Genomic DNA, 105,460 nt, shown 5'->3' on the forward strand with positions numbered 1-105,460 from the left:
TCCAGATCCTTGATGCGTTGCGTCTCGCTGCTGGTCACGCCAGGACGTACGCCGGTATCGACCTCTTCACGCTTGATCCATTCCAGCAACGTCTGCGGCACGCAGCCAATCTTCGGGGCAATCGATTCGACCGCCGCCCACAGCGACGGATACTCTCCGCGATGCTCTTGCACCATGCGCACAGCGCGCTCACGGATCTCAGGTGAGAACTTGTTTGACTTCTTCATGGCTCCATCTTCTCAAGAGTTGGAGCCTCCACCAATCCCGGGGCGATTCAAAATCTGTCACCAACAAGTCGCAAGACCCCTCTCGTACGAAGTTCATGAGCTCGTCGGCAGTTGATGCTTCGCCAACGACACTAGCTCCATCCAGGCGGCTGGCTTCCATATGGATGCTACTGCGGACTATAGGGTGATCATCGGCGATGAAGATTCGTAGTGACATAAGCGGCGCACTGCTAAGGGTTTCTGATTGCTCAAAGGATAGCCGTCCAAGCTACATGGAACGTCCTCTTACTAAGTAATTCGGATAGTTCTCATGGAGGGGGCTTGTTTGCGACTCTTATCCTAAGTCTGCGAGTTAATGACATCCGGAGTGCCTATGAGTCGCAGTCGTCCTAGGGGCAGTACTGAATCGAGCACCTCGTGTCCGGGGAGGCGTGGATGGGGCGCATTCCCCGCCCTGTTCAGCGGGCTCCTCATGTTTCTTCTGACATTCCTTCCTGGCTCATCCAGCCATGCGGCCAGTCAGGGGCAGGTGGCACTGACTGCAGAAGAATCGGCATGGATCGAGGCTCACCCTGCTATTCAGGTTGGTGTGTTTGCGGGGAACCACTTTCCGGTTGAGGCCTGGGTTGCTGGCTCACCTGAAGGCATTGGGGTCGATTACGCGAAACTGTTGGCCAGTCGCGTGGGTCTGCGGCTGCAGTTTCGTCCGTTCACCGATTGGAGTGGTGTGACATTCGAGGACTCCAGCGAGCCTATTCCGTTCGATCTCTTGGTAGGGCAGCCGTATGGCCGTAGCGGCCGACTTGACTACCTGAAGCCGTTCTTGGAATCAGGGTTTGTGATGGTCGCCCGAAAAGGCGACCTGAAGATTCTTGGAGAGGATAGTTTGGTAAATGCGCGTATTGCCGTTGAGAGGCTCGGCAAGTACTACACGCAGCAGATCAAAGATCGGTTTCCAGCCGCCACCTTTTTGTTCGCTGATGATGTGCACGAAGCCATGGACATGGTCGCTGATGGGCGGGCTGACGCATTTGTAGGCTCTCAAGGCCGCACGCGCTGGGCACTCGCGGAGCGTGAGCGCGATGATCTGGTCATTCTGTCCCGATTACCTGACCTCGGCTTGATACGGGTCTCTCTGGCAGTGCCGCGTGACCAATCGATGCTCGTCTCCATCCTACGAAAGGCAGAGGCATCCATCCGCAGTGACGAACTGGACAACCTTAAGGCGCGATGGGGCCTCAATGTCGACTTGTTAGCGCCGATTCCGCACGGTCAAGGCGTGACTGATGATGACCTGCACTGGCTTGCCGGCCTAGGGCCCATTCGGGTGGGCTACGAGGCTGATCGTTTTCCTTATAGCTTCACCAACAAGGACGGTGCGCCGAGCGGCCTTGCCGCCGACTATCTGTCCTTAGTCAAGAGCAATCTTGGCTTGCGACTGGAGTTCGTGCCTGCGAGGGACTTAAACGAACTGCAACGTCGCGTTGCCGCCAAAGAGATCGACATGGTGGCAGCGGCCATGCCGGCCGACTACGACCCATCAAGCATGACATTCACCCGTCCTTACGAGCATTTTCCGGTGGTGATCGTGGCGCGCATCAATGGCCCTGCCATTGCCGGACCGGAAGATCTTCGCGGAAGAAAAGCAGCGGTGCGCGAAGAGGCAGGGTTGATCGAGAGCCTCAAGATGCTCATGCCGAAGACCCAGCTGGTGCCGGTGGCGAGCAACGAGGCGGGGCTCTTGCTACTGGAGCGCGGCGAGGTATCGGCGTACATCGGAACCTTGCCCGCCATCGACGCACTGATTCGTGACCGTTACGCCGCGACGTTGCGCGTAGTGGCACCTGCGGGCCTGGATCAGGACTTCTCCTTTGGCGTCAGTCGGGATAAAGCCCGTCTTGCGCCGCTGATCGATGGGGTAATCGGAGGAGTGAAGGACAACCAGCGACAGGCCATGCGCAGTCGGTGGTTGCGCGCAAACTATAACTATGGCGTGCCGTGGGGCTGGGTTCTTCTAGGTCTCGTTATCAGTGCCTCTGTGGTAACGATCATAGGGTTCGCTTACAAACGGATGCGTGACGCTGAGGCGCGAGCCCGTGCCTCGGAGCAAAGGCTTATCGACACCAACGAAAATCTACCTGGTGTCGTGATGAGGCTATATATCGATGCGCATGGCTTGCGCACTTACGAGTACGTCAGCGGACCCACGCAGACCCTGTTTGGCATGTCTCGCGAAGACATACTTTCCGGCCGCGCCAATTCGCTGGATGCCATGCGCAAGGAGGATCGTGACGCAGTTCGCTCGCTGATCGATCAGTTCTATCAATCACAACACTCAGAGACTATCGAGTTCTCCGTTCACGTTAATGGGCGAACCCGTTGGATACGTGCGCTCGGTGGCGAACTGAAGCCGGCGGGGCGGGGCGGCTATTTCTGGAGCGTTTATTGCGCCGACGTAACCACGCTGAAGGAGCAAGAGCAGGCACTGCTGGAGGCCAAGGCAACCGCCGAGGCCGCCGTAGCTGCCAAAAGTGCCTTCCTCGCCATGATGAGTCACGAAATCCGTACGCCCATGGCCGGCGTGCTCGGGTTGGTGGAGTTGCTCTCGAAAACACCATTGTGTACCGAGCAGGCGCATATGGTTGGCATGGTGGAAGACTCCGGAGTGGCTCTGTTGCAGATCCTGGACGACATTCTGGATTTCTCGCGGATCGAGGCGGAGAAGCTGGAACTTGAGCCGGAGCCTTTCGATCTTCGCTTGTTGGCGGATAGTGCCGTGGGCACTTTTGCCGCGCGAGCTCAACAGAAGGCGCTTCAGCTGTATCTGGTGTTGGACTGGCGCCTTGCTTCCGAGTATCGGGGTGATGCCAATCGCATACGGCAGATCATCAACAATCTCTTGAGCAATGCCTTGAAATTCACTCTTTCGGGCCATGTAAAGCTTCGCGTCGACATGGCGGGCGAGGTCGCGGGTGGGCAACGGCTGCGATTCATCGTCACCGATACCGGGGTTGGCATTTCGCCCGATCAACTGGCTCGGTTGTTCCAGCCATTCACGCAGGCTGAGGCCTCTACGACACGCCGCTTTGGCGGCACGGGGCTCGGTCTTAGCATCTGTCGCCGCTTGGCTCACATGATGGGCGGCTCCGTTCAGCTGAAAAGTGAGGCGGGTGGTGGTACGCGCGCGATATTCGAGGTGGTGCTTCCCGTTCTGCGTGGCGCGTCAACCCTTCCCGATTTGGATGGAAAGCGAGCGCTTGTCTGCACGCGGGATAACTTCATCGAGAGGGAGCTGGCCAATGCGCTTTCGTCCATGGGGCTGGCCGTCATGGAAGTCGACGCTGTGGATATTCCGGAGTTCACGCTGGAGGACGTGGATCTCTTTATCGCGGATACGTCACTCATCCGGCAGGGTGTAAGCGTCATTGGCGTGCCGACTATTCACGTGTTTCCGGATACCGATCCCCGTGGGTTCTACGTGGATGACGACAGAATCATGCTGTGTGGAAGCCCGTTGCTGTGGCGATCAGTGACGGATGCTTGCCGCATGGCGCTGGGTCTTCTCGATGAGCGGAGGCCGGCGTTGGTTGCGAAGGCTACGGGGGCGTATGCAGTGCGCGTGCTTGTAGCGGAGGATCACCCGATCAATCGCGCAGTGATCGACCGGCAGCTCGATCTTCTTGGGTATGAGCATGTCGTCGTTGAGGATGGCCTGGGTGCATGGAACGCACTGATGGCTGATCATTTCGATGTGCTTATTAGCGATTGCCACATGCCTGTGCTGGACGGTTATGCCTTGACTTATCGCATCCGCGAGTCAGAAGTCGGCACTCAGCGACACCTGCCCATCATTGCGCTATCGGCCAGTGCCTTGCCGGAGCAGGTGGAGAAGTGCCGAAGCGCCGGCATGGATGATTTCCTGGCTAAGCCCGTACAGCTGGATGCTCTGCGGGCAAAGATTGAGGGCATCTCGGGCGTCGCGACGGTCGTCCGGACCTCACCGGGACAAGACAAGCTGTCGTATCTGGCAGGGATATTCGGCTCGGAAGCCCAGGTGAAGAAGCTGCTCGAAGGATTGCTGGCCGCAGGGCAGGCCGATGTCATCAAACTGGATTCAGCTATCGTCAACGGCGATACCGAACAGCAACAGGCTCTTATTCATCGTCTGGTCGGCTCCCTGCGATTGATCGATCCCGGGACCCTTGAGTCCAACGACCAGGAAACATCATCACAACGCCGTGACGCCATTGTTCGGCAGCTCGCCGAGATTCATGCGTTGGTTGAACAGTTGCACATGGGTACCTGAGTAGTCGTTCGGGACTTGCGGCTATTCCGCAAGCCCCCTTCGCGCATCGATGAAAGCTGGCTGCCGGCAACATCGAGTGCACGCTTGATTCACGGTCCATTGCGACAAATACGTATAGCGGCGTCGGCATCTACGGCATAAGGAGCAGGCATGAGGCTTCGAATGATGGCTGGGCTAGCGATATGGGTGGCAGGGCAAGCCTTGGCATTTCAGGCGGCGCCAGCGCCTACGCATCAGGCAGCGTCGCAGATACACAGTTCGGCAGACGCACAGCTACAGGCATCCGTTCGGCGCGCTATCGCGAATGATGCGTCGCTCTCGGATGCCGGACATCGCGTCGTTGTCATTGTCTCGGACAGCGCTGTGGTGCTACGTGGCCGAGTCCAGGATGATGCAGAGAAATCCAGGATCGATATGCTCGTGCGGAGCGTAAGCGGTGTGAAGGAGGTGACCGACGAGCTAGACGTGAAGCAATAGGCGCCATTGTCTGTTCATGAGGGACGATGAGTGCAGGGGCGTGCCTCAGTACATATTCGAGCTATCCCTCAGCAACATTCAACGGGCAGTACGTGGTCGTCGCGAAGTAGTTCATCTCCGCCGAACAGCGCCTCCGTGGCGGCGCGTGAAGGTGGTCGCTTCTCCCTTGAATTAAGCATCACGCACACAGACAAAGGTCCACCTGGGTGCTGTCGATGGCGGCAATCTCCGTAAGAGTGCAATGGCGCAGGCAGCCTGCTGCCGCGCTTTAATCCGCGTGTCGATTTGTCACAGCGCAGATCGGCGGCGTTGACGATTCAGTCATGCCATCATGTCGCAAGTTTTTGTGGGGCTTGGCATGGATCGCAGACGCGCTCGGCGAAAGTTTGTCGCTTGGCTCGCCTTGTTGGCGACATGCCTGCTGGTGGTCGCACCCAGCATTTCCCGCGTCGCGATGGCAGCTCCCATGGCGGCCATGTGTGGCGGGGATCAGCACGCAGCCCCCGACCCCGCCAGAGATCATCATCACGCCGATGTGCTTGATGCGTGTGCCTACTGTGCACTCGTGTCGCATGGCACCGTTTCCTCGGGTGAACTGGCTCTCTCTATTCCGGCCATTCCGCCGGCGGACGCTACCGCGCCATTCGCATTGCCGATCGGCACGGCGCGCCTCGTGCAACGCCAGCCCGCGCGCGGGCCTCCATCCTGGTTTCTGAGCGCTTTCGCTGGCTAACTGAGTCAGCGCATCTCGCGACATTTCAACGCTCTTTATCCCCGGACTCATCGTGCGGCCGGCGCGTTCGTGCGCGCGGCACCTCTGGCGCTCAAGCGTCGGATGGCGCGCGCCTGCCTGACGCCAGGCGATCGTCGGCCGCATCAAGGACATCGACACCATGCCCATTTACTTCCTTCACTCCACGGCGTCGCGCTGCGCGCTGGCTGTGGCTCTTGGCATCGCGCTTGGCCATGCAGCACACGCTGGCGACGCAGATCTCGCGACCACTCCCTCGACTACGCTCACACCCGTGGTGGTAACGGCCACCATGCAGGACAGCCCGCTCACTATCGTCGTGGATCCCAAGAAGCCACGGCAGCCGGTGCCAGCCAGCGACGGCGCCGACTTCCTCAAAAGCATCCCCGGTTTCTCAACCATTCGCAAAGGCGGGAGCAATGGCGATCCGCTACTGCGTGGCCTGAGCGGATCGCGGCTAAATATCCTGATCGATGGAGGCATGATCGCCGGTGGCTGCCCCTCGCGCATGGATCCGCCAACGGCCTACATCGCACCTCAACTCTTCGATCGCGTCACGATCATCAAGGGTCCGGAAACCGTGCTGTACGGGCCGGGAAATTCGGCGGGCGTTGTGCTGTTCGATCGCGACTTCAAGCGTTACACCCAATCGACGCTCGATGGTGATGCAAGCATCCTTTTCGGCTCGGCAGGCCGCAACGATCAGAACCTGGATCTGCGTGCCGGCAACGCTGCTGGCTACATCGGCGTCAGCGCCAACCACACGCATTCACAAGATTATAAAGACGGCGATGGAAACCGCGTCCACTCTCAGTACGACCGCTGGAACGCGGATGCCACTATCGGCTGGACGCCCACCGACGACGCCCGTATAGAGCTGACGGCGGGCAAGGGCAACGGCGATGCGGCCTATGCATTCAGCGGCATGGACGGCGCACAGTTCCTGCGCGAGAGCATGGCACTCAAATGGACGCAGGAGCACTTGACGACGCACTGGGACAAGCTGGAAGTGCAGGCCTACACCAACTACGCCGATCATGTGATGGACAACTACACGCTGCGTGAGCCAGACCCCAGCAGCATGATGCCTATGGCCATGGCATCGGATGCGGATCGCAGAACATCGGGTGGCCGTGCCGTGGGGACTTGGCGTTGGGGCGACGCACTGGAACTTCAGGGCGGTTTCGACGGTTCGGTCAGCGTGCACGACAACCGCATGGGCGGGCCGCCGGGTAGCAGGATGGGCTATTACAAGGACAAGCCCCGCGTGCTCGATGCACGCATGCAGGACATTGGCACGTTCGCTGAGGCGCGCTGGGCGTTCGCGCCGTCACAGCGCCTTGTCTCCGGTGTGCGCATGGACCGGGCTCAAGCGCGCGGATACACGTTGGATGCGGGCTTGGGAGGTGACGACAACATGGGTGGTATGGGGCATATGTCCGCCATGCCTGCACAGGTTGCGGCCAGTCGTGGCGATACGTTGCCGTCGGGGTTCGTGCGATACGAACATGATCTGGCAAGCCAATCAGCCACGTTCTATGCCGGTATTGGTCACGTGGAACGGTTTCCGGATTACTGGGAGCTGTTCGGCCAGCACGTGGAGGGGACACAGGAAAGCTTCCATTCGCTCAAGCCGGAGCGCACCACGCAGTTGGATGTTGGCATGCAGTACCGCGACGATCGCCTGAAGGCCTGGGTCTCGGCCTATGCCGGCGTCGTCAATGATTTCATCCTGATGCATTACCCAGTGAGTGCGATGGACGCGGGTTACGCCGGCAACGTGCAGGCACGTATTGCCGGCGGTGAGGCGGGTGCAAGCTACGCCATCGACAGTCATTGGAAGACAGACATCACGCTTGCCTACACATGGGGCGAGAATCGCACGGAGCACCGTCCGCTGCCGCAGATGCCGCCGCTTGATGCGCGCCTAGGCTTGAGCTACGAAGCATCGCATTGGTCGGTGGGTGCCTTGTGGCGACTGGCTGCCGCACAGCATCGTGTGGCAGAAGGCGAGGGCAACATCGTCGGCCAAGACCTTGGGCCCAGCGCAGGCTTTGGCGTCTTCTCGCTCAACGGCGCCTATCGCATCGATCGGCGTTACACGCTGAGCACCGGCATCGACAATGTGTTCAACAAGACCTACGCCGAGCACGTCAATGCGGCAACCGCGGGGCTAGCCGGTTACGTCAACACAACGCGCGTGAACGAGCCGGGTCGTACGTTGTGGGTCAAACTGGACGCCAAGCTCTGATCCCAAGGTCGTTGTGTCGTTGATTGAGCAGGCGGCAGAGAGCATTGAAGTAACTCGGGCGGTGAGGAGAGGGTCCGATATGGGACCCTCTCCATCCGCAGGCATGTCGTTCGCGAACGTCGTTTACTCAGGCGGAAGCATCGACAGATAGGCGGCCACATCACGGACTTCCGAGTCGGTGAGCCTGGAGGCCACCTCGGTCATCGAGCCCGACTTGGGCGTACCGTGCCGGGCGCGCTCCTGAAATTCGTGCAGCCGGTTAACGATATAGGTGGCGGGCTCACTGGCAATGCGCGGATAGCGTTCTCCCTGGCCGTGTCCGCCGGTGCCATGGCAACTGAAACAGGCGGGCGCGCCCTTGCTGCCTCCTTGAAGTGCGATCAAATTGCCGCCAGCGACGCTAGTCGCGGCAGGCAATTGCTGCGAATGGGCGGGAGGAGGGCGCTGTGCAGCGAAGTAGTTTGCGAGTGCCGAGATGTCGGTATCGGAGAGTGCGCTGGCTATCGGCTGCATAGTGTCGCTAGAGCGCGTTCCTATCTTGAAGGCAGTCAGAGTATGCGCCAGGTAATCGGCATCCATGCCTGCTAGGCGTGGGATGCCTGAAGCGTCGCCGGCTCCTTCGGCGGCATGGCAACCGGCGCAAACGCCCGCGATGACTGGTCTCGACGGTGGCGCTGGTGGAGCCGTCGACGAGGCTGCGTGCACTGACGGGTAGGCAAGCCACAGCAATAGCCAAAACCACCGTGCATGAATGCATGTTTGTTTGGTAGTGGCACGCGGCAAGGTCGGGCTTGGTCGCGTTGCGTATCCCGTGGCGGACATGGCTGGGTCTCCGGTCAACGGTGGGCTGCCATGCAGTCTCCCTGACCCAGCACGTGAAGTGAATTTGATTCTTCGTATCGCCGCTATCGATGATGGCTATGGCGACCGAAAGCCGCCTAATGGTGTTGCGATGCGTGTTGCTTTCGGTACTCGGCGGGCGTGACGCCTACGTGCTTATGGAAGGCTCGACGCAGTGTGTCAGCGTTGGCAAAACCGCATTTGGAGGCGACGAGCTTCGGCGTGTCGTGCCCGTTTTCCAGCAGCATTCGGGCGGCAGCAATGCGTGTGGTTTCCACCCAGGCGGCCGGTGTAATGCCTACTTCGGTATGAAACAGGCGTGCAAAGTGTCGAGGGCTCAGTCCAGCGCGTTTGGCCATGCTAGCAATGCTGTGGTCCAGGTCAGGCGTTGCCGCGACCCAGCGTTGCACCTCCTGTAACACAGAGCGCCCAATAGGGTGCGTTTCGCCCTTTCGGCTGAACTGCAGTTGCCCTCCCGGGCGCTTGAAGTACATCACCAACTGCCCGGCGACCCGCTTGGCGATATCGCGACCCAGGTCTTCTTCGACCAGGACCAGCGCCAGGTCTAGCCCGGCGGTGACGCCGGCCGCCGTACGCAGCTTTCCGTCGCGCACATAGAGTGCGTCTTCGTCAATCTGGAGCGAAGGGTGGGCGCTGCTCAGATCATCCACTGCAGACCAATGGGTGGTGATATGGCGCCCGTCCAGCAGGCCCGTAGCGGCGAGCGCGAACGCACCCGTGCAGATCGACCCATAGCGCCGGCTACGCACGGCGGTCGTACGGAGCCATTGCAGAATGTGTTGCGGGAGAGTGCTCCGAGCAGCATGCGGGGCGCCGGCGACCAACAGGGTGTCCACGCGCTCGCTCCATTCGCCCGCCATGCCATCGGCTAGCAGGCGCACGCCAGACGAGCTATGGATGGGGCCGCGTTGGCAGGCAATGACCTTCAGTGCATAGAACTGCTTGCCGGCCTCAATGTTCGCCTGCGCAAAGACGTCCAGGGGTCCGGAAACGTCCAGCAACTGCACGCCCGGCAGGGCGACGACGGCAATGGTTCTGGCCACGACAGTGAAATTCCCAGGTGTCCGCATGACGCGCGAAATGGCAGTATATGACGTATCGCATCGATTGATGACATTAATGGGGTTGCTGAAAATGGGTCTCCCTAGCCTGTGGAGATCCAGCATGTCCCTCAGCATCAACGGCGTTGCCATTCCCGACAGCCAGTTCGCCGGTGAAATCACGGATGTGGTGCGGGATACAGAATCACCGCTGCTTTTTCACCATTCCAGTCGCGTCTATTACTTCGCTGCGCTGGCCGGCAAGCAGCGGGGACTCAGGTTCGACCCGGAACTTCTTTACTGCGGCTGCATGTTCCATGACATGGGATTGACGCCGCGTCATAGCAGCTCCAATGAGCGTTTCGAAGTGGACGGCGCCAACGCCGCTCGCGACTTCCTGAGGCGGCACGGCATACACCAACACGACATCGACACGGTATGGGCGGCCATTGCGCTACACACCACACCGGGGATTCCACAGCATATGCATCCCTTGATCGCACTGGTGACCACCGGCGTGGAAATGGATGTGCTTGGCCTGACCTACGCCCAGTACAGCGATGCCGAGCGCGATGCTGTGGTGAGGGCGCATCCGCGCGGACATCAGTTCAAGGAAGACATCATTCAGGCCTTCTACGACGGAATCAAACATAAGCCTGATACGACATTTGGCAACGTCAAAGCCGACGTGCTTGCCGATAAGGATCCGCACTTCCATGCGGGCAACTTCTGCAGCGTTATCCGGGGATCGAGCTGGCCTGCGTGAGGCCCTCGATACCAGTGAGAGGTTTCGCCTCGGGGGATCAAGCGATGCCGGCCATGCACCGGCGAGCACTCCATCACTGAGAGGACGGTCACGAAAGACACATCACCATGGCGAAAGGCACTACTTGCGTCGCCGCTTGCCGCGATGGCGATCTTCAAGCGCCAGTTCGATAAATGCGCGGAGCGCCGCGCTTTGATAGGCATCCTTGCGATGCAATAGCGCAGCCGTGCGCTCGAGCAGGCTAGGTGAGAGCGAAATCGCAGAGAGCTCCGCATTCTGTTCGGCAATGGCCGCCGGCAGCAGGGTGGAGAGGGCGGTACGTCGCACAATCTCCACCACGGCGCTGATCGAGTTGGCCTCGATGGCGACATGGGGCCTAACGCCATGTTGCCTGCAATAGCGATCAATTTGTTCGCGCGTGGCGAACTCGCTCGAAAGCAGCACCAGCGATTCATCGTTCAGGGCGTGCAGTCCCATGGTGCGTTTACCCGCGCATGGATGGTTTTTACCCACGACGAGCGCCAACGTTTCCGTGAGCAGCGGCTGGGTGGCGATGTCGGAGGAGCGCACCGGATCGAACGCGATGCCCGCATCGAGCTGGTCGTCATTCAGAAGCTCCTCCATCTGCTCCTGGGGCATTTCGCGCACAGTCAGGGCAATGCCCGGATAGCGTCCGTGGAACGCCTCCATCAGCGGGCCGACCAGATAGGCGGTGAAAGTGGGGGTTACGCCGAGTCGCAGCGTGCCGCGGCTCAGGTCTTGCACATCGTGCAATGCGCGTTTGCCCGCATCGAGATCCAGTAGTGCCCGTCGCGCGTAACGCTGATAGACCTCGCCCGCGTCCGTCAATCGCGTCGTTCGCCCGCTGCGATCAAACAGGGGCGTGCCGAGGGTTTCCTCCAGCTGTCGGATCTGCTGCGACAGCGCAGGCTGCGAGACATGGAGCGCTGCAGCTGCACGGGTGAAGCCACCATGGTCGGCAACTGCCAGGAAGTAGTGAATGTGGCGCAGAAGCATGATGCCTTACCCATAAGGTGTGCCTATGCATTCTATAGGAAATGGATCTTTTACCTTATGAATGGCGAGGCGTACCGTGTGCTCCGTCGACCCGCAGGGTCCTGGAGTGACTGCCATGAAAGACATCATCGACGGTTTCCTGAGGTTTCAGCGCGAAGCGTTTCCCGCGCGCGCCGGGCTCTTTCGGGAGCTGGCGAATCATCAGGCACCGCGTGCCTTGTTCATATCGTGCTCCGACAGCCGGTTGGTGCCTGAGCTGGTAACTCAGCGCGAGCCCGGCGACCTGTTCGTGATTCGCAATGCGGGCAATATCGTCCCGTGCTACGGACCAGAGCCAGGCGGTGTATCGGCCTCGGTGGAGTACGCGGTTGCCGCACTGAAGGTGTCGGACATTGTGATCTGCGGCCACTCCGACTGCGGCGCGATGACGGCCATCGCATCCTGTGCCTGCCTCGATCACATGCCAGCCGTGCGCCACTGGCTGCGATACGCGGACTCGGCGCGCGTGGTCAACGAAGCGCGACATCACCCCAGCGCAGCCGAGCGTGTGCAGACCATGGTGCGCGAGAACGTGATCGCTCAATTGGCCAATCTCAAGACGCACCCCTCCGTGCGACTGGCGCTTGAAGAGGGTCGCCTGACCCTGCATGGCTGGGTGTACGACATCGAGTCGGGCGCCATCGATGCGCTCGACGGCATGACGGGTCGCTTCGTTTCGCTTGCGACGCATCCATACACCTCCGCTAAGCCCGCTGCGCACGCCAGCGCCGCCTGATTCCCTTGCCATCCACAGAGAGCAAAACCCCATGATTCAGTCGCAACATCACCCATTCGCCCGCCAGACGCTGGCGGAAACCATCGTCGCCGCCAAACTCAAGAAGGATTTGTCCTTCGAGCAACTCACCGAAGGCACAGGCCTAAGCCTCGCTTTTGTCACGGCGGCACTGCTCGGACAGCATGCCTTGCCGGCGGAAGCCGCACAGGTCGTCGCCGCCAAGTTGGGTCTCGACGGCGATGCTGTCGCGCTACTTCAGACCATCCCGCTGCGCGGCAGCATTCCCGATCGCGTGCCGACCGATCCCACCATCTACCGCTTCTACGAGATGCTGCAGGTCTACGGCACCACGTTGAAGGCACTCGTTCACGAGAAGTTCGGCGACGGCATCATCAGTGCGATCAACTTCAAACTGGACGTCCAGAAGATTGACGATCCGGAAGGAGGCTCCCGCGCCGTGATCACGCTCGACGGCAAGTACCTGCCGACCAAGCCATTCTGATTCACCACCGAATTGAGGTATTCCATGGATTTTGTAAAGCGCACCATCGACCTCGCCATGAAGAACGTGGAGGAGGGTGGACGTCCCTTTGCCACCGTGATCGTTCGCGATGGCGAAGTCATCGCCGAAAGCCCGAATCGGGTAGCCCAGACCGGCGACCCGACCGCACATGCGGAGATCCTCGCCGTTCGCGAAGCCTGCAAAAAGCTGGGGACCGAGCACCTGACCGATTGCGACTTCTACATCCTGGCCAGTCCGTGCCCGATGTGCCTGGGTGCGATGTATTACTGCAGTCCGCGACAGGTGACCTACATCACCACGCGCGAGGACTACGCGCCGTTCTATCGTGACGACCGCAAGTACTTCGAGCTGGATACGTTCTATGCCGAGTTCAGCAAGCCTGTTGGTGAGCGCCGCATGCCGATGATCCAGCAGAAGAGTACGGAGGCGATCAAGGTCTATCAGCGCTGGAAGGAACTCAACGCGAAGTAATGCCTCGCAGGTATCCGTGCGCGGCCTCAGGCGAGACGGCTGGGTCTACTCGAGCTTAGCCCGTTGACGGGTCGCCGCGCTCGGTCTGCCAGGCGTTGTAGTCGTCCGGTGTATCGATGTCCTGAAACGCCGCAGGCAGGTCGAAGCTTTGGACATCCGAAGCATGCCCGTCGAGCAAGACACGCGCGCCCTCTGATCCGCTCAAGGCCATGAGCTCGTCGACGTAAGTCAGAGGGAAGATGCATGGCGGCGCGAAGTCGCCTTTGTTGTGACACGCAAGGATGCGGTCGGGCCGGGCAACATGGGTCGCCAGCATGCGCTCCAGGTCGCCCACCTTGATCGCCGGCTGGTCGGCCAGCATCACCATCAGTGACTGCAACGGCGCCGCCTGCGACATCAATGTCGTGACGCCCGTAGCCAGTGAGCTGCCCATGCCCGTAGCCCAATCCGGATTGCTCACGGCACACACATCCAGATTGCTGAGACAGTCGGTGACGCGGTCGCTTTGCGCGCCCACCACCACAACGACCGGATGCAGGCCGGCCGCCAATACGTACCTCGTGATGCGTCGAACCATGGGTTCGCCATCAATGGCGATCAGTTGCTTGAGCGCGCCGTAGCGGCTGGAACTTCCGGCAGCGAGGATGACGGCGCCAGTATGGGCATGCGATGAAGTCATGGATGTATGGGCGCCTGCGAACGGATCAGGGAGCCGCCGCTACGGCCATTGCGCGTGGCGAGTATTTCCGCGGCGATGGCTAGGGCGATCTCCTGCGGTGTTTCAGAGCCGACATCGAGACCGGCGGGCGCGTGCAGACGATCGTCATCCGGAAAGGCGGCGCGTATCTGTTCGGCGCGCTGCCGGGAGCCAATGACGCCGATGTAACGCACGGGCGTTGCCATCAGTGGCGCCAGATAGGCCAGGTCGCGCTCCAGGCGATGTGTCATGACCACCACGGACGTCAGGCTGTCGAGCGTTACAGTAGCTGTCAGTGTGGCTGGCGTAGCGAACACACGGTGCACACCGTCTTCTGTCGGCTTCGCTGCTTCGCTGGTGCCCACCAGTGTGGTGTGCCAGCCGAGTTGATGGGATAGGCGGGCTAGCATGCCTGCACCGACGCCGTCGCCGACCACGACCAGAGCATGCGGGGGCTGCAGGCATTCGAGCAGCACATCGTGATGCTGGCCCGCGTCGTGCAGGCGGGTTGTCGTGGCGTTACCTGACAAAGTGGTGGTCTGCGCCAGGTGCGCAAGAATTTGCTGCTCCAGTGCCGAATGGGTGATGTTTGTCCAACGGTCGCCATGACTCTGGACCAGGCGCCAGGGGCGCCGCGCCACGGGGAGGCCGTCCGTAGCGAACAACGACGCCATGATGCCGGGGGTGCGCTGCGTCCTCAGCGCCTCAATGGCATGGAGGAAGCGCACGTCGTCAGGCTCACGCCACGGCTCGATCAATACCTCCAGCTCGCCACCACAACCGGTTTCGATCATGACGTCGTAGTTGCTCTCGCGACCGTACGCCACGATGGCCGGCTCGTCCGTTTCCATCGCCCGTTGCGCGCGCAACACAATATCCCGCTGCGGGCACCCACCCGACAGCTCGCAGACCATGCGGCCGTCGCGATGCACCAACATGCTGGCGCCAGCCCGACGAAAGGTGGAGCCGCGAGTACGCGTGATAGTGACGAGCGCGGCCTCGCCGCTATCACCACGCAGATCCAGCGCCTGGGCGGCACGGTAGAGCGGCTCGAATTCCTGGGCGACGTTCATGAACGCAGTCAGTAACGGGACGCGTCGATGTTCCATCAAGCCGGGCAGGGACGCCAGCGCAACCGGTGGCTTGCCAGATGAAAGCGTCTTCACTTGTCTTTTCGTCGGCGGAGAGGAAGATCATGCGCGTTCATGACGGTGCTGCGACGCGGCCTGGATCCATGGCGCTTCCGGTAGCCCGTTGCCACTACCTGCTTGCCTTGCCCGGGAGACCCTGATGATCGTTCTTTCCATCAACGGCCAGGACACCCAGGTCGACGTGCCCGACGATATGCCGTTGCTATGGGTATTGCGCGACGTGCTCGGCCTCAATGGCACCAAGTTTGGATGTGGCATGGCCCAGTGCGGCGCGTGCACCGTGCATCTGGATGGTGAGGCCGTGCGGTCGTGCGTATTACCCGTGACAGGCGCCGTAGGCAAGAAGATCACCACCATCGAAGGCCTGAACGCCACCGACCTCGGCAAGCGCGTGCAGCAGGCATGGCTGGGTATCGAAGTGGCGCAGTGCGGTTACTGCCAGACCGGCCAGATCATGTCCGCCGCAGCGCTGCTGACGCAGAAGCCGACGCCAACCGACGAAGACATCGATGCGGCCATGTCGGGCAACCTCTGCCGATGCGGGACCTACGTGCGTATCCGTGCGGCGATCAAGCAAGCCGCTACCGGTCAGATCACGCTGCCGCAGACCATCGCCTGAACCTCTGGCATCCCATTCACTGCCGACTGTCGAGACTTCGCCATGATGCTTCGCGTGGATCCCGCCCAGGAAGAGATCGAACTACAGAACCCCGCGCGTCGCGAATTACTCAAGCGCGGCGGGTTGGTGGTGGCCTTCATATGGCTGGGTGGTGCGAGCCGGGTGTGGGGTTTCGCGGAAGGCACGCGACTGAACGCGGATGATCCGCGCTTCGCACCCAACGCGTTCGTGCGCGTGGGGAGCGACGGCAGCATCCAGTTGGTGATGCCGTGCATCGAGATGGGGCAGGGCGCCTATACCGGGCAGGCCACCTTGCTTGCCGAGGAGCTGGACGTTGGGCTGGATCAGATCACCGTCGAGCACGCACCGGCGAATCGCAAGCTGTACGCCAACCCGTTGCTGGGTGATCAGGCCACCGGTGGGTCGACCACCATCCGCTTTTGCTGGACCAGCCTGCGCGATGCCGGCGCCGCCGCGCGCACCATGCTTGTGGCCGCTGCCGCTCAGCGCTGGAAGGTAGACGCATCGCAATGCACCGTGGCGCGCGGCGTGGTCACGCACTCAGCCAGTGGACGCACGCTGCGTTACGGCGAACTCGCGGACGCTGCAGCCAGCATCGCGCCGCCCACCAAGCCCGTGTTGAAAGACCCCAAGGATTTCCAGCTGATCGGCAAACCGATGCGTCGTGTAGACACACCGGGGAAGGTCGATGGCACCTTGCCGTTCGGCATCGACATCCGCGTTCCCGGCATGAAGGTGGCGACGGTGCAGGCCTGCCCGACGTTCGGCGGCACGCTGGCATCGGTGGACGACACGCGCGCTCGGGCGATTCCCGGTGTACTCAAGGTAGTGAAGCTGGATAACGCTGTCGCCGTCATCGGCGAACATTTCTGGGCGGCGAAGAAAGGATTGGATGCGCTGACTATCCAATGGAATGCGGGTGCCAATCACCAATTCACGACCGAGCAGTTATTCAAGGACCTGGCCGATACGTCCGAACACGGCACACCCATCCTGGGGCGCGAGGTCGGTAATGTCGACAAGGTCACGGGCAAGGTCGTTTCCGCCACCTACCAAATGCCCTTGTTGGCGCACGCGACCATGGAGCCGATCAACGCCACGGTGCACGTGCGTCCGGACGGTTGCGACATTTGGGTCGGTACGCAGGTGCCGGCGCGCTGCGTCGATGTTGCCATGCGGGTGACCGGCCTGCCGGCCGAGCGCATTCAGGTGCACAACCAGTACATGGGCGGTGGCTTCGGCAGGCGATTGTTTGAGGATTCCGTTGGGCAGGCGGTCGGCATCGCCCGACAAGTGGATTATCCAGTCAAGGTGATCTGGACGCGCGAGGAAGACATCGCGCAGGATCGCTATCGTCCCGCCTACTACGACCGTATCTCCGCCACGCTCGACGACCAAGGGCGACCCTTGGCATGGAAGGATCGCACCACCGGTGCATCGGTTCTGGCGACGTTCGCGCCACCGGCCATGGGCAAGAACGGCCTGGATTCCGATTTGGTGGAGTGCGCCGCCGAACTGCCCTACGAGGTGCCCAACCTCCGTGTCGACTGGGTGCGGCACGATATGCCCAACGGTGTGCCGATCGGCTGGTGGCGTGGTGTAGGGCCAACGCATAACGTGTTCGTCGTCGAAAGCTTCGTTGACGAACTGGCGCACACCGTCGGCAAAGATCCGGTGGACTATCGGCGCGCGATCCTGGGCGACAATCCCCGCGCCAAGGCGGTGCTTGAGTTGGCCGTAGAGAAGTCCGGCTGGGGCAAGGGCGACGTACCTGCGCGTCACGGCCGTGGCATTGCACTCGCTGCGCCCTTTGGCAGTTACCTCTGTGTAGTGACGGATGTCGAGGTATCACCGCAGGGTGAAGTCATGCTGCGCCGGGCCGTGGCAGTAGTCGATTGCGGTACGGTGGTAAACCCCAACACGGTCGAGGCACAGATCCAGGGCGGGCTGGTGTTCGGCTGGAGTGCGGCCATGTACAGCGGTATCACCTTGAAGAACGGCGCCGTAGAGCAGCGGAACTTCAACGACTACCGGGTGCTTCGACTCAACCAGACGCCGCCCATCGAGGTTCATCTGGTGCCGAGCAAGGAGTCACCAGGTGGTATCGGTGAAACCGGTACGGTGATGGCCATGCCTAGCCTGACGAATGCGATATTCGCAGCAACAGGCGTGCGCTTACGCACCTTGCCTATCGATCGTTCGGCGCTCGTGCAAGACAAGGACGCACTGAAGTCCGTGCTGTCGGAAACATCGTCGGCCTCGCCGACGGGGAGGCTCGCATGAAGATCGGACGAGTGATCGGGAGACTCGTCGGCGCGATCGTCCTGGTTGCGGCCGGATTCACCGTCTACGCACTGGTTTCCGTGACGCACGGCGGCAACGAGCAAGCGGCACAACCTGCTGGGGCCGGGGCGCCGGCTGATCTTCCGGCGCAGATGGCGCGCGGTGAGTACCTGGTGCGCGCCGCTGATTGCGAGGCCTGCCACACGGCGCCGGGCGGACAACCGTTTGCGGGTGGCGTGGCATTCAAGCTGCCATTCGGCACGATCTACTCATCGAACATCACTGCAGACCCGGAGACCGGCATCGGTAACTGGAGCGACGACGACTTCGTGCGTGCGCTGCATGCCGGCGTCGACAAGGAAGGCCGCCCGCTGTATCCCGCGTTCCCCTATACCTCGTACACCGCGCTCAGCCGCGATGACATCGTGGCGATCAAGACCTATCTCTTCAGTCTGCCGTCGGTACGTGCACCCGCGCGCCCCAATGATTTGTCTTTCCCCTTCAACCAACGCTGGACGCTGAGCGTGTGGAATGCGCTGTTCCTCAAGAAGGAGCGGTTCCAGCCGGAGCAAGGCAAATCAGAGGCATGGAATCGTGGGGCGTATCTCGCCACAGCCCTGGGACATTGCGGCGAATGCCATACACCTCGCAACGTTGCATTTGCGATGGACAGCGGCAAGGCCTTGGCCGGCTCCGAGTTGCAGGGTTGGAAGGCTTACAACATCACGTCCGACAAGGAGCATGGCATTGGCTCATGGAGCGACCAGGAGCTGGTCGACTACTTCTCGAAAGGCCATGCTGCAGGTCGAGGCACCGCCTCCGGGCCAATGGGCGAGGTGGTGGGTTACAGCCTCCAATACCTCACCCCATCCGATCTGTCCGCACTCGTCACTTACCTGCGTGACGTCAAACCCCAGCAGGGTGGTGCAGCGATGCCGGCCCCCACGACTGCCGTACCGGCATCAGCCGTCGCGACTACAAGCTTGGGTGAGCAGCTATTCGTGGGCGCTTGCGTGGGATGCCATACGCAAAGCGGTCAGGGGCGCGAGACCGACTATGCCATGTTGACCGGCCTGCGTTCCGTGCGCGATCCACACGCAACCAATCTCACTCAAATCATCATCAGCGGCTCGGTACTGCACGTGGGCGGTCAAGAGATCTTCATGCCGTCGTTTGGTCGCGCTTACTCGGATGCCGAGATTGCCGCGCTGTCCAACTACGTGGTCCAGCACTTTGGCGACCAGCAGGGACAACTCAGTGCCGCCGACATCGCCGCGCGACGTCAGCCGTGAGCGGCTGACGCCTGGTGCTGCCCGAGCGTGTGGCTGTGCACGTGGGCCGAAAAGGATGACGTCCCTGGCTCGGCATCACTCCTGAAAGCCAGGCCACAGGCGAGTGCGAAAGCAAACACCATGACGATCGCGAAACGAATGTCACCGACGTGCCGATGTCGTGCGCGATGCAGTGTGGCGTAGTTCGCGCCACTGGTGTGGCGGCCGGGAGAGCGCCAACATTCTTTGGTTTGCATGGATGCACCTCGCATGGAACATCGTAGGCAAGGCCATTCTGTATGGGCCATGGGTATCAGCTACGTCTGTTGTGTACGGTAGGCGACGAGTCGGCCCGAGTGAAGTCGATTGATTGAATGGCGGTGATAGATGGCGGCTATCACCTGCATCGAGCGGCATTTACAGCCAAGCCATTCATCGAATGGCTTGGCCATGATCACAACGAAAAGACATCCGGCGGCGTCACTCTTATGCTGTACCGTGGCTTGGGCGCCCTTTCCCTAGGATGGTGTTATGCCGATCTTTCATGCCCGGAGGGGCCAATGGTCTCGCTGGGCGTGCCCGCTCCTGCTCTTGGCGGTCGCGTTTCACGCGCGAGCGGAAGAGGCCGCCATCATCCAGGTCGACCCGCAAACGCAGGCCCGGGTGACGTTGTCGCCCAATCGCATCGTGATTCGCTTTCTGCTGAGTGGAAAGACGCAAACGCTGAATATCAAACCGACCGATGCGGACGGTGGCTACCGCCTGGCAACGGACGATTTCAATTTCGATGGCCATCAGGATGTCGCCATCGTCGATTCCTACGACGGCGTGACCGAGGGCTACCAGATCTTCCTTTTCGATCCGGCGGGGCAGCGCTTCGTGCCGCTGGAGATCAAGCAAAGCGGTAGCTGCACTGGCCTTTCGAGCGTCACCGTGGACTCCAAGAGCCGCACTCTGTTCAGCGCGTGCCGCGGGGCGGGCTGGAGCCTGGATGCTTATCGCTATGCAGCCGATGGCGGGATCTATCTCTATCAGTCGACCGAGGACGTCGGTATCGACAGCAACCCGGCGCTGGAGCGGCTGTTTGGTGTCAAGCAAGGAGACACGCCCATCGGTCGCTTGCTGACCTATGACGACCGTGGCCGCGTGATCGCACGCGCCCTGGCGCATCGCGACAGCCTGGCAATCGTGCATGGCAGTGCGCAGGTGATCGCGCCTCACCTACCGATGTATGACAAGCCGGGCCACGGCACATCGGGGCGCCATCTCGTGCGGGGAGATCATGTCGACGTGGAGGATGTCTCGGCAGATCTGCATTGGGCTCGGGTGACGTATCGCAACGCCACGAAGGGAAGCATCGAGGGCTGGGTCAATGTCAGCGGACTTTCGCCGCGATGAATTCCATCGAACGGCTGTGCCATGACTGATGTCGTTCAATGCGGAGGCGCGTCGATGTCACCGAGCGTCCATCCTAATCCCGTTCTAGCGATATACGGTGCAAGTGCGGATTCATCATCACGCAATGCGTTGCGTAGTTGAAGAAGGTGAGACAGAGCTGGCTGGCAATTCGCGCGTGCCTGCGGCAACGCCAGGGAAGCGAGCTGGATGGCGCGCTCGACGGAGTGATCGGCTGCCTGCCATCGCGCCATGTCCGGCGCGTCGTACAACTCAGCCAGTGCCCGTACGGCCTGTTGCACGGAACGGCGTACGATGACGGGGAGTGCTGCGTGCTGTACGTCCTGGCGAAGCTCGATCAGCGTGCGGCCGCAGTCGTGAACCGCCAGCCCCCAGGCCATCAGGCAGCGTGACTGTACGCTGCCATGGCGGGTGTGCTCAACGATCTGGTGAAAGAGATCGCGATTACCACTTTCGAACGCATAGAGCAGGCCGTGCGTGGGTGCTGTCGCAGCGAGTTGCACCTGCCGGCGCAACTGCTGCATCTGTCGCTGCCGAAGCCATTGAGAGCCGACAACGGCAGGGATAAGCATGAACGCTATGCCCGTAACCATCAGGCCGAACATGGAGGCCAGCGCTTCGTTGATGAAGCGATCCGGGTCGTACACCATAGGGTTCTTCAGTGCGAGGGTGAGCACGAAGCCCAGCGTGTAGCCCGTGCCCACGCCGGGCAGAGTCGCATTGCGGGTAGTCAGGTAGGGTCCAATCATCAACAGAGGCAGCGTTCCCAGCGCCAACATGGTGAAGCCGTCGCTACCGGGCAGTAGCCAGAACGAGGCGATGTACGAGGCCACGACGCCAAGCGCGAAGCCGCCTAGCGTGTTGGCCGTGACAGCCACCGGAGCGCTCGTGGTGGCCAGCAGCCCGCTGAATAGCGTTGCCAGCAACATGGCGGTGGTGGCCGAAGGCCAGTCTGTCGCCAGCCAGAACACGCTAAGGCCCAACATGGTGAGGAACGTGCGCGCCACGGCAATCAGCGGGGCAACCTTATCGTTGGGGCGCTTGAAAGTGACCTCCTCTATCTCGCCTTGCAGATGCCCCTGTGTCTCGCGCAGGGTCGCCTCCAGTGCTGCAAAGTCGCGAAGTTCACCGGCGAAGCGGGACAGCAATGCGGCGCCGCTATCGAATTGCAGCAAAAGATCCGGATCCTGGCGCAGGGTCGTGCGCAGTTGCGTCGCCCGCAATGGGAGCTGTGCTTCGCAAGCATCTAGACGGGCAGCAAGCGGTCTTAGTGCAGGTGAGGTCGTTGGTGTGAGGGCCTCGCTAACGGGCGCATAGAGCTGGGTGAGCGCTCGCGCCGTGCGACCGTGATGGTTGCGCTCCAGACGATTGACCAGATGATGCAGGGACTGAAAGCTGGTGGCAGCCGCCATGTAGCGCAGGTTCAATAGCCGCATGCGGCTGCTTCGCACGCGCGCCTGTGGATCCTCGAAGATCACGGAGGCGCGCAGATCCTCCAATTGCACCGCAGCGCGCACGCAACGCAGGTGGGCCTGTTCCAATTGTTCGCGAGGGATGCCGCCGAGCAGGCCTTCGCGCGCAAAGGCAATGAAGTCATCGAAGTGTTCGCGCTCGGTGCGCTGCAACACATCGCGCAAGCGCTCCGGCCAGACGATATCGCTCACCAGCGCGGCAATGACGATGCCCAGCATGACCTCGCTGACGCGAAGCATCGCTGTGTCGAAGACGCGATAGGGGTCGCTAACCGCCGGCAACGCCACCACGGCCGCGGTGTAACCAGCCAGCACAAAGCCGTAGGCCATGAAGTTGCGATGGAGAACGGCGCCGCCCGAGCACAGGCCCACCCATAGTGACAGGCTGAACACAAACAGCTCGCGCTGCTGTGGAAACGCAGCCATCAGCAGAAGCGCGAACACGCTGCCGGCCACCGTGCCGATGGCGCGATAGAAGCTCTTGGCGATCACCATGCCACGTTGCGGATGCATCACGATGGCGACGGTGATCATGGCTGTTGCCGGCTGCTGCAGTTGGAACAGCATCGACAGCCATGCGGTGAGGTAGAACGCCAACAGGCATTTGAATACGAAGATCCACGCCTGGCGCTCGCCTGCGAGGAACAAAGCCATGCGGGAACCTCGCCGCATCGCGGGGCGATCCATGGGCACCGAATTCATCCTGTCCCTGCTGCTCGTGACGTGTTGAATGGCGAAAGCAGGGGCGGCAGAGCGGCCGATGCCGCACGGTAACCGTGCGGCATCGGTGGTGCGACACCCGTGTTATGCAGAGCCGCCAACTCGATCGCGAGGCGACGGCCCGCATCACCCCTGGATCTGGTAGGCCTCGATCTGGCTGCGGGAGATGCCGATCAGTGCGAGCTTCTTCAGGTTGTCCACGCGCTTGGGAAGCGTCGACACCGGCGTCTTGGTGGGATCGAGCGGCGTGCGCGACGAAACCACCAGGCGCGCGCCGTCGCAGATCGTCAAGGTCATGGCGGTCTTCGTGCCGGTGTTGGCGGCCGTGTCCTGCATCGGCTTGCTGCAGTAGGCGTCATCCTGTGGCTTGGGGCCTTGGCCCAATTCCACGATCAGTCGCGGCGATGCCAGGTTGGCAGCGCCCACGGCCTCGCTGTTCGGAATAGCGTCGGCGATCTGCTGATTGGTGGCGTCCGGCAACGCGCCACGCACTTCAATCGGCAGGCTCGGCATGGCCTTCTTCCAGTGATCCACCGTGTCGTCCGAATTCGCCCATCGCGCATCGACGGTGGCATGGCAACCGGCCAGCATCAGCGTGGCAGCGGCGAAGGCGAGGGCGGTCAGTCGGGAATGGATGAGCATGGTGATAGGTCTCTGGAGTGGCAGCGCGGGGCGCGCGTCAAGGGCGCATCGCTTGACGCGATGCGGTGGCAAGTACGGTTCAGGAGGCGCAGATGCCCAAGCGGCTTGCATCGCCGCGTGGTACGTCAGGTGACTGTGGAGTGGCTCAGCGGGTGGCTTTACCCATGCGCAGAAACGTCAGGACGACGCGTCGGGCTGGGATCGCGGTGCAGGCTGGGTATATCGGATACGCGGAAGCGCTGGCGTCATACGTTCAACGGAGCGCCATGGCCGTGCGGTGAAAACGGAAGCAGTCATTGCCTGAAGGTGCGGAGATCAGCGAAGGCGCCAGTGTTATGGATTCGTTCGCGTCGATAAATCACCTGCAGCGCCCGGCACATGGTCCTGTCATTCCCCAATGCGCGTGGCCTGAGGGTAAGACATCCGCGCCGGGCGGTCAGGTATGCGGCGCAATGACCGAATCCCACGGCGCACCAGCTCCCCAGCGCTCCACGAGAAAATCGATGAATGCGCGAGTCCGAGGCGTTAGATGGCGTTTGCTCGGATAGACCAAGCGGATGGGATCCGGTGGCGGACGGTACGCGCGCAAGACTTCCACCAGTCTGCCGGCACGCAAGTCGTCGCCGATGACGTAATTGGCCAGATGGGCAAGCCCGAATCCCGCCAGGGCCGACTCGCGTACGGCTTCGGAGTTGTCGATGTTTATCCGGCCCGGACCCTCGTACAGAAAGGGACCGTTCTCCATTTGCAGGCGCCACGGTCGTGGCCGCTCGGCGTTGATGTAAACGATGGTGTCGTGGTCGACCAGCTCAGCGGGATTCATCGGCGCGCCACGCCTGGCCAGGTATTCCGGCGATGCGCAGACGATGAACTGCTGCCAGGCCACTGTGCGCGTCAATATCAGCGAGTCCTGCTTGGGAGTGCCGATGCGCAGGGCAATGTCGAAGCCTTCCTCGATCAAGTCCACGAAGCGGTCGGTGAACCACAGCTCCGCGCGAAGCTCCGGCCATTGCTTCAGGTAGTCGTGGATCACCGGCATGATGTGGCGCTGACCAAAGGACGGCGGCGTGATCAGCCTGAGCGTGCCGGTGGGGTGGCTGCGGCGCAGCGCCATCGTGGCGTCCACGTCCTCCAGTTCTTCCAGAATCTGTCGCCAGCGCTCGTAGACGATGCTGCCTTCGTCCGTCAGGCTCAGCTTGCGCGTGGTGCGATGAAGCAGTCGCACGCCAAGTTGGCTTTCCAGGCGCGCGATGCTCTTGCCCACGGCGGAGCGTGTGAGTCCGAGACCGGTAGCGGCGGCCGTGAAGCTGCCGGATCTTACGGCGGCTACGAAGGCGGCGATGTCGCCAAGTCGATAAGGTTCCATGTGCGAGAGTCGTGGTTGTCGATGTGCGGCAGGCTTCGTCTACGAAAAGCGGGTTTGCCAATGCGCAGGAGGCGCATGCGACCCGGATGTGAGCCATGCGTTGGCTCGTATCGTACTAGGAGCCGTGGCGGCGTTGCCGCCAGAGTGCTGAATCAGCCATCAGTATCGTGCGGGCAATCCGCTGTGGATGCCTGCCAGAACCCCGTACTCAGTTCGGCATGATCGCCTGGACTTTTCCATCGATAGCCTGCACCACGGACATCCCCTCGGCTATGTCCCCGTGGTCCTTGCCATGAGCGGGATGGCCTTGTACGGGTCTGAAGACCCATGCACCGGGGTGTTTCTCGCGCACGCCGCGCAGGCCAGTGGAGACCGCCGTTCCAGCGGGGTAGCTGATGTCGCCGAGACGGGTATCGCGCGCCAACACAGCGTACTCAACGGCCATAACGTTGCGTTGTCTGTCCAGCCGCAACGTCGGGTGACGCAGCGGTAGTCCTTCTAGCTCGAAGACGCCGTCATCGACTACATCGATGCGCCAGTAGTCATTGTCGCGCAGGCCATCGCCATAGGCTGTGGTGCTGCGAATCAGCCTCGATCCGTCGGGAATCGGCGATTGGGCCACCGCATTGCCTGCCGCCAGTTGGCACGAATACGGCGTCTTGATCCGTGCGTCATGGCGTAGCACGACTTCCAAAGGCTCGCTAGCGCCGCAGGTCCAGCCATCGACCATTTGCATGCTGGCGATGATGAGCTCCATAGCGGGAAGGTTGGTAGGGGATGGCGCATCTTGCGGCGCCTCATCGTCGCCCTCTGAGCGAACGCTCAAGGCGATTGCGGATATAGCGAAGACGCTGACAGCATGGGGGAAATGAGCCTCATCCAAAGAGGTCATGTCGGTCGCGTCACGGAGTGACAGCTGCGTGCCCACCGGCATGTTCACGCCAAGCAAGGTGGCGGGTGCCGTCAGCGTGGGATGCAATGCAGCCTGTTCCTTCCTGGATTCCCGGTCGACTCCCAGCCACACGACGGCCGCGCAGACGAAAAACAGGCTGGCTGCACACAGCACGGCGAGAATGCCGATGGAACGTCCTCGATGCCTGCCAAACGATCGCCGGGCCGCAGGAACCAAGCCGAGCGCGGCGCCCCAGAAAACAACAGCGATGGTCGCCAGAAACGAGAGGCCAAGGACAATGAAGAAGGCGCCAGAGAAAATCGGAACGGGGATCATGGAGGAGTGGGTTTCTCGCCGTGCTTGGTGATGAAGCTTGCCAGACACGGGATTCCGGTCGGCCTTGTGGGCCGCTGGCGATCCATGCCGCGTCTATCAAAAATGCGTGGACACGAGTGTCGTCGCGAATCCATGGCATATAGTGCCATGCCCATACTGCATGATTGGCGATGTCACAACCGGAAGCACCTGAATAGCCTCGTCGAGAAGTGACAGCGCGATGGGCCATGGATGTGTCTTCTCGTGGCCCATCGCATTCGCCGATATATCAGATGTTTTCGCGAACCAGCTCCAATACGTCATCGCCTCGACCATGCAGGATCGCACGCGTGGTGTACAACGCCATGCCCAGCACGGGCTTAAGTTCGACAAAGGGTGGTTTAACCAATTCCAGCGGGCTCACCCGGACATTGAGCAGGGCAGGCCCCGGCTGCGCTAGCCACTCCTGTACCGCCGCCTCGATCTCCGACGCCTTGCTCACCGTTTTGCCCCATAGGCCTATCGCTTCGGCTACTTTGCCGAAATCGGGATTCTTCAGGCGCGTAAAGGTGTCGAGCATGCCTTCGGACTTTTGCTCGATCTCTACGAATCCAAGTTTCCGGTTGTCAAAGACGGCAATCTTGATGGGTACGTCTTCCTGGATGATGGTGAGTAGCTCGCCGAGGAGCATGGACAGCCCACCGTCGCCGCATAAGGCAATCACCTGTCGATCGGGCGCTGCCTTCTTCAAGCCGATCGTATTGGGCAGCGCTGTGGCCATGGTTCCATGCAGAAAACTGCCGAAAATACGGCGCTTTCCGTTCGCCGTGGTATGCCTGACCGCCCAGACGATGGGTGTGCCGTCGTCACCGGAGAAGAGGGCATCGTCGTCCGCATAACGATCGATGACCGACGTGAGGTACGACCCGGGAATAGTGTCGTCATGGCCTGGCACCAGGTGGCTCTTCCAGGACGCCATGGCCTTGGCGAATCGCTCCACGTATTCCCGCTGGAACGATGCATCGTCGCGCTGTTCCAGGCGCGGCAAGAGCGCTCGCAAGGTCGGCTGAATGTCGCCCACGGCGCCGATGGTCACGTGATGGCGCCGCCCGAGATGCGTGGGATCGATGTCAATCTGCACGATCTTGGCATGGTCCGGATAGAACTGACGCCACGCGAAGTCCGCACCCAACAACAGCAAGGTGTCGCAATCGAGGATCGCCTTGTAGCCCGCCTCGCTGCCGAGCAGCCCGGTCATGCCCACGTTGTACGGATTGTCGTGCTCAAGAAAGCTCTTCGCCCGCGAAGTATGCGCAACGGGCGCCTTCAGCTTCGCCGCCACCTGCTTGATCTCGTCCAACGCATCTTCGCAGCCGCTGCCTGCGTAGATCGTGATTTTCTTGCCGCTGTTGAGGATGCCTGCGATCTCGCTGAGCTCCCCATCGTTCGGCGTCACCACGGGTTTGGCGTGGTGGACCCGATAGGGGAAATCCTCGTGAACTTCGCCGTGGGAGATATCCACGGGAACGATCAGTACGGCGACACCTTGCTTGTTGAGCGCGGCCTGGCACGCCATCACAGCCTTCTTTCGCGCCTGCTCTGGCGTAAGGATCATGTCGCAGAACACGCTGCAGTCTTTGAAGACCGCCTTGAAGTCGACCTCCTGGATGGATTCGAAACCTAGGTCGCTCATCATGATCTGACTGGCGATGAGGATGACCGGCGCCCGATTGCGATTGGCTTCGTACAGCCCGTTGATGAAATGCAGGCTGCCAGGCCCACAACTCCCCGCGCACGCCGTCAGGTTTTTGGTCAGTTGTGCCTCGGCGCCGGCGGCAAAGGCCCCAGCCTCTTCGTGACGAACGTGCACCCAGGCGATGGGGCTGCGCTCCAAATGTTCCGCGAACAGATTAAGGGTGTCACCCACGATGCCGTAACAACGCTTCACGCCGGCTTGTTCCAGGACTTCGATCAGTATCTCGGCAACTTTCTTGCTCATGTCGTTCTCCTCGAGTAGATACCAAGCAGGGTGCTCCACCCTCGACAAAGCGGGCTCGTCCATACCGCGCGTGATGGTGACTGGTGACCAACGCGTGTGCGCTTCCAGGCCTCCTGGCGCCACGGAGATGAAGCTAAGGCCCCAGGACTTCGGGTCATCTCACCCAAAGAGCGCGGCCTTTGTGGGCAAGGTGCATCCGGGCTTGCGGCGATTGGAAGTAAATCCACCACTGCCCCAAAAGACGACACTCTCCGCAGGTCGGTACTGCAACAAGTAGCCGGTAACGCTATCGAGAAGCCCGTGATGGTCTAGAGAACGCCGTTCCAAACGCTCAACTCAAACGACCCGCGGAGGCCTGCAGCTGATCACAATGCCGCTGAGTGGCCGCCTGGGCGCACAGCATGCCGCGGGCTCTGGGATGTGATCCATACTTTTTACACTTGCACCCTCGAGCTAGTAAGGCAAACTTGCCTCTTTCGTGGATCGAGTCCACGGACACAGTGCTATCTCTTCGCCGTGCCATTTCACGGTCACGGTGCGAGAAACGGGGAACCATGTACGCGATATTGCTGGTGGACGATCACGCGATGTTTCGTGAGGGAATACTGCTGACCATTACCAGGGCTCATCCAGCCCTGGAGATCCATGCGGCCTCGTCGGGCGCGTCTGCCTTGGCGACGCTGGAAGCGCATCCGGACATCGGACTGGTCGTGACGGACTTCTATTTGCCCGATATGCCAGGAAGTGCCCTTGTGCGCCTGTTGCGTACGATGCGCCGCGACATTCAGATCTTGGTGGTCTCCGCCTCGGAAGATCCCGCGGACGTGCATCGGGCGCTGCAAGCGGGTGCGGGCGGATTCATTCACAAGACCGCCGGCAGTCAGAGCTTGCTGGACGCGCTTTCGCGCGTGTCGGCTGGGCTGGGCTATCTGCCGGATACCTATTCGCCCACCGGTGAAGGCGCGGCGCCACGCGATGAGGCTGCATTACTGGTCAGGCTGACGCCACGACAAACGGAAGTACTGCGCCTGGTGTGCGAAGGCATGCGTAATGGCGAGATATCACAACGACTGGGCATGACGGAAAAAACCGTCAAGGCCCATATGTCGGTCATCCTCAGCGTGCTGGATGTACCCAACCGCACGCAGGCAAGCCTGTTGGCGCGTCGCGGGGGTTTGCTCGGCAAACCCAGCTAAATTGAAAGGAGCGGGGCGATTCCATGGGCGATGACAACGGGCGGCCCGGGCGGTCATACGACGCGGCGACCATGACCGTGGCGATCGATGCCGATCATGTTCGCGAGATTCAGCTCGCCTCGTTGCGGCGAAGCTTTCCGTTCGCTCTGTTCGGCTCGACGCTGGTCGCCTGCATGACGGCCAACGTGCTCTATCACTCTGTGCCAGTTGTCGAACTATGGGCTTGGCTTGGCATCTCGCTGTTTACCTCGGTCTGCCGGCTTGCGGCCTTGATCCGCTACTCCCGCACACTAGCGCAGCCCGGGGCAGGTGAGCGCTGGCTGCGGCGTATGACGATGGGCAACCTGGTGTCGGGAATGTTGTGGGGTGGCGGGTTCGCCTACTGGTCGTTCTCGGTACCCATCGAATACCAGCTGTTCTTTATCGTGATCCTGTTTGGGCTGGGCACGGGCGTCATCTATTCCAACTACATGATTCTTCCCGTGGCGTATGCCTTCCTGTTGCCGGCGTTCGCTCCTCCATTTATCGCGCTGGCATTCAAGCCATCAGCCCTGCATCTCGCACTGGTCACGGGCGGCATCGCCTATCTCGTGGCCGCCATTGCCTTCATCCATCGGATGCATCGAACGCACATGGATGCGCTGAGGCTGGGCTATGAAAACCTGGCGCTGCTGAAGCAAGTGCAGAAGGAGAAGGAAGCAGCCGAACGTAGCGATCTGGAAAAATCCCGATTTCTCGCGGCAGCCAGCCACGATCTTCGGCAGCCGGTGCATGCCATGAGTCTGTTCCTTGAGTTGCTGGTCAAGGAGAGCCTGTCCGACCATGGCCGCTACTTGGTAAACAACATCACTAGCGCGACCGCTGCTATGGGGCATCTGTTTGATGCGCTGTTGAACATCTCCCGCTTGGATGCAGGCGTGGTGCAACCAGCGTATCAGTCGTTTCCACTGGACTGCTTACTTGAGCAGCTATGTGCCGAATACTCTTTACAAGCGCAAAAGAAAGGGTTGGAACTTCGTGTGCGGCCAAGTTTTGCCGTAGTTCGCACGGACCCCATCCTGATCGAAGTCATCGTACGCAACCTCATCAGCAACGCGATCGAGCACACGATCCAGGGGCGGGTGCTCATTGGTTGCCGCAAGCGTGCTGGACAGGTGTGCATCGAAGTGTGGGACACGGGCCCGGGTATTCCTGAAGATCAACAAGAGCGTGTGTTTTGGGAGTTCCATCAGCTGGGTAACCCAGAACGCGACCGAAAGAAGGGGCTTGGCCTGGGCCTGGCCATCGTGAGGCGCACGGCTCGCCTGCTGGATCATGGACTGACACTGTTCTCCGTACCGGGACGGGGCACCATGTTCCGCTTGAGCGTAGGTCTTGATCAGAAGCACAAGGTGGATCAAGGCCACCTAGCCGCCAACATGACGAGCGAATCGCACGCAGCGCCCTATGGCAGAGGTGGAGCCCCAGCGGTTGAGCACCTCGTGCTCGTGATTGACGACGACGCGCAGAATCGCGAAGGCATGCGGTTGCTTCTGGAGAGCTGGGGGCATCGGGTCATCTGTGGGGCTAGTGGCGAGGAAGCACTGGCGAATGTCGTCCATCAGCGATCCAAGCCAGCACTGATCATCAGCGACTACCGCTTGCGTGACCATGAAACGGGCATTCACGTGATCGATTGCCTGCGTGAGGAATACAACGACGCAGATATCCCTGCGTTGCTTATCAGTGGAGACACGGATCCTGTCCGTCTGATTGAAAGCAGCGAGCGCGGCATTCCGTTACTGCATAAGCCGGTGCAAGTGGAGATCCTTCGCGCCTGGCTGAGTCGCATGCTCCATGGCGAGGCGTCGCCTGCTGCACAGTAATCGCGGCATGGAGATTTCGCCTGTCACGGCCTAGGTCTTTGGTCGCATGTCGCTCGTCGCACACGGCCTCGTGATGGCGCGCATTAGTCGACAGCATGTGTGCAAAAAGTGAGTGAAGAGATCCGCATCTGTGGATGCGAATGAGCGTGGCTGACCCATGAGACGGAATGACGGGTAGTCGTTGTGGTTCGGTGCAAGACTCAGTCTTCATCGAGCCGTTTGTCGTTGCGTAGAGCGTCGTGATTTCCATCACTTCGCTCGGCGTGTCGCAACGCATCGAGCAGGAATTCCGCCCAATACGATGGGAGACTCCGTATGGCTACCAAGAGCAGCCAAAAGTTCATTGCCCGTAATCGGGCTCCGCGTGTGCAGATCGAATACGACGTTGAAGTCTACGGCGCACAGAAGAAGGTGCAGATCCCATTCGTGATGGGCGTCATGTCCGATCTCTCCGGGGCGAACGCCGGCGAGCTTCCTTCCGTGGAAGAGCGCAAGGCACTAGAGATCGATGTGGATAACTTCGACAGCCGCCTGCAGTCGATGAAGCCGCGTGTGAGCTTCGCCGTACCCAATACGCTGACAGGTGAGGGCAACCTCAGCGTGGACGTCACGTTCGAGAGCATGGACGACTTCTCGCCCGCTGCGCTGGCGCGAAAGATCGCTCCGTTGGCCAAGTTGTTTGAAGCGCGCTCCCAGCTCGCCAATCTCGATACCTACATGGACGGCAAGGCTGGCGCCGAAAAGCTGATTGCACAGGCGTTGCAAGACCCCGCGTTGCTGCAGTCGCTGGCCTCTTCACCCAAACCGGAAGGGGAGTGATCACCCATGGCCACCGAGAGACTGGCTGACACCGGCGCTACCGCCGAAACCGTTGATGTCAATGAATTCGCCTCGCTTCTGAGCAAGGAATTCAAGCCCAAGAGCGACCGCGCCAAGGAAGAAGTCGAGTCAGCCGTACGCACGCTGGCCGAGCAGGTGCTGAGCAAGTCGGACATCGTTTCTGAAGACGTATCGCAGACGATCAAGGCCTACATTGCCGAAATCGATCGCAAGCTCACTGAGCAGATCAACCTGGTCATGCATCACGCCGACTTCCAGAAGCTGGAAGGCGCCTGGCGGGGACTGCACCATCTGGTGAACAACACCGAGACGGATCAGCAGCTGAAGATCCGCGTGATGAACATCTCGAAGAAGGACCTTGCCAAGACGCTCAAGCGTTACAAGGGCACGGCTTGGGACCAGAGTCCGATCTTCAAGAAGCTGTATGAGGAAGAGTACGGTCAGCTCGGCGGTGAGCCTTATGGCTGCCTGGTCGGCGACTACTACTTCGACCACAGCCCGCCGGACGTGGAACTGCTGGCAGGCATTGCCCAAGTGGCGGCTGCCTCGCATGCGCCATTTCTGGCCTCGGCCGGTTCCACGCTGATGGGCATGGATAACTGGAACGAGCTCGCCAATCCGCGCGATCTGGCGAAGATTTTCTCCACGCCTGATTACGCCGCGTGGCGTTCCCTGCGCGAGTCGGATGACGCCAAGTACATTGGTCTCACCATGCCGCGCACGTTGGCGCGACTGCCCTACGGCGCCGCGACCAACCCGGTGGAAGAGTTCGATTTCGAAGAAGACACCTCGGGCGCCGACTCAGCGAAGTACACCTGGCAGAATGCCGCCTACGCGATGGCGGTGAATATCAATCGCTCGTTCAAGGAGTACGGTTGGTGTTCACGCATCCGTGGCGTCGAGTCCGGTGGTGCAGTGGAAGGCCTTCCCACGCATACCTTTCCGTCAGACGACGGCGGCGTGGACATGAAGTGCCCTACCGAAGTCGCCATCACCGACCGTCGTTCCGCCGAGCTGGACAAGATGGGCCTGATGCCGCTCGTGCATCGTAAGAACTCCGACATGGCGGCCTTCATCAGCGCGCAGTCGCTGAACAAGCCGGATGAATACGACAACCCCGATGCGACCGCCAACGCGGCGCTCGCGGCGCGCTTGCCCTACATGTTTGCCTGCTGCCGTTTCGCGCATTACCTCAAGTGCATCGTGCGCGACAAGATCGGCTCCTTCAGCAGTCGCGAGCAGATCCAGAGCTGGCTGACCAACTGGATCCTCAATTACGTGGATGGCGACCCCGCCAACTCCAGCGAATCCTACAAAGCCTCGCATCCGCTGGCCGCCGCCGAAGTGGTGGTTGAGGAGGTGGAGGGTGCGCCGGGGTATTACAGCTCCAAGTTCTACCTGAAACCGCATTACCAGCTGGAAGGCCTGACCGTGTCTTTGCGACTTGTGTCGCGCTTGCCATCGCAAGCCAAGGCTTGAGCTTCGCACCGTCCTGACGCTTCGCCCGTGCTGGATGGGTGAAGCAACGACATCGTCCGAGTTACATCGAGATAGGAGTGGGTTTCATGGCATTTGACATGCATATCAAGTTTGAAGGGAAGGCCGTCACCATCGATGGCAGCTCCGCCCACAAGAAGCACAAGGGCGAAGTGCCCGTGCTGGCCTGGTCGTGGGGTGCCTCCAACTCGGCCGACCTGCACAACAGCAAGACCGGTGGCGGTGGCAAGGCGCACGTGCAGGACATCTCGGTCACCAAGTACGTCGACTCGAGTTCGCATGCACTGCTCCAGGCCTGTTGCACGGGTGCCAGGCTGGATAAGGCCACCCTGGCGGTGACCAACGCCACCGGCGAACAGACGGACTACGTCACCATCGAGCTGAGCGAGGGCGTGATGGTCACGTCGGTGTCCACCGGCGGCTCCGGTGGCGAAGATCGACTCACCGAGAACGTGACCCTGCATTTCGGCAAGTTCCTCTACAAGTTCCAGCCGCAGAAGCCCGATGGCAGCGCGGACGGCGCCGCCAAGCCCTTTACCTACAACATGCAGGAAGTGGCGGCGGGCTGATCGTCGGCGGAACACGGGGATACGGATATGACGCCAGAAACACTGCTGAAAGCCGGCGATGTCGAGGGTGCTCGGCAAGTGTTGATGGCGCATATTCGGAGCGAGCCGGGCGATGCGCGTGCGCGTATTTTCCTGTTCCAACTGCTGGCCGTGCTCGGTCAGTGGGAGCGGGCCGGCGACCAGTTGGTGGTGAGTTCCGAACTGGACCCTGCCAACACATTGCTCGCACAGGCCTATGGCACGGCAGCGAGGGCCGAGATGGATCGTGCCTCGGTGTTTGCCGGTCGCAGCAAGCCCACGGTGATTGGCGAGCCGGAGCCGTGGGTGGCCTTGCTGCAGCACGCGCTCAAGCTTCATGGGGAGGGTCGACATGCCGAGGCCGCTCAGTTGCGGGAACAGGCTTTCGAGGAAGCGCCTGCGGTTGGCGGGACGATCGACGGCCTCCCGTTCCAGTGGCTGGCCGATGCCGATTCCCGCTTGGGGCCTTGCCTGGAAATCATCGTCAACCGCGGCTATGCCTGGTTGCCGACCACGCGAATCAAGTCGCTGGTCTTCGATGCACCGTCCGATCTTCGCGACAAGGTATGGGCGCCTGTGCAGGTGACGCTCTCCAACGGTGGCCAGATGATGGGTTTCGTTCCTGCGCGTTATCCCGACACCGAACGTTCGGACGATGGCGAACTGCTCATGGCTCGCAAAACAACATGGCTGGATGTCGGCGCGGACAACTTCCTCGGTGTCGGACAACGCATGTTCATCACGGATGCGGGCGACCACCCGTTGCTGGATATCCGTCGTATTGAATTCGATACGTGAGGCAACCGCGCCGTGGCCGAACTCACCACCCAGGAAAGGCTGCAGCCTTCGCTGCTCGATCGCCTGACCGACGATGAGCCGGCCAAGTCGGAAGAGGGGCGCGACAAACGCGTGATTTCTTCGGCCCGCCTGCGTGAATGCGTGGCGCGGGATATGTCGTGGCTGCTTAACTGCGTCAATCTCGAGGCAAGCGTGGATCTCGAGCTCTATCCCGATGTCGCGCGCTCTGTACTCAATTTTGGCATCCCTGATCTCACAGGCGCTGCGCTTTCTGGCATCGACACGGAGAAGCTGCAACGACGAATCCGTGAAGCCATCCTGGCGTTCGAGCCACGCCTGACGGCCAGCAGTTTGCGCGTCACGGTACGCGCCAACTCGGCCCGAATGGATCGACGATCGCTGATGTTCGACATCGAATCGGAAATGTGGGCGCAGCCGATTCCCTTGAACCTTTACCTGAAGACCGAGATGGACCTGGAAACGGGCAAGCTCGCCGTCTCGGAAAGCCTGGGCTGACGCCATGGACCCGCGCTTACTCCGCTACTACAACCGCGAGCTGCAACACGTGCGCGAAATGGGCGGCGAGTTCGCGCGTGAGTACCCCAAGATCGCCGGGCGCCTGGGCCTGGAGGGTTTCGAGTGCGCCGATCCGTACGTAGAGCGCCTGCTGGAGGGTTTTGCCTTTCTCGCGGCTCGCGTGCAACTCAAGTTGGATGCGCAGTACCCCGTGTTTACCCAGCATCTGCTGGAGATGATCTATCCGCATTACCTGGCGCCTGTGCCCTCCATGGCGGTGGTGCAGTTGCATCCCGATCTGAAGGAAGGTGGCCTGGTGGCTGGGCACACAGTGCCGAGGCACACCGCGCTGCGCAGTCTCACTGCACGAGACGAGCGCACGGCCTGCGAGTACCGGACAGCGCATGACGTCACGCTGTGGCCACTCAGCATCGTGGACGCCAAGTACCTCGAAACCCCCGCAGCCATCGCCGCGGCCGGCATTGAGCTTCCCGCCGGCAAGAGTGTACGCGCCGGCTTGCGCCTGAAGTTGACGGTGCCAGCCGGTATGCAGGTGAGCATGCTGTCCGTGGATGCTTTGCCCGTTTTCATCGCCGGCAGCGACGAGCAGCCCAAACGCCTCTACGAGCAGCTGTTGGGCAATGCCGTGGCGTGCGTGGTCCGCGGGCAGGGTGCTGACGGCCCCTTCAGCCGCAAGTTGGACGCGGCGTGCATTCGTCCGCGCGGCTTCGACGACGAAGATGCGCTCATTCCTTATGACGGCCGCTCATTCAGCGGCTACCGGCTGCTGCAGGAATATTTTGCCTGTCCGGAACGCTTTCTGTTTGCCGAGTTCACCGGCTTGCGTCCGCTGCTGGCCCGCATGCAGGGTAGTGAGTTCGAGCTGGTCGTGCTGTTTGATCGCAGCGTCAGCAGCCTGCATAACGCCGTGGATGCCAACAACTTCCGCCTGTTCTGCACGCCGGCCATCAATCTGTTCCCTCGTCGCGCCGACCGCATCCACCTGCAGCAAGGAAAGGCCGAGTATCACATCCTGGCCGATCGCACGCGCCCTATGGATTTCGAAATCCACAGCGTGGATCAGGTGGAGGGCTTCGGCGACCTGCAAGAGCCGGAGCAGCGCTTTCAAGCGTTCTACGGTGGCGACGAACGCACCTGGCACCAGCGTCAGGCGGCGTTCTACACCATTCGTCGCGAACCGCGTTTGCTCTCGGCGCGCCAGAAGTTGCAGGGGCCGCGCTCCAGCTATGTCGGCAGCGAAATGTTCATCTCGCTGGTGGACGCCAATGATGCACCGTATTCAAGCCGGCTCCGGCAGCTTGGCATGCAACTGCTGTGCACCAACCGCGATTTGCCACTGCATATGCCGATTGGGAAGTCGCGGACCGATTTCACCATGGATAGCGGCGCACCCGTCGAGAGCGTGCGCTGCGTCGCCGGCCCCACCAAACCGCGGGCACCACGCGCCACGGGTGAAACGGCATGGCGTCTACTAAGCCACCTGCAGCTCAATTACGTGTCCTTGCTGGACGAAGGTGCGGGCAAGGGCGCGGCTGCACTGCGTGAGATGCTTCTGTTGTATTGCGATGAATTTGACTCCGCGGCGCTTCGCCAGATCGATGGCATCAAGTCCGTAGGCTCCCGGCCCATTGTCCGGCGCATACCGGTGCCGGGTCCTATTGCGTTTGGTCGCGGGCTGGAGATCACGCTGACCTGCGACGACGGTGCCTTCGAAGGTACCGGCGCCTATCTGCTTGGCGCCGTGATGCAGCGATTCTTTGCACGCTACGCCTCCGTCAATGCGTTCACCGAAACCGTACTGCGCACCCTGGAGCGCAACGAGGTAGCCCGATGGCCGGCGATGCTCGGCACACGCCAGATCCTGTAGCGCTGCACGCAGCCCTGCAGGCAACGCCGGAGGCGTTCGAGTATTTCGAGGCGCTGCGGCGGATCGAATGCGCGCACCCGGAAAAGCCGCGGCTCGGTCAATCGGCCAAGCCGTCGGATGACCCCGTGCGCCTGTGCCACACGCCTTCGCTGGCCTTCGCACCGCGCATGATCGATCGCTACGAGTTGCGCGACGCCGGCCAACCACCACAGCTACACGGCTTGTTCTTTGGCCTGTTTGGGCCGAACGCGCCACTGCCGCTGCATTTGACCGAATACGCGCTGGATCGCGAACGCAACGCCAAGGACTCCACCCTTGTGGCCTTTGCGAACATTTTTCATCACCGCATGATGGGGCTGTTCTACCGCGCCTGGGCCAACGCCCAACCCACCGTGCAGCACGACCGGCCGGCCGACGATGGCTTCCATTTGTATCTGGGCGCCCTGGTGGGGCAGGCGACGCCGCATCTGGATGCGCGTGATGCTTTGCCCGACAGTTACCGGCGTCATTTCGCCGGGCGCTTATGGCAGCAGGCGCGCAACTCGGAAGGCCTGCGTGGTTTGCTTGAGCGCTTCTTCCACGTGCCGGTGGCCGTAGTCGAATTCGTCGTTGAATGGATGCGGCTGCCGCAGGGTGCTCATCTGCGGTTGGGTGGCGGCATGAATGTGGCAAGCCTGGGCCAGACGGCCGTGCTCGGTGCGCAGGTGCGCGGAGGCCAACATCGCTTCCGCCTACGCTTGGGGCCTCTCGATCGTCTTCAGTTCCACCGCTTCCTGCCCGGTGGAGAAGCCTTGAAGCAACTCACGGCTGCCGTGCGCGCGTATGCAGGCGACGAGAAAGCCTGGGACGTACAACTGGTACTGCATGCGCATGACGCGCCTGTCGCGCAGTTAGGGCGACAAGGCCGCATGGGTATGACCACCTGGATGGGCAAGCCGCGTCATGGCGCCACGGTGGACGATGTGATTCTTCATCCGATGAGCTAGGGCGCTTGCGCCCGTGTATCCGATGTTTCCAGAGAGTGGGCAATGAGCATAAAGGCAGCAATCCCCCAGACACGTGCTTTCGGCCCAAGCCGCTCCACCACTTTGAAAGGAAGTCGCCGTCATGGCTGAAATCAGTCGCAGCGCTCTATTCGGCAAGCTCAACAAGCTGGCCTATCGCGGCATCGAAAGCGCCACCGTATTCTGCAAGCTACGGGGTAACCCGTACGTCGAACTGGTGCACTGGATTCACCAGATTCTGCAGCTACAGGATTCGGATCTGCACCGCATCGTCAAACAGTTCAACCTCAACCCGTCGAACCTGGCGCGCGACGTCACCGATGCACTGGATCGCCTGCCGCGCGGCTCCAGCACCATCTCCGACCTGTCGAGCAACGTGGAAGAGGCTGTCGAGCGCGGCTGGGTATTTGCCACGCTCATGTTCGGCGAAGCGCAGGTGCGTACTGGTTATCTCATGCTCGGCATCCTGCGCACCCGGCACCTGCGCAACGCGCTGGTGGCTATCTCGACCGAGTTCGACAAGATCAAGCCCGAGGCCTTGGGCGAAAAGTTTGCCGACGTCGTGGGCGGTTCGCCAGAGGATGGCCAGAACGCCAATGACGGATTCCGCCTCGGCGGCACCGCACCCGGCGAAACCAGTGGTGCGATGGGTCCTGCCCAGATGGGGAAACAGGAGGCGTTGCGCCAGTTCACCGTGGACCTCACAGAACAGGCACGTAGCGGCAAGATCGACCCCATCGTCGGCCGCGACGAGGAGATCCGTCAGGTCGTCGATATCCTCATGCGTCGCCGCCAGAACAACCCGATGCTGGTGGGTGAGGCTGGCGTAGGCAAGACGGCTGTGGTCGAAGGCTTCGCGTTGCGCATTGTGGCGGGCGACGTGCCGCCGCCGTTGAAGGACGTGGAGCTGCGCACGCTGGACGTTGGCCTGTTGCAGGCCGGTGCCAGCATGAAAGGCGAGTTCGAGAACCGCCTGCGTCAAGTGATCGAAGAGGTCCAATCCAGTCCCAAGCCTATCATCCTGTTCATTGACGAGGCGCATACCCTGGTCGGTGCCGGTGGTGCCGCAGGCACGGGCGATGCAGCCAACCTGCTCAAGCCCGCACTGGCCCGCGGCAACCTGCGCACCGTCGGCGCCACCACCTGGGCCGAGTACAAGAAACACATCGAGAAAGACCCCGCACTTACCCGTCGCTTCCAGACCGTACAAGTAGACGAGCCTAGTGAAGAGAAGGGCATCCTGATGATGCGCGGCGTCGCCAGCGTGATGGAGAAACATCATCGCGTGCAGATTCTGGACGAAGCGCTTGAAGCCGCCGTAAAGCTCTCGCATCGGTACATTCCCGCGCGCCAGCTACCTGACAAGGCCGTGAGCCTGCTCGACACCGCCTGCGCGCGCGTCGCCATCAGCCAGCACGCCGTGCCGCCCGAGGTGGACGACACGCGCAAGCGCATCCAGGCCTTGGATACCGAGCTGGGCATCATCGCCCGCGAGCGCACCGTGGGTATCGATGTGGCTGAGCGTGAAGCTGCGGCCTGTGAGAAACTCGCCTTTGCCAAGGCGCGACTGGAAACGCTGGAAGCCAACTGGCAGGCAGAGAAATCACTAGTCGAGCGCATCCTGGCGTTGCGCGCACGCCTGCGCGCTGACGCCTCGGTAGTCGAAGGCACCGGGAGTGCGTTGGAGAAGGCCGCCGATGCGGAGACGGATGTCGCGGTTCACGAACCCGTGCTCGACGAGGTGGCGCGCGCCAAGACACTGGGCGAACTCAAAGCATTGCAGACCGAACTGGCTGAACTGCAGGGCGATGCACCGCTGATCCTGCCCACCGTCGACTACACCGCCGTAGGCGCAGTGGTTGCCGACTGGACCGGTATTCCGGTCGGGCGCATGGTCAAGAGCGAGCTCGAAACTGTGATGAACCTGGCCAGCCTCATGGCCCAACGCGTGATCGGACAGAACCACGCGATGGAGATGATCGCCAAGCGTATCCAAACCTCACGCGCCGGTCTGGATAACCCAAACAAGCCCATCGGTGTGTTCATGCTTGCCGGTACATCCGGCGTCGGCAAAACCGAAACCGCGCTCGCGCTTGCCGAGGCTCTGTACGGCGGCGAGCAAAACCTGATCACCATCAACATGAGCGAGTTCCAGGAAGCGCACACCGTCTCCACGCTCAAGGGCGCACCTCCGGGCTATGTCGGTTATGGCGAGGGCGGTGTGCTTACCGAAGCCGTGCGCCGCAAGCCGTACTCGGTCGTGCTGTTGGACGAGGTGGAGAAGGCGCACCCGGACGTGCACGAGATCTTCTTCCAGGTGTTCGACAAGGGCGTGATGGAAGACGGCGAAGGTCGCCAGATCGACTTCAAGAACACCTTGATCCTACTCACCACGAATGCTGGCACCGACTTGATCGCCAGTCTGTGCAAGGACCCAGAGCTCATGCCGGATGCCGAGGGCATGGCCAAGGCTCTGCGCGAGCCGCTGCTCAAGATCTTTCCGCCAGCGCTACTTGGGCGCCTGGTGACTATTCCGTATTACCCGTTGAGCCCGGAGATGCTTGGCGAGATCGTCAAGCTGCAGCTCAATCGCATCAAGAAGCGTATCGAGGCGAGATATCGTATTCCGTTTGATTTCGGCGATAACGTGGTCAGGCTCGTCGTTAGTCGCTGCTCGGAAAGCGAGTCCGGCGGCCGCATGATCGACGCGATTCTTACGAACACCATGCTGCCCGATGTTTCACGAGAGTTCCTCAATCGAATGATTGAGGGCAGGCCTATTGAGCGCGTTACGGTAGAAGCAACAGATAAGGGGTTCTCCTACGAATTCGGCTCAATCACTCAATCTTGATCCGGATTCCGTTCGACGCGGACACTTGGTAGGAAAGGAACTGAAATGAATGAACTCGCGACTAGGTTTGCGGCCCGTCTAGCAGCCTCTCCTTCGCACACTAAGCGTTATCGTCACATATGGACTCAAGAACAGAATGGAGTGACCTACGGTGACGGAATTAGTACCTGGCCAGCGATATATGAGCTGACCACAAGTAACGCATCGTCCGCACTGACGGTGAAGGTTCTTATCGGTGCCAGAGACGGCGGAGGTGGTTTCACGGCTGAAGTATCGACACGCTGGGAAATGGCCATCAAGCGTGTCTGGAGCGACAAAGCCACGGTGTCGATTAAAGAAACCGTCAACGGTAACGTCGTGACTCACACACGCCGAGTGTTGTTCGAGATTGGATGGAATCACACGAACGCTGAGTACTCGGTCCTATGTAGACCCACGCCAGGTATGACCGGACTCATCGCATCGGTGGACGGCGAGCTAACGGCCTCGGCGAGAACCTCGCGGTTAGAGCTGATGGGCGTGCCGGCGATCAAGGCGGGGACCTACGATGTCGCATGGCCACAGTGGCGCAAGGAAGCGTTACTGCGCGATGTGGACCGAGACAATGTTTTTCATGGCACACCAAACATGCTCGAGTGGGGTGCCAAGGACAGCGAAGCTGTTCCGCACGAGTTCGGTCACACCATTGGTTTGCCGGACGAGTACGACACCACTCGATATAACGGGAATCCGGTTGACGCGACCATCTATGGCCAGCCTGGATTCAGCACAAAAAGCATCATGAACAACACGGTCTCGAACCGCGGGTCAACTCTCTACGCGCGGCACTTTGACCTGATCGCTAACGATTACCTGGATCTGATGAGGACACTGGTGAAGCCGGCTGGAACCTTTACGGGTGTTCCAGAGATCAAGATCCTGTGATGACCAGAATAGTGCGCGGAGAACAATGCATATCACCACCCGATTGATTGTTTTCGCCATGGATATCGATCTGACTCGATGAATGCAGCTTCGTTATTTAGCGCCATCGAGTGACGATATTTCAAAGAATTTGACTATATAAAGATCGGATAAGGATGTATGTCAGGACATTATCTATTGACCAATATCCCTCAAACGGAGCTCAACATGGCGACCTTCAAAGGGGCGGCGTGGTCGGCTCGGATGCACGCAAATGTCGGTTGGACCCAAACTTCCCGCCAAGCCCTAAGTTCTGTTCTTGCGAATGTCGCGATCCCCAATCGCAACCAACTACCGCCGCATTGCTACCTGACATTTGCGGGTCAGAACCCTGCGCCCATGGCGCTGAAGAACTATCTAAAGGTGGCGTCGTGGGTTGATAGTCTTCGGCGGCCGACCGGGGCGGGATTTGGTTTGACCGCGCTTAACGCCATAGCTGGTGGCTTGTTTGGGAATGGCCATTTTGCAGACTCTCTGATCGCTCAGATCGAGCACGGGGGCGTCTCTGTCGAAATCTACTATGTGAGCGGCTATGAGGTTTGACACTTCGAACACCGGTGGCAGGGTTCATTCATCTGCTGCGGTGAGCGGCTGAAAGATTGTGAAAACACCACCGTGCCCCAGGAAGTAGCGGCATCGTATCTGGCCCCTGTACGTTTCTGATGATCGATATGGATTACCCATGCGAATAGTCTTCTACCTTTGTGAGGCAAGTGGGCTCAACACCTTCGTGAGGGCGGTGGGGCGCAGATTGCCGACGAGCCGGTTCAATCAGCTCACGCCATTTCAGAAGATCCAGCATTGGTTCGGCTTTAGCCCCGAACGGGTCGCGACGAACCCGGGTGGGGCGATGGTCAATCGCGCAGTGGTGCGCGGTGCTCGAAGTGGGGAGCAGTGGTTCTTTGCGTTTATCCACGAGAACGTCTCATGGATGTCACCCTTTACCAATGCCTTCCTTCAGACCCAGGGCAGCCGGCTGACAACCGTCAATCATTGGCGGTCGTTTTTCTGGGGGAGGGACGCCATCTACCGTGGGCGTGAAACCTACCAGCGGAGGGTCCTCGGCGCGTGTCTTCGTGCGGGCGGATTTGGGACGCCGTTCGAGGCTGTCAAGACAATAGCTGTTGGTTTTGCGCTAGGAATGCTGAAACGTTGGTGGGATGAATTGCTTGCGGGCGGTGGGGGTGTTGATACGCCCGCGCCCGTGGATCCGCCGCCACCTGAGATGCCGCCACAAGGGCGTACGGTTACTGGTAGGGATCAGAAACACGCAGGGCGCGTTGGCTTCAGGCTGCCGCCAATGCACATCCCGCGGACAAGAACCCGACGAACGCTTCGAGACCTGGTGATCTTTGCGCTGATGTCGATGGGCATGAGCCGTCAGGGGGCCGAAGACCTCGTCGATGGTGAGGTGATCTATGGTGCCGACGCTGATGTCTATCGCCAGATATGTCGACTGATCTTTATCCAGTGTCTGGCATGCGAGGACATGACGGCCATCGATCATGAGGAGTTGCTCAACGCTGTGGTCTATTTCCCAGACGATGACATGCTGGTCAGTTGGTGTCCGTCGTGCGGAACGTATTGCGAGGCCAATGTCACCACGTTAATGGGTGATCGCGTGTTCAACCTCTAATAGCGCCTTGCGAAGGAGGCTCGCGTGCAACCTGCAGCCCGATTAACCGACCTGCATACCTGTCCTATGGTGACGGGCATCGTCCCCCACGTTGGCGGCCCTGTCTCCGCTCCCGGCGCGCCCACAGTGTTGATCGGCGGCCTTCCGGCGGCACGGCTGGGCGATATGGCTGTATGCGTGGGGCCACCTGATTCGATTGTGGTCGGCTCGCCAACCGTGCTGATCGGTGGTCAGCCCGCCGCACGCCTGGGAGATAGTACGGCGCATGGCGGGGTCATCGTGCTTGGATGTTTTACCGTGTTGATCGGTTGAGCGTAGGGCGCATGGATCATCCGTGACGCAGTCTTCACGGATACCGGCGGTGAGGGGGGATGTGCCGCGCGACAGAAGTGGGCATCCGGCGCAGTGTCGGGCAACGAGGGCGCAACGCCCTCGACTGGGCACCCCCAATTTCGGGGGTAACGACGATCTGTGCGTGACGCTAGTCTCGCCGGGATGCGGCCGCATCCCGCCGCACTCACTGCGTGAGACGAAGTGACGGGCAGTTCGACTCGCCTTTCGCTATCTATGTGGTTTGCCGGCCGCGCCATGGCGATAGGACGGCGCACCCTGGAAACCGAACGATGGCCCACGCGATCACTCTGTCCAGCGACCTCGGCGACAAGCTGCTGTTTGCCAGCATGCGTGCCGATGAGCAGCTGGGCCGTTTGTTCCGTTATGACATCGAGGTATTGAGCCAGGACGACAAGGTAGACCTGCGCGGGCTGTTGGGCACGTCGATGACGGTGAAGCTGGTCACGACGGATGGCTACACGCGGTACTTCAACGGCGTCGTTGTGGAGGCGGCCCAAACCGGGTTCCGCACGGTCGACAAGCTTAGTTACGCGATCTACCAGGTGGCCTTGGTGCCCAAGCCTTGGCTGCTGACGCGCAAGGTGGATTGCCGCATTTATGTCGACCAGAGCGTGCCGGACATCGTGCGCGCCGTGCTGGGAGAAATCGGCTACGGCGATCTCAAGCTGAGCCTGAGCGGCAATTACGACACGCGTGATTACTGCGTGCAATACCGCGAGGACTATTTCAACTTCATCAGCCGCCTGCTGGAGCAGGAGGGCATCTACTATTTCTTTACGCACTCCGCCAGCACACACACCATGGTGCTGGCCGATGCACTTGGTGCGCACGCGCGTACGCCGTCGTTCGAGAAGATCCCGTATGCGCCGCCTGTGCAGCAAGGCAAGCGCGATGCGGCGTCCATCGAGGCATGGCAACAGGTGCGCGGCGTGCACGCTACCAAGGTGCAGCTCACGGACTACGACCCGCTCAATCCGAAGACCTCGTTGCTGGCTACCGAGGAGATCGGGCATGCCGACGACTGTCACGAGATCTCGGGCCTGGACGTGTTCGACTACCCGGGTTCGCATGTTGTTTCGACCACGGGCGGGCATTACGCCCTGGTACGCGCCGAAGCGAACAATGTTCGCCGCTCGCGCTACGAGGGGCGTACCAACGCCTGCGGCATGATGATCGGGGCGTTGTTCGAGTTGAAGGATTTTCCGCGCAGCGCCTGGAACCAGGAGTATCTGGTGACGGCCACGCGCATCCAACTGGCGGAGAGTGGCTACGCCTCTGGCGACAACGGCGCCGAGCCTTTCACCTGCGAACTGGAAGCGATCGAAAGCAAGCTGCCGTTCCGCAGCCTGCCACAGGCCATCAAGCCCGCCATCGTGGGTCTGCAAACTGCCGTGGTTGCCGGCGATACCGCCGAAGACATTGCGGTGGACAAGCACGGCCGCGTCCAGGTCATCTTCCACTGGAACAAGCTGGATAAGCCTAACGGCCGGCAGTCCTGTCCGGTGCGCGTGGCTTCGCCGTGGGCGGGCAAAAGCTGGGGTGCGGTGAGCATTCCGCGTGTGGGGCAGGAGGTGGTGGTGAGCTTTCTGGAAGGCGATCCGGATCGGCCGCTGATCATCGGCAGCGTCTACAACGCCGACAACCCGCCGCCCTACAGCCTGCCGGACAATAAGACGCAGAGCGGCATCAAGAGCCGCAGCTTGCAGGGCGGCACCGAGGACTACAACGAGATCCGCTTCGAGGATAAGAAAGGCAGCGAGGAACTGTTTCTTCACGCACAAAAGGACATGCGCGAGGAGGTGGAAAATGACCACGTCGTCGAGATTTCGCACGATCAAACGGTCACGGTGAAGAATGACCAGACCGAAACCGTACAGCACGATCGCAAGCTCAGCGTGGGCAACGACGACAAACTGGACGTGACCCAGAACGCCACCACCAGCGTCGGTCAAACCTTCAAGCTCACCGCGGGCACCGAGATCCAACTGGTGACTGGCGCCTCGAGCATCGTGATGAAGAGCTCCGGCGAGATCGAGATCAAGGGCGTCAACATCAAGATCAGTGGTGACGTGAGTGTGAAGGTTGAAGGTCAGGTCGACGTGGGTGTGAAAGCCGGGGCCACCATGGACATCGGCGCGGGTGCGAGCCTCAAAGTGCATTCGGACGGCATGCTGGAGGTCAATGGCGCTGCTATGACCACGGTGAAGGGCGCCATGCTCACCTTGAATGGCGAGGGCATGGCCAAGCTGGGTGGTGGCATCACCATGATCGGTTGAGGAGATGCCCATGTCCGTCTTGTTGCAAGCCGCCCACCAGATGGAGTTATCGCCTGACGCCATCGCGCGACTGCGGTCGGAAATGACGCCGCAGTCTGCCGTGCGCGATCTGCTGGATGCCGGCTTGACCACGGATGCCCTGAAGTTGCTGGCGAGGCTGCTGCCTAAGCGCTATGCCGTGGCTTGGCTGTGCCAATGCGCACGCGAACAGCGCCTCGACGGTGAGGGAATGGCAGGCGCTTCACTGGCAGAAAAGTGGGTGCGCGATCCGAGTGAAAACAACCGGCGCGCTGCTTTCGATTTCGCCACGACGGGTGGGTACGGCTCGCTTGGCGCCTGGATTGCCGCTTCGGCGGGTTGGGCGGGTGGGAGCCTTGCACCGGTGGCGCAGGCCACGCCCGTGCCACCGGCGGACCATTTGACGGCACGCGCCGCGGTGGCCTCCATCAACCTGTTGGCCGCACTGGTGTCGGACGCATTTGAGGTGCGGCGCGTCGCTTTCATCGGGCATGCCATGGGCTTGCTCGACGTAGAGCGTGTGGGCGCATAGGCCTACGCCTGCCATTGACTGAAAGAAGGGAACTGAGTGTGTCTAAGACCTTGATCCTCGCTGTCGTTGGGCAGCAGGCTGCGCAATTCGGCAGCCGCGGCCAAAAGGCGTTCGAAGAGCAGGGCGGCAGCATCGGCCGCTCGGAGGACAGTGCCTGGGTGCTTAATGCATCCGGTGTGTCGCGCACGCACGCCATGATCCGTTTTCTCAATGGCCTGTATTTCGTGGAGGATCGCAGCACCAATGGCATGCTGCTCAACGGCGCAGCGCTGGCCAAAGGCGAGCCATCCGCACTGAATCATGGCGACCGTCTGCAGATCGACACCTTCGAAGTTGAGGTGGCATTGCAGGATGGTACTGCCGCCGAATCCGACCGGACTCATGTCGCGCCGACACCGGCGCTTGCGCCATCGCCAACGCCCGTGCGCGAGCCTTTCGATCTGGACATGCTCGACCTCGGAGTAAGTCCTGGTCGGCTCTCCGCCATGGACAGTCTGATCGACGGCCCGAGTCCCGCGATGCCTGGCGGTAGCCTGGATCCGCTGAGTTTCCTGGACGCGCCGCCCGCGCCTTCACCGCAAGCCAGCACCGCTCAGGCATCGCCGAGCTGGAACCATACGCCCGGTGTGGAGGATCACTTTCGTCCACCCGGCGCCGTCGGGCAACGGCCGGCGCTGCCAGAGAACTGGGACCTGACCATGGGTGACTTTGCATCGCCACCGGCGGTAGCGAGTCCGACGCCAACCCAGTCAGCGCCACCGCCCGCGGCCGCTGCACCGATGTCGACGGAACTCGAGCAGATCTTCCGCATCGTGGTGGATGGCGTGATGGATGTGCTGCGTGCCCGCGCGGAGATCAAGAACACGTTTCGTCTTCCGGTCACCATTATCCAGCGCTCGGAAAACAACCCGCTGAAGTTTGCGGCGACATCCGAGGAGGCTATGCAGAAAATCATGGCCCCGCCCAGCGCAGCCTTCCTGGCCGGCAGCGCCGCGTTCGACGATGCCTTCGACGACATTCGCTGCCACCAGATGGCCATGCTGGCCGGCATGCGCGCCGCGTTCGATTCCTTGCTGTTCCACTTTAATCCCGACCGCTTCGAGCGCGAGACCGACAGCGCTGCGCGTCGATCGGCATTCTCAGGCAAGGGCCGCTATTGGGACCGTTATCGGGAGAACTTCGACGAGTTGTCGAAAGATCCCGATGGATGTTTCCGCCGCCTGTTTGGTGATGAGTTTGCACGTGCCTATGAAGCCCAGCTAGCGCGACTCAAGTCAGCGCGGCGGGCGGCTATGGCGCCAACGCGACGCTGATCGGGCGACCATCAAGACAGGGGACGAAGAACGTGTCTGCCATCCTACTGATCGACGACCATGCCATGTTCCGGGAAGGCATCGCGCTAACTATCGCGCAGGAGTTCCGGAATACGCCCATCCATGCCGTATCCACCGGCAAGGAGGCGATGGCTGTACTGAGTGCGAACAAAGAGATCGACCTGGTGATGATGGACATCTATTTGTCCGACATCGCGGGGAACGTATTGCTTCGTTATCTGCGCCAGTTACGGCGAAGGCTGCGGATTCTGGTGGTGTCGGCATCGAGGGATCCGGTGGATGTCCATCGTGCGCTATCGGCCGGTGCGCACGGGTATATCCACAAGAGCTCGGATAGTCATGGGTTGTTGGATGCCATGGCCTGCGTGCTGTCCGGGCACGACTACGTGCCGGCGGCTTTCGCCCAGGCGGGCGCCCAGGCCATGCGCGCGGATGACGCCGTGCTGCTCGGCAGGCTTACGCCGCGACAAACCGAGGTGCTGCGTTTGGCGTGCGAAGGCCTGCGAAATGGCGAGATTTCAAGCAGGCTCGGCATGGCCGAGAAGACGGTAAAGGCCCATATGTCGGCGGTACTCGCCGTGCTCGATGTTCCCAATCGCACCCAGGCGACGATTGTGGCCAGGCGCGGCGGCCTGCTGCGCAACTTGATGTAGTGATCAAGCGGCGTGTGAAGCAAGAGAAGGTGTGGTTGACGTGTGAAATGGTTCTTCCGAATCGCTTTCAGTCGCGTGATTGAAAGACGGAAGCGTGTGTCCGCAAGAGTGTCGTTATCAGGGTTTGCGTAGGACTTTTTGCCGAATATCCGTATCGATCTAGGACTTTGGTCCGATGCGGAAAGGCCGCCACAATTCTATGCTCTCAGACGAACAAGAAGCGATGCGACTGACGCGCTGCTTGTTTTGAGGCTAGTCATCTCTCTGATCCGCCCACAGATGATTTCGCCTCGTACGCACTGCCTTGGGATAGGTGGTGCGGTTCCGTCTAGCGACAGGGGGCTAAACATGAGTGTGGAAAGAGCATGGCGCACGCCGTGTGTGACGGCGTTTGCGGATGAAATGGTGCACGCCTCAACGACCATGGCCAGTGACATGGCGCTGGTCGGTGCTGTGGTGTATCCGGATTTTGGAGTCGATCTGCATCGGCGCATTCGCGCCTATATCGATGCAAACCTTGGCGACGAAGCGCTGGGCATCGCCTCGCTGATTCGCGCGTTCGGCGTGTCCCGATCCACTTTATGTCGCCTGTTTGGCGATGAGGGTGGTGTCAGTCGATACATTCGCCAGCGCCGTCTTGGTTATGCGTACAAGCATTTGATGGAAGAGCCACGATGCAGCATCACCTGGCTCTTGTACGAACTCGGGTTCGCCTCTGAGCGCCAGTTTCAGCGAGCGTTCCACGCGACCTACGGCATCTCGCCGGCGCAATGGCGCAAGCGTTGCCGTGGCACGTGCTTGCAGGCGCAAGCAGCGTGTATCGAACAGGGCGAGGGTGACGGAGACGAGTTGTACGACACCACGATGGCTTCGGAAGGCATCACCTTCGCATCCGACCGCATGAGACGGAATGCCGGGTGCGGCTCCAAACCATGAACCACACTTGCCGACAGTCGATCGTTCGTTCGCGCCACGTGTCCATTCGCGGCGCCTGCCGGAGTGGCCGGGTGCTGCGCGCGACGACCCGGTGACTATCGCAATGGACGGGCGCGACTGATGACTCAGAACAACAAAGTTGTTTGGAGCGAGGGTCTGTTCCTTCGTCCGCAGCACATGCAGCAGCAGGAGCGCTATCTGGAGCGTTTCGTAGCGCTGCGCAGCGAAGCCTTGCGACCCTACGCATGGGGCTTCACCGAGCTGGAGCTGGAAACCAACTTGCTCGCCATGGGCAAGTTTGGCATTCGTCGTGCGCGCGGCGTGTTTCCGGATGGCACGCCATTCGCCATGCCAGGCGACGACCCGTTGCCGCCTGCGCTGGATATCGATCCTAACTGGCGCGACCAGACCGTTTATCTCACCTTGCCGCTGCGTTCGCCCTCGCAGCCGGAAAGCGGTTGGCCCGATGCGCCAGACGACAAACTGTTCCGCTATCGCGTGCGTGAAACCGAAGTCGGTGATGCCTCGGGTAGCGTTGAAGGTACCGCGCTGGTGGAGGTGGGAGGGCTCAGTAGTCGTCTGCTGCCTCATTCGCATCCGCTGGAAGGGCTTTCACGCATTCCACTGGCGCGCATTGTAGAGTGCCGATCCGACCAGCGAGTGGTGCTGGACGAAAGTTTCATACCCAGCGTGATGAGTTGCTTGGCGGCCTCCCGCCTGAGTACGTTTCTGGTCGAATTGCTCGGCTTATTGCATCAGCGTGGCGAGGCGCTCGCCGGTCGCGTGACGCAGACCGATCGTGGCGGTGCGGCTGAGATTGCCGACTTCCTCCTGCTGCAAGTGGTGAACCGTTATCAACCGTTGGTCGCACATTGGTCTGCGGCGCCGGTGGCGCATCCCGAGGACCTCTACCGCATGTTGGTGGAAATGGCGGGCGAGCTGGCCACGTTTACTTCCACGAGCAAGCGTGCACCCACTTTTCCAGCCTATCGGCAGGACGCGCTGCAGGAAAGTTTCGAGCCAGTGGTGATGGCATTGCGCCAGAGCCTGAGTGCGGTGATGGAGCAGACGGCCATTCCCATTCCGTTGCAGCAGCGGAAATACGGTGTGTGGGTGGCGATCGCGTCTGACCTTAGCCTTCTGGACACTGCGGCTTTCGTGCTGGCCGCCAAAGCAGATCTCAAATCGGAAGACCTACGCCGACAATTGCCTGCGCAGGCAAAGATCGGCCCGGTGGAGAAAATCCGTGATCTGGTGAATCTCCAATTGCCGGGCATCGTGGCGAATCCGCTTGCCGTGGCGCCACGGCAAATTCCCTATCACTCGGGCTACGTGTATTTCGAGTTCGACAAGAACTCACCCATGTGGCGCGAGCTGAAGACGTCGGGGGGCATCGCCTTCCATTTCGGTAGCGAGTTCTCCGGTCTAGATCTGCAGCTGTGGGCCATCAGGGGATGAGCAGATGAACATCGAGCGGCCTTACGACGATGATCCGATGCGTGACGCCACGATAGTGCGCCCGCGCCAGCAGGGTGCACCGGCAGCGTCGACGCCGGCACCAGCGCCAGCGTCCAGGCCGCCGGCCATGGAACCCGAGCGTACAGACATCAGCGAGTTCCTCGGTGGCGGCATGAATCCACTGGTGCAGGCTGCCAGTCCCTTGCTTCTGCTTGGCGTGCAGCTGAGGCACAGTGCAACGCCACCCAATGCGACGCATCTGCGCGAGCAGGCGGTGGTGCAGGTACACAAGTTCGAGCACCGCGCGAAAGAAGCAGGTATATCCGCGCAAACCATGACCGCGGCCCGCTACGTTTTGTGCACCATGCTCGACGAGGCCGTACTCAGCGCGCCGTGGGGCGACCAGAGCGGCTGGTCGCAGAAGACCCTGCTGGTGACGTTCCATGGCGAGAGTTACGGCGGCGAGAAGTTCTTCCAGATCCTCGAGCGGCTATGCAACGACTTCACCACGCATATCGACTTGATCGAGCTGATGTACGCCTGTCTTGCGCTAGGTTTTGCAGGGCGCTACCAGGTTGAAGCCGGGGGCCGCGCCAAGCTCGCCGATTTGCAGGAGTCGCTCTACCGCCAGATCAAGGCAAAGCGCCCGCCGCCAGCCGACGAGCTTGCGCCGCATTGGCGAGGCATCGAGGACCGGCGCAACCCGCTGATGCGCTACGTGCCGCTATGGGTCGTAGGGGTTGCGGCCGCCGCCGTACTGGTGGGTGCCTTCGTGTATTTCCATGTACGCCTGAATGCGGTATCCGCACCGTTGAGCGCGCAGGCAGCACGCATCGGCCTGTCGTCGGCCGTACCACCCGCGGACATCGCGCGGCCAGTGGCGGCACACAAGACCCTTAAAGAACTGTTGGCCGCTGAAATCCAGGCAGGGCAGCTTGGCGTTGATGAGCAATCGGACGGAAAAGAGCTGTTGCGCCTGAACGCGGCGACCATGTTTTCCTCGGGCGGTGTCGACGTCGATTCGTCGCAGTTGCCGTTACTGCGGAAGATCGCCGAGGCGCTCAATCAGGTGCCCGGTCGAGCCATCGTGGTGGGTCATACCGACGACCAGCCGGTGCGCTCACTGAAGTTCAAAGACAACTACGAGTTATCAGCGGCGCGTGCGAAGGCTGTCAGCACCATCCTCGCTCAATCGCTGGACAACCCGGTGCGGCTGGAATCCAGCGGTGCCGGCGATTCGCAGCCGATCGCGCGCCCGCCGGAGCTGCCCGCCAACCGCACGCGCAATCGTCGCGTCGAGATCCTGTACCTTCCTGGGAGTTGAGCCGTGAAGAACATCCTCTCACTGCTCAAGGCAGGTTGGTTCATCACCCTCGTGGGCGTGGTGCTGCTGGCTCTGCTGATATGGCTGGCAGGCCCTTACCTCGGCTTCGGTACTGTGCAGCCCTTGGCCAGCGTCCAGGCGCGCCTGGTGCTGATTGTGCTGCTGGTCGTTGCATGGGCAGCGTGGTTACAGATCCAGCAACTCCGTGCGCGCCATCGGCAGCAACAGCTATCCCAGGAAATCTCGGGACATGATGCGCGCAGCGCGCAGGACAGTGGCGACCGCAGTGCTGCCGAGCGGGTGCAACTGCAGGCGCGATTCCAGGAAGCCGTGGATACGCTCCGCAAAACGCGTCGCGGTGGCGCCAATCTCTACACGTTGCCGTGGTACGTGGTGATTGGTCCGCCGGGATCGGGCAAGAGCACGCTGCTGCAGCATTCGGGCCTGCAATTTCCGCTGTCCGATCGCTTCGGCAAACAAGCAGTGCGGGGTATCGGCGGCACCCGCAACTGCGATTGGTGGTTCACGGACGAAGCGGTATTTCTGGATACCGCGGGTCGTTACACCACGCAAGACTCCGATCGCGGCGCTGACGCGTCGGCGTGGAGCGAGTTCCTCAAGCTGCTTCGTCGTTATCGGCGCCGGCGCCCGGTCAACGGCGTTATCGTCACTGCGAGCCTTTCCGACCTGCTGACCATGGACGAGGCCAGCCGGGACGAACACGTACATCTGATTCGCCGGCGCCTTGACGAGCTGGTGGAGCATCTTCGTATCAGCGTGCCGGTGTACCTGGTGTTTACCAAGTGCGATCTGGTGGCTGGGTTCACTGAATACTTCGACGATCTCAATCCGGAGCAGCGCAGCCAGGTGTGGGGCGTGTCCTTTCCCGTTGGCAAGACGATGGACGGGGGCGCGGCGCGCATGTTCGCCGATGAGTTCCGGCTCTTGCTGGACCGTCTCAACACGCGCCTGCTGGATCGCCTGCATAACGAGCGTGATCGAAGCCGTCGCGCCGCCATCCTGACCTTTCCGCAACAATTCAGCTCACTTGGTGATGTGGCGCGACAGTTCGTGGAGGGCGTGTTCAACGGCCATGCCTATGGAGCACCGTTGTTGTTGCGCGGCGCGTATTTCACCTCGGGCACGCAGGAAGGCACACCCATCGACCGCATGATGGGGGCGGTAGCGCGGACGTTCGGGCTGGAAGCGTCGCGCGTGCATACGCCGGGTGCGCAGAGTCGCACCTTCTTCGTTGAGCGCCTGCTCAAGGGTGTGCTGTTCAAGGAGTCCGGCTTTGCCGGAACCAATCCGGCGCTGGAGCGCCGCAAGCTGCTGCTGCACGCGACCTCGTACCTCGCCGTCATCGCCGCCACCTTGCTATTCCTGCTGGGTTTCGCGGGGGGCTATGCGCGCAACAGCAGCTATCTGTCGCAGGTGCAGGCAGCACTGAAAGACCTTCCGGATCAGGCGGACATGTCCGGTGCGCATGACCGGAAGACTTATTTCGCCCTCGCTCTGCAGCGACTGGAGAGTCTGTCCAGCGTGGTGGACATCGCACAGCAGTATCGCGGGCAGGTGCCACTGTCGATGCGGTTTGGGCTGTACCAGGGGCGCGCGGTGGGCAGCGAGCTGCAGGACGCCTACGTGCGCGAACTGAACGGACTGCTGTTGCCGGGTGTGGCGGCACAATTCCGAGCCGGTCTTGCTGCCCATGCGTCCGAACCCCAGGCCTTGTACTACTACCTCAAGGCTTACCTGATGCTGGGCCAGCCCAAACGCGGCAAGGTGGACGAGCTGGCCGCGTTGACGCAATTGGAATGGCGGCAAGTGTTTCCGGACGATCCGGTGCTGCAGAAGACACTGGAGCGGCATTTTCAGGTACTGCTGGACGACCCGGGCAAGCTGCGCGCTATCACCTTGGACAACGGCCTGGTGGAACAGGCGCGCAATACGCTGCGCTCGGCCGATCTGGCCAGTCTGATCTACGGCAACTTACAGCTCACGACCGAAGGTACGGACCATGCGCCCGTGCAGCTCGACAAGGAGCTGGGTCTGCTCGGCACGGTGTTCCGCCGTCGTAGCGGCACGCCGTTGTCGCAACCTCTGCCTGCGCTCTATACCCAGCCGATGTTCGCGGAGGAAGCTGGTCAGGGTATCGAGAAGGCGGTGGAGCGCTTCGCCAAGGACGACTGGGTATTCGGTGCCCAGCCCATCGACGCGTTGCAGCGTGCACGCCTATCGCAGCAGGTGCTTGCGCTCTACCAACAGGATTACATCAAGGCATGGGATGCCTTGCTAGCCGATCTGCAGTTGCAGCAGGTGAGCGACATGCCATCTGCTAGCGCCCTGGCAGCGAAGCTGGCCGGACCCAGTTCACCACTGAAGCTGTTGTTGAAGCTGGTGCGCGACAACACCAGCGACTTGATGCGCTTGCCGCCGCCCGATGCAGCCGACAACGCCGTTGCGGCCGCAGCCAGTGCCGCGCAGAAGAAGGCCGCCAGCAATGCCTTGGCGGCGACCCTGGCCAAAGCAGCGGGTGGTAAGCCGGAGGCGGCGACGGACAAGCCCGGGCAGGCGATCAGCGACCATTTCGAAACGCTCAACAAACTCAGTGAAGGTGCACCTGGCAGCGCACCGATCGATCAGACACTCGCCACGCTGGATCAGCTGAGCAAGACCATGCTGACCATGACGGACTTCAGCAATGCAGCCGGCCAGCCCAATCCGCAGCTGCTGCTTGCGCGACAACAGGCGTCGCAATTGCCACCGCCGGTATCGGACTGGGTGGGTTCGCTTGCCGGCAAGAGCGAGGCGTTGGTGGCCTCGGGCGCGAAGGGCGCGCTGGATGATCAGTTCCAGCAAGCCGTTGCCAAGGATTGCGGAGACTTCATCCGTGGACGTTATCCGTTCTCACCGGACAGTCGCAGCGATATTCCTGTGCAGAACTTCGGCGAGATGTTCGGCTCTGGCGGTCGCTTCGACACGCTGTACAAGCAGAGCCTGGACAAACTGATCGACGCCACCGGCAAGACATGGCGCTGGAAGGACAGTCCAGGCGTCGTTCCTGGCTCGCCGGCCATGCTGGCCCAACTGCAGGCGGCCGACCGCATCAAGCAGATGTACTTCCGTGGCGGGAATCTCCCCGAAGTGGATTTCACGGTGCTCACGCCCGTGCTCGATGCGGGCATTGCGCGACTCGTGGTCGACATCGACGGACAGAAGTACGATTACCAACCCGGCGGTGCGTCCAGCATGGCGATGAAATGGCCAGGCCCGACGCCGGGGCACGTCACCGTCGCCGCCTATGACGCCAGCGGCGGCCTGCTGAGCAGCTTCGACTACCAGGGCGACTGGGCCTTCTTTCGTGCACTGCAGGCAGCGCAGTTGCAGAAGCAGTCGGACCTTCGTTTCCTGGCCACGTTCGACTTCGGTGGACGCGGCGCCAAGCTGGGCATCCAGGCGAGCAACTTGCGTAACCCGTTCCTCAACGACGACGTACAGCGCTTCCGCTGTGGTGGCTAGGCCAATGACCACTGCCGACGCCGCGGGATTCTTTGGCAAGTTGCCCAGCGCGGGAGACTTCGTGCAGCGCCGCCTGCCGGTCGCCTTTGTGGATGCCTGGGACCGGCATTTCGAATATGCCGTGGCTGCGCTTCCTGATGCGCTTGGCGGCGCATGGAAACACAGCTTTCAGGCAAGCCCGCCATGGCGCTTCATGTTGCCGCCGGGCGTGTGCGGTGGTCACGCCATGGCCGGGGTGATGCTGCCGTCGAGCGATCGGGTAGGGCGCTGCTTTCCCTTGGTGATCGCCACGCGTATCCCGCATGCACCGGGGGCCGGCGCATGGCACGAAGACCAGGGTTGGTATGCACAGGCCGAGCGCATGGGTGTCGACGCATCAACCGATCCCGCATGGGGTGTGGAGTTGTTCGACATGCAGGTGCGCGCGCTGACCGATCTCTCTGACGAAACCGCCATACCGGGCCGCCATCCACCTATCGATGTGGACTGGAGTGCCGCCGATCACTGGCGCTTCCCGCTACCGCGCCACGCCGACGCGACGCCCACCCTGCTGGGCTGGTGGTCGCGACTCAGCGAGTTGTCGCAGCCCTGGTGCCTGTGGTGGTCCGGCGGTGGTGCGCGCGTGCCGGCCAGCGTGCTTGCCACGCGAGGACTGCCGGCGCCGGAGGCTTTTGCGGGTTTCATCGACGCTACGCACGCTGGTCGAGCCTGGCGCTCGCCGGATGCCTTGATGCCTTCGGAGACACACCCATGATGACGCGGTATCAGTCCGCCGGGCGCACGGTGACCGGCAAGGTCCGGGCACACAACGAGGACGCCATCCTGCTGCGCGACGAAGCGGGGCTGTGGGTAGTGGCGGATGGCCTCGGTGGGCATGCGGCCGGCGACTATGCCAGCTCGATGATCGTCGAGCGGCTGGCCTCCGTGCCACGCCAGGGGACTGTCGTCGACTTCATCGAGGCGATCGAAGATGAGCTGCAGCGCGTCAACGGTGATTTGCTGCAGTCCGCGGCTGCGCGAGGCGTCGACCTGATTGGTTCCACCGTGGTGGTGCTGGTGTACGACGAGGAATACATGCTGTGCGGCTGGGTCGGTGACAGTCGGGCCTATTGCTACGAGGACGGTCAGTTGCGTCAGATCACCCGTGACCACGTGCACGGCGTGAAAGACGACGTGACGCAGATCCACCATGCCACGCCAACGCCTTCACCGGGTGCGCTTACCCGCGCGGTTGGTGCCGAGCCGCAGTTGTTCGTCGACTGGGTGGTGGCCGCTTCGCGCTCCGGTACGCAGTTCGTGCTCTGTACCGATGGAATCAACAAGGAAATGTCAGATGCCGAGCTGGACGACGCCTGTCGTCGCGCGCAGGAACCGCAGGCCCTGGTGGCCAGCTTGCTTGACCTGGCGATGAGCCGGGCAGCGCGCGACAACGTCTCCGCCGTCATCGTGCGCCTGGAGGAATGACCATGGCCGTACCGCGCGCACTGCCCCTGATGGAGCTAGTGGATGAACTCCGCGCCGGACGCATCGCCTTGCCTGCGTTGCTCGACGCGGTCAAAGCACGCGGCGTGCTGGACGAGGCCGACTATCGCGCAGAGGTGGCGCAGTTGGAACAGATGCGTGAAGCCGGCGAGCTGGATGCCGACGTGGTACTTGCACTGATCGCCCGCTTGGGCGCCATGCGGATTATCGCTGCGCGCGCACCGGTGGACGCCGACGTTACCGTGATGATGCCCGCCGCGCTCAAGCCGCCGCAGACACCGGATCCCGAACTGACCGTTGTGCAGGTGTCGTCGCCCCCTGCAACGGACGACGAGATGACCGTCGTCAAGCCGCAGGCACACGGACCCACGCAAGCTGGCCATAGTCCCGGAGACACATCGACGCACGGCACCACCAGTGGCCTGTCCAGCCTCGGTAGCTGGGAGAGCATCGCGGCGAAAGAGGGGGGCGACTACGTCACCGTGGGCTCGCTGTTGAAGGGGCGCTTTCATCTGGAGCGAGAGCTGGGCCGTGGCGGCATGGGCGTGGTCTATCTGGCGAAGGACGAACGCAAGGTGGAAGCCCGCGACCGCGATCCCTATGTCGCGGTGAAGGTGCTGAATGACGAGTTTCGCCGCCATCCCGACTCGCTGATTGCGCTGCAACGTGAGTCGCGCCGTTCGCAACTGCTGGCGCACGACAACATTGTGCGGGTGTTCGACTTCGACAAGGACCGCACCATCGTGTTCATGACGATGGAGTACATCGACGGCTCGGATCTGAAGAGCTTGATCCGGGAGCGCGCTTACAACGGCATGCCGCTGGCCAAGGCCCGTCCGCTGATCGAGGGCATGGCGCGGGCCTTGGGGCGTGCGCACGCCGCAGGCATCGTGCATTCGGACTTCAAGCCCGGCAACGTGATGGTGACGCGCGAAGGCCTGCCCAAGGTGTTCGACTTCGGCATCGCCCGGGCCGGCAAGTTCGCCGGGGATGCATCGGGCGAACAGACGCTATTCGATGCAGGCACGCTGGGCGCGCTGACGCCGGCCTACGCGAGCCTGGAGATGATCCGCGGCAGCGAGCCGTCGCCCAACGATGACATCTATGCGCTGGGGTGTGTGTGCTTCGAATTGCTGACCGGTAAGCACCCGTTTGACAAGGTCAGCGCCGAGGTGGTGCAGAAGGAAGGGCGCAAGCCGCCCGCCGTGCCGGGACTGACCCGTCGCCAGCACAAGACGCTGTGCGACAGCGTGGCATTGACCAGCGATCAGCGCCTGAAGAATGCCGAAGCGCTGATCGAAGGGCTGCGCGAGGTAGGTCTTAAAGAACGGATGGGCCCGTATGTGCTGGGTGGTTCGCTCGCACTGGTCCTGTTGGTGGCCGGCGGCTGGGGCGTGAGCCGTTACATGCACAGTCATCACCTCGCCAAGGTGATCGCGAGCTTCTCCGCCATCGGCAAGCAGCGCTACGCGAACGAAGTGCAGGCCATGCAGGCACTGGCGACGCTGGACGAGGACGACCGCAAGCGGGTCATCATTGATCAGGGAGAGGCCATCCAGAGTTACCTGCTCAGCCGCATTGACACCTACTGGCAGCCGTCGCAGCAGCGGTTCGATTACGCGGGTGCGCAGCGCGTGCTGGCTCTGCGCGACCAACTGCGCTTGTATTCACCGGCGCTGGACATGAAGCGTGGCGAGCTGGAACAGCAGCGCAATGAACTGCTCAACACGCTGGACACGCAGTTGACCCGGCAGATCGATGCGGGCGCCATCTTCGAAGACCAGCCCGACAATGTCGTGACCACACTGGCGCGCATCCGTGCAGTGGACCCTGGCAGCGCGCTACTGAAGAACGCCGAGCTTGAGCTGAAGTACGACGCCGCCATCGGCCAGTCATTGGCCGCCGACCGGCTCGACGAGGCCAAGCAACGGTTGGCGCTGGCCACCACGTTGTTCCCCGGCTCCGCCCGGTTGCAGCAGCGCGGCGTACAGCTGGCGGCGGACGAACAGGCCGCCTCACTGCAGCAGATCGCCACGGCAGCGCAAGCAGCGCCGGGCACGCAGAGCCTGACGGACGCGCGTCGTGAACTGGCCGACCTTCTGGCCAAGCCCGCCAGCACGGTGGATTGGGAGGCCGCGATCACGCGGGTCGCCACTCCGTTGAAGAACGACAACGCGCCCGAAACACAACGCCTGTTCGACGCCCTGGGCAACGCAGTGGCCGACGAAGCGGCCAAGGTCAACGACCCGATGCAGGCGCAGCGCACGTTGGCATGGGTGAATTTCGGCCTGCAATATGTGCCGCGCTCGTCGCGATTGCTTGAGCAGCGCGGTCGGCTGGATGGACTGCAGCAACAGCTGGAAGCCCAGCTTGCCAAGGACAGCGTGGCGGCGGAGATCGACTCACGCATTGAGTCGATGCGTCGTGCGGCGGCGGCCAATGACGTGGCCAAGGCGCAGGAGTCGCTGGATCGTGTGCGCACGCTGCAACCCAATGCTCCCTTCCTGGCCAACGAGGGACCACAGCTCCTGGCGACGGCCTACCTCGGACAGGCCAAGGATGCCTTCCAGCGCGGACGCTATCAGGGCGCAGCGGACATTGCGGGGCAGGGCACTCGCGCATTAGGCAATCGCGCGGACCTGCGCAGCGCGCGTGAGCGCTACGCTTTCGTGTCCGACCTGATGCAGGGCGGCACGAGTGCGCTGTCCGATGCGGACTATGACCGCCTGAAAAAGCAGCTCGCCGATCTGCGCAAGACGGACAGCGCGACGCTGGAAAGCCTTGAGACAGACATGAAGCAGCGTGGCCAGCTGCCGCAAGGCTCGTTCGCCGCGCGACTGGAAGCACGCAAGCCCGCTGCGGCACTGATAACTACGCCGGCAACGGCAAGCTCGGCCGCTCCAGCGATAACGCCAGCAGCTAACACCCCTGCAGCACAGACGGCCAAATCCACCGCCGCTGCAGTGACTGCCACGCAAACGACAGCAACGAAAGCCGGTGTCGCCACAGGTCCGGATCCCTGTGGCGGGTCGGCGCTGGTTGGCGCGGGCAAGGTCTGCTCTGATGTGCTTGATGGCAAGCGCGGCCCTTCGTTGGTCGTGGTGCCTGGGGTAGGCAGCGGCGCTGCGTATGCCATGTCGCGCGCGGAAATCACCGTCAACGATTTCAACCGCTTCTGCACGGCTAGCGGCCAGTGCCATGCCATTACCGTCGATGATCCCGAGCTTGGCAGTCTGCCCGTGAGCAATATCAGCCTTGTGCAGGCCAAGGCGTATGCAGCCTGGCTCACCAGCAGCACGGGATTTACCTATCGCTTGCCGAGCGATGCCGAATGGCTGCATGCCGCCCAGGCCGGCCAGAGTTGGAAGCAGTCCGAAGACAGCAACTGCATCCCACCGACCAGTCAAGGCGCCGACGTTACCGGTGCGCCAGTGGCTGCGCGGGGGCGCGAACCCAATCCATGGGGGCTGGTCAACATGTCGGGAAACGTATGGGAATGGGTGACCAGTGATGGCGCCACGCTAGTGCGCGGCGGCAGCTTCAACAGCTATTGGTCCGACTGCACGGTAGAGGCGCGCCGCACGGACAGCGGTACTCCGCAGAAAGACGTGGGCTTCCGTGTACTTCGGGAGCTGAAATGAGCGAGCGCGAGTGGGGGGTCAACGAAGGGCTGCGCGCGCTGGACGATGCGCATCGCATGGGGCGCCTGACCCGCGACGAATATCGAGCGCGCCGCCGCAGGTTGCTGGGCACGCTGCAGGGCGGCGATAGCGCCATCACTCGCCGCACCGCGACGAGTACGCCGTCCCAGCAAGACCCGCCATCCGCCTACGATGGTTCCGCCCAAGCGGACGTCTTGCCGTCGATGTTTCCATCCCGACCCTGGTTGTTGAGTGGGCGTCTGTGGGTTTGGGCGACGGGCGTTCTTTTGTGTGCACTGCTGGCATACTGGCTGCTCGCCGCATGACTCGGCCGAGCCAGACCGCCTTGGTACGTTGCCGGCCACTTCCGTGGCCGGGTACCCCGGCCACCCTGGCAGGGACCACAGGGACAGGGCGATTTCTACAGGGGAAATCCACAGTGCGAATGGCATGCCTTGCGGCTGCCCTGGCTTTGGCCATGGGCAGTGAGCGACTTTATGCGAACGACATGGACGCCGCGACGGCATCGCCGACGCCTGGCAATAGCGAAGACATCGTGCCGCCCGTCAAGGATCGCGAGCCCGTCGCGGCCGCCAAGATGGCCGTGCAAGGTTTTCGTGTGACGGGTGTCGGAGAGCACGCATCCGCGCACATCACACCCGCCAGCATCCAGGCGTTGGCCGACGAACAGTACAAGCAGATGGCCGGTACGGCCGAGCCTCCGCGACTGAGCATTGCGCAGATGGAGAAGGTGGCCGCGGCCATCACCCAGCGCTACCGCACCAGTGGCTTCATCGTGGCGCAGGCCGTGGTGCCAGCCCAAACCGTTGGTGCCGACCAGATCGTCGAGATACGGGTGCTGGAGGGCACGATTGGCAAAGTGGTGGTGAAGGGCGCCAAACGCTATAGCGCAGACATCATCGCGGCCCCGGCCGAACACCTCAAAGGCCAGTCGCTGCAGAAAGACGATGTGGATACCGCATTGCTGTACGCGCGTGACCTGCCAGGCGTAGCGATCACCTCGACCTTTCAGCCCGGCGAGCAAACGGGCGAAACCGACTTGATCATGGTGGCTCAGGAAGAGAAGCGACCCTATGTGATCACGGTGGGTGGCAACGACTACGGCACAGACGTTACTGGCCGCTATCGTGCGCAGGTCGGTTTGGCCTGGAACAGTCCCCTGGGCTATGGCGATGTCTTCAACGCCAATCTCGATTACGCGTTCGCGCCCGCCCAGAGCCTGTTTGGCGCGTTGAGTTATCGAGCCCCCATCGCGCCGGTTTCCGGCCTTACAGCCGTATTTGGTGCGACGCGCAGCCAACTGGAAGTGGATAGCGGCATCTTCGCTTCGCTGCACGTGCACGGCCCCACGTCGACCTGGTACGGCGGCGCCGACTGGAAGTTCATCAACACGCCGAACCTGCAGGCGATGGGTACGTTCCGTCTGATTCGCGAGGAGTCCAAACTCAACAGCAGCATCCTGCTGATGTCGGACGAGCGCTTCGACGTGGCCGAGTTCGGCTTTTCGATGAACCACACCGACACGCGCTTTCATGGCATCGACCTGCTGCAGGTCGCCGTGCGCCAGTCGATCAGCGACCGTTCGCCATCGCAAGTGGATCTGGTAAGCCCCGGGCACGACAGCAGCTTCACGGTGGGCAAGGTCGCCTATACGCGTCTGCAATTCCTCACCCGCACGCAACGCCTCTATTTCAAGTTCACCGGCCAATACACCAACGATGCGCTGACGCCCATGGAGCAGTTTGCCATCGGCGGCCCGGACACCGTGCGCGCCTATCCGATTGCCGACGTGCTCGCCGACCGTGGGTACTACTCCTCTGTGGAATACCACGTCGATGCGCCCGGCTTCGCCGACAAGGTGTCGCCGTTCTATGCGCGCCCATGGCGCGAGCTATTGGAGCTGGAAACCTTTGTCGACTACGCCAAAGGGTGGCCGGTGGGTGGCAACCGGCTCAATGGCGGAAAGATGCAGGAAGTTAGCGATATCGGCGTGGGCTTTGTGTTCCGCCTGCCGCGCTTCCATCGTTTTGAACTGCACGTTGACGCCGCAAAGGCATTGAGTTCGCTCGACGCCTCTGATGGCAAGGGCTATCACGTGTACGCGCGATTTGGTTTTACGTTCTAAAGGGGTGACGACCATGAACCGGATCCATGACCGCACGCATCGCGCCGCGTCCCCTCTATTACTGCGCATGAAGCGCAAGGCCTTGCCACTGAGCCTGTCCCTGCTTGGCATGGCGGCGGGCTCTTGTTTTCCCGTTAGCGGCGCGCTGGCCGGCGGGCCGGCCGCCAATGCGTTGCCTACCGGGGGCACGGTCATCACCGGCGTTGCCACGGTGTCGTCCAACGCGAACACCATGACGATCAATCAGACCAGTGCCCAGGTATCGATGAACTGGACGAGTTTTGATATCGGATCGGGTGCAACGGTGATGTTCAATCAGGCCCAGGGTGCGAGCTCGGTAGCGCTCAATCGCATCGGTATCGGTTCTTCCTCGCCCGTAGCAAGCCAGATTTACGGCGCTCTCACGGCGCCCGGCCAGGTGTTCCTGATCAATCCGGCGGGCATTGTATTTGGCAATGGCGCCCAGGTTTCTGTCGGCGGTTTGGTGGCCAGCACGCTGGATGTCAACGGAACCACGGCATCCAACGGGCACACGTACTACGACCTGCTCAATAGCGGCGGCTCAGCATCGATCATCAACCAGGGAACGATCAGCGCAGCCAGTGGCGGCGGCGTGATCTTGGTGGGCGGTAATGTCGTCAACAGCGGCCAGATTGCGGCCAGCGCCGGGCATATTTTTCTGGATGGCGCCGATCGGGTGACCGTCGATTTCGACGGCAACAACCTGGTCAACGTCGTACTGACGGGTGCGCTTGGGACGGGCCCCGGTACCGGCGCTGCAGTGACCAATAACGGCACGCTGACCGCGGATGGCGGCACGATTGTGCTACAGGCGTCTGCCACGCCAGGCTTGTTCACGCAGATGGTGAACAACACTGGCGTGGTTCAGGCCAACAGCATCAGCGGCAACGGCGGCACGGTGCAGTTGCTTGGCACGGGTGGCGATGTCGATACCAGCGGAACGATCAGCGCGACTGGCGGCAATATCGCAATCACCAGCGATGGCTCCATTGGCCTGAACGGTGCGGTCAACGCCGGCAGTGGCCAGGTAGTCCTGAGCTCGCAGCAAGCGATCACTCAGACGGCGAATTCGGGATCAGCACCCGCAAGCGTCATTACGGCCGGCACCTTGTCTGGCAGCTCCGTCAACAGCACCACGCTGACGCAGGCGAACCAGATCCAGAACGTCAGCAGCTTCAGCTCGGGCAGCAGCTTCAGCCTGACCAATGGCGCGGGCGCATCGTTGCAGGTGGGCGGGCTGACGGTCAGCGGCGGCTCGGTGGCGCTGGGCACGGCGGCGGGGTCGGACCTGACCCTCAGCGGCAACGTTAACGCTCAGTCGCTCTCACTGAACAGCGGGGGCTACATCACTCAGTCGGGTGGTGCGCTTACCGTGGCGGCTTTGAGCGGTACGTCGAGCGGCAGTACTACGCTGGCCCAGATCAACAACATCACCGCGCTCGGCAGTTTCAGCGCAAACGGTTTCAGCCTCAACAACAGCGGCGCACTGGCCATCAACGGGGCGTTGAACAGCGGTGCGGCCACGACCACGTTGAACGTGACCGGCACCATTACTGAGGGTGCAGGTGGAAGCATCACGGCCGGTACTCTGGCCGGCTCGTCGACAGGCAGCACCACGCTGCTGAGTCTGGCTAACAACATCACGGCGCTTGGCGGTTTCAGCGCCAGCGAATTCAGCCTCAACAACAGTGGCGCGCTGGCCATCAACGGGGCGTTGAACAGCGGCACCGGCACGACCACGCTGAACGTGATCGGCGCCATTACCGAGAGCGCGGGCGGAAGCATCACGGCTGGCACTCTCGCAGGTTCGTCGACCGGCAGCACCACGTTGGGCCAAGCCAACAACATCACCGCGCTTGGAAATTTCAGCGCCAGCGGATTCAGCCTCAACAACAGTGGCGCGCTGGCCATCAACGGGGCGTTGAACAGCGGCACCGGCACGACCACGTTGAACGTAGCTGGCGCCATTACCGAGGGTGCGGGTGGGAGCATTACGGCCAGCACTCTCGCAGGTTCGTCGACGGGCAGCACCGTACTTACCCAGGCCAATAACGCCATAACCAACTTGGGCACTTACTCCAGTGGCGGCGATTTCAACCTGCTCAATATGGGACGCATCGCGCAGTCGGGGACGAATACGCTCTCGGTAGTGGGCAATACAACGTTGAATGCCGGTGCAAACGCCATATCGATGGGCAATCGCAATCAGCTTAATGGCGCCGTGAACCTCACTGGCGGCAATACGCTGATCAACAATGCGGGTGCGCTGAATCTTGGCCTCAGCAACATCTCCGGCAACCTGACCGCGACCACGGCCAATGCCAACGCCGGGATCAGCCAGTCCGGCGCATTGACGGTGACGGGCACAAGCACATTCACGGCGGACACCACATCGGGCACCGGCGCGATCAGTTTGATCGATCCGGGCAATTCCTTCGGTTCAACCGTCAATCTCACCGGCACCGGTATCGCTGTCGTCAATCAAGGGAGCCTGACGGTGGGTGCGCTGAGCGGTGGCGCCAATGGATCGTTGAGCTTGACCTCGCTCAATGGCGGCTTGAACCTCCCTGCGGCGTCAATAAACACCGGCACCGGTGATCTGACCCTGGTTGCGGGCGGTGGTTCGTTCACGCCTTCGGGTGATCTGGCTGGTTACAACGTTTCGCTGCAGTCATACGGCGCACTCACGCTGCCTTATAACGTGACGGCGACAAACGCGCTGAGCCTGACCAGCAGCAACGGCGGGATTGCCCAGAGTGGCGGTGCGCTCACGGCAGCCGTGCTGACCGGTAGCTCGCAAGGCTCCACGTCGCTGGGTCAGCTCAACTTGATCACGCATCTTGGTAACTTCACCGCCAACGGCTTCAGCTTGTCCAACGCGCAGACACTGACCACCACGGGAACGCTTAACGGTGGTAGCGGCGTGGCATTGACCACCACTACCGGCGACTTGGCGCTCAATGGCGCGATAAGCGGAACGAACGTCTCGCTGACGTCAGCGGGTGCCATCACCGAAGGTAACGGTGGAAGTATCACCACGACTGGAGCGGCGGGCGCACTTACCAGCCACTCCTTTGGCGGTACCGTTCTGAACCAGGCCAACTACATCACGACGCTGGGTGGGTTTAGCGCTGGCAGCTTCAGTTTGACCAATGCGCAGACACTCGGCACTACCGGCGTGTTGAATGGCGGCACGGGTGTCGCATTGACCACCACCAGTGGCGATCTGGCATTGAATGGGACAATGACAGGCAACACCGTTGCGCTGAATGCACAGGGCGGCATCAGCGAGGGGGCAGGATCAAGCATCTCCACGGCGACGCTCAGTGGAGGCTCCGGCGGCAGCACCGTACTCAACCAGACAAACAACAACATCGCCAACCTTGGCCTCTTTAGCAGTGGCGGCGATTTCAGCCTGACCAACAACGGCGCCCTCACACAATCTGGTTCGCTCACTGTGCAGGGGAACACCACGCTCAACGCCGGCACCCATGCCATTACGCTGACTGACAGCGGCAACGACCTGCACGGTACCGTGAGTCTTAACAGTGGCGACGCGAGCATTGCCAATGATCGCGCCTTGATCTTTGGCGCGAGCACCGTTGCTGGCAATCTGGCGGCGACCGCGACCAACGCCGCAATCAGTCAGAGCCCGATTGCGACTGACACGTTGAACGTTACCGGCACAAGTTCATTCAACACCGGCACGGGCGGGATCACACTGACCAACAGCGGCAACCGCCTGCTGGGTGCCGTGAGCCTGACCGGCGGCGACGCACAGATCGTCAACAGTCTTGGTCTGATCTTCGATACCAGCACACTATCGGGCAACCTGTCTGCCAGCACGACCGGCAATGCGACTATCGGCCAGACAGCCAATCCGTTGACGGTCACTGGCACAAGCAACTTCAACGCCGGTACGGGTGCCATCACGCTGGGTAGCAGCAACCAGTTGCACGGGGCGGTGAACCTTACTGGCGGAAACACGCTGGCCAACAACGCCAGTGCGCTGAATCTTGGCGCGAGCAACATATCCGGTAATCTGGTCGCGACTACGGCCAATACCGGCGCCGCGATCAGCCAATCCGGTGCATTGACCGTGACGGGCATAAGCACGTTCACCGCGGGCGGTGCCGCGGGTACCGGCGCGATTACCCTTGCCGATGCGAGCAATGCCTTCGGATCAAGCGTCAACGCTAGCGGCACCGGCATCACCATCCGTAGTGGCGGTGACCTACGCGTGGCGAATTTGATCGATGGTGCGAACGGCGCCGTCAGTCTGATCGCAGGCGGCGCGCTGTATTTGCCGAGCACAGCTATCGATACCGGTTCGGCGAACCTGACGCTTTCCGCTCTTGGTGGCTCGCTGATGACAGCCGGAGGCCTAAAGGGCACCCACATCTCCCTCTCCGGTAGTCAGGGCATCTCGCTCGCAAACAATGTCTCCGCGGCCGGCGTGTTGAATCTCACTAGCAGCGGCGGCGCGATTACCCAGACAGGTGGCGTGCTCAGTGCGCCGCTACTTACCGGTAGCTCGCAGGGTGTCACAACGCTGAATCAGGCAAACCAGATCACGCAACTCGGCAGCTTTACTGCCAACGGATTTAGCCTTACGAATGCGGGCGCACTGACCGTTAACGGTTCTTTGAACGGTAACGGCAGTACGGCACTGACCACGACCAATGGCGACCTGACATTGCAGGGAACGGTGAGTGGTACGGATGTATCGCTTACGGCAAACAACGGCGCAGTGATTCAGTCTGGCGGCGCGATTAGCGCGGGAATGCTTAGTGGCTTTTCGAAGAGCTCTACGTCGCTGATGCAAGGCAATACGATCTATAGCCTCGGTAATTACCACAGTGGTGGCGACTTCAGCCTGGCTGACGCGAATTCGCTGATCGTGTCTGGCGTATTGAGTAGCGTAGGTAACATTGCGCTCGCCAGTGGTGGGAATATCACGCTGGCCAATGCCGTAAATGGCAGGAGAGTGGCGCTGAATGCGAGTGCAGGAACGATCAATCAGGTCGGCGGTACGCTGACGACGGGCGCGCTGACGGGCCAGTCCTCGGGAACCACGCTGCTTAACCAAACCAACCAGATCGGCAGTCTGGGTAACTACACCAGTGGCGGTGATTTTAGCCTCACCAATGGCACGGCCATCGTGCAGAGTGGTTCCCTGCAGGTACAGGGCGCAACGACGCTGAATGCCGGAACCAACGCCATCACCTTGACCAACAGTGCCAACAATCTGCGTGGCGCAGTCAGCCTTACGGGCGGAGATACGCAGATTGCCAACACTAGCCCGCTAGTGTTTGGTACGAGCCAGATCAACGGTAACCTGAGCGTCACCAGCAACGATCCGGCCATCGGGCAGGTGGGTGCGCTCAATGTCACGGGCAGCAGCTATTTCAATGCCGGCAACGGCAGCATCCAGCTGACGAATGCAAGCAATCAGTTGGCTGGTCCAGTGACTGCCATCGGCACCGGCATTGCCATCACCAATGCTGGCGATCTGCAGATTGCTTCGCTGACCAATGGCACCAATGGTGCTGTCAGCCTGATTTCCCTCGGCGGCACGTTGTTCTTGCCCGGCGCTGCTATAAACACCGGCAGCTCGAATCTGGTGCTGACGTCAGGCGGTGGCTTGCTGAGCACGACAGCGGACCTGAGCGGCGCGAACGTGGCGTTGACGGGTAGTGGCGGCATCAACCTGGGTAATGTCGTTACGGCGGCCAACAACCTCAGCCTAGTGAGTGGCGCGGCCATCAATCAGAGTGCAGGCGCGTTGAATGCGCGCACGCTGACCGGCAGCTCGTCCGGCGCCACCAATCTGATGCAGGCCAATAGCGTGGGCAGCGTTGGCAACTTCAGTGCCAACGGTTTCAGCCTGACCAATGCGAACGGGCTGACGATCGCCGGGCCCTTACTGAGTACCGGTGGCGTAACGCTTATTACCCAAGACGGCGATCTGGATGTGACGGGTACGTTGAGCGGCGGACGTGTCGTGCTCAACGCTGCAGGTGCTATCAACGAAAGCGCGACGGGCAATATTGTTGCCACGACGCTGAGCGGCAGGGCAGGTGGTGCAACCTCACTGGGGACGCAGAGCCAGCCCATCGCCAATCACATCAGTACGCTGGGCGGCTTCCAGTCGCCGGCTGGCTTCAGTCTCACCAACGGGCAAACGCTGACGCTGGCGTCGGTGGACGGCAGTAGCTACACGGTGGATGCGGGCACGTCCGCGCTTTACCTCGCGGTGCTCAATGGCAGCCTGCTGCAGACCGGAACGACGCCGCTGTACAACGGCCAGGGCATATATGCGGCCAGCGAGCATATCGGTCTGATCACGGCGCCTATCTACGCGTTTGGCACACTGCCGTATGTGGTCGAAGCCATTGGCCTTCCGCCCGCGTACTTCTATGCGCTGGACCGACAGGGAAATCCGCTGCCGGAGGCTGGCCTGCTGTCGATCAACCTTCCCACCACCATGTCGACCAGTCACGCGCAGAACGGCAACAACCGCCTGGACTCTTATATCGACGCCAGCATCATCACGGCCAGCTACCGCGCGTACGGCATCGTCCCCTCGGGTATCCGCCTACCGCCCGACCAGGAGGCCTGCGATCCGGAGACGGCGGACTGCCAGGGCGAATGATGGCCATGTTCCGCTTGCGCCTCAGCATGGTGTTGCTTGCGCTGGCCGTCACGGCGGGTGCTTGCGCGCAGAATGCACCGCGCTTAAGCGGGAGCGCCGTCATCGCCGAACTGCACGACGTGCGCTCAAAACTGGAGGCGCGCGAACAGGCGCATCCCGATAAGTCGCTGGAAGCGACCGTGCAACACCTGAGCCAATGGCAGGATGCGCTGGCGAAAAACCTGGGTAACGCTGCCGCCCAGCCCGTGGAGCTGATGGGCGACGCGCGGCGCGCCCAAGCCATGCGCGCCCACGCAGCTGTCTTGCGCACGCAGGCCTATCTGGGGAGCTGCACGCACTGCCTGGATGGTGATGCGGCCACCATGGCGCAGGCGCTGGCATTGACGGTCGAGCGGCTGGCTGAGGCGCGTGATGCGCCGTCCGCCGCACCACCGGTGATCGAGGCCGTGGAGACGCCGGACCGACGAGCGATCTTTGCCATACATGGCGGAGAGGCAGAGCGGCACCTTGTACTGGTTGGCAAGAACCTGGCAGACGCCCAGTGCGCCGACCCGAAGGTGATCGCGACAGATGCCGACGACAAACCTTTGGCACTGCAACCCACGTTGGTGAGTGCTCAGCCGACGCGTATTGAACTGGTGCTTCCGGGTGGTGACGGCATCGCGCCTGGAAGCTATGTGCTGCATGTCAAAGCCCAGCGCAAAGCTTTTCTGGTGGGCTGTGTCGCGCAACCTGAAGCAGTGGGTGTAGTGCAGATGGCTTCGCCGCCGCATTTTGCCGTGACCTACACGCTGGATGCCCGTTGCTCATCAGGGCAGGGCGGGGCGTCGGTACGGAGCGGAAGCCTGCCCGTGCTGACCGCCTTTGGTGCGACGCAGGTGGCTCAGGTGGAGCCTGACGCTTGTGCGACGCCGAATGGTTTCGCGCTGTCCGCGCAGGTGACCTACGCAGACGGCAGTCATCAGCAGATCGGGCCGATCTCTCAGCCCGCCGACACCACCATCACAGCCGGCTTGCCGGGCGGCTTGTCGCTGCAATGGAATCCTGCGGTGCGGCAACTGGTGCTGCGCAGCGCCGCAAACGCATGCGACGGCTTTTATTGAGCGGACGCCAAGGGCATCCACTCACCAGCGTCACTCATCATCACCGTGCCCGGACACCCGCTGTAATTCGTCAAGCCCGCCAGGTGCGAGATCCTTCAGCAGGTCGAGGAAGTTCTTGCCTACCAGACGCTGGGCACGGCGCAGCAACAGCGGCACCGGACTGGAGGGCTCCTCGCGTGCGTAGTACTCGCAAAGGTCATCCAGGCAACGCAGCACGTCCCGTGTGTCCTGAATGCCGACCTTGGTGACTACGGTGGTGATGGCGGTCGTGCCAGCAGACACCTGCTCCGCCTCCTCGTTCGCGCCATCCGTCGACGTCTGGGGGGAACGCAAATTGCGTTGTGCCTCCAGAAAACTCTTCAGTTCATACGCGTCGCTTAGCAATGGCTTGAGTTCTGGACCCGCCGTGCCGACGCGTTCATTGAAAATGGCATCGATGGCCTTGGCATGCTCCAGCGCTTCCGTCACCGCGCTCGCTGTCGCGGCGAGCTGCTCATAGGGGCAATCCAGGCAGCAGGCCTCGATCTCCGTCTGTGTGGGCAGTCCGACTTGGTCATCGCCATCCGTCGCGGAGATCTTCAGGCTGCCGTTGGCGATGCGCAGATCCCGCAGACTGAAAGGACCCAAGCGCGGCGATTGCACGAATGGCGTGGTGCGGACATGACTAAGTAGGCTCAGTGGATCGGCGATCGGCGCCACGGAACTGACCCGGGTGGTCGGATCGTCATGGTCTTCCGCGTCCAGCTGGGGATGGACGGTATCCCAGTGTTGCTCGAGCAGGCCGCGGATCAGAGCCAGGCCGGCGGTCCAGCCGGGCAGGCCGGCGGTGCGCGTCCATGCTGTGGTGAGGTGCGTCGCAAGACGCAGATCTTTGGAGCGCGCAAGCAGGGCCTGCGAGCGTTCTGCCACCCGATCCCAATCCGGCTCTTCCGCCTGCTTGACGCTGTCGCCGACCACGCGCTCGGCTTTGACCGTCGCGGCCCGCTCAAGAGCGAGGAAGTCAGCGTCGTATTCCAGGTTCTCGCCCGACGGAGCGTCGTCTGAGATCGGAGCCAGAAGGGGTTCCAGATCATAGATCGGCATGGCGTCGAGACTCGTTGAGCGAGAACCTGATGGTAAGCACCGCCCGCCGGCGGCACCCGTCATTTCGTGTCGTTGGTGGAGCGGATTCGCCATTGCGAGCCAGAAGAGTGGCAAACCGCTACCGCGGAAACTACGAGATGCAGCAAGCGCTGCTTCGACGGCCGAAGGAGAGCACGAACGAGCGATTTACTTGACGTGTGCCGCGGCCCGTTCGAGTGACGGAATCACCGCTTCCAGGCGACAGAGACCCTCCTTGCTCGTCGGGCAGCCTGCCGGATTCAAAAGCAAAGTGGCCGGCTTATCCGCACTGAGCGAGCGCAACTGCGGCAAGGTCTGCGCCTGATAAAAGACGCGAACATAGCGCTGGCCCGTGGCGGGACGACGCCATAGTTCGATGCCGAGAGCACCACCAATCGGCGGGTCGTCCTGGCCGTAACCCGGCATCTTGAAGTGAATGCCCAGCACGCTTGCGAGCGCGACGATATTGTTGTCGCTTCCCACCATGACACTCAGACGAGGGGCATCCGCATCTTGCAGCGTCGAGACGATCCGCTTGCTCATCAGCGACGCGACCCGTTCCGCCATGTAGCTTGGGCGTGCGTAGATATCGAACAGCAATGAATGCAGACGTGAAAGATCCTCAAGCTTGGCAGCGTCCGTCCGTCCCCAGCCCACATCGTTTAGCGGGCGTCCCTCCGCATAGGCCATGAGCATCACTTCCGCGGTGCCGGAGGTCGTTGCGATAGGACCGGTCAGCACTATGTGGCTTTGGTCTGGCGAGGTCGCAAAACTGCCGTGCCACGTGCTGGAGTCGCACAGGGGTTGCGTACTGCCGGGTTTGCAACCCAGCACCGATGCCATGGTGGCCAACGCCTCCCCATGGGGCGCAGTCAGTGCATCCGGGCCGCCGGTCTGCGCTTGAATGGATGCCACCGCATCCCGCGCACTCCAGTCGACCGCCTTCACCTCGATGGGGTGAAATAGAGGGTCGTCACTGCCCTGGGGAAGATGCCCAATAGCGATAGGGCAACCCGGGGCGAAACCCTGCGCGAGCGCTTTGGCGCTTGCGATAGTGCGTTCGTCCGTATTGGCCCAGAACCGGATGCTGGACGGCGCAGGGCATCCTCTCGCAGGGAACAGGCCCGCGCTAGCGAGGCGTTCGCGGTCGTACGCCCCCATGCGCTCGGCTCCCTTGGCGCCATGCGGAGTCAATTCACTGGGTGCTTGTTTCCAGGTTGGCCAAGGCTTTCCGTTGACCTCGTTGGCCTGGATCTCACCCGGAAGTGGCGTGCGCACACCGTGCCGGTAAAGAAGGATGACGCGCTCCAATTGCATATCGTCGCTGGCCATCGCCGCGACGGATGCGAACGCCATCCAGGCCGACATGATCAGCACAGTGATGGCGCGGCGACGGTAGCGGGGGTTTTTCATAGGCAAATCCATGCGGTTTCGTTTGCCGCTGAGAAAACTAAGCTCGTGCACCGATCATGCAGGTGCGCTGCATGATCGGTGCATCATCGGAGTGTCCGAGTGTCAGAACGTATAGCTCAGGTTGACCATGTAGACGCGGCCCGTATCCACATAAGCACCATCCGCACCCGGGTCGTAGGCCAGGTAGTGCTTCGATTTGCCTTCCGTCTCATAGAAGGTCGCTTCGTTAAGCAGGTTCCTCACCGAAACGCCAACATCGACACCATGGGGCAAGTGATAGGTGGCGTTGAAGTTGAGGGTTTTGACCGGCTGCAGGTAGTAGTCGAGCCGGTCGCTGGTCAGCCCGATCAACTGCAGGCCGGTGTAGTTGTAGGTCAGATCGGCGCGAAGCTTCGAGTCGTCATAGAACAGATCCGCGTTGTAGATCTTCTCCGGCGCGCGCGGCAGCCAGGTGCTACCTGGGTGATCAATGCGGCCGCTTTCGGCCGAGCTGTGTTGCAGTGTGACATTGCCACTGGCGCCGAAGTGGCTCCAGAAACCCGGCAGGCTCACGAACTGTTTGCTAGCAGCCAGCTCCGTGCCGAACAGCGTGGCCGTGCCACCATTTTCGGGCGTGGTAACCGGCACGCCGTTCTCGAAGATGGTGCCCGTCGGCACATTGCCGCCCAGCGTGCTGTCGTTGGTGGTGTTCGCCTGCGAGGTGTAGACGAACCCCTTGATGCGCTTGTAGTACGCCGACGCGGTGAGCAAGCCGCCATTGGCGTCATAGAACTCGGCGGACAGGTCAAGGTTGTCTGCCGTCGTGGGCTTGAGATCCGGATTGGGCTTGGAGATGCCAAGCACTTTGCCCGTCGTATCGTCGATCGAATACACGGTTTCGCCGGAGATGAGGCCGAAGGCCGGCCGGCTGAAGCTGCGACGCAACGACGCGCGATACACCGTCAGGTCGTCCGGCCGGTAGTTCAGGCTGATACCCGGCAACACTTCGCCATACGTGCGGCCATTGTTGACGAACTGACCCGTGGCGTCATCGCCATTCGACTGCCAGGAACTGGCCGAGTAGTGGGTCAGCTCGTAGCGCACACCAGGCAGTATCGTCAGCGCGTCATAGTTCACCGTCGCCATGAAGTAGGCGGCATAGATGTTTTCGCGACTGGACGTGGTGTTGGCGTTGTAGTCGTTGGCGGTGTAGTTACCCGCACCGTTGGGATCATTCACGTACTGATACGGCAGTGCCTGCGCAAGCACCCAGTTGCGGTCGATCAGCTTGAACGGGCCGGCATACTTTCCACCGAAAGCGCCATTGATAACCTGCCCCGGCAGCGCGGCAAGCGTGGGGCCGCCCGGCGCGTAGTAGGGGTAGTTGGGGCCGCCGAAGTAAGTGCCGCCGTAGACGAAGTTGTTGTCGTCGTGGAAGAAGGGGTGATCGTACGCATTGCGCTTGGACGTATCGGCGGAAAGGCCAAACTTGATGTTCTGTAGCGCGCCATCGTCCAGTTGATAGGTGCCGTTGGCATGCGCGTTGATGCGCGTGTCCTTGCTGCCGGCATTGTGACCCTGCACCTTCCAGAACGAATCGGTGCCCAGGTTGTAGAAATTGTTCTGAAGCGACGCTGGGTTGCCGGCAATGCTCGGATAGGTTGGATTGCCAAGGCCGAACGAGAACTGCCCCGGCACCGGTGTGCCGTAAAGGCTGGCTTCCACATAATCCGGACGATTGCGGTTGCCGTAACCGAACGATGTGCCGTACTCAAGACTAAGGCGATCGAGTCGACTATCGCCGCCCAGTTGCAGCGATGCCATCTTCTCGTCGATATCGCGGGTGTTGAAGTAGCCGCCGCGGAGAATATCCGTCGCATTCTGATTTCGCGCCGATGCCTGATTCTGCTCACCCTTGACGCTGTAGGAGCCATAGATGGCCCGTGCATACAGCGATGTCGTATCGCCATGCCAATCCAGCGAAACATTGGCACCGTAACGTTTGATCTGGTTGGTGTAGATGCTGTACTTGTACTGCGAGCTTTGCAGCGGCCCGGCATACCGAAGATCAGTCGCGTTCGCCTCCGCTGGGTTCACCGGCGTGTAAGAAGAGTTGGGTGCAACCGCCTCCGCCGCATTGTTGTTCTTTCCGTAGTAGGCGGCGGCATAGATGCCAAACGCCTTGTTGTCACCGAACCGACGGGCGAACTCCTGCTGTACCGTACCGCCCTTGTTGGAGACGCCCAAATCGGATGCCAGGGAATTCATCTGACCCTGCACCGTGGTCTTGGCATAGGTGTCTTTCTCGAAATCAAACGCCGTCGGCGTACGCATGTCGATGGTGCCGCCGATGGAGTCACCCGGCATATCGGGCGTGGGCGCCTTGGATACCTTGACCGACTGGATGCCAAATGGCGCCAGCATGTTCAGCGAGATCGCGCGGGTGGAAGAGTCGGTTTCCGGCAGTGCAAACCCGTTGACCGTATAGGCGTTGTAGCTCGAGTCCAGGCCGCGGATGGTCACGTACTCGTTCTCGCCGGTGGCAGCCTGGCCGAGATGCATGTCGCTATAGGCCGACAGCCCTGGCATATGGGACACGACGTCCGCGATGTTGGCCGAAGGAACCGCATTCATCTCCTGCTTGGTCATGACGGTACTGACACTGACCCCGAGCCTCTGTTCATCAATCGTGCCGGTAGAGGGCGTGCCGTCGGCGGTCACGCTCACCTCGGACAAGGTTTTGGTCTTCTTGTCCGCATCATCGTCCGCGTAAGCAATGGAGCTCAGGCTAAGGCCGAGGCATACAGAGACAGCAAGTAAGTTGAGCTTGTACGGCTGGTTCATGGCGGGGATGGTCCTGGGGGAAGGGCAGAGCTTCTTTCTGAGAATCTGTAGTGCTTTCGCTGCGCCGGGCAGCAGGGTGCCTTCCGCCAACGAACGTGGCGGTGTGGCTTCTTCCGTAGTGCGTACGGGTACTTTGAGCGCGACCCACCTTCCCTTGGGATAACCCGTTCAGTCCGGGCTTCAACCAAGGAAGTGGGTGATTGGCATCACTAGCTGTCGCCTATTGCGATAGGTCGACTCCGTTGCAGTGCGCCTCAGTGATCTGCGGATTGCAGCGGGCGCGTGCATGACCAGGAAAGCTCACCATATAGCCGGAGGCGGCCGGCTCATGATCGGGATAGTCCGTGCTTAGCAACTGTGCGCCACTGGAAAGCATCGCATCCCGGCGTGTCGTGTCGTTGCGCGCAGGCTCCTTGAGGTTGGCATCGGTGCGGGTTCGCACCAGATAGCCCGCCTTCACCAGCCTGGTGATCTCCTCGGCGCTTCCGTCGTTGAGCTCAGTAAAGGCAGCATCGTCATCGCCTGGCGCGGCATTGGTGAACAGCACTCGGTTGCGAAGCGAGGGGTGCCCCGTCAGGTACGCCGGGCCTACCGAACGTTGATCGAGCAGGAAGATCACCTTGCCGCGTGCCTCTGAGAGGTGCGGCCAGCCGTGCGCGAGAATGGCACTATTAAGCGTGGTTGCATCGCCGCGAACATCATCGGGGCTTAGATACTCGTGGCGATCGAATACCGAGCGAATCTCGGCATCCAACGCATTGAGCGCCGCGGTACTGAACGGCTCCGGCTGCACGGTAGGGAAGGGCATCTTCAGTGGCGACTCTTCAGTCTCCAGCAAGATGAACACGGGCAGATGGCCGGGGTGCGCCTTTGACCAGGCGCGTACTTCACGCAAACACGCGACCAGCGGCTCGCAATTGCTGCGCTGATCCATGTCCTGAATATGCATGACCTTGAACCCGGGTTGCTGCATGACTTTCGGATCGGCGAACGGGGTATCCGCAGGTAAACCCGCCTTGGCTACTTCGTTGACGACCGCCGGACGGGCGTATCGGCCGCCCTTCGCATCACCCCAGATATCGAGTTCGATCTGTCGCACACCGTCATCGAGCTGCTGGGTCAGCGCTGGATGCGTGTAGTCGAGAATGGCGAACATGTCGGGCGCCACGCGCTTCCATATGGCAGCTTCGCCGGCAGCCAATCCAGCGTGGTAGCTATTGTGGCTACCGATGTACTGCAGTTGATTCAGGCGAAGGTCGTGTTGATCCGTCATCGCCGCGCAAGACGCCGATGCTGCGAGCATCAGCAGAAAAAGGCGTCGTGATCCGCGCATCGTCGTGGAGCGCGGTGGTGCGCCGTGGTGTTGTCGATGCGTTGGAAAAAAATGCTGGATTTTGAGCATGGAAACCTCTCGCCGGAACGATCATGGGGTGACGGACAGTTCGCGATAATCGCAAAATGTCATCGAGTTAAATCGATCCAAATTGTCGGCGAGGATTCTTATTCGATAGTGTGTCCAGGTGGTGACGGTGGCGTGAATTGTCGTCCGAGGTTTGGACGTCTACACGGACGTCTTGTCACGGAACTGTATTGCGCGAGGGCAGGGTCAGCATGGATTACCCCGTCACCGTGCGACACGAAGAGTCTTCTGCAAGCTTCGCGTAGGCGTCGCCAAGGGCAGGGGGTAGATTCATGGAGGAGTTGCGCTCAGTCATCGCCTTGACTTCGGGCGGACATGCGCTCCAATTTATGCTTGCCGCGATCGCTGCAGTGAAAGGCCTGCTCAACGTTGATGGCGTACTTTCTGTAGAGGCGAGCCTTTTCACTCGGAGTTAGACACGTTGAACGTTCTATTCAAAAGCCTGGGCTATTCCATCGGCATGTCGGTCGCACTGGCATTGACCGCGCCGGCGGTGATGGCGAGTTCGTTCGTTCATCCGGGTGCCTTGCATACCCAGGTCGACCTCGACCGCATGAAGACGCAAGTGGCGCACAACGCGCAGCCCTGGACGGATGGCTGGGATGTGCTGATCAAGAATTCCCATGCGTCACTGAAGTGGACCGCGAACCCCCAAGCCATGGTTTATCGTGGCTATGACGGCACTCATCGGGAGAACTATGCAGCGCTATTCAACGACGCTGCGGCTGCGTATGCGCTTGCCCTACGCTGGAAGGTGAGTGGTGACGACGCCTATGCCGACAAGGCCGTCGCCATTCTGGACGCGTGGTCCAAGACCTTGACCGGGATCGATGGCACGTCCGACAAGTTTCTGGCATCAGGCATTTACGGCTACCAGCTCGCCAACGCGGCGGAGATCATGCGTAGTTACAAGCGTTGGCCGGAGCAAGATGTCGCTCGCTTCAAGACGATGATGCTCAACGTCTTTTACCCGATGAACCATCAGTTTCTGGTGCATCACAACGGCCAGAAGATCGATCACTACTGGGCCAACTGGGATCTCGCCAACATGTCGTCCATGTTGGCCATCGGCATTCTGACGGATCGCAAGGATATCTACGACGAGGCCGTCGAGTATTTCAAGCACGGCGCAGGCAATGGGGCCATCGAACACTTCGTGTGGAAGATCTACCCTGATGGCCTTGGGCAGACCCAGGAAAGCGGGCGCGACCAGGGGCACAGTACCCTCGACGTGGCGCTATTGGGTGCGTTCTGCCAGATGGCCTGGAATCAGCACGACGACCTTTTCGGCTACGAGGACAATCGCGCGCTCAAGGGCGTGGAATACATCGCCAAATACAACCTCGGGCAAGACGTTCCTTACACGACCTACAGCAACAGCGATGTAACGCAGCCAATCATCTCAAGTGGCGGGCGCGGCGATATCCGCCCGGTGTGGGAGCTGTTCTACAACCACTACGTGGTGCTCAAAGGGCTGGATGCTCCTTATCTCCGCATGGCAGCCGAGAAAGTGCGCCCCGAAGGTGGTGGCGGCGACTACGGCCCAAACAGCGGCGGATTCGACCAGCTTGGATATGGCACGCTGACTTATACGTTGAAGTAGCGGCAAAATCCGGACCAAGGGCCAGTGAGGTCGTACGGGAAATGTATCTCCGCAAATCCTGTATCCATTTTTATTAAAAGAAAAACAATGGCTTGAAAATCAAGCATACAACCTTGTGTCTAAATACTGGACAAAACGAGTGTATCCAAAAATGCCGTTGAATTATTAACGCTCACTATCTGAGGGTTGTTCCGTGTGCGACAAACGATAGGTATATCAATCTGTTGCCAAGGAACGAAAGCGCTTTTCACTTTGCTTAATAATTAGCTCCTTTAGGAGCGGCGGCTGGCTTCGTTTGCCATTACCAATAATTCAATAGAAATTCACATGGCCGAAAGCGGCGTGGGTTTATTTAATAGTGCGTTGGCTGGTCCGATTTTCTGAACCACCGTCGCCTCCAGCCTTTTTGAGGTGACTGCATGAGTGTCACGTCTAACCAAGAACCAAGGCCCATATCCAAAAAGGTCTTCATGGCCTCGAATGTGTTTTGTTTGCGTTCTCGGAAAGCTCCCGGTCGAGATGTAAAGCTCATTGGGCCTGCGCTCTTTGACGCTTGGCTGCTACTTGAATTCGATCCAGACGTTGTCTCGATATGCGAGCGCCCCCACCTCGACATAGCGATCCTGAGGAGCAATACATCTCGCGCGATGGACTTTTGGGTTGCCCGACAAAGCCATGCTCAACATGGTGTCATCGTTCACGGTGCTTCCCGCAAGGATAAGAAAACCACTCTGGGTGTTCTCCAGAGCGCCCTGGAGGTATCAACGATAGGGTGTCAGATTTGGCCTGAGGCTGATTTGATGCGTCGCAGACTTCTATTGCGGAACCTCAAGCAAATGCTGCCCTACGTCAACAGCAACGAAGCGATCGATGCGCCATTGATCGAGTCGTTGCAGCGTAGCATTCGAGGCGGCGGTGATGCGGGGGCGAGTCTCGACGACTTATTTCGGGCGAATGCGCAGAGGTCTCGTACCCAGGTAGCCGCGTGCTTGTTCGTGCAGTTCCACAGGGGGAAGGTGGCGGCGGAGCTCGAGCTTAGTCCACTTACTACAGATACGCGCTGGCTGCCGACATGAGGCTCCATGAACGCCTCTCTCTTTGTCCCGAGCTTCGCGACACTTCGCAATGGAATGCTCCGGACGAGAGCGCTATGGCCGCGGGGGAGAGGCAAACGTTCAAACAGCGGAAGGAGGCTATTGAGAGGTGCATGAGGGGTGACTCCTTCAAAGTGATCGAGGAAGAGACGGGGCTCACCAAGAGCCAGGTCTATCGATACTTAGGGCGTTGCCTGGAATTCGATCCGGCAGGAGCGATATTCGGCTTCTTTGGCATCATACCTAGACGGGTTCAGAAGCCCTACACGCGCCATTCTCCCTTGCGCAATGATCTAGGCGATGCGATTAGTGGGTTGGCGGGTGCCTTCATGTACCTGCTTACGACGCACAGTGAACTTCACACCTACGTGACGTCGAGAGCCGCACAGATGAGACTCAAGGACGCAAAGCAGATTGCGACGGCTATCCATCGCGGCTTCTTGGATCGCTGCGCTAAATTTAGAAAGGAATACGAGTATCCCTTCAATACCAAGGCCAAGGGCCGCCGAGCGCTGGAGCGGTTCATTAGGCGCTTCCTCGAGGAATATTGGTTATCGCATGGCCAAGAAGGGGAGTGGGAGGCGCGCACGGGGCAGCCTCGATCCGTGGGACTCCTGCGCCCTTACGAAGAGGTCGAGAACGACGGCCATCTGGGGGATCTGTTCTTTGTCTTCCGCGAGAAAAACCAGTTCGGCGCATGGATCTATACCACGCCGATGAAATGCTTCTTGGTGCTGAACGTGTGTAGGCGCAGCAGAGGGATCCTTGGCTATTCGTACAACCTTAACAGTAAGAACTATCCAGGCATCACCGTCTGCCGGTCCGTCGCATGCACGCTAAAGCCCTGGAAGCCTAAGGAGCTCACCATCCCGGGCTTGTCTTATTTGCCGGGTGCAGGCCTGCCCTATGGCGCAATTAAGGGTATGCCGCCCTGCATGATCGATACTTTCTTCCTCGACAATGGCCAGAGCAATTGCTCAAAGTCGGTAACAACTAGCCTGGCATCGCGCGAAGGCGCTGTGATCAATTTCGGCCGGGCCGGTAAGGCCATTGCGCGCGCGTTTATTGAGCGCGTCAACAAGACGCTGGAGACGTGCGGCTTCCGTAAGCTGCCGGTCGGCTTCGATCCCAAGGATTCTCCCAAGTCACGACTCAAGGCGATGAAGGAGTGCGAGAAATATGCTGTGACGATCGAGGAGTTCGAGCAAATTCTTGATGTCATCATCGCCAATTACAACGCGAGTCAGCATGCCTCGCTTTCCGGTCAATCGCCCAACGAATTCCTGGCTCAGTGGCTGCAGACGCCCGGCACCCTCATACGTGAGGCGTGGGAGCCGGAAGCCCTTGCTAAGGCCATGACGCGTATTGAGTTGATCGCAACAATCCGGGGCGGAAAGACAGAGGGGCGCCCACCCTATGTCCAAGCGCTGTATGCGCGTTATTCAAATGAGGGGATGCGAAAGCTGAAAGCATGGGTCGGACTTAAAGTTCGCCTCATCTTTGATATCGACGGCGATATTCGGCTCTGCCGTTGCTTTCTGCGTAAAGACGGGGGAGAAATCGATATGGGCGTCTTGCATGCCCATCCGCCCTGGCATCTGACGCCACACACCTTACGTCAGCGTCAGCAGGTCCGTAGCGTCATGGTGACGGAAAAGATACTGATTCCCGCAGGCGCGGACGCCCTTCAGACGGTATGGGGTCGATGGGGTCGGCAAGCGGCGACCGATCGGCAGGCTGCGAATAAATTGGTTAGTACCGCGGGCCACCCTTCCGCCGTTGAGCCGCGGGCGAAGCCTTCCGCGAACACAGCGAATGCAAAGGACTGGATCAACATTCGACTCAGGCGATAGCGGGGCACTCGCATGCATCCGATTGAGGCCAGTAATTATGTGATTCCGACGGCGGCCATGGAGCGATGGTTCAATGCCGTTCGCTCATGGTCGGGTACGAATGTGCTTGGCGGTATCACGCCCGGCAGGCCGCGCCTAGGGAAAAGTTTTGCCATCCGATTCCTTGTCGACCACCATCGGAACTGGTTCCATGGGGACGTGAGTGTCGTGAGCATGGAGGTAGTGCCGCATCGCATGACATCAGAGAAAATGTTCTTTGGTGATGCGCTTCGCACCATGGGTTACCCCACTACGAAAGCTGATCCGGAGGCGCGGCGCAACCTATTTGTCGGTCGCTTAGTCGATGGAGCCAGTCAATCGGCCCGTCGGTCAATCATCGTGATCGTCGACGAAGGACAAAATCTGGACTCGTTTACGCTTAGCTTGCTGTCCGCCGTGCATAACGAACTTGTCCGGAATCATAAAATTACATGTAAGTGGCTCATCGTCGGGCAAGAGGAACTGGGGACTATTCGGCAAACGTTGCTCGCCGAGGGGAAGAGGCAGCTGGTGGCCCGTTTCATGCGGGGAACACTGGAGTTCGGCGGGTTGTGCGCCAAGGACGACTTTGGCTACTGCGTTGCCTGCTACGACATCATGCGGTACCCGGAGAAGCATGGTCCCACCTATACCGAATACTACGCACCCGCCGCAGTAGCAGGGGGCTACTTGATCGAATCGGATGCCCAATTGATTTTGGAGACGTTGCAGGAGCAGGCCGCCGCAAATGGCATTTCCCCTTGCAATGAACTTTCCATGGAGGGATTCATCTCCGTCATGAATCACCTGATGATTCATCAGCTCCCCAAGCTGGGCGTCAATCAGCATCTCGATGTCGCCATGGTGCGCGAGTCCGTTGAGGCGGCTGACTGGATAGGTCTTGAGCAAGAAGCGTTCTTGGCCGACGAAGCGCGCCTATCCTAATCGGGATGCCCTAGGAGCTGGGCACACCCTCGCTGGCGATTCACGCGGAAATCGCCATGGCTTGTCAGGATCTGCACCCTCTATTCGCAGAAAGGAGAGCATCCCCGGCGATCAGCCACCCGCCGTGACAGACGGCGGGAGCTTGATCTGACGGGATGACCTAAGCGCGTCGGAATCGACGTCTATTGATCGCCGATGTGGCACATCTTACTGACTCTGCCCGTGAAGACACGGGCGGGTGCAAGAAATCAGGCCTGATCCGGATTCATTCGACGCCGGCGCCGATCTTTAAAGTTGTCGGCATGTCGATTGATAAATTCCGACATCGCGCCACGGTAACGAAGGGCCTCAGCATTGAGTGAAAGGCCCAGTTCGCGCGTGATCGCCGTCGCATAGAGGACCTGCGCTTCGGTAGGTGGCTTGAGATCCGGGTCCAGACATTCAACCAAGCCGCTGGCAAAGCAGTTGGCTAGTCGCTCCATGAGGCCGCCGGTGGTTCCGGCATGGAGCGCCCGTTCAAACTGCAGTTGCCACGCCTCCAGTGCACTCTCGTCCAATGGGATGGGGATGCAGCCCTCGTCATCGAGTATCAGTTGCAGGGACATGTCGAGAAGCCTTGCTAGTCAGCGGAAACCACTTGCTTCTAATACTACGTAACTCGTAGTATCGCGAGCAAGGCAAAGTTACGAATCTCGTAGGCACTCCCTACAAGGTTCGTGCCATGCCGCGCAAGACCGATATCCAGGCGATCTTTCAGCACCGCCTCAAAGCGGCGCGTGAGCGAAAATCCCTATCGCAGAAGCAGCTTGGCATTCAGGCAGGAATGGACCCGTTTGTGGCCAGTACGCGCATCAATCGCTATGAACTGGGCGTTCACCAGCCCGACCTGGCAACCGTTCAACGCTTGGCCGATGTGTTGGAGGTGCCGACGGCCTACCTCTTCGCGGGCGACGAACGGCTGGCACGCGTGATTTTGGCGTTTGACCAGCTGTCCGCCACGGAGAAGGACCTGCTCCTGAAAAAGCTTGAGGCGCGATAGATAGCGATGAGAGGCTTTGGGTGGCCGGGACTTGCCGCGTTTTGCCGTCCAACGGAGCCCGTCGATGACCACGCAATCGCAGTTGCAGGAGTTGCTGAGAGCTGTTCGGAATAATCCCGTAGCCGAGCCGCAATTCTTTGAGGCCTTGCTGACCGCCACGGTCTATGCTCACGTCCCTGTACATCAAGTACCCGGGCGTATTCGCTTCATACAGTTCAATCGGCCAGACAACGGGCAGACCGTGCTGCCCTTCTTCTCTGACCAGGCAAAGGCTGAGCGTGCCTTGGGTTCGAGCACGCAGGTGAGCGTTATCGCGTTGGATGGTCGTCAAATGTTTGAGCTGACCCAGGGCGCGACACTGATGCTGGACCCCAATGATGATCAGGTGACGTTGTATCCGGAGGAGATCGCTGCCCTATTGACGGGTCAGCCACTCGTGGCGTTCGGGCAAGAGAAGCTTGCCGCGCCTGAAACGGTGGGTGTCCGCGCCCCTACTGTTCCCGTTGATGAGCTTATTGCTGTGATCAGGGCGTTTTGCGAAACTGATTCGGACGTGACGGCTGGCTATATTGTGGAGGTTCTGCGCGGTGACCAGCAGCAGGACGTGTCTCTCTTGGTAGCTCTTGCGGCGCCAAAGCACGTGTCGGAACGCGTTAGCCGAACGAGCATGCAGCGCGTCCGTCCTCACCTCGACGAATTAGCGCTTCCGCTAGTCATGACGGTCATTGAGCCCGAACAGGGGGCGTCGTCGTTCTATCAGCGGGCCATTCAATTCTATGGTCAACCTTGACGACGTAAGGGTGGCCCTGCTCCGATCGCCTATGCATCATCTGGCCTGAAGGTCGCAGCTCAATCGTGGAGTGTCCAGCGCGCACATGGCGCGTGATTCTTGTGGGCTGGCCTGACGAAGACCGGCGGCATCCGTGGACGATTGCGTTAACTACGTTGTCGCTCCAAGACGGGCGTCAGAGTAGGGCGATTAGGGCGCGTTATCGTGGGTAGCGCTAAATATCAGCACCGGCGGTGACGGATGGAAGTGGGCATGTCACGGCGTCATCTGAGAGGGCTGACGCTGAACCTTGTAATGGACAGTTGGTACACGGGGTGATGGCCGTTTTGGTTATATGCAGGTCCGCGACTGCTAGACTCACCTACGGATTCTGAAGTTACGGACGCACCTCGCAACATACCTCACACTTGAGCGTCAGGTCGCTGTCGGTCCAAGACCCGCGGTCGCGATAGTGCCAAGAAGCTCCGCGAGAGCTTCGCGTTCGGCGCGAGTGCCATGCAGGCGAATCTCTTGGAGTCGCCAGAGTCTCCAGATCCGTCGCCACTGCTGATCGATAGCTTCCGGTGTAGCGTAAGCCACTCGTGCCATGAAGGCTTGCACGGCGGCAATTGACCACTTGGTATGCCCGGAAGCGTAGTTATCGATGCTGTTGTGGAGGCGAAAGTACAGCGCAATCCATTGCTTTTTGCTCTTGAGGGCCTTCTTCCAGCTTGTAATGTAGAGTCCGCCAACTCCCGTGGCTTCAATGGCCAAGTTAATGGCCAGAACCTCGGGTAAAAAGCGTTGCGTATTCAGTGAGCAAGCCATCAGAAGCAGTGCAGTAATCGATGTTTCGAATTCGTCATAAAGTTGACGGTCGGCCGCTGAGCGGTCAGCAGGAATTCCTTCCTCGTAGCGCAAGTGGTTGCGCGCAATTACGTTGTGATTCCAGGTTAGTTTTCCATCGCCGAGCTCGGATGCGTATATGCGAAACAACCATCCGTATTCCTCAAGATGAACGCGCTGCACATTGGCAAAGCCTTGCAGCCAGCAGCCATCAAAGATCAATCCTATTCCTGGTTTGTCATCTGTCGCAGGAGCTTTTGAGGTGCCCCTGGCTCTCCGTGACCGGACATTCTTGACATGATTATCCGCAACCAATTCGGCGAGCAGGCGCTCTGAATAGTTTGGATGACTGATGGCATTTAGGCGTTCATCAGTGTCCATTGCAGCAGAAACGGGGTTTAGCGCCATCTCGACGAACGACTTGGCATAGACCCTGACTGGAGGGTATCGGTCCGCATTCGCCATGAAGTAGTACTGTTCACTCAAGGACTGCTCAGCGAAGTTTCCCAGTGCATATCGCCGCAGGCTTTCGGGGTCCTGTGGGTGGGTGTAAACCCCTTCGAGCGGAACAGGGTCTTCGTCGGAGGCGGTGTCATCAGGTGTTCCGATGCGGGCGATCCAGTCGCGGAGGCAGCATTGCTCGGAAGCGCTGAATACTTCAAACATCGGGCCATCAATTGAAATGGAGTGAGTGATCAGGCGGCTTTCGTCTGGCGCACCTGGTTGCACCCATTTGGATGCGGCCAGCCAATCGACAAGCCGCGCATGATCGGATTTTTTTCCGCCGAAAAAGGAGTCAAGTTTGCGACCTTCAGCCATCACGCAACCGTGGTGGCCCGTAGCAAAGCGCGCGTTGCGTTGGACGAGTTCCTGCACGAAATCCCTTGGCCTCATGGGAACGTTGCGCCCAAGCATGGCTTGCTCCCACCTTGAATAGGAGCGATGCGCCGCCAGAAACCCTTTTGCAATGCGCGTGCGCACCTGATGCGTATCGCTTTCCTCCAGAAGCGCGAGTGTCGCCGACCTTGCCAAGGAAGCAAGGAGCGCATCGTCGGGCGTATCTATATACGACAAGTTGGCGCGCTGCTCGCGCAATTCCTCAGCGATCTGTGCGAGCAGGGGGCAGGGGCCGATACTGGCCATCCAAAGATTGAAGCCTATGGTTTCATGACGGAAGGTCGTTGGAAACAAGCCAAGGACGGTGCCAAGTAACGCGTGTTCATATGATATGTCGGCACATGGAGCGCTTTCGTCGTGCTCCCAGCGCACGATACTTGCGGGGGGCACGCCGGTGCTTTGCAGCAGCGAAGCATAGCGCTGAGAGTAAGGTTCACCCTTGCTAGGATCGCTGAATCGGATCATGAGTTGCTTGAGAAGTAGCATCCCAACTTCGTTTTCAACCGCATTCACCCTTACGGCGCCCTGTAACCAGGTGCCGTCCGTCAAACCGGCGGGTGCGAACTCCCTGACGACTCGTGCCGGCCACGCGGCAGCGCACCCCTTCAGTGAGTGAGCCGAAAGTTCAGAGTTGGGCAGGGCTAGCAGGTCATCTACAAATCTCGTTGCCGCCACGTCGGGCGGCGGGCAGTCGGGCTCGACGGCCGCCAGCGCAGCCGAAGCAAAATGGTAAGCGGGCTCGAAGTAGTGGACGTTTTCCTCAGGATCCTGGAGTTGCGTGAAAAGCATCCGCGGAATGCATGGCAAGGGCAGATGGGCTACTCCCGTACCGAAATCGGGCACCAATATCAATGCATCCGTCGCGCTTTCCATACTGGATTTCCGGTCCTTACCAAAAGTGTGTGAAACACCGAAAGATGCTTGCTGTGCAGACGCACGCCTCTTCTTCGATCGACGACATCTTGATGCGTTCGCGACGCTCAGTCCTCACTGTGGAAGCGACTAATCAACAGAATGCGAAAAGAACCTCATCTGACGAAAGCTCGCGCGATTTCGCGCCAGTATCCGCTCAGGCAGTTCCATGATGGTATGGCAAGTCAAACGAGGGTGGGATCATCGATCTCGGGAACCTCGATGGCTAGCTCATCGATCGAAGAAAGCCCCAGCATCTGAAGTAGCTCCGGCCGCAGGGTGTTGTCATTGCAGATGTTGCCTTCGCCGTTGTTGTCGCCTTTCAAGACGAAGATCTGATTTCGATAGAAGTGGACACCGACGATCGTCTTATCGAACTCGTTCGGGCGGTAGCCGGGATGAAATAACTCCTGGTGACTGAGGCAGTCCGCCAGTCGCTTGAAGTAGTTCACCATCGTTCCGCGGTCATACAGATCGAGGCTGCCTCCGTACATCGCCCAACTCGGCGGTTCGATGCCGGGCGCCATATCGCGCCACTTGTCGATGCTTGGAACGTAGGAGAACTGGGTATCTTCGACTACATAGATTCCGTGGCTCTCGTTCAGATATGGAAACAGCAGTTTGAAGCTCTTGATGACATGATCATTACGATGACTTCCATCGTCGATGATGATGTCTGGCCTGCCGATTTGACCGATTACCTGACGCAGGAATTCGGGATCATCCTGGCTGCCCTGGAACGTACGAATGCGGTCCTCATCGTGAGCGCGCTTGTCCGCGATGTCGATACCGAAGATCGATGCATTGGGAAAATAGCGTTTCCAGGTGCGCAACGAGTCGCCACCGGATCGAGGGTCTTCATAGCCTCCGATGCCAATCTCCAGAAGCTTGATAGGCTCGTTACGCATTGCAGCGAAATAACGCTCGTAGCGCGCAGCGTAATCGCGCGCGTTCCATTTCGTGTCCGCGGCCGTGAACAGGTCGCTTAGGTTGTCCTCGGTGCTCATCGACAGATCCTGAATTGTGGATTGGTGAAGGCAGTCCGCCCGGCCAGTAAAATCCCACGCACAACATCAACTGAGCGGCTACCCTTCATTTGATCATGCAGCTCACTCGATGAGAGTGGGCAAAAGGCTGGCTTGACTCAACTCTCCTACAGGCTTCCTGGAGCTACCATCCGCCCATTTATCATGAATGCCCAAAGATCTGCCTGCCGTTCCGCCGGTACCCGATCGAGAAGGTCCGAAACTTTCACTTGTCCCTGTTGCTTGATTTTGGATAGCAGCGCAATGACTTCGTTCGCATAGCTATGGAACGTGAAGGCCAGTCCATTCGCCGAGACGACGGCCAGGTTGCCAATCTGAGCCCACTGAACGCCGTGCCCTGCGTTGACATCGATGCTGACTTCGGGAGTGACGGGTGGGATGTGCAGTTTCTCGAGAGGGCCGAAACCCGCAGAGGTGAGCATGCTCAACGCATGCGAAGTGAATGCGACCTGGGCGGCATGCTCGACATTCAAGTGAGAGCGAAGGTCGTCCCACAAAGTCCCGAAACGTTCCGGCACCTTGGGCGTATAGTGCTCTGCCTTTTCCATGTGCAGGCCACTCAGGTCGAGGGAATCGAGTGCGCGGTGCCCTGAGTTAGGCGGGGCGACCGGGGGAAGCGGCACATACTTCCTGAACACTTCCGCGGCGTCACCCTGATGATAGATGCCCACGCTCAACGACGCATGAAACTTGCCCGAGTCGCTCATGCCAACGTGCCAATAGCCTGGCGGCCAATAGAGCAGGTCGTTTGGTTTGAGCTCAAAAACTTCGGCGTCATTGATGAACTTGTCGGCTTGTTGACTGATATGGGCCATGGATCCGGGAACCAGGCAATCTGTCCGGCCCTCGAAATACGACCTTGGCCAAAAGGCCATTTTTTTTGATCCAATGCTGGATGCCATCAGCACATGGCAGTCGTCCATGTGGATACCAAACGGAGTGCTTCCATAATTTCCCGCGTAGATGCACGAATGGATGCCGCGAACGGGATAACCCACTTGATCGAACAAGTGGTGAAGCAAGGGACTTACTCTTGTACGCATCTGGGGTAGTGCGACATCAACCCTGTCGAGGATGATGGAATACTCCTGCTTTGAAAATGACTTTTCGACCTGTGTTTCATACTGCTGAAAAGTCGCTGTGGTGGGCTCAGGAAAGAAGAGGGGAATTTCATGGGTCGCCGCGAGCCGGCCGTTCACATTTGCCCGTCCATAAGGTTCCGGAAGGCCGTTCGACATCGCGTTGGCGGTGGCGACAAGTGCATTGAAGAAATCGGTTGGCTCAAATACGTTATTTTTCAGAACGCCCTTAAAAATATGCGGACCTTTTCCCCACACCTTGCTGATATCGAGCGCCTGCTGTTCGTCGTTCCTGGTCAATGAATTGCTCACGGGTTCATCCTCTGCTTGCCGGTCATTGATTGATCGTGGATGGTGCACAATTGAGGCGTTACCTGGGACGGTCATGGGATGTCATGCTATGACCGAGCGATAGACACCCAGAAGTGCTGTAGCCGATTTCGTCCAATTCAGATGTGCTGCTTCTTGCGCAGCCGCCTTGGCCTGCGCCAGTGCGCGGTCGGGATCACGCATCAGCTGGATGGTCGCTTCAGTGATCGCATCTATATCCTCGGGATCGACGCGGATAACATTTTCTATCTGTTCGCTCAGGCCCGAATTTCGGGTAAGTACCACAGGAACGCCGGCATGTATGGCCTCAAGTGCTACCAGGCCGAAGGGCTCTGACAGCGAGGGCATTATTAGTACCCGGCTGCGCTGAAGCAGTTGCGATACGGCTTCGCGGTCGATAAACCCTGGAAAAGAAAAGACATCCTTCAACCCCAGCGAGCGTACAAGCGAGCGAATCATCGGCATCAGGTTGCCGTCTCCCGCCATGACAAAGCGGGCATCCGGCATTACTTCATGGATTCGCGAAGCGGCCTCCACGAAGATCTCCGGTCCCTTTTGTTCGGTCATTCGACCGATGAACGAGATGCATCCCTCAGATGGTGTGGGTGACTGCATCTCGATTCGGTCGCCGGCGTTATAGATCACATCGATCTTATCCGCGGCCTGTCCGTAGCGATGGACCAGGCTATTCTTTGTGTACCGGCTTACGGCTACGATCCGGCTGGCGGCGTCCATTCCATCGCGCTCCAGTGCAGTGATAGCCGGATTTGCCGGGTGGTAGCCCGAACGGTCTTGCTCGGTGGAATGGATGTGTACGACGAGTGGCTTTCCAGTCATCCTTTTGACGTGCAGTGCCGCCTCAAAAGTAAGCCAGTCATGTGCATGGATCAGGTCGAATTCGTTGATGCGATCGAAAGAGCGCAGCACTGCTTTGGCATATCGTGAAGCTTTTTGGCCGTGATCTTCATACGCGCTGCTCAGTTGGCCAACCGCGGGCTGTGGTTCCTCGCAGCCGTCTAACTGCAAAACCCCAATGGTTGGCGGATAGTTGGCGAATGGCATAGGTGGAGCTGGCAGCATGAACTGCACGCTTACGCCCCCCACATCGCTGATGCCTCGCAGCAATCCATCGCAGGCCATGCCCAACCCACCTGTGATTGAAGGCGGTAGCTCCCAGCCAAGCATCAATACCTTCATGCGGCACCAACCCTGTATTGCTGAGAGTCCATGAACGGGTCTCCATGACAGTGAGTGTTATCGCTTTGCACCTCGAAGTGAGCGCCGCCCATTTGTGGCGACGTTCACGCGAGTGCACGTATTGTTACGGTATGTACGATCCGGGAAGAATTTTCGAAATGCGTGATTCTCTTGCTCGGTGCTCGCCTGGTGGTTGTTTTCATGCATCGTCTGCATGCCGACGAAGACGACAATGCGGTTCAGGCGCTCAAGGGTGCGGGGCTCGCCGACGCGGTCGCCACGGCTTGGGATGGTCCATGGGCAAGCAGTATGTCCGCGATACATGGGTTTTCGGGATCGGCAAAGGCACTCAGGACGGTGACGAATCCGCCTGTGACCACTTGCTCGATGGTTTGAGGTGAGAATCGGGCTTTGCGGTATTCGCAATCGACATAAAAGCCATCCCGGTATTGCACGACGGTCAAATTAAACTCCATGGAGGCGAAGCCGCCATCAAGGTGTCGTGAAGCGAATGGTTCGAGGTGCTTGTCGCTTTCCGCGCTGATGTAGTTCAGGCAAAACGTGCCCAGTGCTTCCAGGGATATGTCCGTCGAACTAAGTACAGCGGGAAGCAGGCAGACCTTATGCTCGTTTGCCTGCGGTATCTGCTCCACAATCTGGGCGATTGTGTCGTTGACTGTAGTTTCGGCACTGTATTCGACGGCATACAGCGCATCATTGACGAAGCTGCCGCCCGAGTCTTGCCATGCGCCGATAGGGCGTGTCTCCGTAAGCACGGAAACGAGTGTGGCGTTCAATCGGGTCAATCGCTGAAGCAGGACATTGGCTGCGGCGATGGCAAGCGCGCTCAGGGGAACCTTCGCTCGGGCTGCCCTTTCGGCCAACCCATGAAACACCTCGGAATTCACATAAGTGCAGAATCGCGCCATTGGTTTACGCTCATGGAACAAGTTGCCAACGTATTCGTGAGCGTGGCGAGCCAAATGCGCGGTGATGTCAGGGGGCAGGTGCGAGACGCCTTGGGCAATGTATTGGCGGTGGGACGCACTCCACGGCGTGCTGTAGTCCGCAAACCGGTCGGTGTAACGATTCACGCCTATGCGGCGGATCAGGTCGGCCCAGTAGGCCACGTGCCGGCGCCCGCTTTCACCCGCCATTTCAGTGCGTTCCCATTCCGCATACTGGCGGTACGTCGTTGTTGGGTTGGCGATTCCGGACGGACGGCCCTCGATCTTTGCAATGTACTCTCCCACCACCTCTTCGACGAAGCGGCCGAGAAAGGCCTGGTCCATACAGACGTGATCAAAGGTAAAGACAACGGTGTCGTGTGCTGCCGTGCGAATCACCGTCACGTTGAACAACGGTAGCTTGGAAAAATCGAAAGTCTGCGAGCGTATCTGGGTGATCAGAGCACTTACTGCCGCCTCCGGATCTGGCTCGGTGGATAGGTCGATCGGTGTGATCGCCGCAAGTGGATACGATGCATGGACTCGCTGAATCAAGCTATCTTCGATAACGTGAATCGTTGTGCGAAGGGCTTCATGGCGCGCGATAGCAGCGTCAAAAGCCTGCCGCAGAGTTTCTGGATCCACCTTTGGTATATCTACGCGCTGTTGTACGCACAATGATGGGCGCTTCTGCGCCAGCGTGACTTGATTGTAGACCCAGTCGCATCGCTGTTTCTGGGTGGTGATTGTTTCTATCCATTTTGCGCCAGACGCAGGCTTATCCTCCTGCGCGACCTCCGCATGGTCGGACCAGCGTGCCGTTGCTGCAAAGGCGCTAAGTGTCGCCTGGCCGAATAGACTATGCATGTCCGCAACCAGGCCTATTCTGCGCATGCGCTCAATCAATTGCATGGCATGCAACGAATGGCCGCCGAGACCGAAGAAATTGTCGTCGCGGCCTACGCGCTCTACTCGTAAAAGCTGCGACCACAACAATGCGATTGCGGTTTCAGCATCGCCTTGTGGCGGAAGAAATGGTTGACCCGGGAGATCTGCAGACGTCGGTGGGGGCAGGGCGCCGCGATCCACCTTGCCAGCGGCCCCCATGGGGAACGTTGACACAGTTACATAGGCATAGGGCAGCATGTACTCCGGTAGCCGTCTTTCGAGGAATTCGCGCAAAACGCCAGGCGCTGGTGCGGTGTCGGACGGAATGACGTAAGCCACCAGACGGATATCGGCATCATCGAACCGCAACGCCACGATAAGTGACTTGCGAACGGATGGATGAGTGTCCAGGGCTGCAGCGATCTCCCCCAGTTCGATGCGGTGCCCACGGATCTTGACCTGATCGTCGTTGCGCCCAAGGTATTCCAGCATGCCATCCATGCGCCGACGTACCAGGTCGCCGGTTCGATACACCCGGCCAGCGTCCTCGGCAAACGGATTGGTGAGGAAACGCTCTGCGGTCAGCTCCGGTTGGTGCAGGTAGCCGCGCGCCACTCCGGCGCCGCCCAGCCATAGTTCACCCACCACACCCGGCGCTGCCAGCGATCCATCCGTGTCCACAACGTACGCCAGCACGCCCGGTAGCGGCTCGCCCAGGTGAGGAGGGTGTTCGCCTGTGACCTTGGCCAACGTGCTGTTGACCGTGCATTCGGTGGGCCCGTACGCGTTGTAGCAAGCGATCGGTGCGGCGGCCGCACGCTTCCACGCATGCGCGGGAAATGGCTCGCCACCTACCAGGATAACCCGCAGCGCTGGCAAGGGCCGCTCGAAGAGCCCACCCTGGATCAACAACTCCAGCTGCGTTGGCGTGCAGTCGAGTACGGCCACTGCTTCCGTGGCCAGGAAGGCAAGCATCGCCTCAGCATCGGATCGTACCGATGCAGGGACTACACACAACGTGTGTCCCGACCCCAGCTGGGTCAGCGCTTGCAGCGAGGCATCGAAGGAGACACTGGCATTGAGGGCCACACGCGATGCCATCGGTAGCGTGTTGAACACGCATGCATCCATGCCGTGCCATAGATGCATGAGCTGACGATGTTCGACCGCCACGCCCTTGGGCACGCCCGTCGAACCGGAGGTGTAGATGACATACGCCAGATGCTCCGGTCGCAGTGCGACGACTGGGTCGTGCGTGTCCGTGCGCGAGTACGTGTCCGCGACGTCCAGCACCCGTGCACCGTCCACGCCCACCTGTTCGGCGGCCCCATTCGCACTGACCACCACCCTCGGCGCGCTGTCGTCCAGCATCTGTCTTACCCGCTCGCGCGGATAGCTGGGATCCAAGGGAACGTAGGCGCCACCGGCTTTCAAAATGCCCAGCAGACCGATCACCAGCTCCACACCGCGGGGCGCGCACAGGCCCACACAGGTGTCCGGTGTCACGCCGCGCTCGATCAGCGCATGCGCGACCCGATTGGCCGCGTCGTTCAAGGCCGCGTAGCTCAGCGTCGTCTCGCCACTGCGCAGTGCGATCGCTTCCGGTGTCCGCGAGACTTGGGTCTGGAATATTTCGACAAACGACGATTTATGCGTCGAAGGGAGGAAAGACGGCTGACTCATTCCATAGTCCTTGATAAATGTCCGTCACACGGCAGAGAAGCACGACCTTGCCTTGGCTGTGAAGCCGCACTCCCCCCACAAACCATTCTGGCACCTTAATCCATGGATGCGCGGGCACTCTCGCTGCGCCAATAGCTCAATTGCCAATTGGTCCACATGTAGGCCTCGGGGCGTTCGCGAATGCTGGCTTCAACCAAGCGATTGATGCGCGTCGCGTCCGCAAGTTCATCGGCGCCGAGGCCTTCCAGTGGTGGCGCGAAGACCACTTGAAATGCGTTGCCTGTGCGGCGGTGAAAAAAAGGTACCACTTCCACCCCGAGTGCCCGGACAAAGCGGGACAGGGATGTCAGCGTAGGAACAGGAACGCCGAAAAGCGGCGCAATTACTTGCTGCTTGTCGCGATAGGACTGATCCGGAGCAAACCAGATGACCTCGCCCTTGCGCAGGGCAGAGGCGACAGCGAACACATCGCTGCGTTCGAACATCCTTAGTTGCCGTGTGCGTCCCTCAAGTACCGCAGTCTCCAGAATAGGATTGGGGAGTCGGAGGTACATGGCGCCCACGGGAGTGTGGCGATTGAGCAGCGTGACCACTGCGATCATGTCATTGAAGTGCAAACCAAGCAGCAGGACACCCTTGCCGCGGGCCTTGGCTTTCAAAAGATGTTCAAGGCCTTCAATAGAACAAGTGGCTTTGTGCGATTGGCCGAATGTCCACTTCCCTGCCTCGAGGAAACCTAGTACGGTTCCGCACAGACTTTGCCGACCAAGGCGGACACGCTGCTCGTCGGGAAGTTCAGGAAAGCAGATCTCAAGGTTGTCCAGGATCGTTTGGCGTGTAAGGGGGGAAGCAAGCCAATACGCCCGTCCAATGGGTTTGGATAACCAGCGTAACGTATCTAAGGAAAGTCGATTGGCCACTTTCCATATGGCCAATACCAAGTACCCGGTGATCTTGCTGCGGAATGCGATTTTGGTATCCATTGCCCTATATCGGCCGCTAAAGCAGGATGTGTCTTTCAAGGAAAGGAATCACGCGATGTGGGTTGCCTGTTCCGTTTTGTTCGATACGATTTCTCTTTCTCGGGTGCGTGCAAGCATAACGTACCATCCTTCATCCTCAAGTGTGCCGAGTCGCTGCATCAATTTTGTGATGCGTTCGACTACGCAGCTTTGCCGTGCCGATGGCGCCTGTAGCTCGGGATAGCTCGGCCTCTCGGCACCTCTCACACTTTCACTCTGAATCGGAACTGGCGCACGGACAATTGCGTGCCTGGTGTTCACTGTATTGGTCGTTATAGGCAGGCGCTCGACTTCTTGTTATCGGAGGGGGTGAATGGCGACAGTAGGGGTTGTAGGTGCAGGCGTCATGGGGCGTGGACTGGCTCACGATTTGGCCCAGCACGGACATCATGTTTTGCTTATTGACGTGGATAACCAAGCGCTGGCCGACGCCGCGCGTGCCATCCAGCAGAGCTTGCGGGCGCAGATATTGCGACAGGGTGCAGCGAAGGAAGGCACCGATGTAATTATGTCGCGAGTTCAGACATCCACTGATCTCGGAATGCTCGAGGCAGCCGAATTTGTCATTGAAAATGCGACAGAAAAATGGGATGTCAAAAAGTCCATTTATCCTGCGATGGACGAAATTTGCCCTGAGCATACAGTGTTTGCGGCCAATACTTCGGCGATATCGATAACCAGGTTCGGCTCTCTGACGAAGCGGCCAGAGAAGGTGCTTGGCATGCACTTCATGAACCCTGTTCCTATGAAGAAAACCGTGGAGATGATCCGCGGTTTTCACACTTCACAGGATACGATCGATGCAGCAAAACGCCTGTTGGAAGGGCTCGGCAAGAAGGCGGTGATAGTTTCCGATTCTCCCGGATTTGTTTCCAATCGCGTCTTGATGCTGACCATCAACGAAGCAGTATTTCTTGTGCACGATCACGTTGCGTCGCCGGAGGAGGTGGATATGATCTTCCGGGAATGCTTTGGCCACCTCATGGGGCCGCTTGCCACCGCGGATCTAATTGGGTTGGATACAATCTTGTATTCAATTGAAGTCCTCTACGAGAGCTTTAGCGATGATAAGTATCGACCATGCCCGCTACTCAGAAAAATGGTGGATGCGGGGCTTCATGGTCGCAAGAACGGAAGAGGTTTCTTCAGCTACTGAGAGACCCGGCTTATCGACGGAGGGCTGAGGTGAGCGACAACAAGGCGAGAATTCGCGATTTTTTTTCGCGCTTTTTCAGGACGGATGCGCTTGGAGACGGCGATGACATCTTTGCAAGTGGGCAAGTCAATTCACTGCTCGCAGTGCAGCTCATTGCGTGGCTGGAAAGGGATTTTTCCATTGCGATCGGTGACGAGGATCTGCAGTTGAGCAATTTCAGCTCAGTCAATGCAATTGAGGCATTCATTTCGCGAAAACAAGAAACGTCGGCCACGGTATGACTGGTCGGGTGTGTAGATTGGCCTGGTTTTGGGGTAGTCGAGCGTGGTCGGTGATCTTCTGCAGAGACAAGTCGAATTTCGCGAGTTCGCCTCGGAGCGCATTGGTCCGTACGCCGCCGAGCATGATCGAGAACAGCGTCTAGGTTCGCATATCGTCGGCGATCTGGCTGGGCGCGGATACTTGGCGCCTTTCTTGCCCCTGGAACGAGGTGGGCAGGCCATGTCGTGGACCTTGCTCGGTGCGCTGCATGAGGAAATAGGCCGGGTATGTTCGTCGGTGCGTAGCCTTCTAACTGTGCACGCAATGACGGCATTCGCCATTCAGCGTTGGGGGAACAACGAGCAGCGGGAGCGCTGGCTCCTTCCGCTTGCTTGTGGGGAGGTATTGGGTGCACTCGCGCTGAGTGAGCCAAATGCGGGTAGCGACATCACTGGAATTGAAGCGACCGCCGTGCATGTCGATGGCGGATTCGTCGTCAATGGCTGCAAAAAATGGATGACGATTGGCCAGATAGCCGGATTGTTTCTGGTGCTGCTGAAGGGCGAGGGAGGGTCTGTCACTTTGCTGATTGAGCGCGACCGGCCTGGCCTGACCATTGATCCCATTCATGACGTGCTTGGTACGCGCGGCTCGATGCTGGCGACACTGAAATTCCGTGACTGCTTTGTTCCCCGCGAAAATCTTATAGCCAGGCCAGGGTTTGGAAATTCAGTCGCACTTTCTGCTCTTTCGCTGGGCCGCTATTCGGTGGCATGCGGTTCGGTGGGGATCATTCAGGCCTGCATGGATGCCAGCCTGGAATATGCGCGCAAGATCTCGCGTTTCGGGGCAGAGCTCAGAGAGCACCAGCTGATTCAACAGATGGTTGCCGATATGGTGACGGACGCGTCCGCTTCACGCCTTCTGTGTCGCGAGGCTGGGCGCATGCGTGATGAGCAAGACCCTGCCGAGATTCGGCAGACCTTTATCGCCAAGTATCACGCGGCCTCTGCGGCTATGCGTGCTGCCAACAGCGCAGTACAGATCCACGGTGCTAACGGCTGCAGCAGTGAGTATCCCGTGCAGCGTTACATGCGAGACGCCAAGGTAATGGAGATCATCGAAGGCAGCACCCAGATTCAGCAGATTACAATCGCGTTACTCGCGTTTCAGGAGCTCGGGCAAGCCAAGAGTGCACAAGAAACCTTGTCTAAGAAACCGGTTTAGCCTGCCCGCCGCAGCATGGAGTTTGCAATGGGTGATGCATCTTTAGCCAAAATCGAAGAAGACGGGGCGGAGGACTGCGAGCGGCCCGTGAAAGTCGTGGTATGGGACCTGGATGGCACCGTGTGGGATGGGGTGTTGCTCGAGGACTCCTCGGTGTCGTTGCGTCACGGAGTGCTTGATGTAATCAGGGAGCTTGATGGCCGAGGAATTTTGCAGTCCGTGTCCAGCAAGAATGACCATGACTTGGCGATGACGAAGCTTGAGGAGCTTGGGATCGCGGAGTATTTCATCCACCCTCAGATCGGATGGTGGGCCAAGTCAGTGGCGATTGCGGCCATCGCCAGCGGCATTAATGTCGGTATCGATTCGCTGGCTTTTATCGACGACCAGCCATTTGAGCGTGCCGAGGTGGCCTTCAATCATCCCCAAGTGAAGTGTCTCGGTGTGGAAGACATTTCATCGATGCTGAGTATGCCGCAGTTCGTACCGCGCTTCATTACCGAGGATTCCCGAAATCGTCGGCAGATGTACATGAGTGATATCAAGCGAACCCAGCTGGAGACTGAGTTCATGGGTCCCAAAGATGAGTTCTTGGCGACCCTGGGCTTGGAGTTGGTGCTTTCGCGGGCCACGCTGGATGATCTGCAGCGCGCCGAGGAATTGACCCGCCGGACACATCAGCTCAATACGACTGGCTACACCTATGGCTACGACGAGCTAAAAGCGTTCATGGAGTCCGATCAATACGAGCTATGGATTGCGAGCCTGGAGGATCGCAACGGAGCATTCGGAAAGATCGGCTTGTGCCTGATCGAGCAGTCACCGACATACTGGACGATCAAGCTGCTTTTAATGTCGTGCCGGGTGATGTCATACGGGATCGGCACCATCATGATGACGCATGCCGTCGGCATGGCGAGGGAGGCCGGCGTCAAGTTGCGGGCTGAATTCGTCCGCACCGACCGCAATCGGATGATGTTTGTCACCTATCGGTTGGGCAATTTCAATATAGTCCACGAAGAAGGTAGTTCCGTTCTTCTGGAGAACGACTGCAGCGTACGAAACGATTTTCCCTCCTATGTCTCTGTGCGAGTGCTTTGAGTCACGATTTCGCCCTCGCGGCTGTCTTTGATAAGCCAAGAAGTATTTGAAGTCACCGATATCTGCTAAACGAAAGTAGCGAAGACGGTTTGCCGGTCAAGAATTGCTGTACGTAGACGATGATGGCTTTGCTTGCTGGTGGCACCCCTGCTTATTCGATCAATCAGAAGGACGGTCGCATGCGAACGGCTTTGGGCAATGTGCAGGGCGTGACACCGGAAGCGCGTTGCGCAGAAGCGGTCTCGAAGATTTGCTGGGCAGCGTTTGATGGCGGTATTCGACGTGGCTGCTAGTCCGTGGCACTTCTTGCCGCTGTCCGCTGCAACGACGACGTCACTGGCGGAAAAGCGTCTGAATCTTGCAGAAATCTTGGAGGCCGATGCCCTGCTGGATATTGCCGATCTGGCCTATACGATGCAGATTTCAGATCATGGCCTTGACGATCGGTTGGCAGTGTTGGGGTGCAACAACCTTGAATTGGTGAAAGCACTGCGGGATGGCTCGGGCGCTGGGTGGATCAGTGGGTGCGGAAGTACGATGGCTCGCCCAGTAGCGTTCCTATTTCCTGGCGTAGGCGAGCAGTATGTGAATATGGGGAAGGACCTGTATTCCCACGCCCCCGAGTTCCGCGAGGACATGGATTATTGCTTTGATCGGCTTGATCGAGAATTGGAAGCAGATCTGCGCACGGCTATGTTTGTCGAAGGATGGATTGCACCGACCCGCCAACAGGCTTGGTTGCGAGGGGCATCTGCGCCACACGAGCCGGTGAGCGAGCTGAATCGTACGCTTTATGCGCAGCCGGCTATGTTTGTGATTGAGTATTGTCTGGCACGGCAGCTCATGCGCTGGGGTGTTCTTCCGACGGCAGTGTTAGGATACAGCTTAGGTGAACTCGTGGCGGCCACGATTGCGGGTGTAGTGTCCATTGAGGACGCATTGCGCATAGTGGCTGGGCGAGCGAAGTTGATCGATGAGCTTCCGCCCGGAGCCATGCTTGCGATCCCGATGGCCGCCAGTGAAGTCGCGCCACTGCTGGCCGATGAGCTGTCAATAGGAATCAGCAACGGGCCAAAGCTTTGCGTGGTATCAGGTGCGAATGCGGCGATAGCGGAACTAGCGGCAGCATTTGCGGCGATCGGAGTGGCAACCCGGCAATTGTCGACAACGCACGCATTTCACTCGCCCTTCATGAAACCGGCGGCCGACGGGCTGCGATCGTTGTTGAAAACGATCGAATTGAGGCAGCCAAACTTGCGTTGCCTATCCAATGTAACTGGAACCTGGCTGACTGACGCCGAAGCGACCGATCCGGAATATTGGTTACGGCATCTTTGTCAGACAGCAAAATTTGCAGAATGCCTGGATACACTGCTGGATTCTGAGGAAGACTGGGCAATGGCTGAAGTCGGGCCTGGTCAAAGTCTGGCGGCCCTGGTGCGGCAGCGCGCGGCGCTCTTGCCTGGTGATCGCGGCCAACTTGTCGTGCCGACCATGCGGTCACTATACGATTGCGAAGATGATCGGCTCGTGCTGATGCTGGTATTGGCGCGACTTTGGGTGGCGGGCTCCGATCCGGATTGGGCGAAATTCCACGCTGGTGCGTGCCGTCAGCGGGTGTCGTCGCTTGCCGAGCTGGGAATAGTTGAAGATCAGTTGTCGTGATCTAGAGTTATCCGCAGGTTAATGTGTTACCCGCCGCAAAAAAACGCGCAGACGGATACGGTGCTGAAAGCGTGACGGGAAGTTGCTTGCTTTGAACCCATGGCACCAGCGATTTGATGTGCCGTTGTGAATATATTGGGGCGTCCTATTCGTTCCAGGGAGAGGCACGCCTTGGCCAAATGATTCGTTAGATGTGTTCGCCGTTAATTCATCCAATGATCCTTGGCTGTGATTGTTTGGTGATCTCGCTCGATAAACCGATGGCCCGCCCCGGTGACTGCTTTCCTGGCGTGCCAGCCTGGTGGAAATTCGTTCTGCGATAGATGTCGGAATGTGCCGCAGGACAAGAAATCGAGCCGAGTAATCGCTATGGTTTGATTCTTCTGTGTCGCTTAGTTCAGTTGCGCTAAGTCGAAAGAAAAAGTGGCTTGGATTTGTATTGCGGGTCGATGGGCCTTAGTTATACTCACGAAGCAGCGGCGGCCAAAGGGAGAGGGCGGTGATCCGGATTGGAGATCAGGGCTGTCGGAGTTTCTCGTTGGCGCAAGTGCTTCACGCTCGGGCAATGGACTTGCAGCAGCGCGACCGGATCGCTTTTAGATTTCTCGATGAAGGCAAAAATGCCGACGTCAGTCTGGATTATAAAAGCCTGAATCTGGCGGCGGCGCGCATGGCCGCGGTACTGAGACAATCGACGGTCGCGGGTGATCGCGTATTGTTGATGTTGCCTCCTTCAATGGACTACATCGTCTCGTTCTTGGCATGCATGCGAGCGGGAGTGATTGCTGTACCGGCATACCCTCCCGTCAACCGCCGAACCAGGCCGCGTCTTCAGGCTATTCTTGAAGATTGCAGACCAGCAGCATGCGTGGCACAAGCTGATATGCGAGGTCGCTACGCGAGTGCGCTCGGGTCGATTGCCGAAGAAATCGCCTGGATTGATATCGATGTGGTCGGCGGCAGCGATGACGTCGCCATCGATGAACCTTTCTCGCCACCCGCTGACTCGCCCGCGGTTCTTCAGTACACATCAGGCTCTACATCTACGCCTAAAGGCGTGATTGTTTCTCATGGCAACCTGATGGCCAACTGCGCTGCGGCGATCGACCGTTATTCGATGTCTGAAAGCGATGTCGTCGTTTCGTGGTTGCCACCCTTTCACGACATGGGTCTAGTTGGGGCGATTGCCTATCCCATTTACGCTGGCGCCAGCTGCGTACAGTTTTCTCCATCGTCCTTCATGCAGCGTCCGGATAGGTGGCTGGAGGCGCTCTCAGAGTATCGTGGCACGCTGACGGTTGCGCCAAATTTCGCTTATCAACTCATGGCGGAACGTGCGCGTGAATCAGTTCCGGATAGCGTACGGCTTGATAGCGTACGAATAGCGGTGAACGGTGCAGAACGGATACGACCTGAAACGTTGCGGCGCTTTGCGGCAGCGTACGCCGATCAAGGCTTTAAAGCTGAAGCGTTGACTCCCGCGTACGGTTTGGCGGAAGCCACACTGCTGGTTGCCGCACGCGTATCCAAGCCTGGCGATGGACTGCAGACTTTAGCGTTGGATCGCGTTGCCATTGCCGAGGGACGAGTTCTTGAAGGGGGTGACAATCCCATCGAGATCGCGAGCGTGGGGTCGCCGGTCGCCGCCGATATCTGCATCGTGGCGGCAAACGAGAGTGGGCAAGTGGGGCCGGGGCAGATCGGGGAAATTCTCGTCTCGGGTCCTTCGGTGACGCTAGGCTATTGGGCACACGATTCACTTACTCGCGAAAGCTACATCATGCTCGATGGGCGCCGGTGGCTTCGCACCGGTGACCTCGGATTCCTATACGGCGGCGAACTGTACGTTACGGGGCGCCTGAAGGAGTTGATAGTCCTGGGTGGACGCAACCTGTATCCACAAGACGTCGAACAGACGGTTGTATCAGTGGATAGGGCATTTAGTCAGGATGGCTGTGCAGTTTTTTCTTGTGACGAAGCTGACTCCAGCGCTCTCGCCATAGTGCTGGAGATACCCGGGGCAGCCCTGGCGGATGTGGATACGCTGGTTGCGCGAATTCGCGTGGCGGTGGCTGATGCGCACGACATCTATGATCTGGCGAGCATTACGCTGATACGTTCCGGTCATCTTCCGCGCACATCCAGCGGCAAGATCCAGCGGCGACGTTGTCGGGAGTTGCTCAGTTCAGGGGCGTTCGCCGCGTTATGGCAATGGCGGTCGGACGAGGCGGACAGCGTTGCGCTAGTAGGAAGTGATGCTGAGGATGACGATAACGCGGTGCGGCTGGAAATAGCCGTGCTCGTGTCGGAGGTGTTGGGAATAGATCCGCCAGATCACGATCAAGATCTGTTTCGGCTGGGCTGCGATTCAGTTCGTTTGGCGATGTTAAAGGCCAGACTGGAGAGCGCGTATGGTGTGGAATGCGCTTCGGCGGAGTTGTTCGCCTCTGCGACTGTTGCCGGGTTGGCTCGTATCGTGCTGTCTGCAAATCGACGAGAAGCCGACTGTCTGTACAGCGAGGATCGTACGCAGCCCTTGCCCTTGTCGTGGTCACAGCAACGGCTATGGTTCCTGGATCGGCTGGACGCGTCAGCGAGTGCGGCCTACCACATCGCAGCCGGCGTACGGTTGCGGGGTCAGTTAGAAGAGGCAGTGCTACAGCGGACGCTTGATCGCATCGTGGAGCGGCACGAAGCGCTGCGCACGCGATTTGAAGAGACCTCGGCCGGTCCGGTGCAAGTCGTGCTGGAACCGTCACCCATTGCGCTGATGCGGCAGGATCTGTCCGGTGTAGCAGCCAGCGAGCGCGATGCAGCACTGGAGGCAACGTGTGCGCAGTTCGCGTCATCGGCGTTCGATCTGGCGGCGCAGCCGCCCGTGCGAGCCTTGCTGGTGCGTCTGGTCGCGGATGAACACGTGCTGGTGCTGGTGCAGCACCACATCGTGTCCGATGGCTGGTCACTGGGCGTGCTGGTGCGTGAGCTGGGTGCCCTGTACGCGGCCTATGTCCAAGGTCAGCCGGACCCGTTGCCGACACTGCCGGTGCAGTACGCCGACTATGCCGCCTGGCAGCGCAGTCGTCTGTCCGAGGAGACCGCCGACGCTCAGATAGCGGCGTGGTGCAGCCACCTGCGTGATGCTCCCGCACTGCTGGATCTACCGACCGATCGGCCGCGGCACGCGATACAAAGCTATCGCGGTGGCCGGTTTCCGGTGCAGTGGGATGGGGAGCTGGTGGCACGGCTGCGGGCATTGGCGCAAACGCACGGTGTCACGCTGTACATGACGCTGCTGGCTGGCTGGAGTGCATTGTTGTCGCGCTTGAGCGGGCAGGGCGACGTGGTCATCGGTACGCCCGTGGCCAATCGGCCGCGTGTGGAGCTGGAAGGGCTGATCGGGTTTTTCGTCAACACGCTGGCGTTGCGGATGCGCACGCCCGACGAGATGACGGTGTCGTCGCTGCTTGCCCAAGCGAAAGCGGTGGTGCTGGAAAACTACGAGCGGCAGGAAGTGCCGTTCGAGCGTGTGGTGGAGGCCCTGCATCCGGCCCGGAGCCTGAGTCATAGCCCGGTGTTCCAGAGTCTGCTGAGCTTGGACAACACGCCGGAGCGGCCGTTGGTCTTGCCGGATCTGGACGTAGAGAGCTACGTCGTGGCGCACGGAGCGACGCAGTTCGACCTGACCTTGACGCTGCGCGAG

The 105,460-nt window shown here is 60.3% G+C and carries 73 protein-coding genes and 1 pseudogene; 52 read left to right on the top strand and 22 right to left on the bottom strand.

Annotated features, from left to right (window positions below; translation table 11 throughout):
• Positions 1-227, bottom strand: a pseudogene (locus DyAD56_RS17420) (IS3 family transposase); the annotation flags it as partial.
• Between the two features lie 472 nt (positions 228-699).
• Here DyAD56_RS17420 and DyAD56_RS17430 point away from each other — a divergent pair.
• From DyAD56_RS17430 to DyAD56_RS17445, 3 genes are all read left to right on the top strand, one after another.
• Positions 700-4,533, top strand: coding sequence for a transporter substrate-binding domain-containing protein (locus DyAD56_RS17430; protein ID WP_158241375.1), 3,834 nt, complete (start codon positions 700-702; stop codon positions 4,531-4,533).
• An 835-nt stretch (positions 4,534-5,368) separates the two neighbouring features.
• Positions 5,369-5,743, top strand: coding sequence for a DUF2946 family protein (locus tag DyAD56_RS17440; RefSeq protein WP_158241376.1), 375 nt, complete (start codon positions 5,369-5,371; stop codon positions 5,741-5,743).
• A gap of 160 nt (positions 5,744-5,903) precedes the next feature.
• A complete protein-coding gene (locus DyAD56_RS17445; RefSeq protein WP_102304043.1) occupies positions 5,904-8,012 on the top strand; it encodes a TonB-dependent copper receptor in 2,109 nt (702 codons plus the stop codon).
• Positions 8,013-8,135: 123 nt separating this feature from the next.
• Here DyAD56_RS17445 and DyAD56_RS17450 read toward each other — a convergent pair whose 3' ends face one another.
• Positions 8,136-8,834, bottom strand: coding sequence for a c-type cytochrome (locus tag DyAD56_RS17450; protein ID WP_102304044.1), 699 nt, complete (start codon positions 8,832-8,834; stop codon positions 8,136-8,138).
• Positions 8,835-8,950: 116 nt separating this feature from the next.
• Positions 8,951-9,916 (bottom strand): GlxA family transcriptional regulator, encoded by a 966-nt coding sequence (locus DyAD56_RS17455; protein WP_199179023.1) that lies wholly within the window; start codon positions 9,914-9,916, stop codon positions 8,951-8,953.
• A gap of 25 nt (positions 9,917-9,941) precedes the next feature.
• Between DyAD56_RS17455 and DyAD56_RS17460 the strand changes: the two genes are divergently transcribed.
• The gene (locus DyAD56_RS17460; RefSeq protein ID WP_199179024.1) at positions 9,942-10,679 is read left to right on the top strand and encodes an HD domain-containing protein; all 738 of its coding nucleotides are present in this window, start codon (positions 9,942-9,944) and stop codon (positions 10,677-10,679) included.
• A 120-nt stretch (positions 10,680-10,799) separates the two neighbouring features.
• Here DyAD56_RS17460 and cynR read toward each other — a convergent pair whose 3' ends face one another.
• The gene (cynR, locus tag DyAD56_RS17465; protein WP_102304048.1) at positions 10,800-11,696 is read right to left on the bottom strand and encodes a transcriptional regulator CynR; all 897 of its coding nucleotides are present in this window, start codon (positions 11,694-11,696) and stop codon (positions 10,800-10,802) included.
• Between the two features lie 115 nt (positions 11,697-11,811).
• Between cynR and DyAD56_RS17470 the strand changes: the two genes are divergently transcribed.
• The 3 genes from DyAD56_RS17470 to DyAD56_RS17480 are packed head-to-tail and all read left to right on the top strand — an operon-like array spanning position 11,812 to position 13,465.
• On the top strand, positions 11,812-12,471 hold the full coding sequence (locus DyAD56_RS17470; RefSeq protein WP_102304049.1) for a carbonic anhydrase: 660 nt from the start codon (positions 11,812-11,814) through the stop codon (positions 12,469-12,471).
• Between the two features lie 31 nt (positions 12,472-12,502).
• A complete protein-coding gene (gene cynS, locus DyAD56_RS17475; protein WP_102304051.1) occupies positions 12,503-12,973 on the top strand; it encodes a cyanase in 471 nt (156 codons plus the stop codon).
• Between the two features lie 24 nt (positions 12,974-12,997).
• A complete protein-coding gene (locus tag DyAD56_RS17480) occupies positions 12,998-13,465 on the top strand; it encodes a nucleoside deaminase (RefSeq protein WP_102304052.1) in 468 nt (155 codons plus the stop codon).
• Positions 13,466-13,520: 55 nt separating this feature from the next.
• Here the strand turns inward: DyAD56_RS17480 and DyAD56_RS17485 are convergent, their stop codons facing one another.
• Both DyAD56_RS17485 and DyAD56_RS17490 read right to left on the bottom strand, forming a co-directional pair.
• On the bottom strand, positions 13,521-14,144 hold the full coding sequence (locus DyAD56_RS17485) for a nucleotidyltransferase family protein (protein WP_102304053.1): 624 nt from the start codon (positions 14,142-14,144) through the stop codon (positions 13,521-13,523).
• Positions 14,141-15,328: an XdhC family protein gene (locus tag DyAD56_RS17490; protein WP_102304054.1), complete on the bottom strand. Its 1,188-nt coding sequence runs from the start codon at positions 15,326-15,328 to the stop codon at positions 14,141-14,143. The genes DyAD56_RS17485 and DyAD56_RS17490 overlap by 4 nt, the downstream gene beginning before the upstream one ends.
• Before the next feature lie 124 nt (positions 15,329-15,452).
• Here DyAD56_RS17490 and DyAD56_RS17495 point away from each other — a divergent pair, with 124 nt between their 5' ends.
• From DyAD56_RS17495 to DyAD56_RS17510, 4 genes are all read left to right on the top strand, one after another.
• Positions 15,453-15,932, top strand: coding sequence for a (2Fe-2S)-binding protein (locus tag DyAD56_RS17495; protein ID WP_102304055.1), 480 nt, complete (start codon positions 15,453-15,455; stop codon positions 15,930-15,932).
• Positions 15,933-15,974: 42 nt separating this feature from the next.
• A complete protein-coding gene (locus DyAD56_RS17500) occupies positions 15,975-18,236 on the top strand; it encodes a xanthine dehydrogenase family protein molybdopterin-binding subunit (RefSeq protein WP_102304056.1) in 2,262 nt (753 codons plus the stop codon).
• A complete protein-coding gene (locus tag DyAD56_RS17505) occupies positions 18,233-19,528 on the top strand; it encodes a c-type cytochrome (protein ID WP_102304057.1) in 1,296 nt (431 codons plus the stop codon). Before DyAD56_RS17500 ends, DyAD56_RS17505 begins: the two co-directional genes overlap by 4 nt.
• Before the next feature lie 570 nt (positions 19,529-20,098).
• Complete coding sequence (locus DyAD56_RS17510) at positions 20,099-20,905, top strand: FG-GAP repeat protein (RefSeq protein WP_146010554.1); 807 nt, start codon at positions 20,099-20,101, stop codon at positions 20,903-20,905.
• A 35-nt stretch (positions 20,906-20,940) separates the two neighbouring features.
• On the opposite strand, the gene DyAD56_RS17515 is transcribed toward DyAD56_RS17510, so the two are convergent.
• The 5 genes from DyAD56_RS17515 to DyAD56_RS17535 form a co-directional block, all read right to left on the bottom strand.
• On the bottom strand, positions 20,941-23,049 hold the full coding sequence (locus DyAD56_RS17515) for an FUSC family protein (protein ID WP_102304059.1): 2,109 nt from the start codon (positions 23,047-23,049) through the stop codon (positions 20,941-20,943).
• Between the two features lie 192 nt (positions 23,050-23,241).
• Complete coding sequence (locus DyAD56_RS17520; protein ID WP_102304060.1) at positions 23,242-23,757, bottom strand: hypothetical protein; 516 nt, start codon at positions 23,755-23,757, stop codon at positions 23,242-23,244.
• 436 nt (positions 23,758-24,193) lie between these two features.
• Positions 24,194-25,123 (bottom strand): LysR family transcriptional regulator, encoded by a 930-nt coding sequence (locus DyAD56_RS17525; RefSeq protein WP_102304061.1) that lies wholly within the window; start codon positions 25,121-25,123, stop codon positions 24,194-24,196.
• A gap of 208 nt (positions 25,124-25,331) precedes the next feature.
• Positions 25,332-26,399: a hypothetical protein gene (locus tag DyAD56_RS17530; protein WP_146010555.1), complete on the bottom strand. Its 1,068-nt coding sequence runs from the start codon at positions 26,397-26,399 to the stop codon at positions 25,332-25,334.
• Positions 26,400-26,619: 220 nt separating this feature from the next.
• The gene (locus DyAD56_RS17535) at positions 26,620-28,329 is read right to left on the bottom strand and encodes a thiamine pyrophosphate-dependent enzyme (protein WP_102304063.1); all 1,710 of its coding nucleotides are present in this window, start codon (positions 28,327-28,329) and stop codon (positions 26,620-26,622) included.
• Between the two features lie 554 nt (positions 28,330-28,883).
• Between DyAD56_RS17535 and DyAD56_RS17540 the strand changes: the two genes are divergently transcribed.
• The 29 genes from DyAD56_RS17540 (at position 28,884) to DyAD56_RS17680 (ending at position 71,425) form a co-directional block, all read left to right on the top strand.
• The gene (locus DyAD56_RS17540) at positions 28,884-29,525 is read left to right on the top strand and encodes a response regulator transcription factor (RefSeq protein WP_102304064.1); all 642 of its coding nucleotides are present in this window, start codon (positions 28,884-28,886) and stop codon (positions 29,523-29,525) included.
• Positions 29,526-29,548: 23 nt separating this feature from the next.
• Complete coding sequence (locus DyAD56_RS17545) at positions 29,549-31,390, top strand: hybrid sensor histidine kinase/response regulator (RefSeq protein WP_199179025.1); 1,842 nt, start codon at positions 29,549-29,551, stop codon at positions 31,388-31,390.
• Positions 31,391-31,705: 315 nt separating this feature from the next.
• Positions 31,706-32,209 (top strand): type VI secretion system contractile sheath small subunit, encoded by a 504-nt coding sequence (gene tssB, locus DyAD56_RS17550; RefSeq protein ID WP_102304065.1) that lies wholly within the window; start codon positions 31,706-31,708, stop codon positions 32,207-32,209.
• A 6-nt stretch (positions 32,210-32,215) separates the two neighbouring features.
• The gene (tssC, locus tag DyAD56_RS17555; protein WP_102304066.1) at positions 32,216-33,709 is read left to right on the top strand and encodes a type VI secretion system contractile sheath large subunit; all 1,494 of its coding nucleotides are present in this window, start codon (positions 32,216-32,218) and stop codon (positions 33,707-33,709) included.
• An 86-nt stretch (positions 33,710-33,795) separates the two neighbouring features.
• On the top strand, positions 33,796-34,296 hold the full coding sequence (locus DyAD56_RS17560; RefSeq protein ID WP_102304068.1) for a type VI secretion system tube protein Hcp: 501 nt from the start codon (positions 33,796-33,798) through the stop codon (positions 34,294-34,296).
• Between the two features lie 27 nt (positions 34,297-34,323).
• Entirely contained in the window at positions 34,324-35,112 is a 789-nt protein-coding gene (locus DyAD56_RS17565) for a type VI secretion system accessory protein TagJ (RefSeq protein ID WP_102304069.1), read from the top strand.
• A 12-nt stretch (positions 35,113-35,124) separates the two neighbouring features.
• Complete coding sequence (tssE, locus tag DyAD56_RS17570; RefSeq protein ID WP_102304071.1) at positions 35,125-35,628, top strand: type VI secretion system baseplate subunit TssE; 504 nt, start codon at positions 35,125-35,127, stop codon at positions 35,626-35,628.
• Between the two features lie 4 nt (positions 35,629-35,632).
• Positions 35,633-37,516 carry a type VI secretion system baseplate subunit TssF gene (gene tssF, locus DyAD56_RS17575; RefSeq protein WP_102304073.1) on the top strand — a complete coding sequence of 628 codons (1,884 nt, stop codon included), beginning with the start codon at positions 35,633-35,635 and terminating at the stop codon, positions 37,514-37,516.
• Complete coding sequence (gene tssG, locus DyAD56_RS17580) at positions 37,480-38,502, top strand: type VI secretion system baseplate subunit TssG (protein ID WP_102304074.1); 1,023 nt, start codon at positions 37,480-37,482, stop codon at positions 38,500-38,502. The genes tssF and tssG overlap by 37 nt, the downstream gene beginning before the upstream one ends.
• A 121-nt stretch (positions 38,503-38,623) precedes the next feature.
• Positions 38,624-41,371, top strand: coding sequence for a type VI secretion system ATPase TssH (tssH, locus tag DyAD56_RS17585; protein WP_102304076.1), 2,748 nt, complete (start codon positions 38,624-38,626; stop codon positions 41,369-41,371).
• 45 nt (positions 41,372-41,416) lie between these two features.
• Entirely contained in the window at positions 41,417-42,295 is an 879-nt protein-coding gene (locus tag DyAD56_RS17590; protein WP_102304077.1) for an immune inhibitor A domain-containing protein, read from the top strand.
• Between the two features lie 159 nt (positions 42,296-42,454).
• Positions 42,455-42,877 (top strand): hypothetical protein, encoded by a 423-nt coding sequence (locus DyAD56_RS17595; RefSeq protein ID WP_233202566.1) that lies wholly within the window; start codon positions 42,455-42,457, stop codon positions 42,875-42,877.
• A gap of 139 nt (positions 42,878-43,016) precedes the next feature.
• Positions 43,017-43,970: a hypothetical protein gene (locus DyAD56_RS17600; RefSeq protein ID WP_102304080.1), complete on the top strand. Its 954-nt coding sequence runs from the start codon at positions 43,017-43,019 to the stop codon at positions 43,968-43,970.
• A gap of 66 nt (positions 43,971-44,036) precedes the next feature.
• On the top strand, positions 44,037-44,282 hold the full coding sequence (locus tag DyAD56_RS17605; RefSeq protein ID WP_233202580.1) for a PAAR domain-containing protein: 246 nt from the start codon (positions 44,037-44,039) through the stop codon (positions 44,280-44,282).
• Between the two features lie 311 nt (positions 44,283-44,593).
• Entirely contained in the window at positions 44,594-46,600 is a 2,007-nt protein-coding gene (gene tssI / locus DyAD56_RS17610; RefSeq protein ID WP_102304082.1) for a type VI secretion system tip protein TssI/VgrG, read from the top strand.
• Positions 46,601-46,610: 10 nt separating this feature from the next.
• Entirely contained in the window at positions 46,611-47,150 is a 540-nt protein-coding gene (locus tag DyAD56_RS17615; protein WP_102304083.1) for a hypothetical protein, read from the top strand.
• Positions 47,151-47,188: 38 nt separating this feature from the next.
• Positions 47,189-48,463, top strand: coding sequence for a type VI secretion system-associated FHA domain protein TagH (gene tagH, locus DyAD56_RS17620; protein WP_199179029.1), 1,275 nt, complete (start codon positions 47,189-47,191; stop codon positions 48,461-48,463).
• A 32-nt stretch (positions 48,464-48,495) separates the two neighbouring features.
• Entirely contained in the window at positions 48,496-49,137 is a 642-nt protein-coding gene (locus DyAD56_RS17625; RefSeq protein ID WP_102304084.1) for a response regulator transcription factor, read from the top strand.
• Between the two features lie 348 nt (positions 49,138-49,485).
• Positions 49,486-50,073 (top strand): AraC family transcriptional regulator, encoded by a 588-nt coding sequence (locus tag DyAD56_RS17630; protein ID WP_158241378.1) that lies wholly within the window; start codon positions 49,486-49,488, stop codon positions 50,071-50,073.
• A gap of 120 nt (positions 50,074-50,193) precedes the next feature.
• Complete coding sequence (gene tssK / locus DyAD56_RS17635; RefSeq protein WP_102304087.1) at positions 50,194-51,531, top strand: type VI secretion system baseplate subunit TssK; 1,338 nt, start codon at positions 50,194-50,196, stop codon at positions 51,529-51,531.
• A 37-nt stretch (positions 51,532-51,568) separates the two neighbouring features.
• Positions 51,569-52,855: a type IVB secretion system protein IcmH/DotU gene (icmH, locus tag DyAD56_RS17640; protein WP_233202598.1), complete on the top strand. Its 1,287-nt coding sequence runs from the start codon at positions 51,569-51,571 to the stop codon at positions 52,853-52,855.
• 3 nt (positions 52,856-52,858) lie between these two features.
• Positions 52,859-56,377: a type VI secretion system membrane subunit TssM gene (gene tssM, locus DyAD56_RS17645; protein ID WP_102304089.1), complete on the top strand. Its 3,519-nt coding sequence runs from the start codon at positions 52,859-52,861 to the stop codon at positions 56,375-56,377.
• A 4-nt stretch (positions 56,378-56,381) separates the two neighbouring features.
• The gene (tagF, locus tag DyAD56_RS17650; protein WP_102304091.1) at positions 56,382-57,131 is read left to right on the top strand and encodes a type VI secretion system-associated protein TagF; all 750 of its coding nucleotides are present in this window, start codon (positions 56,382-56,384) and stop codon (positions 57,129-57,131) included.
• The gene (locus DyAD56_RS17655; protein ID WP_102304092.1) at positions 57,128-57,841 is read left to right on the top strand and encodes a PP2C family serine/threonine-protein phosphatase; all 714 of its coding nucleotides are present in this window, start codon (positions 57,128-57,130) and stop codon (positions 57,839-57,841) included. The genes tagF and DyAD56_RS17655 overlap by 4 nt, the downstream gene beginning before the upstream one ends.
• 2 nt (positions 57,842-57,843) lie before the next feature.
• Entirely contained in the window at positions 57,844-61,500 is a 3,657-nt protein-coding gene (locus DyAD56_RS17660) for an SUMF1/EgtB/PvdO family nonheme iron enzyme (protein WP_102304093.1), read from the top strand.
• On the top strand, positions 61,497-61,826 hold the full coding sequence (locus DyAD56_RS17665) for a hypothetical protein (protein ID WP_102304094.1): 330 nt from the start codon (positions 61,497-61,499) through the stop codon (positions 61,824-61,826). Before DyAD56_RS17660 ends, DyAD56_RS17665 begins: the two co-directional genes overlap by 4 nt.
• A 152-nt stretch (positions 61,827-61,978) precedes the next feature.
• On the top strand, positions 61,979-63,646 hold the full coding sequence (locus DyAD56_RS17670; protein ID WP_233202568.1) for a ShlB/FhaC/HecB family hemolysin secretion/activation protein: 1,668 nt from the start codon (positions 61,979-61,981) through the stop codon (positions 63,644-63,646).
• 13 nt (positions 63,647-63,659) lie between these two features.
• Entirely contained in the window at positions 63,660-70,322 is a 6,663-nt protein-coding gene (locus DyAD56_RS17675) for a filamentous hemagglutinin N-terminal domain-containing protein (RefSeq protein WP_158241379.1), read from the top strand.
• A gap of 5 nt (positions 70,323-70,327) precedes the next feature.
• Positions 70,328-71,425 (top strand): hypothetical protein, encoded by a 1,098-nt coding sequence (locus DyAD56_RS17680; RefSeq protein ID WP_146010557.1) that lies wholly within the window; start codon positions 70,328-70,330, stop codon positions 71,423-71,425.
• 30 nt (positions 71,426-71,455) lie between these two features.
• On the opposite strand, the gene tssA is transcribed toward DyAD56_RS17680, so the two are convergent.
• The 4 genes from tssA to DyAD56_RS17700 form a co-directional block, all read right to left on the bottom strand.
• Positions 71,456-72,508 carry a type VI secretion system protein TssA gene (gene tssA, locus DyAD56_RS17685; protein WP_102304101.1) on the bottom strand — a complete coding sequence of 351 codons (1,053 nt, stop codon included), beginning with the start codon at positions 72,506-72,508 and terminating at the stop codon, positions 71,456-71,458.
• A gap of 186 nt (positions 72,509-72,694) precedes the next feature.
• Positions 72,695-73,939, bottom strand: coding sequence for a histidine-type phosphatase (locus DyAD56_RS17690; protein ID WP_158241380.1), 1,245 nt, complete (start codon positions 73,937-73,939; stop codon positions 72,695-72,697).
• A 102-nt stretch (positions 73,940-74,041) separates the two neighbouring features.
• Positions 74,042-76,762, bottom strand: a complete 2,721-nt coding sequence (locus DyAD56_RS17695; RefSeq protein WP_102304103.1) for a TonB-dependent receptor — start codon at positions 76,760-76,762, stop codon at positions 74,042-74,044.
• A 220-nt stretch (positions 76,763-76,982) separates the two neighbouring features.
• Positions 76,983-78,035, bottom strand: a complete 1,053-nt coding sequence (locus tag DyAD56_RS17700) for a phosphatidylinositol-specific phospholipase C1-like protein (RefSeq protein WP_233202576.1) — start codon at positions 78,033-78,035, stop codon at positions 76,983-76,985.
• Between the two features lie 568 nt (positions 78,036-78,603).
• Between DyAD56_RS17700 and DyAD56_RS17705 the strand changes: the two genes are divergently transcribed.
• The 4 genes from DyAD56_RS17705 (at position 78,604) to DyAD56_RS17720 (ending at position 83,695) form a co-directional block, all read left to right on the top strand.
• Entirely contained in the window at positions 78,604-79,785 is a 1,182-nt protein-coding gene (locus tag DyAD56_RS17705; protein ID WP_102304105.1) for an alginate lyase family protein, read from the top strand.
• Positions 79,786-80,585: 800 nt separating this feature from the next.
• Positions 80,586-80,861: a hypothetical protein gene (locus DyAD56_RS23665; RefSeq protein ID WP_146010558.1), complete on the top strand. Its 276-nt coding sequence runs from the start codon at positions 80,586-80,588 to the stop codon at positions 80,859-80,861.
• A 131-nt stretch (positions 80,862-80,992) separates the two neighbouring features.
• Positions 80,993-82,732, top strand: coding sequence for a hypothetical protein (locus tag DyAD56_RS17715; protein ID WP_146010559.1), 1,740 nt, complete (start codon positions 80,993-80,995; stop codon positions 82,730-82,732).
• Positions 82,733-82,744: 12 nt separating this feature from the next.
• A complete protein-coding gene (locus DyAD56_RS17720) occupies positions 82,745-83,695 on the top strand; it encodes an ATP-binding protein (RefSeq protein WP_102304110.1) in 951 nt (316 codons plus the stop codon).
• A gap of 248 nt (positions 83,696-83,943) precedes the next feature.
• Here DyAD56_RS17720 and DyAD56_RS17725 read toward each other — a convergent pair whose 3' ends face one another.
• On the bottom strand, positions 83,944-84,300 hold the full coding sequence (locus tag DyAD56_RS17725; protein ID WP_233202578.1) for a hypothetical protein: 357 nt from the start codon (positions 84,298-84,300) through the stop codon (positions 83,944-83,946).
• A gap of 116 nt (positions 84,301-84,416) precedes the next feature.
• Between DyAD56_RS17725 and DyAD56_RS17730 the strand changes: the two genes are divergently transcribed.
• Positions 84,417-84,734, top strand: coding sequence for a helix-turn-helix transcriptional regulator (locus DyAD56_RS17730; protein ID WP_102304112.1), 318 nt, complete (start codon positions 84,417-84,419; stop codon positions 84,732-84,734).
• 64 nt (positions 84,735-84,798) lie between these two features.
• Positions 84,799-85,524, top strand: coding sequence for an SseB family protein (locus DyAD56_RS17735; RefSeq protein WP_102304113.1), 726 nt, complete (start codon positions 84,799-84,801; stop codon positions 85,522-85,524).
• A 414-nt stretch (positions 85,525-85,938) separates the two neighbouring features.
• Here DyAD56_RS17735 and DyAD56_RS17740 read toward each other — a convergent pair whose 3' ends face one another.
• The 6 genes from DyAD56_RS17740 to DyAD56_RS17765 all read right to left on the bottom strand — a co-directional run bounded on the left by DyAD56_RS17740 (position 85,939) and on the right by DyAD56_RS17765 (position 96,311).
• Entirely contained in the window at positions 85,939-88,119 is a 2,181-nt protein-coding gene (locus tag DyAD56_RS17740; protein WP_102304114.1) for an iron-containing redox enzyme family protein, read from the bottom strand.
• A gap of 224 nt (positions 88,120-88,343) precedes the next feature.
• Positions 88,344-89,165, bottom strand: a complete 822-nt coding sequence (locus tag DyAD56_RS17745) for a methyltransferase (protein ID WP_102304116.1) — start codon at positions 89,163-89,165, stop codon at positions 88,344-88,346.
• 146 nt (positions 89,166-89,311) lie between these two features.
• Positions 89,312-90,595 (bottom strand): cupin domain-containing protein, encoded by a 1,284-nt coding sequence (locus DyAD56_RS17750; RefSeq protein ID WP_102304117.1) that lies wholly within the window; start codon positions 90,593-90,595, stop codon positions 89,312-89,314.
• Positions 90,596-90,676: 81 nt separating this feature from the next.
• Positions 90,677-91,810 (bottom strand): glycosyltransferase family 4 protein, encoded by a 1,134-nt coding sequence (locus DyAD56_RS17755; protein WP_102304119.1) that lies wholly within the window; start codon positions 91,808-91,810, stop codon positions 90,677-90,679.
• 239 nt (positions 91,811-92,049) lie between these two features.
• Positions 92,050-95,328: a non-ribosomal peptide synthetase gene (locus DyAD56_RS17760; RefSeq protein WP_102304120.1), complete on the bottom strand. Its 3,279-nt coding sequence runs from the start codon at positions 95,326-95,328 to the stop codon at positions 92,050-92,052.
• A 95-nt stretch (positions 95,329-95,423) separates the two neighbouring features.
• The gene (locus tag DyAD56_RS17765) at positions 95,424-96,311 is read right to left on the bottom strand and encodes a hypothetical protein (protein WP_102304122.1); all 888 of its coding nucleotides are present in this window, start codon (positions 96,309-96,311) and stop codon (positions 95,424-95,426) included.
• A gap of 352 nt (positions 96,312-96,663) precedes the next feature.
• Between DyAD56_RS17765 and DyAD56_RS17770 the strand changes: the two genes are divergently transcribed.
• From DyAD56_RS17770 to DyAD56_RS17795, 6 genes are all read left to right on the top strand, one after another.
• A complete protein-coding gene (locus tag DyAD56_RS17770) occupies positions 96,664-97,506 on the top strand; it encodes a 3-hydroxyacyl-CoA dehydrogenase NAD-binding domain-containing protein (protein ID WP_102304123.1) in 843 nt (280 codons plus the stop codon).
• Between the two features lie 29 nt (positions 97,507-97,535).
• Positions 97,536-97,787: a phosphopantetheine-binding protein gene (locus DyAD56_RS17775; protein WP_102304124.1), complete on the top strand. Its 252-nt coding sequence runs from the start codon at positions 97,536-97,538 to the stop codon at positions 97,785-97,787.
• Between the two features lie 43 nt (positions 97,788-97,830).
• Positions 97,831-98,994, top strand: coding sequence for an acyl-CoA dehydrogenase family protein (locus DyAD56_RS17780; protein WP_102304126.1), 1,164 nt, complete (start codon positions 97,831-97,833; stop codon positions 98,992-98,994).
• 27 nt (positions 98,995-99,021) lie between these two features.
• Positions 99,022-100,095 (top strand): HAD-IIIC family phosphatase, encoded by a 1,074-nt coding sequence (locus tag DyAD56_RS17785; RefSeq protein ID WP_102304128.1) that lies wholly within the window; start codon positions 99,022-99,024, stop codon positions 100,093-100,095.
• 267 nt (positions 100,096-100,362) lie between these two features.
• Entirely contained in the window at positions 100,363-101,760 is a 1,398-nt protein-coding gene (locus DyAD56_RS17790; protein WP_102304130.1) for an acyltransferase domain-containing protein, read from the top strand.
• Between the two features lie 565 nt (positions 101,761-102,325).
• Positions 102,326-105,460: condensation domain-containing protein (locus DyAD56_RS17795; RefSeq protein ID WP_146010561.1), on the top strand; the 3,135-nt coding region annotated here is incomplete at its 3' end.

This window comes from Dyella sp. AD56, assembly GCF_002878475.1.
Taxonomy (GTDB): Bacteria; Pseudomonadota; Gammaproteobacteria; order Xanthomonadales; family Rhodanobacteraceae; genus Dyella.

What these genes read in the sequence shown, in the direction of transcription:
- tagF (WP_102304091.1), top strand. Translation starts at nt 56,382, where the DNA reads ATGACCACTGCCGACGCCGCGGGATTCTTTGGCAAGTTGCCCAGCGCG.
- DyAD56_RS17700 (WP_233202576.1), bottom strand. Translation starts at nt 78,035, where the DNA reads ATGACGGATCAACACGACCTTCGCCTGAATCAACTGCAGTACATCGGT.
- DyAD56_RS17565 (WP_102304069.1), top strand. Translation starts at nt 34,324, where the DNA reads ATGACGCCAGAAACACTGCTGAAAGCCGGCGATGTCGAGGGTGCTCGG.
- DyAD56_RS17445 (WP_102304043.1), top strand. Translation starts at nt 5,904, where the DNA reads ATGCCCATTTACTTCCTTCACTCCACGGCGTCGCGCTGCGCGCTGGCT.
- DyAD56_RS17740 (WP_102304114.1), bottom strand. Translation starts at nt 88,119, where the DNA reads ATGGAAAGCGCGACGGATGCATTGATATTGGTGCCCGATTTCGGTACG.
- tssA (WP_102304101.1), bottom strand. Translation starts at nt 72,508, where the DNA reads ATGCCGATCTATGATCTGGAACCCCTTCTGGCTCCGATCTCAGACGAC.
- DyAD56_RS17485 (WP_102304053.1), bottom strand. Translation starts at nt 14,144, where the DNA reads ATGACTTCATCGCATGCCCATACTGGCGCCGTCATCCTCGCTGCCGGA.
- DyAD56_RS17520 (WP_102304060.1), bottom strand. Translation starts at nt 23,757, where the DNA reads ATGCTCATCCATTCCCGACTGACCGCCCTCGCCTTCGCCGCTGCCACG.
- DyAD56_RS17755 (WP_102304119.1), bottom strand. Translation starts at nt 91,810, where the DNA reads ATGAAGGTATTGATGCTTGGCTGGGAGCTACCGCCTTCAATCACAGGT.
- DyAD56_RS23665 (WP_146010558.1), top strand. Translation starts at nt 80,586, where the DNA reads ATGCGTCGCAGACTTCTATTGCGGAACCTCAAGCAAATGCTGCCCTAC.
- DyAD56_RS17600 (WP_102304080.1), top strand. Translation starts at nt 43,017, where the DNA reads ATGCGAATAGTCTTCTACCTTTGTGAGGCAAGTGGGCTCAACACCTTC.
- DyAD56_RS17790 (WP_102304130.1), top strand. Translation starts at nt 100,363, where the DNA reads ATGGCGGTATTCGACGTGGCTGCTAGTCCGTGGCACTTCTTGCCGCTG.
- DyAD56_RS17745 (WP_102304116.1), bottom strand. Translation starts at nt 89,165, where the DNA reads ATGAGCACCGAGGACAACCTAAGCGACCTGTTCACGGCCGCGGACACG.
- DyAD56_RS17670 (WP_233202568.1), top strand. Translation starts at nt 61,979, where the DNA reads ATGGGCAGTGAGCGACTTTATGCGAACGACATGGACGCCGCGACGGCA.
- DyAD56_RS17665 (WP_102304094.1), top strand. Translation starts at nt 61,497, where the DNA reads ATGAGCGAGCGCGAGTGGGGGGTCAACGAAGGGCTGCGCGCGCTGGAC.
- DyAD56_RS17660 (WP_102304093.1), top strand. Translation starts at nt 57,844, where the DNA reads ATGGCCGTACCGCGCGCACTGCCCCTGATGGAGCTAGTGGATGAACTC.
- DyAD56_RS17505 (WP_102304057.1), top strand. Translation starts at nt 18,233, where the DNA reads ATGAAGATCGGACGAGTGATCGGGAGACTCGTCGGCGCGATCGTCCTG.
- DyAD56_RS17630 (WP_158241378.1), top strand. Translation starts at nt 49,486, where the DNA reads ATGAGTGTGGAAAGAGCATGGCGCACGCCGTGTGTGACGGCGTTTGCG.
- DyAD56_RS17515 (WP_102304059.1), bottom strand. Translation starts at nt 23,049, where the DNA reads ATGGCTTTGTTCCTCGCAGGCGAGCGCCAGGCGTGGATCTTCGTATTC.
- DyAD56_RS17525 (WP_102304061.1), bottom strand. Translation starts at nt 25,123, where the DNA reads ATGGAACCTTATCGACTTGGCGACATCGCCGCCTTCGTAGCCGCCGTA.
- DyAD56_RS17735 (WP_102304113.1), top strand. Translation starts at nt 84,799, where the DNA reads ATGACCACGCAATCGCAGTTGCAGGAGTTGCTGAGAGCTGTTCGGAAT.
- DyAD56_RS17450 (WP_102304044.1), bottom strand. Translation starts at nt 8,834, where the DNA reads ATGTCCGCCACGGGATACGCAACGCGACCAAGCCCGACCTTGCCGCGT.
- DyAD56_RS17500 (WP_102304056.1), top strand. Translation starts at nt 15,975, where the DNA reads ATGATGCTTCGCGTGGATCCCGCCCAGGAAGAGATCGAACTACAGAAC.
- DyAD56_RS17560 (WP_102304068.1), top strand. Translation starts at nt 33,796, where the DNA reads ATGGCATTTGACATGCATATCAAGTTTGAAGGGAAGGCCGTCACCATC.
- tssG (WP_102304074.1), top strand. Translation starts at nt 37,480, where the DNA reads ATGGCCGGCGATGCTCGGCACACGCCAGATCCTGTAGCGCTGCACGCA.
- DyAD56_RS17730 (WP_102304112.1), top strand. Translation starts at nt 84,417, where the DNA reads ATGCCGCGCAAGACCGATATCCAGGCGATCTTTCAGCACCGCCTCAAA.
- tssB (WP_102304065.1), top strand. Translation starts at nt 31,706, where the DNA reads ATGGCTACCAAGAGCAGCCAAAAGTTCATTGCCCGTAATCGGGCTCCG.
- tssH (WP_102304076.1), top strand. Translation starts at nt 38,624, where the DNA reads ATGGCTGAAATCAGTCGCAGCGCTCTATTCGGCAAGCTCAACAAGCTG.
- DyAD56_RS17535 (WP_102304063.1), bottom strand. Translation starts at nt 28,329, where the DNA reads ATGAGCAAGAAAGTTGCCGAGATACTGATCGAAGTCCTGGAACAAGCC.
- icmH (WP_233202598.1), top strand. Translation starts at nt 51,569, where the DNA reads ATGCGTGACGCCACGATAGTGCGCCCGCGCCAGCAGGGTGCACCGGCA.
- DyAD56_RS17590 (WP_102304077.1), top strand. Translation starts at nt 41,417, where the DNA reads ATGAATGAACTCGCGACTAGGTTTGCGGCCCGTCTAGCAGCCTCTCCT.
- DyAD56_RS17785 (WP_102304128.1), top strand. Translation starts at nt 99,022, where the DNA reads ATGGGTGATGCATCTTTAGCCAAAATCGAAGAAGACGGGGCGGAGGAC.
- DyAD56_RS17460 (WP_199179024.1), top strand. Translation starts at nt 9,942, where the DNA reads ATGACGCGCGAAATGGCAGTATATGACGTATCGCATCGATTGATGACA.
- DyAD56_RS17725 (WP_233202578.1), bottom strand. Translation starts at nt 84,300, where the DNA reads ATGTCCCTGCAACTGATACTCGATGACGAGGGCTGCATCCCCATCCCA.
- DyAD56_RS17470 (WP_102304049.1), top strand. Translation starts at nt 11,812, where the DNA reads ATGAAAGACATCATCGACGGTTTCCTGAGGTTTCAGCGCGAAGCGTTT.
- DyAD56_RS17540 (WP_102304064.1), top strand. Translation starts at nt 28,884, where the DNA reads ATGTACGCGATATTGCTGGTGGACGATCACGCGATGTTTCGTGAGGGA.
- DyAD56_RS17770 (WP_102304123.1), top strand. Translation starts at nt 96,664, where the DNA reads ATGGCGACAGTAGGGGTTGTAGGTGCAGGCGTCATGGGGCGTGGACTG.
- DyAD56_RS17595 (WP_233202566.1), top strand. Translation starts at nt 42,455, where the DNA reads ATGTCAGGACATTATCTATTGACCAATATCCCTCAAACGGAGCTCAAC.
- DyAD56_RS17495 (WP_102304055.1), top strand. Translation starts at nt 15,453, where the DNA reads ATGATCGTTCTTTCCATCAACGGCCAGGACACCCAGGTCGACGTGCCC.
- DyAD56_RS17760 (WP_102304120.1), bottom strand. Translation starts at nt 95,328, where the DNA reads ATGAGTCAGCCGTCTTTCCTCCCTTCGACGCATAAATCGTCGTTTGTC.
- DyAD56_RS17690 (WP_158241380.1), bottom strand. Translation starts at nt 73,939, where the DNA reads ATGAAAAACCCCCGCTACCGTCGCCGCGCCATCACTGTGCTGATCATG.
- tssF (WP_102304073.1), top strand. Translation starts at nt 35,633, where the DNA reads ATGGACCCGCGCTTACTCCGCTACTACAACCGCGAGCTGCAACACGTG.
- DyAD56_RS17655 (WP_102304092.1), top strand. Translation starts at nt 57,128, where the DNA reads ATGATGACGCGGTATCAGTCCGCCGGGCGCACGGTGACCGGCAAGGTC.
- DyAD56_RS17695 (WP_102304103.1), bottom strand. Translation starts at nt 76,762, where the DNA reads ATGAACCAGCCGTACAAGCTCAACTTACTTGCTGTCTCTGTATGCCTC.
- tssK (WP_102304087.1), top strand. Translation starts at nt 50,194, where the DNA reads ATGACTCAGAACAACAAAGTTGTTTGGAGCGAGGGTCTGTTCCTTCGT.
- DyAD56_RS17680 (WP_146010557.1), top strand. Translation starts at nt 70,328, where the DNA reads ATGTTCCGCTTGCGCCTCAGCATGGTGTTGCTTGCGCTGGCCGTCACG.
- DyAD56_RS17440 (WP_158241376.1), top strand. Translation starts at nt 5,369, where the DNA reads ATGGATCGCAGACGCGCTCGGCGAAAGTTTGTCGCTTGGCTCGCCTTG.
- DyAD56_RS17605 (WP_233202580.1), top strand. Translation starts at nt 44,037, where the DNA reads ATGGTGACGGGCATCGTCCCCCACGTTGGCGGCCCTGTCTCCGCTCCC.
- cynS (WP_102304051.1), top strand. Translation starts at nt 12,503, where the DNA reads ATGATTCAGTCGCAACATCACCCATTCGCCCGCCAGACGCTGGCGGAA.
- cynR (WP_102304048.1), bottom strand. Translation starts at nt 11,696, where the DNA reads ATGCTTCTGCGCCACATTCACTACTTCCTGGCAGTTGCCGACCATGGT.
- DyAD56_RS17615 (WP_102304083.1), top strand. Translation starts at nt 46,611, where the DNA reads ATGTCCGTCTTGTTGCAAGCCGCCCACCAGATGGAGTTATCGCCTGAC.
- DyAD56_RS17430 (WP_158241375.1), top strand. Translation starts at nt 700, where the DNA reads ATGTTTCTTCTGACATTCCTTCCTGGCTCATCCAGCCATGCGGCCAGT.
- DyAD56_RS17715 (WP_146010559.1), top strand. Translation starts at nt 80,993, where the DNA reads ATGAGGGGTGACTCCTTCAAAGTGATCGAGGAAGAGACGGGGCTCACC.
- DyAD56_RS17480 (WP_102304052.1), top strand. Translation starts at nt 12,998, where the DNA reads ATGGATTTTGTAAAGCGCACCATCGACCTCGCCATGAAGAACGTGGAG.
- tssI (WP_102304082.1), top strand. Translation starts at nt 44,594, where the DNA reads ATGGCCCACGCGATCACTCTGTCCAGCGACCTCGGCGACAAGCTGCTG.
- DyAD56_RS17545 (WP_199179025.1), top strand. Translation starts at nt 29,549, where the DNA reads ATGGGCGATGACAACGGGCGGCCCGGGCGGTCATACGACGCGGCGACC.
- DyAD56_RS17675 (WP_158241379.1), top strand. Translation starts at nt 63,660, where the DNA reads ATGAACCGGATCCATGACCGCACGCATCGCGCCGCGTCCCCTCTATTA.
- DyAD56_RS17720 (WP_102304110.1), top strand. Translation starts at nt 82,745, where the DNA reads ATGCATCCGATTGAGGCCAGTAATTATGTGATTCCGACGGCGGCCATG.
- DyAD56_RS17765 (WP_102304122.1), bottom strand. Translation starts at nt 96,311, where the DNA reads ATGGATACCAAAATCGCATTCCGCAGCAAGATCACCGGGTACTTGGTA.
- tssC (WP_102304066.1), top strand. Translation starts at nt 32,216, where the DNA reads ATGGCCACCGAGAGACTGGCTGACACCGGCGCTACCGCCGAAACCGTT.